Raw genomic sequence first — 115,343 nt, forward strand, 5'->3', positions numbered from 1 at the left:
CGCCGAGAACATCTTGAGCGAAAGAGTTCGCGTGTTTGTGCCTCAGGATTTGGCGACCCGGGATGAACAAACCACCATGTTGGTTGATGTTCGTTCAGAGCTGGAGCATGCCAACGGACATATTCCCGGCTCCCTGCTGATCCCGGTCGATGAGTTACGTGATCGCTTGAATGAGCTGGACCCGAACAAGGAAATTTGGGTCTACTGCCAAGTAGGGCTGCGCGGATATACCGCTTCTCGGATTCTGCAGCAAAAAGGTTATAAAGTACGCAACCTAACCGGCGGTTACAAGCTGTATCAAATGGCCAATTACCAGCCTGGTCAGGCAATTTCACAGGAGCTTCCCGCAGATCATACGGCAAAAATGGAGGTCGCCGCTGCGGAGACAGTCCCGGCCGAACCACAGACTGAGCGGCATTCGGCCGCGCCAAGCGAAGCCCAAGCCAAGCAGCATGCCGATGCGGAGCTCGACGCCTGCGGGTTGTGCTGTCCGGGTCCGTTGATTCAGGTCAAACAAGCGATGGACCGTTTGGAAGCCGGACAAATTCTGCACGTAACCGCATCGGATCCGGGTTTCTATGAGGATGTGCAGGCATGGGCCGCCATGTCCAAACATCAGATGCTCCAGGTCGCCAAGCGTGCGGATGGCATCATCGAAGCCTATTTGCGCAAGGAAAACCCGGTTCAGCCTGAGGCTGCTGCGGCGCAGCCGGCGTCCTCGCCGGAAGGCTCGACGATGATCGTATTCAGCGGTGATCTGGACAAGGCGATCGCTTCGTTTATTATCGCCAATGGCGCAGCGGCCAGCGGCAAAAAAGTCACGTTGTTCTTCACCTTCTGGGGACTGAACATTCTTCGCAAGACGGAAAAGGTTCCCGTCGCCAAAACCTTCATCGGCCGCATGTTTGGCATGATGATGCCGCGCGGCAGCCGCAAATTGTCCCTTTCCCGCATGAACATGCTCGGACTCGGGGCGAAGATGATTCGGGGCGTGATGAAACAGAACAACGTCTCGTCCTTGGAGGAATTGATGGCCAGCGCCATGGAGCAAGGGGTTGAAATCGTGGCCTGCCAAATGTCCATGGATTTGATGGGCATACGCCAAGAAGAGTTGATCGACGGGGTCAAAATCGGCGGAGTTGGCTATTATTTAGGTAAGGCCGATCAATCGGGCATTAATTTGTTTATTTAAATGCAAAGGGTTCTTGGTCTACGCGGCCGAGAACCTTTTTTTTGCTAGGCTTTTTTGCGGTATAATTGGTAATAACCTTCGTCTTGCGTATGAAAAAGGAGAGTTGTCTAATGAGCGAACAAATCCGTCAAAACAACATTGAACGTTTCAGCGGGTTCAGTGATCTGTATGACCAGAGCCGACCCAAGGCTCCGGTTGATTTAATTGGCATCCTCACGATGTATTTAGGCCGCAGCCCGGAGGTCATTGCAGATGTCGGTTGCGGTACCGGTCTCTCCTCCTTTATCTGGCTGGATCATGCGAAGCAAATCGTCGGGATTGAACCCAACGATGATATGCGCGCCGTAGCGATGAACCGCTGGCAGGAACTCGGCGGTCCAAAGCAGCTTCAATTTGTTAAAGGCTTGTCTTATGAACTGCCTTTGGAAGACTCCTCCGTTGATCTGGTCACTTGCTCGCAATCCTTTCACTGGATGGACCCGCAACCGACACTGCAAGAATTCGCCAGGGTATTGCGTCCTGGAGGCATTTTTGCCGCATACGATTGCGATTGGCCGCCGGTCGCCTCGCCCCAGCTTGAGCAAGCCTATGAAGAGCTCATTCAACTGGGTGACAAACGAGCCAGCGAACTAAGTGAAACCGGGAAGGAAGCCTATAAATGGCCCAAAGATCAGCATTTACAGCAAATCCGCAAGAGCGGCCTGTTCCGATATTCCCGTGAGATCGTCTTTCACCATTGGGAGGACTGTGATGCCGATCGGTATGCGAACTTGGCCCTCAGTCAAGGCGGATTGCAAACCGCCTTGAAATTAGGCGCGGACGAAATTGCTGCCGCTGCCGAGCAATTTCGCGCACGAGTGAAACAGGGATTTGGCGGAGAAAGTCGACGTATCCTGTTTGGCTATCGGATGCGGCTTGGAGTGAAATGAAGTCAAAACCAGCAATAAAAAAGGGGCAAGACCGTAACATCGGTCTTGCCCAACATATTTAGGAGATGAACCACTTTTAGAAGAAGTGGGATAAACGTTCGCTAATTTTAGCGGGAAATGACGTGGATCGGATGACCTTCGACCAGCTCTGCAGTTTCCATCACGATTTCGCCCAAGGTTGGGTGAGCGTGAATGGTCAGCGAGACATCTTCGAGCGTTGCGCCCATCTCAACCGCCAAGCCCAGCTCAGCAATCAGGTTGGATGCTTCGATCCCGACGATTTGCGCGCCGAGAACGACATGGTTATCAGCGTTAGCAACGATCTTGATGAAGCCGTCAGGCTGGTTCAGAGAAGTCGCGCGACCATTGCCCGCAAACGGGAACTTGCCGGCTTTGACTTTGTAGCCCTTCTCTTTCGCTTCCGACTCCGTCAGACCTACGCTGGCGCATTCCGGATCGGTAAATACGACCGCTGGGATCGCTTTGTAATCCACCACGGAAGGAAGTCCCGCGATGGCTTCTGCCGCAACTTTCCCTTCATAGGAAGCTTTATGCGCAAGCGCAGGGCCAGCTACGATATCGCCGATCGCAAAGATTTTCGGGTTGCTGGTGCGGCCTTGATGGTCAACTTTAACCAAACCGCGGTCAGTCAACTCAACGCCGGCCAGATCCAGACCCAAATCGCCGTCGGTGTTCGGACGACGTCCAACCGTTACCAGCAAGTAATCGGCGGTAACTTCTTTGCTTTCGCCGTTTACGGAATATTTCACCGTAACGTTCTTATCGGTTTGTTCTGCACTTTCGGCTTTAGCATTCGTCACGATTTCAATGCCGGTTTTCGCCATGTTCTTGGCAACCAGACGAGTCATGTCTTTATCAAAGCCAGGCAGTACCGTATCCATACCTTCAATGATCGTCACTTTCGTGCCGAATTTGGAGTACATTTGGCCGAGTTCGGCACCGATATATCCACCGCCGATAACGATGAGGCTGCTTGGAACTTCTTGCAGCTCCAGCGCTTCCGTCGAGGACAGGATGCGTCCGCCAAACGGGAAGGCTTTCAGCTCGATTGGACGGGAGCCGGTTGCCAAAATGCAATGCTTGAAGCGATAACGCGGCGATTCATGATCGTTGAAGCAGCGAGCTTCGTTTTCATTGATGAACATCACTTCACCGTTGAAAACTTCGATCTTGTTGCCTTTCAGCAGGCCGGTAACGCCTTGGGTCATCTTCTTAACGACACTGCTTTTGAATTCCTGGGTTTTCTTGAAGTCTACGGTCACCTTCTCCGCTTTTACCCCAAACACCTCTGCATGTTGAGCAGATTCGTATTGGTGAGCTGCCGCGATCAGCGCTTTGGACGGGATACAACCACGGTTCAAGCAAACACCGCCAAGCTCGGCTTTGTCGACGATGAGCACTTTTTGCCCGAGTTGGGCGGCACGAATGGCCGCCACATATCCGCCGGGACCTGCCCCAACAACTAATGTATCAATATCAATAGAAGCATCTCCTACTACCATTGACGATTACACCTCCATAACGAGCAGCTCTGGGTTAGCGAGCAGCTGTTTGATATAGTTCATAAAGTTCTGTGCTGTTGCACCATCGATCAGACGGTGGTCGAAGCTAAGCGACAAGGCCATAACCGGTGCAGCAACGATTTCGCCGTTCTTAACCACCGGTTTTTCGGTGATGCGGCCGGTACCAAGGATCGCTACTTCAGGGTAGTTGATAATCGGCGTAAAGAACATACCGCCAGCAGAACCGATGTTCGTGATCGAAATCGTGCTGCCCTTCATTTCGTGAGGTGCCAGTTTGCCTTCGCGGCCGCGGGATGCCAGGTCTTTGATCGCTTCGGCGATCATCCATATGCTCTTCCGATCCGCATCTTTAATGACCGGAACGATCAAGCCGTTATCGGTGTCGGTTGCGATCCCGATGTTGTAGTATTTCTTATAAACGATCTCATTGTTCGCTTCATCGATCGAAGCGTTCAGAGCCGGGAATTGACGGGAAGCGGCCACCAGCGCTTTAACGATGAATGGAAGATAAGTGACTTTAATGCCTTTCTTCTCGGCGATTGGTTTCATGCGAGTACGGAAAGCAACCAGTTCCGTAACATCCACTTCATCCATAATGGTAACATGCGGAGCCGTGTAAGCCGATTTCACCATCGCGTTGGAAATCGCTTTGCGGATACCCTTGAACGGAACGCGTTCTTCTTCGCCCTCTGTTGCGATCGCTGTTGGTGCAGCGGCAGCAGGCGCTTTTGCAGTTTGGGCTGGAGCAGCGGCTTGTGCAGGTGCAGCAGCTTGAGCTGGAGCAGCGGCGGCAGCTCCGCCTTTCTTGAAGTTGTCAACGTCTTCCTTCGTGATTTTACCGGCTTTCCCTGTCCCTGGTACCAGCGACAAGTCAACGCCTTGCTCGCGAGCATATTTGCGTACGCCAGGCGTAGCGAGGATCTCACGGTTTGGAGCTGCAGGAGCTGCGGCTGCGGCCGGTGCGCTTGCTGCAGCAGCAGGAGCGTCATGACCTTGTGCAGGTGCTGCGGCTTGTTCAGGCAGATCGCCTTCGGCATCGATGATGGCGACGACTTCGCCTACGCGGAAGATCGCACCGTCTTTGCCGAACACTTCAAGAACCGTACCGTTAACTGGACATGGTACTTCAACGACCGCTTTGTCGTTTTGGACTTCCATAATGATGTCTTCGTCCGTTACCTTGTCGCCCGGTTTAATATGCATTTTGATAATTTCGCCTTCATGCAAACCTTCGCCAAGCTCAGGGAAGCGGTACTCGAATTTAGACGAAGAAGCTGCTTGCGGAGCCGGAGCTGCTGCTGGAGCAGCTGAAGCGCTTGCTTCAGCCGCTGGAGCTGGAGCACCTTCTTGTTCAGGAATATCGCCTTCAGCTTCGATGACGGCAACAACTTCGCCTACACGGAACACAGCACCGTCTTTACCAAACACTTCTTGTACAACACCGTTCACAGGACATGGTACTTCAACAATCGCTTTGTCGTTTTGTACCTCCATGATGATATCTTCATCCGTTACTTTGTCCCCTGGCTTGATATGCATTTTGATGATTTCACCTTCATGCAAGCCTTCGCCTAGTTCAGGGAACCGATATTCAAACTTCGCCACAGGAAAGACCTCCTATTTGTTCTTCGATTTAGAATTCCAGCACTTTGTTAACACCATCGATCACGCGAGCCGGAGACGGCAGCCATTGATCTTCGATTTGCGCGAACGGATAAACGGTATCCGGTGGAGCGATACGCAGTACAGGAGCTTCCAGGTGCAGAATCGCTTTCTCGTTAATTTGCGCGATGACTTCCGCAGCGATACCGGCCGATTTTTGCGCTTCTTGAACGATGATAGCGCGATTCGTTTTCTTCACAGAGGCAATAATCGTATCGATGTCGAGCGGTACGAGGGTGCGCAGGTCGATCACTTCAGCTTTAATGCCTTTGGTTTTTTCCAATTCTTCAGCAGCTTTAACTGCGGTATGAACCATAAGACCGTATGCAAGAATCGTTACATCGGAACCTTCGCGAACGACTTTGGCTTTGCCCAGTTCAACGGTATATTCACCTTCCGGCACTTCTTCGCGGAACGCATGGTACAGGTTCAAGTGTTCCATGAAGAATACAGGATCGTTATCGCGGATCGCAGAGATCAACAGACCTTTCGCGTCATAAGGGTTCGAAGGAACGACCAGCTTGATCCCCGGAGTTTGGGCGATCAGGCCTTCCAAAGCGTCGGTATGCAACTCAGCCGCTTTAACGCCGCCGCCAAACGGAGTACGGAACACGATCGGGGAATGATAACGTCCGCCGGAACGGTAACGCATCCGGGCCGCTTGTACAAGAATTTGGTCCAATGCTTCAAAAATAAAGCCAACAAACTGAATTTCCGCAATTGGACGGAAGCCTTGAATCCCCAAGCCTACCGCCAAACCGCCAATAGCGGATTCTGCGAGCGGCGTATCCATTACGCGCTCTTCCCCGAATTCTTTTTGCAGACCTTCTGTTACACGGAACACCCCGCCGACATTACCTACGTCTTCGCCGAAAATCAGAACATTTGGATCGCGTTGCAGTTCGACGCGCAAGGCGTCACGAATCGCTTCTTTCATATTCATTTGTGCCATTGCTTGTATCCTCCTCTATAGAACGATCAGACTAATTTACACGTACGTTTATTGAAAATCGGCCTTTTGCTCTTCCAGGTGTTTAGGCGTTACTTCAAACATGCTGTCGATCAGGCCAGGAATTGTCATTTTTTCCGTTTGTTCTGCTTTCTTAATATGCTCGTTTACTTTCGCTTTCGCTTCTTCTTTCACACGAGCGGTATCTTCTTCGGTCCAAAGACCCTTCTTCTCCAAATATTTAGCCAGACGAGCGATCGGGTCTTTCTCGCTCCATTGGCCTTCTTCTTCCTTCGTCCGGTATTTCGAAGTGTCGTCAGACAGGGAGTGTGGACGGAAACGATAAGTTACGGCTTCAATCAAAGTAGCGCCTTCCCCGTTGCGGGCACGTTCAGCAGCTTCACGCACGGCGCTGATAACTGCAAATACGTCCATCCCGTCGATTTTCACGCCGCGGATCCCAGCAGCAACTGCTTTGTGCGCGATCGACAAAGCTGCAGTTTGTTTGGAGAACGGTGTCGTGATGGCATAACCGTTGTTTTGCACGAAGAAAATAACCGGCAGTTTAAATACGCCAGCGTAGTTCAATGCTTCGTAGAAATCGCCTTCGGAAGAACCGCCGTCACCGGTGTAAGTGATAACGACTTGTTTTTGTTTTTTGAGCTTGTAGCCCATGGCGATCCCCATTGCATGCAATACTTGTGCGCCGATGATGATTTGCGGCATAAGTACGCTAACGCCTTCCGGAATTTGTCCGCCATGTTGATGGCCGCGGGAATACAGGAAAGCTTGATACAGTGGAAGTCCATGCCATACGAGCTGCGGCATATCGCGGTAACCCGGGCAGATGAAGTCCTCTTTATCCAGCGCAAATTCACTACCTACCATTGTCGCTTCTTGCCCGGAAACTGGAGCATAAAATCCGAGGCGGCCTTGGCGGCCCAAGTTGATCGCACGTTCGTCCCAAGTACGGGTAAATACCATGCGATACATCAATTCTTTTAATTCATCGTCGGACAGAGCCGGTACTTTATCTTTGTTAACGATTTCACCGTCTGGCGAGAGCACGGTCAAAGCTTCTACTTCTTCCGTGTATACTTCATAAGGAATCTTGCTCATTTTTTTCACCTCGACTGAATATTTGATTAACTTGTTCCTCTGTTATAGAATTATTATACTCCTGTTTCATTCTAGAAGTCAAAGGAATTAAGGGTTGTTGTGTTATATTTTTATCTTTGTTTATGTAACAGTTTTGGGAAATTAGTATAACACAGATCTATTTTGTGGTAAGCTAGCGATATCCTGCATCATGCTAAATGTTACTTGATTCAACATCCAAAAGCAAAATCTATCGTACGGAGTGTGTAGAACTATGACAGATTCGAAATATTTGAAACGAACCGTTGTCAAAGAGGAAATCCATAGCCAGTTCTTAGGAGAGAAACGTTATCTGCGCGTGTATCTGCCTCCAGGTTATAACGAAATCCTCAGTTATCCTGTCGTTTACTGTCAGGACGGCGAGGAGTTCTTCAATTTCGGACGAATTGCGACACATGCCAATCGACTGATCTTAGATGAAGGGATCGAGCCGTTCATCATTGTTGGCATTGAAGTAAATACTGCAGTGCGCACAGAAGAATATGCCCCGTTCGGAAACCGTTTTGAGGCCTATACCCGCTGTTTCACGGAAGAAATTATTCCCTTCATCGAACGCAATTATCCGGTTCGTCGTGAACCCGAGGAAAGGGTGCTGGCTGGTGACTCTTTAGGGGCAACTGTCTCCCTTCATCTGGCTATGAAAAATCCGAAACTGTTTTCCAAAATCATCAGCTTGTCCGGCGCCTACTATGAACCATCTCTGAAGATTCTCGCTCAAGAGACCGATCTCTCCTATTTGTCGCTCTTCATGATCGTGGGATTGCAAGAGGATCATTATACAACGGATACAGGCACCTATAATTTTGTTGAGTTAAATCGCAAAGCCAAGGCCTTACTTGAAGAACGCGGAGCCCGCGTCACCTATTTCGAGAAGGACGGGAAACATTTATGGGGATTTTGGCAGCAAGAGCTGCCTGATGCGCTGGTACACTTCTTAAAATAACGCTTTCATATCCAGAAAAATGGGAGGCTGTCCAAGGTAGAACCTTCATCTACTTCGGACAGCCTCTCTTGATGTCTTTCTGCATGGTCTCTTATGCGCGTTAAGGAGTCTGATCCTGCACAATAGCCCGCTCAGAACTGGACTTTGTTTTAGTCTTAGGCTTCGCTTCCGTTCCAATATAGATATCCCCTGTTGTTAGTGACCGTCTAGGCAGCTTCCATTTATAATGGACGGATAACATCCGGAAGAAGACGACAGCCGCAAACAACAAAATCAATTCCACAGTTGAAACGAACCACCCCATCCCAACTGCCAGCCCTGCCAGCATCGCCCATACCGCATAGATTTCGTCGCGCAGCACCAGCGGTTTACGCCCGGCCAGCAAATCGCGGATAATACCGCCCCCGATACCGGTCAACACCGCCGCCACCAGCACCGCGCTCATCGGATGCTTCATGTCCGTGGCATACAATGCCCCTTGAATTGCAAAAGCCGACAAACCAATCGCATCGAACAGGACCTCCGTCCGTTTCCAACGACGAACCCATGGCATCGGCAGCACGAAGGCAACAAACACGGACATCACGGCCAACATAATTAAATCCCCTTGCCCCCATAACGTCGTTACCGGGACGCCGATCAAGACATTGCGGATGATCCCGCCGCCAAACGCCGTCACCAAACCCAGCACCAGCACGCCGAGGATGTCGTACTCCTCTTCCATCGCCACGAACGCGCCGGACATCGCAAACGCTACCGTCCCGATGATGCTAAAAATCTCAAAGATGTGCATCTCTTCCGTCCTTCTCTGCCTTTCATTGTCAGCTTTTTATTTATCAATCCCCATTGTAGGCCCACAAGTGGAAATTGTGCAACCCTAAAATCTGAATTATACTAACGAAAGCAGAAGATATTGTTCGGGAAAGGAAGAAAATCGAATGACTGTGAACCGGGTGCTCATTTTTGCAGGCGGAGGTTTAGATCCGGGAATGCTTCGTGAGGTGCGTTCGGATGATTTTTTGATCGGCGCTGACCGCGGGGCCTTATTTCTGGTGGAGCACGGGATGAAACCGCATCTGGCAGTGGGCGATTTCGATTCCGTGAACGAGGAAGAGCTGGATCGGATTCGTAGCTGCAGCAAAGAGCTGGTCATCTGCGATCCGATTGATAAAGATCTGACGGATACGGAGCTGGCCTTTGACCTTGCCGTCCAGCGAAACCCGGCAGAAATTGTATTAACCGGCGTAATCGGAACCCGCTTGGATCATACGTTGGCCAATATACATATGTTGCTGCGTGCAGCGGAGCAAGGCATTACCTGCGCCATATGGGATGAACATAATTACATTACGTTGTGCGGATCGGTCTGCCAGGTTGAGGATCGTGGATATACGTATGTTTCTCTGCTCCCGCTGACCCCTGTCGTAACCGGAATTACGTTAGAAGGATTCATGTACCCGCTAGATAATGCAACACTCCGAATAGGTCAATCTCTAGCGGTGAGCAATCAATTGGCGGCTCCCGTCGGAACGGTGCATGTGAACGAGGGCTGGTTGCTCATTATTCATAGCCGCGATTAGCCATTTGATTCGTTTTTTAATATGTATCATTTTTGTAACCTTTAGTTGACCCTTAGAAGAAAAGATGAAAGAAAAGCAGAACCCTTGTTTTTCAAGGGTTTTTTCATTGATTTTCATATGTAAAGGTGTAAGGAAATTCTCTATATCTTAATAAAATGTAAACTTTAATGTTATTTTAATAATTGCCTCCAAACCGTTGTGGCCCAAGGTTTTTAGGACATTCTACCAAAATATAGGAGATTACAAATCTGTTATACTCCAACTAACGAACCGGTCAAATCACAAATTGGAGGTACTACAACATGATTAAACGCAAACTATTCCAAAAAGTATTGACGGTTGGACTGGTGTCCGCCATTGGTTTCAGTACGCTGCTTGCTGGTGGTGCTGAACCAGTACAAGCCCAATCGGCAACAAGCACTGCCGTATCCAAAGGCACGCAGGTTGTAAACTACGCGAAGAATTTCCTGGGCACTCCTTACAAATTCGGAGCATCGACTTCGACGACTAAGGTATTCGACTGCTCTTCCTTTACGAAATATGTATTTAAGAAATATGGCGTTGATTTGCCGCGCACTTCCGCTGCACAAGCTAAAGTGGGATACGCTGTGTCGAAGTCCAATCTGAAAGCGGGCGATTTGGTCTTCTTCTCCAGCGGCAGCCGGGCAAACGGTAAGAACGTAACCCATGTAGCGATCTATATGGGCAACGGAAAAATTATTCATACTTACGGGAAGCCAGGGGTAACGATTTCCAATTTGAACTCAGGCAACTGGAAAAGTACTTATCTGAAGGCTCGTCGCGTCCTTTAGTCGGACAAGCCCCTCTCTTGATATAAGAAGTCGTTGCATAGATCAGTTGATCGCAACGACTTTTTCCTTTGCCATGGGATAAACGGCTGGCTTACGTTTAACCAAACATATATCCGGTGCCGCGAATCGTATGGAGCAGCTTTCTCGAATGGCCTTTATCGATTTTTTTGCGTAAATGCCGAATATAGACATCCACCACGTTGGTTCCGGTTGAAAAATCATACCCCCAAACCTGCTGCAGGATCAAGTCCCGTCCGCACACCTTCCCAGCCCGCTTCATCAAAAAGAGCAGCAGATCGAATTCCTTCGGCGTCAATCGAATGGACTCCCCGTTTCTCCAAGCCTTGCGGCTGCGCAGCTCGACTCGTAAATCCTCAAAGGTCAACTCGGTTAGGGAGCCATCCCCCAGCCGTTTGAACAGTGAAATCAAATGACCAACCCGAGCATACAACTCAGCCATGGGGATCGTGATCGGAACGACATCGTTGGCTCCCCCGGCAAAGCCGGCGACAACGTCATCGGTGTTCCACTCCTTAAGCAGAAGGATCAGCGGAAACGGAGCGAACCGCCCAATTTCCTCCAGAAGGACCTGGGAAGCATCATCCGGCAAATCCATACCCAGCAGCAGCAAATCCGGAAGCTCTTCTTCTATTATACGAAGCACGCCGGAGCCGCTTTGCTTCCAATCGACCTGATAGCCGGCTTCCTCTAATCCAGCCTTGATTCGCTCCCCTTGAGCCTGATCCTCTAAAACAAGCATAATGTAACCTTTCATCGCGCGACCACCTTACCTGCATCTGCCAATCCATTAATAAGATGGTCATTCCACCGGGAAATCATTCGGTCACCCGGAAAGGATCATGTTGATCCTTAACCTATATAGCGATCATAGATGGTTTTGGCTTCTGAAGGATCTTGCGTACCGTGAATTAACGCTCTCCCGTCCGCAAACAAGACCAACCGCTTTTCATCGATTGTAAAAGAGAGCAAGAACGGATTTACCTCCACCTTCCCCTCTTGCAATCGTTCCAGCCTCATTGCCATCTCCTGCAGTTCAAGCTTCCGTTTTGTTGCCGGACGAATCTGCACCGTGTCCCTGCCACAAAGCACCTCCGTCTTTCGGTTGCCGGCCGCAGACAGATACGGGTAGGTGGCTTCGCTTCCGCAAGAAAGGCAATCGTCCCGTTTGGCTGTGCCCACTTTAATTGAGGTTTGCTCATTTCGCCACAGGTCAAAGGTCAGCAATGTGCCCCGTAACGCCTCCGTATTTCCGGTGAGCAGCTTTAATGCTTCCGTTGCTTGATGGGCTACAACCATTTGTACGGCCGGCGGGATCACCCCTACGGTGTCGCAAGTATCTCCGCCGAGCGGTACAGTCCCTAGTAAGCAGTTCAAGCAAGGCGTTTCGCCGGGCAAAATCGTGTAAGTTATTCCGTAACTGCCTAAGCATCCGCCGTAGATCCAGGGAATGCGATATTTTTGCGAGATGTCGTTAATCATCAATCTCGTATCGAAATTATCCGTAGCATCCATGATGAGGTCAACGCCATGAATGAGGTCTTCTAATTCCTCCGGATCAACATCCATCACATGGGCATCGATGCGCACCTGACTATTGATTGCATTTAACCGTTGCTCGGCCGCGATCGCTTTCGGTACTCGTCCGGCCGCATCCGCTTCAGAAAATAGCTGCTGTCGCTGCAGATTGCTCCATTCCACGTAATCCCGGTCGGCGATCACCAGATGTCCGACACCTGCGCGAACGAGCGTTTCAGCGATCCCTGTGCCAAGCGCCCCAGCTCCAACGACTAACACCTTCGCTTGTTCAAGCTGGTCTTGGCCCGCATGACCTATCGGTGCAAACAATCGCTGCCGAGAATATCGATCCGGTTGCTGGCGTTCATGCTGCAGTTGTTGCTCAGCATGCGTTCTCTCCAATTTCCGCACTCCCCTCGCCAATGCTTGTCTTCTTATCGAATCCGGTGAAACAACCGCTTCGATGGTTTGTTTCAAGCATAGTACAGATAGGGCAAGAATTCAAAGGAGTTTCCCTCACTCTTCAGGTTCGAATGCTCTACAATCCAGCGGAAAATACCCGTTTTCGGCCGCAGCACGTTCATTCGGGAAGATCTCCTCTTCGCGATAACCTAACTCCGAGGCACGAGCACAGGTCTTTCGATAGTAATATTTTAACCCCGTGGTCGGATCAACTGCTCCAACGATCGCCGGTGCCAGGTCTAATCTTCCCCCGCCGAATGCATAGTTGTTATAGTAGTGATCACCTACCGGAATGCCTTGCAGAAACACCAGGATTCCGACATCATCTAACGTATTATTCCACTCCTCCTGCGGGATCACCGGCAGCGTAAACGTATAATCCACTCCCAGCTTTGCCGCAATCCGATTATGAGCGCGAATCGCCCGGGCCAGATCCTCTTCAATCCGGCGGACGATCGTTGCACGCCGAACGGCATCAAAGGTTTCCTCATTCTGCAGCAGCGGAATGGAGATCTCGGACTTAATCTCGGTTTGCAGCCCGCTGAACCAGTGGTTCGCCGCTGCATCGTAAGCCGTCACGTTCCTATCCAACGTAAACGCGATACTGTTCCCGCTTGCGTCTAAATATGTATAGGGCTTTTTGTCCTGCCACCGGTAAGTCCACGTATCACTGCTCAGATCCATGTCCGCTGCATACAGAAAATAGCCGTCATAGTCCATGACAACGATCGCCGGGATATAAGCTAGAAGCGACTGCTGTCCCGCCGGATCGTCAGCTACGCCGAAATTCAAGGACAAGCTCCGAAGCAGTGCGGCAAGGGCTTGCTCTTTATCCGCCCGCATCCATTTCGAGGATCCGTACCCGCTCTCGAATTGCTGCAGCTCGTTCCGGTTTAACGAAGCCGCTGCATCCTGAACCGCCGTGCGCAAGGCGGCCGTATATCGGGTCTCAAGCCGGTTAACCTCCCGTAAATTTTCCGCTCGCAGCCCGCCCAGCCAAACAACTGGAGCAATAATGATGACAAAGATCACGGCCCAGTCAGTAATCTTCATTGAGCACCATACCTCCGTAGGTGAGTAAAGACGGTCCCTTCTTCCCTGCACTGTTATATAGAAACTCCGATAGAATATCCAGCGGGCTCCGGGAGCGGTCGTAGGCTGTAACGGTGAAGAAGTCCCCTTCCTCTAGCTTGTACGGGACACCTTCTTGCCCTGTTCCGGATGGAAACAGGACCTTTAAAATATCTGAGGTATAGTAAGCATTGTATACGACGCTGAAATCACCTAAGAAAGTTCCCGGGTCAGCCGGATCGCCGTATTCCGGGTGATAGATCTTATGACGATGCTCCAGCTCAACCTCATACCATCCTCCGGATAACTCCAGTTCATGGACAAAATCCTCGTACATGTCCGGCGTGACGAACCCTTTGTTCCGCACGGCATCCGCAAACTGTACCAACGTATGGTACGCCGCCAAATATCGGAGATCCTCCTGGCGCTGCGCAGCCTGCAACGCTGGAAACAGAAACAGGAGCAGCACGGCAAGCAGCGCAGCCGTTATTTTCGACAAGGCGTTTACCATTCACTGCAACCTACTTTCTTTGAATAATCACCCGAACTTCTTTCCCTGATGAATCAAACCTATGTTCAATGCTGTAATTCGCCCGTAAATCCAATACTTCCAGAGCGCGTTTACGGCTTTGCTCCAACACATCCTCCAATAGACCAAATGGGACGGTATTCAAAACTTCCCCATTCACCTCGATCTCTACGCCGAGCTCAATCCAATCCGGAATCCGATGAAGGAGATCATTCCCGCTAAATCCGCCGCTTGTGTCCCCCAGAGGATCATCATCGCGGGATCTCTCCCCTGTTTCGCTTGTGAGCACACTTCCTTCAAGCGCGTAGACGCTGCGTCCAACGCCGTGTAGCTGCACCGCGAGCGCGTCATAGGATGCGTTCTGATTCGCTCCGATGTCCAGCATATAGATGGCAACGGCCAAAAAAGAGCTGACGGAGAAAAGCAGCCATACCAGACTTTTTACATGATTGATCACCTTAAATGATGCCTCCAGCCTTTCCCATTACGGAAGTAGCGTTGTCTGTGTAAATATCAATCCTCGAACCACATTCGAGCTGTCCTTGACCACCTTCGCCTTGAACTTGCCGCTCGGATTGACATATTCATTTAGCCGCTCGTCCCAGGCATTACTAATCGGCGCATTGCTATGATTGATCACCGCACCGTAATATTCCGAAGACTCAGATTCATTAACGTTCAGGATATCTCCATACCATTCCCCGCCTCTGTTCTTCCCGGTTTTCACCAAGATGCCAAATTGATCGCGATCCTTGAATTTCCGTAATGCATTGGTAACCTGCGAACCGCTGACGGTCGTATCGTCATAGACGGTAAACGAGGCTTGGGACAGCTCCGTCTGGATATCGGAGAAGCTGTTTTGCGCCGTTTTGGTCGCTTCCTGAGCAGAAACAAACAAGATAACTACAATCGTAATCAAAGCTATTGTCAAAAAGATCCCGGCCGCAACCTTTAGTGCGGATGAAGCGTTGTTCATGGATAAATGCCTCCTTAAATTTTTTTAAAATTTTTGAAGCTGTTCAAAATATAAGTTCATTTGTTCAAAGCTCATCCAAATTAGAGGAATCACCAAATAAGCGAAGACCAGAGCATACATGGGAGTAAAGCCAATCATACGCCCCCAATTCGCTTTGATATCCAGCGATTTCTCGTAATCCAACCGTCTCCGCTCAAATTGATAGGACAGATCGCTGTCAAGATCGTCAAAGGCATCGGCAACCAACAGCTTCTCCGACGCCAGCAGCAGCTTGTCCGCCAGCCGTTGGAATTCCTCCAGAACGACCTCCCGCTTCAGCTCCAGCAGCGCTTCCTCAGGGCTAAAGCTGTAGTTCAAGAGGCATTTATGCAATGGCTCCCGAAAGATCACCGCGTAAGAGGCCAGCCATTCTAGGATTTCTTCCACGGAGATCCGCTCCAGTTCCCGCAGGATCGCAATCATCGCCAAAAACTGATACACCTCATGCCGCATGTCCATCAATCGCATCCAACGCTGGAAGTAAAGCATCCATAGCGGCAGGTAGTATCCGGCCAATCCGGCTAGTAAGGCCAAACCAAACTCCCACCATTTGAGATATTCCTGATTCCAGCGCTGCAATTTGTCTAGGATTCTGTGGGTAGCTTCTGATAACTCTTCATGGGCCTTCCCCTCTTCTGCATCCTCCAGCATTTTGGAGACGGAGCGGAAGACTTCATCGTAGCTAGCCTTTGCTGACATGCCCAATTGACGCATGACCGCAGCATCTCGTGCAGCCTCCTGTCGTCCGGCATCAACGGTGTCCTTCGGCAAAGCGCCAAAAAAGGTGGATACGGCTGGAGGCTCCGTCAAAATCCGCTGCTTCGTAAGCTGATGAAGCACAAGGAATCCCCCGAGTGCAAGGACGAAGCTTAATCCCAAAATGCTGATTCGTCTGACCTGAAACGCTTCGATCCGAAGCCGATGATTCGTCTCCTTTAGCAGCTGAGAAATTCGATGATAGGCTACGGATTCGGGCGACGGAACGAACTGGCGGCAAAAACGGCCAAGGATTCGGTGCGCATAGACCCTGGCTTCCCATGATAGGTTTGTAGGCTTGGCTCGATAAGCTGTTTCTTCTTCATTCTTCAGCTTCTGCAGCAGAACATAACTGAGCAGAATGGTCAGAAATAGGACCGCTTTGATTAACATCCCTGCTTTGCTTAAATAGAACGCATCCATTAACGGGAAATGTCCCCTGGCCCACATCTCAACCGGCTTCGTAAAAAAGACCGGCACTAAAGCGATGACATGCAGTCCTTTCAGCAAATAATCCAACCGTCTTCTGCGGATGAGCTCCAATTGAACTTCTCCGGTCAGGCGGCTGATGCCGCGCAGGTACATGGAACCTTCCGCGCGTTTCCGGTCGCCGTACTCCGATACCAGCCGGGAAATGCCGGCAAAGGCCTTCAAATACCGGCTGGGAGCCTTCTCATAATATTTTTCCAAAGCGGTGTCCGGGTCAGCATCAACCAGCGCCTCGCTAATCCAATGGGCATGAACCCCGATTTCACGGCCCGTCGCTTCGCCGGCTTCCTCAATCGCATCAGGTACCATGCCATGCCGGTGAAACGCATGCCGAACGGCAGCGAAGAAATCAAGCAGCTGCTCCAGCAGCTTGACTTCTAATCGATTGACGTAACCATCGATCAGCAGGTCTTGCAGGACGACAGCGGTGATCAGCAGCGACAGAACAAACAACACGTCGGGATGCATCGCAGTTAAGATGGCGATCGATCCAGCGAATGACCCTGTGATCCCATAAGCGAGCTTCATCGTTTGTCGCCTTAGCTTCAGCTCGTCCTGGGGATAACTAAGCGCGAGCCGCATACGGATTTTTCCAGCATAATACCTTAACGGAGGCACCTTCATCCAAGCGGCATACGACTTAAGCAGGAACGCTGTAAACCATTGCCGAATCCCGCCCAGCGTTTGCTTAGGAGAGGCACCAACCGTACTCCCAGCATCTACCCATAACGGATTTTCCTTTCTTCCGAGCCATTGACCGACAGCATACAATCCGATGCCGCCAAGGACTGATGCTCCCAACACGATCAGCAGGATCGACTTAAGCTCCAACCTTCTCCCCCCAATACGAGCCAACAAACCGTTCAAATTCCGCGGCGTCTTCCGGCAGCATCTCCCGGGCCATAGCCTCTCGGGTCTGGCGAGATATCGGTTGCACAGCAACATAACGGCCATTTCGGTATTCCATGATCACCCGTTCCTCATAATTGGCATGATGAACTGAAGTCAATTGACCTCCCGCCGCTGGTTGGAAACCCTGCCCTTCCTGCCCCGCCCTGTTCTCTGACTCCCGGCGGCAGCATTCAGTGATCCGCTCGATATATCGCCGTCCCGTCATATCGCGGCGCAGGTGCACGTCAAAGTCAATAACGGTAGCAACCTGCAGCTCAGCGACTCGTTCGTCGCGAAACACACCGGTTTTCAGCAGCGAATTGCGCAGCGACTCGATTAGATCGCGAAACGTCTTGGCATGGTGCGTAAAAATAGTGAACAAGCTGGCTACCTGCGCCATCTGCACCATCCAGGCGGCAACCTCGTCCGTGGCGACCTCCCCTAGGATGTGGACGGTACCGTCTGTCTTTTTCTGCAGATCCAATGCTGCTTGCCCGCTCACGTAATCGGTCTCCCGAAAGCTTAAAATGTTGCGTCCGCTGTACAAGCGGCGCAAATGCAGCTCAAAGGACATTTCCTGCACACGCAACGTATATGCGGCATAGATATACTTGACCATCGCCATCAACAGCGTTGTTTTGCCTGATCCCTGCGAACCCGTAATGGAAGTAATCCGGCTGCCCTTCATGAAATATTTCAGCAGCCCGATCGGCAGCTCGGCGTTCTCCCCCTGGATCAAGTGCTCCAACGAGGTGCCAATCATATCGAATTTCCGCACGAAAAAAGCCCACGTCTCTGCAAATGGCGGCCGGACGACCACAATCCGCGAACCGTCCTGCATCTCGTTCACCTTATATCCGTTAACCTCTGATAGTTGGCCTGGCAGATTAAATTTATAGATGTTCTGACAAACGCGTTTTAACTCCGCTTCGCTGCCAAAGGAGAGAAATGACAGGCGGATACTCTTACCTCGATAGAAAATCCAGACGCTCTCCCAAGAACGGGTCAGTTGCTCCCCATCCTCATCCACAGCAAACAAAAACCTGTCGTTCCCCTCGTACCTATGGCCAATGCCAGAGGAAGGCTCAACCGCCCCATATCCGCTTGGAATCCCGCTTACACCGCCGCTCAGTCCGTCGATCCGCATCTCCCGCAGCTCGTCCACCACCGAGAAGCCCTTATACATTTGGTAAACCCGCTGGACGACGAGATCCAGCTTCTCCTGAAACGTCAGGGGGCGATACTCTAAGAAAAAGATACGGTCAATGTCCTCACCTGTAATTTCGTATACGGGGGAACCCTCAGACGTTTTTGACGGTTTCGCTTCATCCAGCGCATAGTCTTCGATCATTTGCGCTAGACCGTCGGCGCCATACTGCTGCTTGTAAAGGTACAACAAGATATCGAAGCGGTCTTGGGCTGTTAACAGCTCCTGGCGATGAAAAGGCAAGATCCGGTCGATATTGTGTTCGTTGATTCCGTAATCTCCTGCCAACATGTCGCGGATAAACGACTTAATATATTGCTTGTCCTTCGGATCCCCATACGCGCAGCCACGAAGCGCTTGACGAAGCTCCGCACGCGCTTTCGCTTTACGGTTCCATGCTTCCTCGCTTAATCCCCAATCCAATCCGCTCGTACGGCTAAGTTCATGCAACCGTTCTTTGATGTAGGTTACAATAGCTGACCATTCGAAGCGATCCTGCCCAGTTGGACGCTCCACTCTCCCAGGTCCCGTCATGTTGGCCTTGCGCCACAAAAAGATCAGTACCGCCAGGACAAGAAGCGTGATGATTAACCCGTTCATCAGCCCATTCACTTTACGCCCCCCTTTCCTTCGGTGAAATGGATGCACTAGTAGTTCCTGCCGCCATTTCCATCAGCATGTCTCCGAGCTCGTAGTATCCTTTCAGTAGAAGCTCACGCTCTCCCCTCCGTTTCGACCAGATCGGAGTTTGGCGAAAATACGCTAAGATGTTCCGGGCATTCCAGGCATCCGAGAACCCGGTATGATACGGAATCCCGATCAGCCTTTGCACGCCGGAATAGCGCCGCTTCAGATTGTTTAGTCCCCAGCGGGACCGGGGATCAAAGGGCGAAATGACGAAAAGCAATTTTCTGTTCGGTTCGCCAAGATAAGAAGCAACATCCGCAAACCATTCATCCATGATTCCCAGTCGATGCGGCAACACAGCGACTAGAACATCTCCTTCGCGCTGCTCCTGCAGCATCTCGCTTAATCGCCGGTTTTGTGCCTGAAGGATCAGGCATCCGTACGATTGTTCGGCAATCGCCAATATTTCAGCGATGCCCTCGTTATCTAGTTCCTTCCTAGCCGAGTTCGCTAACCGCGTCCCGCACACTAGATCAAGGCGTCCGCGCAGCAGCGGAACGGTATAATCGCTCAAGTTGCTCGCCGTTAATCGTCCGCTTGACTGCAAACGCAGCAGCGCATCAAGACCATGCTCTGGGACAGCCCCCTCTCCGAAGGTATCGCTGTGCAAACGTACGGTTTGTCCGATCCCTTCCTCCAAGCCGCGTCCAGCTGGCCCTTCATTCAGCAGGAGCAGTCGCTGCGGAATTCGCAGCCCTAACGTAACGGCGGTAGACACAGCAGCTTCGGCGGCGCCGCCAAGACCGCCATCCCAAAACACAAAGCGGCTCATGCTTGTCTCCTTTCCGCTTGGCGCACAGCACGTTTAGCGACGGTGTGATCCCAGCCTGCCAGCTCACGAAGCAGTTGGCGAAGTGCCCTTTTGTAGGAACGGGAGAAGCTCCGGAGGCGCAACTGCTGCAAATGTTCGTTTTCCAAGTGAGCAGCCCAATTTGACTCGTCCCACGGGATACAGAGTGCTTCGGAGCGCCATTCCAGCGGGAGGTCTTCTAACAGGCCCAGAATATAATGGCTGTTCACCCCGCTGTCGACCGTGCGGATAAAGACCGGTCGAACAGTCAGCCCCCGCAGCTCCGGCCAAAGTTGAAACAAGCTGCGGAACCACTGCGCACTTACCTCGACCTCGTAACGGTCGAAAGTGGTGACCCATACAATTTCATTTGCGGACATCAACCGTTCAGGAGTGAGGCCATTAAGCGTGTCGATGTCCAGCAATTCGTAATCGTATGCTGCAGATGAGTCTTCATTGCTCGTCTTCATGGAGATCGTGCTCATAAAGCCCGACGTTCCAGTAGCGACATCAAAGCCGTAAAACTCCGTTAACGGAAGATATGAATCTCCATCCCCGATCGAATATCGGTACTTACTGTTCTCCGTGCCGTCCGTTAGCAATACTTTAGAGCCGGACGCAGCCAAAACGCTGCTTAAATAAAGTAACAGGTCACGTTTATCGCTCTTCCCTACGAACAACCATCTTTTCATGCCAATTCATTTCCTCCTCTCATTTCGCTGGATCGAGCTCAAACCGGTCACTGTCCCCAGATGTTCCATCCGAAACGATGTTGCCAGCGGGTTGATCAGCGCCCCGAACCTCTGTTTGCGAACGCGAAACGGTTGTCTGACTATGTGCAAATTCGCTGGCACGCTGTGGTGACATGACGGATAGATCCCGTTCCAAGCCGCTTCGGGCCATATTGCTGAGATTCAGCGCCTGTTCCGCTTTCTGCACGATATTCGGATCTTTGCGAATCAGCTCCATAACGCCTTCGTTCACTGGATATGTCGGGACCGGCTTGCTCTGCAAATTTGGCTCGACATAAGCGAGTGCGTATATCGAGGCCTTATGTAAATAAGCGTCTACAATCGCGCTGGATAACGAGAGAATTTCCGCTTCATCCAGCGTCACCGTGATCGTATCGGAACTGAGGTTCGCTACTCTCTTCTTGGACAGCAAAATATAATCGTGGCCCGTCGGGAATTGAATGCGAATATCAATGACATCGTTCACCTTCAAAACTTGCGGAAGCTGAACAAACGCCATTTCCCGCCAGCGTAAATCGTCCGGGACCGGGGCCTCTTCATAGACGAGTGCCTCCGTCAGTGGTGTCATCGAACGCAACGCTATCTTGGCGTACTTCCCTGCAATGGCTTCCTGCGATTTAAAGAGGTCCACTGGCACGCTATTTGCAGGAAGCTCCACCCGTTTTAAGTCGCTTGCCGCAATGCGGTTGCCGGCAGGAATATCCCGTGCAGGTACCCATCCCTGAACTGTCCGCTGCTGTGCCTGATCACGTAAGCTGGCCAACTGGGCTTCATAATCCTGAATAAGGGCTTTCCTCTCAGCATGAACATGTCTTTCCCGCACGAAGGTATACCCCGTAAACAGCGCGCCTGCCGTAACAACACCAACCAATCCGGATAACAGCATTTGCTTCGTTTTTTGCCTTAATCTGGGCATTAGTCTAAAGCACTCCCTTTCTATGGTTTAGCTTTCATTCGCAGTCTGAGTCCTGGCCGTTTGCTCTTCATGAGCAGATGCTCGCAAACCTCCTGCAGAGCAGCCGAAATCGACGGCCCGGGATCAAACGGATTAGGATCCGCAGGAAGGGCATACACGCTCTTAAAGTGAAGTTCCCTGCGAATCCGCCGCAAGCTGGCGGCCGAAGCGAACGGCACACAGATCCTCCAAGATACAGGGATCTGACCTTTGACGTTGAAGGCTTCGACGAAGCGTTCGAGCTCCCCGTACCTCCATTCCGCGCCAGCACCAACGACGATGGACAAGTCTGCGCGGCGGAATTCCTCCAGTAGCTCCTTGCTGCGGGCCGTCCCCAGGTCACAGATGATGCATCCGAAACCTTCCGACAGCATGGAGAGATAGTCGGCACGGGAGGTCAGCTTGGCATAAACCACTTGACCAATGTGAAACCGCCCTCGCTTGTTCAGATCAACTGCGTATTCATCCCCTTCCAGAAGTTGAGCTAACCGAACAAAGGCTGATGATTTAGGATCCATCTCCACGACCGCAACCCTCTTCATGCTGCGCGCCAGCGTGTGGGCGAGTGCAATGGCGGTATGGGTTGCACCGGCCCCGGCTGAGGCAGCGATGACACTGACCAATGCCGGGCGACCGTTGTACGCTACGACTTCAGCCATTCGGGCATTCGAACCTGAATTCGCCGAAGTCGCATCTGATAACCCCCGCAACAATAAGGCCAAGGCCTCACTTACCGCCTCAGCCGAGGCAAACCGGTCCTCCGGGCGAACCTGCAACAGTTTGGACACGATAGGACGCAGCCGTTCGCAGCCATGTTCCCGTAATGCCGCCGCCGCATCGGATGTCCACACCGTATGTCTGCCCCCCGTTCCCATATAAAGTAGAACTGCCCCCAAAGAATACAGATCGGTACGCGCGTCGCTTTGGCGATCACCATATTGCTCCGGCGCCGCGAAGCCAACCGTTCCAAGCTGCACCGTATCTTCCGTTTTCCCAGCCGAATAGGTTCTAGCGATGCCAAAATCTACAAACCGCAGCTCGCCTTTGTCGTCAACCAGCAGATTGGCCGGCTTGACGTCGCGGTGGATCACTGGAGGCTCATGCCGATGTAGATAACGCAGCCCTTCCGCGATCTGCAGACCAAATCGGATAATCAACTCCAGCGGCAGCCGCCCTTCTCTTGCGCGAATAAATTGATCTAAAGGTACGCCCTGGATATAGTCCATCACGATATAGGAATGTCCGTCCCGGTCGGGGTCGATAAAGTCAACAATGCGCGGCAGCCGATGATGATTTAGCGTTATCAGCAGCTTGACCTCCTTAGCGACGGACACCGATGCTCCTGGTACGTTCAAGCATTCTTTGACCGCCCAAGTCTTTCCCGGTAGCTTGATGTCCTCTGCGAGATACACCCGGCTCATGCCCCCCTGACCAATCAGTTGTTCGATCCGGTAACGTCCGGCCAGTAAGTCGCCAGGAACGAGTTTGGAAACGAACCTCGCCATAACTCCTCCTTTCCTGAACGCAAAAAAAGGAAAGCCTCCTCTCCATCATTTCCCGGCCATGCGGCCGATAAAAAATGACTGGGGATGCTTTCCCTAATCGCGTTCAATGTATAATTTTGGAATTAGTATAGAACGGCTGGCGACAAATGTAAAGCTTTTTTTAAAACCATTAATTTATGCCATTAATATTTAATCATATACAGCGTGATTTCATCCCGGTTATGAAACAACTGCTTTGCTCTTTGCACTTGCAGCCGGGCCTCCTCAAACTGAGTGATAACCTCCTGAATCAATGCCATCGGTTTCTTCGTCAGCAGCTTCACCGTCACGATGGCAGTTCCCCCCGGAACTAACGCGTATAGCAGCTCGGTCACGAGCTTGGCCGTCAATTTCGGACTCCAGCTCATGTCGCAAACCAACAGATCAAATTGATTTTCCTTAAATTTCACCCGGTTCGCATTGCGCTGCAAAAATGTCAGCTTAGGCGAAGATAACAATGACGGATGCAGCTTCGCCGTATCCACCGCCGTGACGTTCAAACCGCGTTCCAGCAGGAACGAAGTCCAGCCCCCGGGTGCCGCGCCGATATCCAGCGCTTCGTGGAACGATTCAAACGGGATTCCAAACGTAGCTTCAGCTTCCAGCAACTTGAACTTCGCCCGCGAGATCTGTCCCTCCTCCTTCCGGAAGCGGATCGCACCGCCGTTCCAGTCGGAGAGGTTATCCTGCGGATGCGCGACACCGGCAAAAATCCGATCCTGCCCCGCAAACACCGAGATGATCCAATCGGCATCCCGCACCACGAATTCCCCAACAGACACGTCTTGCAGTAATTCCTGCAGACGGTCCTTCAGCTCCGGCGCGGTTCCCGGCCATAGCCCGCCGTCCGATTTGCGTGCTTGCACGGCAATTTTCGCACCCGGAAGCCGGAAATCCGCCATCAAATACTTGCGCAGCGGTTCCAGCCATTGCTCTGGATTCACCTCTTCCGATTCCCCCGGACACCATTCCCAATCAACCAGAAATACATGCCGCAAAAAAATCGGCGGATCCTGACGTAGCCTCTGCTGCACGTCCTCCGGCATCGACTGCAGCGAAGCGGCAAAAACTTCGCCGGGAACCAGCATCGTGCTCTTTACGCTGCCAAATATGCGGCGCAGCTCCTCCTGGGCATACGGAGCAAAGCCGTGATTCGCCGTGCATATCCATTTCGATTGCGGCGGCACCTTGCAATTTCGGGCGATTTCCTCCAACCGTTCGAACGGAATTGGCCCATTATGCAGCTTCACATGCTCCGGCAAGCCTTGATAGAGGATTTCGTACATGCTCTTTTTTCCGGACATGCTGGAGGTATGAAGATAAATTTCACGGGGAAAAAGCCCTTCCCGCACCATAGCAGCCGCTAATTCCGTACCGTTAGGTTCATCCGGCCCCATATCGTAATCCAGCGATAAGATGTCTACCTCCGTCAAGCGAAGCAGCTCCAGACACTCCTCGACGGTGCGCGCTAATGTAAATCCCTGCGGACATCGGCGAAAATCGTCCATATATACATGAATCAATAGTGTTCTTCCTTTCCCGCGGTATTTCACTCCAAGCGGAGTCCGGTTATCTCTAGGCCTCCGCCCACCGTCTCACTCGCTCCATATCCTCTCTGTAGGTCCCGTCTTCCCCGGTTTCGCTCTCAAAGATAAGCGGGGTTCTCCGAATCGCGTCGATCTGCAGCAGCCAGCGAAAGCCGGCTTCGCCGATATGGCCCTGGCCCACACGGGCGTGACGGTCCTTTCGCGATAATACCGGGTATTTTGAATCGTTGAGGTGAACGGCGCAGAGACCGTCCCAGAACTTTAGCTCCTTGGCTTTGGCCGCAAAGCTCTCATCCCCTTCACCCCGCCACATCCCCGCCCCAAAAGCGTGGCAGGTGTCGAGGCAAAAGCCGATGCGCTCCGAATCCCGGCACAATTTGCGGATTTGGACCAATTCCTCGATCGTCATCCCCATGTCGCCGTGATCACCGGCCTGGTTCTCAATTAACAGCTTCGCCGAACCCTGCCAGCCGGATAGCACATCATTAATACATTGTATAATATTTTGGTATCCTTGTAAGGGGTTTCCTGCCTTAAATGTGCCAAAATGTACCACAATCCCAATCGACCCGCACGCTTCAGCGATTTCCAGATCATTTCGCAACGACTGTACGACTCGACTGTACGCCTCGCCGTCGGCGTCCTTGCTGATCGCGAGATTGCTGGGATAAGGGGTATGCGCGATGGACACCAGTCCGTGTTTTTGGCATAGTGTTCGGCATTGTTCCGCGTCCCGCGGATCAAAGCTTTTGACCGCAAGGCTCCGCGGATTTTTGGGAAAATACTGAAAAGCGCCGGCCCCCATCTGCAGCGCGGCTTTGGCAGCCCCAAGGTAACCGCTTCGTATGCTAATGTGTCCCCCAACCTTCACCTTATCGGTCATGCTGACAGCCCGGGCTGTAAAACACTTTGCGCCCGTTCATTTCCGCTTTGACGATGGTATCTCCGCAGCGTGGACAGGTCTCTCCCTCCCGGTCGTACACCCTGCAGATTTCGTTCGCCCCCCCGGTCAGCTGATCGTCCCGGGTTAACGGCATCTCCATATAACCGCCAGCCTCCGTTGCCTCGATAAGCACATCCCGAACCGCTTGATACAATCGTGAAAAATCTTCATCGCTGAAATTTTGCAGCTTGGCCATCGGCAACAGCTCGGCTGCGAACGCAATTTCATCCGCGTAACAGTTGCCAATGCCGGCAATGACGTCCTGATTGACAAGGGTCGTCTTAAGACTCCCCCGCCGCTTGCGCAGCAGGGCGGTAAACCGTTCTTCGTTCATCCGCCGGTCTAGCAGCTCCGGCCCCAGATGCGAAAGCAGCTCCTCTGCCTCCTTGGCGCTGTGCAAGTGTAAATGACCAAGACGCAGCCCGATGAAGTACAGGACAAGCTTCTCACCAAAGGTGATTTCCACCTGAGTGCTCCGCTCCGGACGGTCCTCCTTGGAGCCAAGGTACAGCAATCCGCCAAGCATTAAGTGGAGCAACAATCTTCGTCCATTATCCAGATGGAACAACAGGTTCTTGCCTCGACGCTCAATGAAGATGACCTGTCTTCCCATCAGTTCTCGTGCAAAGTCTGCAGCCGGCAAATTCACGGATTTCTCCCGGCCGACGTTCACTCCCGTAATTGGGAGGTCCAAAATATGCTGAGACAGCTGTATTCGATAATTTTCCATCTCCGGCAATTCCGGCATGGTACATCTTTCCCTTCATCCGTATAAGTTCGTTCATTAGTTCATCTCATAAAATAAAACTTGGTCATCCGCTATTTCCGCAAATTCGTTCACGGACTTCCGCAAGATCGCGGCACACCACATCCGCCTCTACACCGGAGGACTTCACGTAATCTGGCAGGTTATCAGCCGTGGTGACGCCGGTTAAGGTCAGAATGGTACCGCAGCCGGCATGCTTCCCTGCAGCGATGTCGGTATTGAGGTTGTCCCCGATCACCGCTACTTCCGAAGCCTCCAAGCCCAGCCGCGCGATGGCAAAATCCATGAGCGGTGCAGCCGGTTTGCCAATCACCGTCGGCTTTACGCCCGATGCAGCTTGAATCGCTGCAGAAATCGTTCCCGCTCCGGGCATTAAGCCCTCTTGAGAGGGCAGCAGCAAGTCCGGATTGGTTAGGATATAACGTGCCCCGTCCCGAATCCAGCGGGCAGCCCGGGTTAACGTTTCGTATGTAAATTGGCGGTCGATGCCTTGCACCACCACGTCCGGATGTTCCAGAACTAACTGCAATCCGGCTTCCTCCAACGCCTTTGTAAGACCCGCCTCACCGATGGCTGCGACTTTACAGCCAGGCTGTTCTTCGGCAATATACTTGGCTGCAGCCACGGCCGATGTACAGACCTCTTCCGCCTGGGCCGATATGCCCATCGCTTCCAAATGCGCGGCGACCTCATCCGGTGTCCGCGAAGAATTGTTCGTCACGAACAGAAAAGGGATTCGCTGCGCGCGTAAGGCGGAGATCAGCTCGTCCGCACCGGGAATCATTTGGGGCCCATGATATAACGTGCCGTCTAAATCAATGAGATAGGCCTTCCAACCCTTTGGCAAAATCCTCATCCTTTCGATACGACCGTGTCTCTATTTATTGTACCTAGGAACCCCGGGGCAGGCAAATTTTCCCGTTCTAGAACTGGGGGAAATGTCAATTCAGAGTTTGACCCCGCCGTTTGGCGTCGAACGATCGCGAACAGTGACAAAAACCGGACTTGTTCCCCTTGGCAAACTTTGAAATGCCCTGTCAGTTCCTGCGCTTTCCCGGAAAATAATTATTTCCGCCCGCAGCGCCGTGCCACCGGATATAGGACATGCTCCCGGGCTAGGTGCGAGTCAGGGAAGACGGAACATGCCTCTTCTTCTAATCGCTGCAGCTGATCGTCTGATTTATAACGCGAGCTAAAATGGGTCAGCAGAAGCTGCTGCACACCGGCTTCCTTGGCGGCTGCTGCCGCTTGCTTTGCCGTGCTGTGGTGATAGTCATGAGCCGTCTTCGCCAATTCATGCAAAAAAGTCGCCTCATGCACCAGCATATCGGCGTTTTGAGCCAAGGTTAACACGGACTCACACGGACGCGTATCGCCGAGTATGGTGACAATCCGGCCGGCTTTGGGCATTCCCAGCACATCCTTCGCATGAACCGTCTCGCCATTTGGTGCAACCACGCTTTCACCGCGTTTGAGCTTGCCGTACAGCGGGCCTGGACGAATGCCGCAGCGCTCCAGCACAGCGGAGTCTAGCTTCCCCGGCAGATCTTTTTCGATCACCCGATACCCGTAACTGTCAATCCGGTGCTCCAGCAGCGCCGCTTCAACCCGAAACGAATCGTCCTCGAAGAGGACTCCGCCCTGGTGCTCCACAAGCTCGAGCTTATAGTTAATCCGCGATTCGCTGAGCGACAGCGCCGTTTCTACGAATTTTTTCAGTCCTTTGGGACCGTAAATGACCAAGGGGGTATCCCCGCCCTGATAAGCACGGCTCGAAATGAGCCCGGGCAGGCCAAACAAATGATCACCATGCAGATGGGTGATAAAAATATATTCCAACTTGCTTAATTTCAGCGGCGAACGCAGGATCTGATGCTGGGTGCCTTCACCGCAATCGAACAGCCAGAGCGAACGGCGCTCCTCCAGCAGACGCAACGCCACTGAAGTCACGTTCCGCTCCAAGGACGGTACCCCTGCATTTGTCCCTAAAAAGTAAAGTTCCATGCCATTTCGTCCTTTACGCTAGAATGGTTCATCGATTCATATACAGATTGCCAAAACCCTCCGAAGTTCGGAGGGTTTTGCAAAGGGTTGTTTACGGGCTTAAATCCCGGCTTTGTCCACATTGAAATATTGCGCTTCAGGGTGTGCAAAGACCATCGCCGAGACGGATGCCTCCGGTTCCATCATGAAGCCCTCCGTCAACGTGACGCCAATGTCTTCCGGATGCATTAAGTCAAACAGCAGCTGCTGGTCTTCGAGGTCCGGGCAGGCCGGATAACCAAACGAGACGCGAATCCCTTGATAACGCGCTCCATGCCGCTGTTTCATCGTCATATTCGCCGGATCTGGGAAGCCCCACGTATCCCGCATAATATGGTGAACCCGCTCCGCCAGCGCTTCAGCCAGCTCCAACGCTACCGCCTGCAGCACGTGGGAGCGCAGATACTCGCCTTCATTCTTCCACTTCTCAGACAATTCACGAACGCCTTGTCCCGCCGTTACAACCAGGAAACCAACGTAATCCATTTGCCCGCTGTCCACGGACTTCAGGAAATCCGCCAAGCACAGGTAAGGCTCGACCTTCTGTCGAGGGAAGCTAAACCGCTTGATCACCTTGCCAGGTTCAGCCGGATCGTAGATCAGAATATCGTTACCGGACGATTGCGCCGGGAAGAAGCGATACATCGCCTGCGTGCGAATGATGCCGTCCGTGACCGCTTCGAGCAGGATTTGATCCACCGTCTCCTTCAGTTGAACTGCCTTTGCCTCACCTGCCGCCAGCTGCTGCTCCACCGAACCGCGGAGTCCAAGGTGATGACCTAACAGCATCTGCATGTTGATATAAGGCGTAATGTGACCAATCGGATAATCGCGCAGTACGTGACGTTCCAGATCTGGCGGAATAAATACCGGCGCATCGGTGGAAATCTTGGAACGCTCCACGCGCGTAAGCTCCGGCAGCGGCTCTGCAACGGCTACAACGCGATCCGCTTCTTTCTCCGCATCCACTTCAAGGCGCATCTGCTCCCGTGCGACCGGATCCATCAGCTTATTGGCCAAATCGAGGCCGTCCATCGCATCTTTGGCGTACAGGACCAAGCCGTCGTACTCCGGCCGGATCCGCGTCTTGGTAAACTTGCGGGTGAGTGCCGCGCCGCCCACAAGGATCGGGACATCGATGCCTGCATTCCGCAAATCCTGCGCCGTCGTGACCATTTGCTGAGCCGATTTCACCAGCAGGCCGGAGAGTCCAATCGCATCTGCTTTCTCTTCCCGATACGCCTCGATAATGCGTTCCGGTGGTACTTTTATACCCAAATTCACAATTTGGTAACCGTTATTAGACAGAATGATCTCAACTAGGTTTTTGCCGATATCATGGACGTCGCCCTTTACCGTCGCCAGCAAAATTTTCCCCTTCACGCTGGTTTCGTTCTTCTCCATAAACGGTTCCAGGTACGCAACCGATGCCTTCATCACTTCGGCACTTTGCAACACCTCGGCAACGATCAGCTCATTGTTATTAAATAATCGGCCCACTTCTTCCATTCCTGCCATTAGCGGACCATTAATAATTTCGAGCGCAGTATATTTTTTGAGCGCCTCGTCAAGGTCAGGAATTAATCCTTCCTTGGTACCTTCCACAACATAGGAAGCCAAACGTTCCTCCAACGTGAGCTGAGTGGTTGTCTCGGCCTTCTCCACCTTCTTGTTCCGGAAAGCAGCTACAAAGGCAGCCAGCGTTTCATCATTAGTATTATAGATCAATTCTTCCGCCAGACGGCGCTCCTCTTCCGGAATTTTGGCGTAGCGCTCCAGCTTCTCCGTATTGACGATCGCGTAATCCAGTCCTGCTTTGGTGCATTCATACAGGAAAACGGAGTTCAAAACCTCGCGGCCGGCTTCCGGCAAACCAAACGATACGTTACTGATGCCCAGCACGGTATGAACCTTCGGCAACGCTTCTTTGATCAGGCGGATCCCTTCGATCGTTTCCTTGGCCGATCCAATGTACTGCTCATCCCCTGTACCCACGGGGAACACGAGCGGATCGAAGATGATATCTTCCGGTTGAAGACCATATTTGTGCACGAGCAGATCATAGGAGCGTTTGGCAACCTCAAGCTTATCCTCCCGTGTGATCGCTTGCCCGCGTTCATCAATCGTACCAACGACCACCGCCGCCCCGTATTTATGAATTAACGGCGTGACGCGCTCGAACTTCTCTTCGCCATCCTCTAAGTTAATCGAGTTAATAATTGATTTGCCCTGGCAGTATTGGAGAGCAATATCCAGCACCTTCGGATCAGTGGTGTCGATCATGAGCGGGACTTTCACTTTTTTGACGACCAATTCCAGGAACTTCTTGATATCCTCCGCTTCATCCCGATCCGGGTCCTGTACGCACACATCAACTACCTGTGCCCCGTTCTTCACTTGCGCCCGGGCGATTTCCGAAGCTTCTTCGTATTTGCCCTCCACGATCAGCCGTTTAAATTTGCGCGAACCCAGAACGTTTGTTCGTTCTCCAACCAGATAAGGCCGATTGGCCGATTCGATATAGACCGGCTCAATGCCGGAAAGTGCCGGCAAATGGCTGCCTGTCAGCTCGCGTGGTCGGTAATCCTTCAGCGTGTTCGCTAACGCTGCGATATGGGCAGGCGTCGTTCCACAGCAACCTCCGGCAATATTCAACCAGCCCTGCTCGGCAAAAGCGGACATCTTCTGCGCGAGCGAATCCGGGGACTCATGGTAGATGCCATTTTCGTCTGGCAAACCGGCATTAGGGTGACAGCTGACCGCCGCTTTGGCTAGTCCGGATAAAGTGCGGATATGGTCGCGCATGAACTCCGGACCCGTTGCGCAGTTGAGTCCAATGGAGATGGGATTCAAATGCTCCAACGAAATGTAGAAGGCTTCGATATTTTGCCCCGCCAGCGTCGTCCCCATCGGCTCAATGGTGCCGGAGATCATCAGCGGCAACGTTATTCCGGTTTCAGCAAAAGCCTGTTTGATTCCGATACTCCCTGCTTTCACGTTCAGCGTATCCTGTGAAGTTTCCAGCATCAGCGCATCAACGCCGGCTTCGATTAATGCCGCTGCTTGCTCTGCATAGCTGGCCGTCAACTCGTCGAACGTCACGCCGCCGGTAACGGACAATGTCTTGGTCGTTGGTCCCAAGATGCCCACCACGTAGCGCGGATGATCCGGGGTACTGTATTTTTCCGCGGCTTCAATCGCCAGCTTGGCCGCAGCCATATTGATTTCACGTGCCTTATGCGGAATATCGTATTCAGCCAGCACGACGGATGTCGCGCCGAACGTATTCGTTTCGATCAAATCAGCACCTGCTGCGAGATACTTCTCGTGGATGCCACGGATCACATCCGGACGGGTGAGCACGAGCATTTCGTTACAGCCGTCCAGCTCTTCACCGCCGAAGTCGGCTGGAGTCAGGTTCTCCTGCTGAATCATGGTGCCCATGGCGCCATCGAGGATCAATATTCGTTCTTTCATTCTTTCGAGCAGGCTTGGTTTACTCATGTTCATGTCCCTCCCGTAAAACGTTAGAATATAGTTTAACAGAATAAAGCGTTGAAGAAAAGAGAGTTCCGCGAAAACTCCCAAGCTCTGTACCCAATTTAAGATATTGTTCTCCCATCGGTCATCCCCGAATTAAAATCCGAACAACCTAGAAATCCTTATCTTTAAAAGTTCGGAAATTCGCCTCATTAGGAGGACATAATAATGAAAAAGCCGCCTTCTCCAAAAGGAGAACAGCAGCTTCCTTACAGATGACCACCGATTCAGTTGTCAGCTTATTCCACCGTGAATTGCTTCGAAGGCATGGAGTGCTGATCGCGAGCCGTCACATGGGAAATCACTTCATAAGTCCCGGGCTCCTTGAATGTATGCTCCAGCACATAGGTTCCGTTACCGGCACTCTTCACTTTGACCTGATTGTGCTTCGCGTTATCGTCCGCCGTATTCCAAAATTCGAACATGACTTCCTTCGCATCGTCCACGTTCTCGCCGTGGTGGGTCACTTTGGCCGTAAACGTTACCGGTTCACCAGCTTTGGCTGCGGATGGCGTTACGTCAAGCTCGACTTGAATCGGCTCCAGTGACGTATCCACCGCTGAAGCAGACGGCGATTCACTGCGGCCGCATCCCGCGACAACAATGAACGCAAGCACGATGGCTACAAGCAGCCCGGTTTTTCCCTTGATTCGCATTCAGATTCCCTCCTTCCACCGCCTAAGAATGCCTCACTGCTTGTTTGCTTCAATCCAAACTCGCGTTATGCCAATTTCTCTAAAAGGCCATGGAGTTCGGACAAATGTTTGATCTCATAATCCGGTAGGATATCGCCGGTAAGCGCTTTGCCGTCCCGATTAATCCAAACGGCCGTCATCCCCACGCTAAGCGAACCTTTGATATCCGTCGTCAGCTTATCGCCGACCATGATCGCTTCATTCGATTGAATCCCTAACCGTTCCAGAGCATGCCGGAAAATGGACGGGTCCGGTTTCCCCTTGCCGAAATTTCCGGAGATCACAATCTCATCAAAATAAGGCGCCAGCTCAGGCACTCCGTCCAGCTTCTCCTGCTGCAATGCCGGACAGCCGTTCGTGAGCAATAGCAGCTTCACCTTGCCTTGCAATTCCTTCAGCACTTGAAAGGTCTCCTCATACACATGAGGCCGGGCACGCCGTTCGCGTCCAAACTGTTCCGCCAATTCGCCGGCCAGCTCCTCGTCATCAACGCCAAGCGCAAGCAGACCGCGCCGCCAGGATTCCTTGCGATAGGTTGGAGCTAACTGCTCCAGCTGACGGAATTCCGGTTGTTCTCCGGCAGAGAACGTCGCCCATAACCCCTCAAACGGATTGATTCCAATCATCGTCGTGAAAGGATACGTTTCGTAGGATTCATACAGCCCCCGCGCTTCCCGGCGTACGGCTTCTTCCAATTGCTCGGGGTTTAATCCATTAATCTTAGACGCAGCGCTTTCACACGTTGCAGCAAAGGCTTCTTTTACGCTCCGTTCATCCCAGAGCAGCGTGTCATCCAGGTCAAAACATACCGCCTTGATCGTCATTCGTCCCAACCCTCTCCATTCATATCGCAAGTGTATTGTAAAAGGATTATTCCTTCTCCAGCTTCACATGATGGGTGTCAGCATACAACTGCAGGCGCGCAGCCATCGCTTCCGTATCAAAACGGTTGCGGGTGCGGTAGAACACCCACTTCGGTTCCCGCGTCTTCGGTTCAATGACGATTTTGTTCCGGCTCACCTTGATCTTACTGATGTTACCGGCATCCAGCATCCGGTCGCGGTTAAACTTCGAAGTGTACAGCCAGCTCTTGTTCACGCGCAAATATGGCTTACGCAGGAAGATCACCAGGGCCAGTACGAAATACAAAAAGATCGTCGCCCAGAACAATACCGAGTTCACTTCCTCTGTATTACCGATCAACCCGACGATGGCATACAGCAGAGCTAACAGAACCAAGGCGGTAGGCAAAATGAAATTCCGCCCTTTAAATACGTCGCCTTCCCCATTTGCTCCAAGCGAAGTACGAGGGTTCCGCGTCCCTTGTCCGACATTGGGACCTTTGCCTTTCTTATACATTCTTCGTTGATTGCGTTCTACTTTTCGGTCAAACGACCCCATACCTGTTCCTCCCTATTTATCTACAATCTCGATTGACTCGAGCTGTTGCCGAAAATTTCTGCGAACGTTTTGCAGATACGTTTCCCGAAGCTGGGCTCTTTCCAAGATCTCATCTTGCGATAATCCTTCTTGTTTCGCTTTGCGAGCCAGCTCGTTAATCCGCTTAACCAAAGCATCAATATCCATAATTCCACCTGCTTCTTTATATACTATGCTTCCCATGATGTCTCACAGGGCATTAATTCTTACTTTGACATGAGAAAAAGAGCTTGTCAAGGCGCGGCAACCCCTGCCGGAATACCTTGGAACAAGCTCTGTTCGAATGAATCGGTAAACCTCTGATCATGATCTTTGTAAGCATCAATTATCTGCTCGGCAACATCAACGTATCCCCGGCTTGAATCTCGCTGCTGCTCAGCCCGTTCGTCCGGATCAGCTTCTGAACATAGACCCTTGTGTCCAGGCCCTGCGGCTTATGTGCCACGGCAATTTCCCATAACGTATCCCCTGGCATAACCACGACATATTCCGGCCGATTTGCTCCCTCAGAGCTATCCGAAGAAGCAGCAAAGGCTTGTACCATTCCAGTACATGTGATGCTGAAGATGATTAAAAGCAGGGCCATTTTGGACAATCTACTCTTAAGGAAGACGTTCATATGTAAACTTCTCTTCACAGGGCGACGAAAAGAAGGTTGTTCATAGATGCTTTGATAAGAACTATATCTCAACATTTCACCATCACTCCAAACAAGTGTTCTGTGTTAATGTAATCAATATAACACGAACACTTGTTTGATTCAATAGTTTTTTCGAACAGTTGTTCCTGTTTTTTTCGGAAATAGTTCTCGTCTCCCAAACTATTTAGAACTAATGTTTGTACGAACGGCAGTTCTATGTTATAATTTTTCCAAACGTTACTAAATGGGGTTGATCCGTAAATGTCTAAGGTATCGAGCCGGCAACAGGCCATTCTTGAGTTTATTCGCAACGAAGTACGCGCTAAGGGATATCCTCCTTCGGTCCGAGAGATCGGTGAAGCCGTCGGATTGGCTTCCAGTTCCACCGTTCACGGCCATTTGGACCGTCTGGAGAAGAAAGGCTTCATCCGCCGCGACCCGACGAAACCGCGCGCCATTGAATTGCTGGGTCAAGAGGAATCGGAGAATTACAATTTGTTTGCGCACAGCGTGACCCGCGTTCCTATTGTTGGGAAGGTCACCGCAGGCGTGCCGATCACAGCGACAGAGAATATTGAAGATTATTTTCCGCTGCCAGAGCACTATGCAGCTGATGGTGACATCTTTATGCTTTCCGTGGTTGGCGACAGCATGATCGAAGCTGGAATACATAACGGGGATTATGTGATTGTCCGCCAACAGCAGACGGCGAACAACGGTGATATCGTTGTGGCCATGACGGAGGATGACGAGGCAACGGTCAAGACGTTCTATAAAGAAAGTGACCATATTCGCCTGCAGCCGGAGAATTCGACGATGGAACCGCTTCGTTTGAAACATGTAACCATCTTGGGCAAGGTCATCGGCTTGTTCCGCGACCTGCACTAATCCGAACTCTTCCTTAATAGAAGGCGAAACGAAGATACGAAATCCGAGCAGGACGAAGCGATGGGGTGACATCGGCTTCGTCCTCGTTTACTTTTAGAGAACTTGATGACTTCCCCCTCCTATTCCCATTCGAGATTCAGGAAGCTCACGGGATGGTAGCCGTTTTTGTCTCGGCGACCGCGTGTGCCCCAGCCTAGCCCCGAACGCTCCGTGATCCACCATTGCTTTAACCGATAGCGCCGACGTTGGTATCTTTTTAATTCGGTTACTGTCATCTACATTAACCTCCTTATTTATACCTATAAGTTGTCCCAATTCAGGATAAATCATGGCATGGTTTCGAAATCCAAAAACTGTTATTCATTCATCATCCGTTTCAATAAAAAAAAGCCAGCACCCCGCTTGAATTGCCGGGTGCTGGCTTGGCTTGTTAACACCGATTAATACAACGTTATATATTGATCGCGTTCCCATTGATGAACTTGGGTCCGGAAGATATCCCATTCGATCTCTTTCAGTTCATAGAAGTGAGTCAGCGCATGATCTCCGAGCGCTTCGCTGATAATTTCGCTGCGGAGCAATTCGCCGAGCGCTTCTTTCAAGTCGGCTGGCAGACTTGGGATGCCTTCTTCCACCCGCTCTTCTTCAGACATCACATAGATGTTGCGGTCAACCGGATCAACCAGCGGCAGCTCTTTCTTAATTCCATCCAGTCCGGCTTTCAACATAACGGCCAGAGCCAAGTATGGGTTAGCAGCCGGGTCCGGGTTACGCACTTCGATCCGGGTGCTGAGACCGCGGGAAGCCGGAATCCGAATCATCGGACTGCGGTTACTCGAGGACCAAGCCACATAACAAGGGGCTTCATACCCAGGCACGAGACGTTTATAAGAGTTCACGGTCGGGTTCGTGATCGCGGCGAATGCGCGGGCATGCTTCAGAATGCCGGCCATATAATGACGTGCTTCTTTGCTCAAGCCCAACTCATCGTTTTCGTCATAAAATGCATTGACATTGCCTTTGAACAGCGATTGGTGACAGTGCATCCCGGAGCCATTCACGCCATACAGCGGCTTCGGCATAAACGTTGCATGCAGTCCATGCTGGCGGGCAATCGTCTTAACGACCAGCTTAAAGGTTTGGATTTGGTCTGCAGCTTTGATCGCATCAGCATATTTGAAGTCGATTTCATGCTGACCTGGTGCCACTTCGTGGTGAGAAGCTTCGATTTCAAAGCCCATTTCCTCCAGGGTCAATACGATTTCGCGGCGGCAGTTCTCGCCCAAATCCGTAGGAGCCAAGTCGAAGTATCCGCCTTGGTCATTCAACTCGGTTGTAGGGTTGCCTTTATCATCGGTTTTGAACAGGAAGAATTCCGGTTCCGGACCAACGTTCATTGCGGTGTAACCCATTTCCTCAGCTTCCTTGAGCGCACGTTTCAGAATCGCGCGTGGGTCGCCGGCAAACGGAGTTCCGTCAGGCATATATACATCGCAAATCAAACGTGCAACGCGATCCTCGGTCACCCAAGGGAAGATTACCCAAGTGTCCAGATCCGGGTAAAGATACATATCCGATTCCTCGATACGGACATACCCTTCAATGGAAGAACCGTCAAACATCATTTTGTTATCCAGCGCTTTTTCCAATTGGCTGACCGGGATTTCCACATTCTTGATCGTTCCCAGCAAATCCGTGAACTGCAAACGGATAAAACGTACGTTTTCTTCCTTAGCGATACGTAAAATATCCTCTTTGGTGTATTGCGTGTTACTCACCCTAACCTCTCCCAACGTTTAGATTATTTTTTGAAAAACCGAGACAACTCGCCTTGGAGCAAAGAAACTTGTCCCGGTTTGCTCCCTGACACCAGCTGTTGCTTCAACATCCGGTAGATTTGGGAATCCGTCATTTCCTTTCTCTTCTCCTCCGTGTCCTTCGTGATGACTGTCGCATCCTGGGACTCCCGAGACATCGGATTCATGACCTGCTTGATCCCCGCGATATTGACACCTTTATCGATGAGACTCTTGATTTCCAGTAACCGCTCGACGTCATTCAAGGAAAACATCCGCTGATTTCCCGAGGTACGTGCGGGTACAATCAATTCATGCTGCTCGTAATATCTTATTTGTCTTGCCGTTAAATCCGTAAGTTTCATGACGATACCAATAGGAAACAAGGCCATATTTCTGCGAATTTCCTCGCTCATCGCTATCAACCTTCCAGTTAGAATATCATGACCTTATCATATGTTAGTTATCCTAACATGTCAATAGATATGTTAGGATAACTTACAACAAGTTGCGGTCTTTCATCGTCTGAAGTGCGGTGAGTAGGCCAAATTTAACATGAGAATACGTCAAACCGCCTTGCATATACGCAATATATGGCGCACGAATCGGAGCATCGGCAGACAATTCCAGGCTCCCGCCCTGAATAAACGTCCCGGCTGCCATAATCACCGGGTGATCATAGCCTGGCATATCCCAAGGCTCGGGCACGACATGGCCGTCCACTGCGGCTGCCCGCTGAATCCCCTGGACAAACGCAATTAATTGTTCCGGGGCGTCAAAGGCAATCGCCTGGATCAGATCGGTACGCCGATCCTGCCAAGCCGGCCGGCTTCGGAATCCTGCCCGCTCAAACAATGCCGCAGCCAGGATGGAGCCTTTAATGGCTTGTCCTACGATGGTTGGAGCCAAAAATAAGCCTTGATAAATGCCTCGCGTCGTTCCCAGCATCGCCCCTACCTCACCGCCAATGCCCGGTGCAGTCAATCGGTTGGATGCGAGTTTGACCAGGTCCTGCTTTCCGCAAATATATCCTCCAGTTTCCGCCAAGCCGCCACCCGGATTTTTAATCAGCGAGCCAGCAATCAAATCGGCTCCAACCTCCGTTGGTTCTTGTTCCTCGGTAAATTCACCATAGCAGTTATCCACGAAGACAATCAGATCCGGCTTGATCTCTTTCACTCGGTGAACCATCTCACCGATCTGTTCAACGGAAAAAGAATCCCTCCAGTCGTAGCCGCGCGAGCGCTGAATCCCAATGACTTTGGTCTTATCGGTGATCTTGGTCTTCACGGTGTCCCAGTCGACTGTGCCGTCAGCCAGCAATGCAGCTTCGTGATACCGGATGCCAAAATCCTGCAGCGAGCCGCTGCCGTCACCCGGCGTTCCGATCACTTTATGTAGTGTATCATATGGACGCCCCGTAATATAGAGCAGTTCGTCCCCGGGACGCAAGACCCCGAACAACGCTGTGGCAATCGTATGCGTGCCGGAAGCGAAATGCGGCCGTACCAGTGCGGCCTCCGCACCAAATACGTCCGCATACACTAAATCCAACACTTCACGGCCCCGATCATTATAAGCATAACCGGTGGAAGCGGCAAAATGAAAATCGCTGACTTGATGACGTTGAAATGCTTCAATAACCTTCCACTGGTTGTGATCGACGATCCGGTCGACCTCCCGGAACCGGCTTTCCACCTGACGTTCAGCGGCTTCCAGCCAATGTACGATTTCTTCCGAAAATACTGCCATTGTTACGTTATCTCTCCCTTAATCTATTCCATCGTTTGTCGTGATATCCGCAGGGGCTTCTTGTCAGGGCGATTTGCACTACCCCGTTGACCTTCCGACACGCACGATGCAGTTGCCGGTGCCTCGTGACCCCCTCCAGCTGACGTTTCAACTCGCCGATCCGCCGGCGGATATGGCGGCGATCCGTTTCCAGCTGGCTTTCCCCCGGCCCCCGTGTGCCGATCCCGAAGCTCCAGCACTTTCCCTTTCCCGATCAACCAGCGGGGATCGGGCTTCTCACGATATTGGACTACCGTAACTGCAACCTCTACCCCGCCCGTTTCGGCCAGCTGCACCAGTTCGGCCAGGGAGTAGTCAGAATTTATTCCACTTTGCTTCGTCTCCGACGTAACCAAGCTGACTAATACGGCCACATCCGTTTGGTGGGTCGTCGTTTCATGCAAATGCACCTTCGACATGATCACTGCTCCTTCGAGGGGATCCAATGCGATAATTCCATTACGTTTTCTTCACATCCAGCTTCAGGTCTTCGGTTCGAATGGTCATCAGCTCCAGCTTGCCCGGGGAACCGCCGCCATATTGATTCAGCAGCCGAACCGCCTGCTGCCGAACAGACCGTTCAATCACGTTGCGGACATATCGGGCATTGCTGAACACCTGATCGCTTTCGCATTTTTCACGCAATAAATGCTGCTTTAGTTTGAGTATCGCCTGCGGCATCAAGATATAATCCCGCTCTTTCGCCATCCCCTCGGCAATTTGAATCAGCTGGTCGATCGTATAATCCGGAAAATCCATCTGAATCGGGAACCGGGACGGCAGCCCCGGGTTGGTGGACAGGAAGAAGTCCATTTCATCCGAGTATCCGGCAAGAATCAGGATAAATTGGTTTTTGTGATCCTCCATCGCTTTGACCAACGTATCGATTGCTTCTTTGCCAAAGTCCTTCTCTCCGCCGCGCGCCAAACTGTACGCCTCATCGATGAACAAAATGCCGCCAAGCGCTTTTTTGACCAAGTCGCGCGTTTTCTGCGCCGTATGGCCGATATATTCGCCAACCAGATCAGCACGCTCAACTTCAATGAGATGCCCTTTACTGAGCACACCCATCCGTTGAAACATTTTAGCGACGATTCGTGCCACCGTGGTTTTTCCAGTACCCGGATTGCCTTTAAACACCATATGGTACACTTGGGCGCTGGATAGCAACCCCGCTTCCGAACGCATCGAGGCGATTTGCAAAAGCGCATATATCTCGTACATTAACTCTTTAATATGATCCAAGCCGACCAGGTGATCCAGTTCCTTTTGGATTTCGGCAAAAATCCCTTGCTGCGGCAAACCTTTGGCCGACACCTGAGGTTCACTCTCGGCAATGGCCTGCGAGACGACAGGCGGCTCGGTATTGCGGAGAATCACATTGATCTGACGCGACGGTCTCTCATCGGAAGAGCCGTTTCTGGCCATGACACGCCCAGACATAGGTAATCACCTCTTTATAAGGGTAGGGCTGAGAGGAAGTATATATCCCAATCTACGGAACACACATCTAAATGTATTCTCTCTCCCTGTCCGTTATTAGAAGTTTTGTCATGAGATCAGGCCGATGGCTAATCCTAATTGATCGAGCTTCCATTTCGTATACGCCAAAATCTCCCGGAACGTATTGGGAAGCGGCTTCAGCACCTTAGAGGAAGTTAACGACAAGCGGGGTTGCTCGTAATTTAACGCTTGAGCGATTTCATAAGCACGGTTTCCGTGAAACGTGTGGGTCACGATCAATACAGAGGTAAACCCCCGCTCCTTTAAGATCTCTTGGCTAAATTTAAGATTCTCATAGGTACTAGTTGCCTTGTTCTCAAGCAGCATCTTCTCCCGCGGAACTCCATGCTGTTCCAAGTAGTTCGCCATACCTTCCGCTTGGTATATTGGGAGGTTGCCGTATCCAACCCTCCGGTCAGAAGAAACCATTGAAATTTGCCCGCCTTGTAATCCTTCAGGCTTTGATCCAAACGCTCCCGAAGCCCCGGGCTCGGCTCGTCCCCCCAGAGGGCTGCTCCCAGAACGATGCCCACCTCAGCCGGATCGGATAAATCGGAGCTCGCCGCCGGATTCCGCTCAATGCTGCCGATCTGGACTAATACATACAACATCCATCCGATCCCAAGCAAAATCACCACAAGCCCCCAGCGATAGATCCGTTTCCTCACGCGCCCTTTACGCTGGTTTGGCCGCATCGGCATCCGTATGATTTCGTTTGGTTTGGCATTACGCATGGTTTATCCCCCCGATTGATTCGGTTCCGAAGTCATAAATCCGCTCTGGTAATGATCTAGAGACAGGCGGAAATAGGGGAAACGCCGTTCCTTAATGTCATGAAGTAATCGCTGGGCCGTTTCCGTTGCCAGATCATAGTCTTTTACCGATATAAGGCCTTTCGATAAAGCTTCGTCCAGTTCGTCTTCATCCAAGAGGAACACTTCACGATTTTTGAGTACGACGATATCCAGATACAAATCATCAAACCAGGGCACGCCCTGATCCGTAACGCCTTGCGTCTTACAAATATCGATGTACCACTCCACGATCTCGCCTTGATCATCAAACATCGCCGTCACTACGAAATGGGCACCTTTGGGATAATACTGCAGCCAGGTATAACCCTTGTCAGCGATCCGAAAAGTATGTCCCCCGTAGGTTTTCCATAACGGATCACGCAAGGCGAAAATACTGTACAGCGTGACATATCCCGTAAACTCATCGCTCTCCACATACTTGGATTTGAATTGACGATGGGTCACACGGCGCCAATTCGCGCGGTCTCCGAATTTTCGCTTCATAAATAAGATCCCTTTCAACACAATGTAATAACAGCTTACCATATTTGAAAGAGAGTCACAAAAACCATTTTCCCATAAGAAAAACGTCTGTCGACGTACATTCAATGTAGACAGACCGCGTTTAGCGGAAGTTTTTCTTGCGATATCAGGATGCCAATGCCCCGAAGTTTATACTTTCTGATATCTTAAAAAACAACCCCCAGTCACGCCTACGCGAGGACTGAGGGTTGATTCGCTTGAACAAAGACAGCAGATGAACAGCCGTTATCCTCCGGTTCCTACGGTTCCGTCCGTAGTTCCTGCTGGAATATCCGTGTTGCCGGTTCCGTCCCCGCCATCGGCCGGCGGAACGATCACACCTCCGTCATCATCATCCATGGGGAGATCATCCGTTGGGTTCCCGGTGTTGCCTCCCCCGTTGCCTTGTCCGTTACCGTTGTTCCCATTCGAACCGTCATTACCGTTTCCATTCCCATTGCCATTTCCTCCATTGTTCTGGCCATTCCCATTCCCTTGGCCATTTCCTGGCGGGAAGCCTTGATCTCCGCCTCCGCCGTCGGGCAGATTAGGATCAAGAGGAGTACCTGGATCCGGTCCAACAGGCGTTTCGTCGGTTGGCGGCTCCACGCTGTCGATCAGCACTTGAGCATTGTTCGAAGGTTCGCTCTCCACCGCATTTACCGGATCATACGCCGTGACGTAATACACATAGCCGGTACCCGGCGTGACGCTGATATCTTCAGCCTCGGTCGTCACGGAATCCATAATATGAGTGAAGCTGGATTCGGATGCTTCCCGGCGGTAAATACGATATACCGCATCCGCGGTTTCAACGCCGGTCCAGCTGAGGGATACCGCTCCCGTATCCGGATTATAGGAGGCATTTAAACCTGTTGGCGCTGCGATTTCTGGCTCCTCCGGCTCTTCCGGCTGCAGGTTCTTCGGAACCGGGAACGGCTTCACAGGCTCGCCCTTCAGCGCTTCCTTCATGACGGCGGCAAACAAGGCCGCGGTCTGGCCGCTGCTTCCGTTCAGCAAATGATCTTTGTCCGGCTTATCGTACCCCATCCAGACAGCCCCGGTCCACTCCGGTGTATAACCGACAAACCAGACATCACGGTTTTTGCTGCTCTTCAGCCCCGGGATCCCGTGTTGCGTTGTCCCTGTCTTACCGGCAACCGGGCGATCCAATTTAGCTCGTTTCCCGGTACCGTCGTTAACGACGTTTTGCAACATCGTGGTCATGTAATAAGCCGTTTGTTCACTGATGACCCGTTTTGGCTTAGGCGCATTGTATTTATATTTCTCCACGCCGTTGTGGTCAACAATCGATTTGATCGAGTATGGCTGATTGTACAGACCGCCATTGGCGAATACGCTGTAGGCACCGGCCATTTCGAGCGTGTTCGTACCGTAGGTTAAACCGCCCAGTGCGATGGCCAAGTTGCGGTCATTTTTGTCCATTTTAATCCCCATCGCCTCGGCATATTTGACCCCGGTGCTTACGCCAATTTCGTTCAGCAACCAGACGGCTGGGATATTCTCGGACTTCGTCAAAGCATCAGTCATGTTGATCGTCTTGGAATATCCATGCAGGTTCGTTGGGCAATAGTCGCCAAAGCACTGCTTCTCATTGCTGATCTGCGAGTTTGGCGTAAATTTGCCGGATTCCAGAGCCGGCGCATACGATACGATCGGCTTAAACGCCGAGCCCGGTTGACGGCGGCTGTCCAGCCGGCTGAACCCTTTACGCTGGTAATCCCGGCCGCCCAGCAATGCGACGAGACTGCCATTTTGGTGGTTCATGATAACCATAGAAGCTTGGACTTGTTGGTCATCCTTGCTCTTCTCAAAATAATCGTCATTGGCGAAGGCTTTCTCCAACGCTTTCTGCGCTTTCGCATCCATCGTCGTGTAGATCTTGTAGCCGCCGCGGTTCAATTCGTCTTCGGTTAACCCAAATTTCTCCTCGGCTTCTTCCACGACATAGTCTTTAAAGGCGAGATAGCTTTGATTGGTGGCCGGCGGCTCGTAGTTGTAATCCACCGCCTTAGCTTCGTCCCGTTGCTCTGCCGTAATATATCCTTCCTGATACATCAGCTCGAGTACCACTGCGCGACGTTCCTTGGACAGTTCAGGGTTTTTGAGCGGATTGTATCGGGACGGTCCCTTCGGCATCGCCGCTAACGTAGCCATTTCCCACAAGTCGAGTTTATTCAAATCGCTTTTGCCGAAATAACGAATCGATGCTGCCTTGATTCCATATACCGTACCACCGAAATTGATCCGGTTCAAATATAAGGTCAGGATTTCATCCTTCGTTCTGTGGCGTTCCAAGGCCAAGGCAATCGACATTTCCGTCGCCTTCCGGAAGAACGTTTTGTCCGCGCTCAAGAAAATGTTCTTGGCCAGCTGCTGGGTGATCGTACTGCCGCCTTCAACCAGGGAGCGGGCCACGATATCTTTCACAGCCGCCCGGCCGATCGACCATAAATCCACACCCTTATGATCGAAGAAACGACGGTCTTCCGTTGCCACGAACGCTTGCTTCAGCAGCTCCGGAATCTGGTCTGATTCCACGGGTTCGCTTTTGTCGATGGACAATTCGCCCATCAGTACCCCGTTGCGGTCATAGACCTTCGTCGTTTCGTAAACCATCAGCTTGTCCTCATTTTGCATCAGGATCTTCTCGCCGCTGACCGTAATGTACATATAGCCTGCAATTGCGCAGAAAACCGCAAAAGCAATCGTAAAAAATGAAGTCCATAACACGCGTTTGGCCGTCAGCTTTCTCTTTTTATGAGCTTTCGGCGCTTTGTTCTTTTTGTCCGGCTTGCCGCTTCTTTGCAGCCTGGATGGGCGTTGGCTAGACATGGTTTGTTCTGACTCCCTTCCTGCCATTTCGCTTAAGTCGATGTTCAAAAATCGGCCACATGCGGTTGTTCTCTCTATCATGTGCGTGAATGGAAGTTACCAACCACGCCCAGAGTTCAGCGGCGTAAGGCGCAGGGCCTTCCGCTTTGAACCTATCATATCACCGCACAAGCGTTCGTTCGATGATGGAATCGATGACAGCAGAGTGATTTTTGAACATCACCTGACCGAACGACTTCGGCAGGTCCTAAGCTCCTGGCTTAAAAGTGCCTGGAAAGAAAAGAACAACCTTGGTTCAGGTTGCTCCATCTTCATCCTATACTCTTAACGTATTGAAGTTCAAAAAGTTTCAGCCTGATTTAATCCTCGTTTTGCGATTCCTGCATGAGCGATACATTCCGCAGCGGCTGGAACGTCGAGATCGCGTGCTTGTACACCATTTGCTGGCGGCCATCGCTGTCAATGACGATCGTGAAGTTGTCAAACGCTTTAATCGTCCCTCTGATCTGGAAGCCGTTCGTCAAAAATACGGTGACCGGGATGCTCTCTTTCCGTAATTGGTTCAAAAATGTATCCTGGATGTTAATGGTCTTATTCATAGCCGTACCCCCAATAGGAATCAATTAGTGTTTAGAATTATATTCAAGATCAGCGGGAAACTTTCCTGCTATTATAGCATGGGCCGCCGCCAAAATCCCGGAAAAATTTTCGCCGTCGCCGACGTCAATCCAGTTGATATCCTTCATGTGGCGGAACCAGGAAAGCTGTCTCTTGGCAAATCGGCGTGTATCCCGTTTCAGCTTCTCCACCGCAGCTTCCAACGGAACGCCGTCCACCAGATGTTCGACGATTTCCTTATACCCCAGACCTTGCATCGAAACGGCATCGCGGCTGTATCCTTTCCGCAGGAGTCCGCGAACTTCATCCACAAGGCCAAGCCGCAGCATCTCGTCAATTCGCCGCTCAATACGTTTATAAAGCATTTGACGGTCCATTGTCAAACCGATGAGGCAAAGCTCATAAGGGGATTGCTTCTGCTGTTTCTCAAGCTGGGACGATAACGTCTCTCCTGTTATACGAAAAATCTCCAACGCCCGTATCACCCGACGCACATCGTTGGGATGCAGACGTTCGGCCGATTTGGGATCGACCTCCGCCAATTTGGCATGCAACGCTTGGACGCCATAGGTTTCAGCGAACGCTTGCTGCCGGGCGCGGAATTCTTCGTCCGCCCCCGCTTCCGTAAACTGAAACTCATAACAGACCGATTCGATGTACAACCCCGTCCCGCCAACGATAAAAGGCAGATGCCCGCGCTCGGTAATCTCCGGGATCAGCTTACGGCACCACTCCTGAAATAAAGCGACGGAAAACGGTTCGTCAGGATCCAGCACATCGATGAGATGATGCGGAATGCCGCCCATTTCTTCCTTGGTGATTTTTGCGGTGCCGATGTCCATCCCCCGGTAGACCTGCATGGAATCGCCGGAAATGATTTCGCAAGACAGGTCCCGCGCCAGCTCGATGCTGAGCTTCGTTTTGCCGACCGCTGTTGGGCCGAGCAGCACAAGCAGTTTCGGTTTATCGTTTCGGGTCAAGCGAAATCACTCCATAAGCAATTTTAGTATGGGAGCGGTTGATCGCCTGAAACCCAAGTCGATCAAATTCACTGCTCCCGCGCTTCTCTTTCAGGACAACCGCTTTCCGAGCAACCCGGCAAGCCTCCTTCACCGCCTCCGGATCGAGTTGGTTCGGATTGGCAAACGCCCGCAGCGGTGAAATGGACGACGATTCCGTGATGGGATCGCGGAACATCGGGTCGAAGTAAACGATATCTGCGCTCTTGTCGGGCATCGCCCGGAGCGCGTCCAAGTGGTTCGTATGTACTGGTTCGATCCGCCGCAGCGCTTCGTCAAAAGCCGGCAGACCGGACTCGTAGTGCTTCAGCCCTTCGTACAGCAAGGCCCAAAGCGGCAAGGAATCCTCCAAGGCCAATACCTTCCCCTCAGCCCCTGCGGCAATCGAAAAGATCATCGCATCGGCCCCGAGTCCTGCCGTACCATCGATGATGACGTCGCCGGGAACCACTCCGGCAGCGTCCAGCATCGCGTCGCTTTCCCCTTTAAACAGCCGTTTCGCCCGGACAAACGCCATGCTGGGGTGAAACGTCATCGTTTCCCGGCCGGTCCGATGCAGACGGGCTCCTTGCTCCAGGACCACCAGAATGTCGCTGTCGCCATGACGTTCGGCCAACCGGGCGAGCGATGTCCGGCCGCGCGGGACATACGGAACGCGGGCCAACTGGGCTAGTTCCCGCGCCCTGAGCACGACGGCGGGCGATTCATGGTCTCCCGTGGTAATTAACATGATGAATTCCTCCGTTTGCGTTGGTTACATGACCCGCTTAAACAGCTTCTCCAAATCATACGTGGAGAACGAAACGATGATCGGCCGCCCGTGCGGGCAGGTGTACGGCTGTTTGCAGGCAGCCAGCCGGCGAATCAGCGTGTTCGCCTCTTCCGGCGTCAGCTTTTGGTTCGCCTTGATCGACGCCTTACACGAGACCATCGTGGATGAAGCCTCTCGCAGCTTGGCCAGGTCGATGGCCCGTTCGTTCAGCACCCATTCGGCCATTTCTTCAATAATGCTCGCTTCCTCTCCTTGCGGGAACCAGTACGGATGCGCAACCACACGGAAGGTGCCGCCGCCGAAATGCTCGAGCACAACCCCAACCTGTTCGAACCAGTGCAGTCGCTCCTGCAGCTTGGCGCTGTCCGATGGGGTAAATTCCAATGTAATCGGAATGAGCAGCTCCTGGGAAGCATCGGCCGGGCGGCCAAACTTCTCGTAATAGTATTCGTAATTTACGCGTTCATGTGCGGCATGCTGGTCGATGATATAGAGCCCCTGATCGTTTTGGGCGATCAGGTAGGTCCCGTGATGCTGTCCGATCAAGGACAGCTCGGGAAACGCCGGAAGCTCCGGCGCCGCCGCAGGCGAGCCGTACAACGCTTCCGGCATCTCCTGCAGCCGCTCGGATGGCAGCGGCTGCCGCTCGCCGCCGCCCCCGTAGGCGGCGGCGCTTGGTTGGCCAAGCCCGCCTTGCGGCTTGGCCTGGCTTGGCGCGGCGCCGTACGTGCCGGCGCCGGCTGCGCCCCGCTCCCGCAGCGTCAGGCCTTCGGCCGCTGCGGGAGCGTCATAGGCGGCGCTGCGCGGCAGCGCGCCGCCCGCACCGGGCGCACCGGCTGCGCTCGGTGCGCCGCCCATCGGGGCGCCGCTCGCAGGCGCCCCGGCCCAGCCGCGGTCCGCGCCCGCGGACCGCGGGGCTGCGCCACGCTCCACGCCGCCATTGCCCGGCGGCCGGAGCGTGCTTTCCGCCGCCGCAGCCGTCTGGCCGGCGGCGGAAGCGCCCTCCTCCGCGCCTAGAGGCGGCGCGGGGAAGTGGAACTGCTCCTGGATCACGGAGCGGTTCGGGCCTTTCCCGATCGTCTGACGCACGACTTGCGGGATCAGCACCTGCCCGGACAGCACAGCGCGCACGCTGTTCTCCACAAAACTGTTCAGCTCCGGCTCCTTGCTGAAGCGCACCTCCAGCTTGGACGGATGCACGTTCACGTCAACCAAGGATGGGTGCATCTCCAGCATGAGCACCACCAGCGGATACCGATTAATCGGCAACAGCGTGTGATACGCGCGCAAAATCGCCTGATGAAGCCCTTGATTCCGGATATACCGGCCGTTCACAATCGTCGACATGCCCGAGCGACTGGACCGCGCCAAATCCGGACGCCCAATATACCCCGTCACCCGGTAATCCAGATCCTCCGCTTCAATCGGCACCATTCCTTTGGAGGCATTCACGCCATAGACGGCCGCAATGACCTGCAGCAGATCGCCGCCTCCCGGGCTTTGCAGCAACGTATTGCCGTTATGCCGCAACGTAAAAGCAATCTCAGGATGAGCCAGCGCCTGACGATACATCGTATCAGAGATATGCCCCAGCTCGGTCTGGATCGTCTTCATATACTTCAGCCTTGCCGGTGTATTGTAAAATAATTCCTTGACCACGATATCCGTTCCTTGCGGGGCAGCGATGTCCTCATTGAGTTTCAACGAGCCGCCTTCGATTTCAATCACCCGCCCGAGCCCGGAATCGTTGCTTGAAGAGACCAGCCGAACCTTGGCGACCGCCGCGATACTGGGTAAGGCTTCACCGCGGAACCCGAGGCTCCGGATCTGGAACAGGTCGCGTCCGGAGGTAATTTTACTTGTCGCATGGCGGTAAAACGCTGTTTCACAATCCTCCGGTTCAATCCCCGAGCCGTTGTCGGTCACGCGGATCAGCTGCATTCCACCCTCTTCAACGGCGACCTCGATTTTGGTAGCCCCTGCGTCAATGGCGTTCTCCACCAGCTCCTTGACCACCGAAGCCGGGCGCTCGACCACTTCCCCAGCGGCAATCTGGTTAGCGATATGCTCGTCTAATATTGCGATTTTTGCCATAGCTATTCCCTCCCTCCTTGTTTGACCGATCTTACGAAATCTGGACAAATCTATATGAAATTTCATATATATTCCCGAAAAAAACGACCAAATCGCCGTTTCTATTCGAAATTTCATACATAATCCGGGGCATGTCCGGGATTTCGCTCCAATCTATTCGATTTTTCATATACATTCTGCTAAAACCGCGGAACTGAACTTCATTCTATTCGAAATTTCATACACAATGGCACCGAGCGGACAATTTCCCAAGCCGTGGTGGTGCCCATGCATAGATATCATCACACATAAACCGTTTGGTTCCTCAAAATCATCGTACAACGTTGCCCCTGTTCCGTTCTGTAACTGACTTCCTAGTACCTACCGTACGTTTACAGATCCTTCGCCTTCATCTTCAGATCATTGACCAGCTGCATAGCCTGCAGCGGTGTCATGTTCACCAAATCGGCATTTTTAATCAGGTTAATGATCGTACGTGTTGCCGGATCTTCCGGCGCCTGAGCGGCTGGCTTTGCTTGAACCAGCGGCTCATCGTCGCCAAACATCGAAAGCTGCACGACCGGGCCAACTTCACCGGCAAGCGGCTCAGCCGTAGCCGCAGCTTCCATCTCAGCCACAGCCTCTGTTGCTGCCGAAGCTGCAGCAGCATCCGCTGAAGCCGTACCCACAGCTGCTCCTGCAGCTGCTGCCGTTACCCGCACTACTTGATCGTTCTGCTCCTTCGTCACAAGCGGCTGAGCCGCCTGCGAAGAAGCTGCGGCTGTTGCAGCCACATCCACCGTTGCTGTCCCAGAGGTTAAACCAGCCCCCGCAACGCTGCCCCCGTCCGCCAACGGACTTTTCTCCTCCAGCTCTTTCAGCAGCCCGTACGCCCGGCCGATGATCTCATCCGGCAGGCCGGCCAGCCGCGCGCAGTAGATGCCGTAGCTGGTGTCGGCCGCGCCGGGGATCAATTTGCGCAGGAAGTGCACCTTGTCGCCGCTTTCCTGCACCGCCATGCTGTAGTTATTCAGCCCGCGAAGGCTGTGCTCCAGGTAAGCCAGCTCATGGAAATGCGTCGACACCAGCGCCTTGCAGCCAATCCGGTCGTGGACGTATTCGATCACGGCCTGCGCAATCGCCATCCCTTCGCTGGTCGAGGTGCCCCGGCCCAGCTCGTCGATGATGATCAAGCTGCGCGGGGTGGCCTTTTCCGTCATGATCTGAATATCGGCCATCTCCACCATAAAGGTGCTTTGCCCGCCAATCAGATCGTCTGCTGCCCCAATCCGCGTGAAAATGCGGTCGACCAGCGGAATCTCCGCTTTGGACGCCGGCACAAAGCTGCCGATTTGCGCCAGGATCGAAATCAGCGCAACCTGCCGCATATACGTGCTCTTTCCAGCCATGTTAGGACCCGTGATCAGCAGGATGCTCGCCTCGTCCTTGCGGAGCTCCGTACTGTTGGCGATAAATGCTGTATCCTTCATCACCGCTTCCACCACCGGATGCCGGCCTTGCTCCACAATGAAATCGTAGCCGTCGGTCAGCTTCGGCTTCACAAAGCTGTTGTCCGATGCCACCTGCGCCAGCGAGCGCAGCACATCGATTTCAGCAATTTGCTCGGCCAGCTTCTGCAGACGAGGGATATCGGCGGCGATCCGTTCACGCAGCTCGTTAAATAACGTGTATTCCAGATCAACCATTTTCTCCTCGGCTTCGAGAATCAGCGCTTCCTTCTCCTTCAGCTCCGGTGTCACAAAACGTTCGGCATTCGCCAGCGTCTGCTTCCGTTCATACCGCCCTTCCGGGAGTAGAGACAGATTGGCCCGCGTCACTTCAATATAATATCCGAACACTTTGTTGTAGCCGATCTTCAGCGATTTGATCCCGGTGGCTTGCCGTTCAGCTGCTTCCAGCTCGGCAATCCAGCGTTTGCCGTTGACGCTGGCCTCTCGAAGCTCGTCCAATCGCGTATGATACCCTGCCTTGATCAGGCCTCCATCCCGCACCGACACCGGCGGATCGTCAGCAATCGCCGCATCAATCATGTCGGCCAGATCCGCACACTCATCCATCGCCGAAGCGATCCGACGCAGCGTGTTCGATGACGAATCCGCGCATAGCGTCTTAATCGCCGGCACCTGAAGCAGGGATGTCTTGAGAGCGACCAAATCCCGGCCGTTCGCATTGCCGAAGGCGACGCGTCCCACCAGCCGCTCCAGATCGTAAATATCCTGCAGAGCGCCGCGCAGATCCTCACGCAAAATAAATGCGCTGTACAGATGCTCCACCGCTTCCAAGCGTTCCTCGATCCGCGCTTTCTGCAGCAGCGGCTTGTCGATCCAGCGCCGCAACAGTCTAGAGCCCATCGACGTTTCCGTGCGGTCGAGCAACCACAGCAGCGAACCTTTCTTCGAACGCTCGCGAACCGTTTCGACCAATTCCAAATTCCGCCGCGTAAACGGGTCCAAAATCATAAAATGCTCGGGCTCATAAGCCGATATTTTCGTGAGTTGACCCAGCGAACGCTTCTGCGTCTCGCTTAAATAGCCGACAAGGACAGCGATATTGTCACGCCGCTCCGGCTCAAGGCGAATCCATTCCGCCTCGCCGAACAACGAGCGAGCCGTGTCTTCCTTCGCTTTCGCCCAAGGCGTATACACGACCGGCTTGCTGAGCGGTGCAGCTTGTCCAGCGATCCAATCCAATAACTCGGCGTCCCCGATGATTTCCGCCGGGTCGTATAAGCCGATCTCGTCACGCAGCCACTCTTTGTTGGATGGCGCCGACGTCGAGTACAGCTCCCCCGTGGACAGGTCGCAGGCAGCCAGGGCCATCATCCCCTGCCGTTCGGTGACCGATACGATGTAGTTGTTCGTCCGCTCGCCGACCGTTTTCCCTTCCATAATCGTCCCCGGAGTGATGACCCGGACGATTTCGCGCCGCACCATGCCTTTGGTTTGCGACGGGTCCTCCATTTGTTCACAGATCGCGACTTTGTACCCTTTTTCAATCAATCGATGAATATAATTGTCTGCCGAATGGTAGGGAACACCGCACATCGGAATTTTCTCCTCGGCGCCCCCGTCCCGTCCGGTCAGTGTAATCTCAAGCTCCTTCGCAGCCAGGATCGCATCCTCGAAGAACATTTCATAGAAATCGCCCAGCCGGAAAAACAGAAACGCGTCCTGCGCTTCCGCCTTAATCCGTAGATACTGCTCAATCATCGGCGTGTAGGTAGCCATGATTCCCCTCCAATTAACCTAAGCGCATTTAGGTCTTTCATAGAATCCTATTATAACAGAAAAGGGCAACCCGGTTATGAAGGATTTTGCAATTTCCAGGCGGGGCGGATATCCGCAGTTTCGTCCCAGACATGACCGGACTGAACGGCATCAAGCAATGGCGCGATGTATCCCTGATATCGTGAATAGTCCGGAACCTTTTGGATATCGGTGATCAAGCGGGGTAACGCTTCGCGAAGCGGTTGTTTTCTGCCGGTATAAAACGCCGTCCAAACCGCATCCTTTTCCAGCGGTCTTGCCTTTAACCGATCCGCATTCTCGATAATTAGGCACGCTAACGCCACGACCCCTTTGGTGACGAGCGGAGAGATCAGGAAGCTGGGTAAAGTGCGATATTCGAAGCCGCCGTACTCCTTAATCCGAAAATCGCCAAGAAACCCGTATTTCGGCCGGCGGGGCGCACTTCGGGGGTCCTCCAGCAGGGCCAGCGGCAGCGCCAGATAGTTGTCAAGCGTCCGCAGCAGCTCTGGGGTTAGCAGCACTCCGCTGAAATGCAGGTGTCCGCCTAGCGGAAAACCGCGTTGCGGCATCGCTCCCGCCTGCCAAATCAGCTCCTGATCTTCAATAGAAGCTCGAGCTTCACGAAACGCGCGCAGCAAATGAATAACCACATCGCGTGGTTCCTTGCCGGGGCGTGGCCGCAGCTCCGCTAGCGGAAATAACCGCTGCCCGCGATATCGCAGCACATCGCAACCCGCTTCCCCGTGAAAGTGCAAATAACGGGAAGCCGGAACGACTTTCCTATGGGTCGGATCAAACAGCAAAAACTCCGGGTCCATCCCAATCAACCGCTCTGCCGGCAATTCCTGCAGCTTCTCCTGTTCCTCCAAGGTTCCCCGCATCGCCTGGGCGATGGCCTTGGTTGCCGCACTCCCGATCTCCGAGACGGGGGTGATCGAATCCACCGTAAACCGCCCTTCTTCCCCGGCCGAGATCACCACTTCGCCAAAGTCGAGTCCAACGGCGTATAACGCCCGAACGGCCGTATTTGCCAGGCGTTTATAGAGTGGCGAATCTGGAGACATTGCTTCCCCCAGGAGCGGGAGCGCTTGCCCGGCTTTGCCAAGCGGCCGAATGTCCCAGGCCCGCAAATGGAATACCGTAACGGCAAAGCGGCGGATATAAGACGCAGTAGTGCCCCTGGCCGCATGAGCGTTTCGTACCTGCGATGTTGGCTTCAGCCCAGCCGCTTCGAGCCGGCGGCGCCAGTCTTCCAGCGAGTGCATCGGCCGGCCCAGCACGATCTCTTGTACCCGGCCGCCCCAATACGCCTCCTCGCGGCCATAGTAGATCCATTGGGAAGCATCTGCTGCGGCTCGCGCGAGCCGTTTTCCCGGAGCAGCGCCCGCTGGCTTCCCGCCGGAACTCGAATAGGCGCGTGATAACGACCCGCTGGACGATTCCGGTCCTTTCAACACCCGGTAGGGGCTGCTCATACGTTCCAACGCCTGCAGTAGCCGAGCTTTGAACGCGCTGGAGCCCAGACGGATTTTTAGTACGAGGTGCTCATCCTTCACCACTGAGTTCATCCCCTGTCTTCGTTAGAGGTTTTTTCAAAAAAATAAAAACAAAAAGAGGGCAGCCGCCCTCTTCGACGACGCCCCTGCCGCATATGCTACAGTGTACACTGAAACAGTTGGTACTTACCCCTTTGCCTTCTTGCTTCCTACTCGAATTACAGTTCGTCGTCGAGGAGATCCGGATCCAAATCTTCATAATCGCCGAGCTCGGAGCCGAAATCGTAGTCCTTGTCATCGATGCCGCTGCTCGGCACAACAAGCACGTTCAACTTCGTTTCGGCAACCAGTTCCACCGCGAATTCGCGTTCCACCCGAATGGATACGCGGCCGTCTCCCGATACGGTGGCTTCGACGGTGCTCGGTTCCTGCGTGGCTTCTGCGGACACTTCCACCGTCGACGAACGGTGTCTGGAATCCAAGTAGTTCAGCGGAACATTCTCAACATAAGATACCGTTTCTTTGGCGACCTCAGTCTGCGAGTTTTTGTCGTACGAATACCAGATGTTAATATCGTAAGTACCAATAACTTCAATTCCGTCTCCCGCAGCGACCGCTTCGTACTGGTGGTTGATGATCCAGGCCCCCAGGATGCTCGACGGTTTATGAGGGGGAGTCACGGTATGTGTTACGGTAGAGAACTTACGACCTTTGCCGCAGATCGCTTTCGTGATGATCTCTCTACTTTGATATTTCAATGACATGTTAGAACCTCCTCCATACATCATTCAATACAAGTGTATGCAGGACATTCGTCTAGGGTGACAACTATTTTATCGACGCCTGTTTTCGTTTTGCTCCCCGTTTCTCCGCTATTCGTGGAATGGGGGCTTTATTTTTTTTGGAGACAGCCAGATATAAGGAAAGTTCCCGGCACAGCTGCAAAATGGCTGAACGCATTTCAAATTCCTCACGGGTTGAAGGCATCTCCATTTTCTTGAACTCCTCCTCCAGCTCCGTAAGCATCTGCTCCGTAATCCCCGTATATTCCTCTTGATTTACATCCACGCTAAGCCGGTCAAACAACACGGCCACAAATTCGCCTTGCGGGATACGTTGATACACTTGCGAAATCAGCTCCAGCATCCCTTCGATCCGGCTTAACTGCTCTTTGCGCATGATAAAATACGCCGTCCACGCCTCGTTGGGCGAGATCATCTGGTTCTCGGCTGCCCGCTTCGCGAGCGCGTAGCCCTCATCGATCTTTCGGGCCGCATCGGTGATCTCCTTGCCATCCCATAAGCGATAGGGATCGCGCAGCGAAGCGGCAATCTCTTGAAAGATACGGGAAAACAAGGCATCCACCTCACGCCGAGTTTCCAGCAGCTTGTCTTCCGTTTTGGGCATGTACAGAAAATTAACGACCATGGCCGAACCCAACCCAATGATCAGCAGCTCCACCTGGATTAACAGCACGTGCCAGGAGATCTCCCCGCCGCTGAATACGCGGAACACGACAACGGAGCTGGTCACAATCCCTTCCTTGAAGCCCGCGCGAGCGATCAATGGGAAAGCGACGAGGATGTAAATGGCCAGCACCCAAATATGAAACCCGAGGAAGTAGAAGATGCCAAAAGCAAGCAACAACCCCAAAGTTGAAGCAAAAAAACGTGCCGTTATCGATGCCAGGCTGCGCTTGCGGGTGACGTCGACCCCTAAAATCGCCAGCAGTCCCGCCGAATTGGCACCAGGCACCCCTAAGGCATCCGCAATAAATATTGCCATTAGCGTGGCAATGGCCGTTTTGATCACTCGAAAACCCATGAATTCTCACCCTTTTTGTCGAAAGCGATCTATGAAAATATCCTACTTGATTTCACGCTCCCACACAATCAGATATATTTCATTCGTCCCAGCTCTGTTCAACGGTCGAAACGGTATAATCAGGTAAAGACTACGGCGAAGCTCCCTCCTCCTGCTCGAATGCAAAAAGGGAGCGTTACCGCTCCCTTACCAGCTTCCGTTCGATATAAACGACCAGCTGGTACATCGCTGTCGCCACGATGGCAATGATTACGAGGCTTGACAGCACCAGCGTAAAGTTAAACACCTGAAATCCGTAAACGATGAGGTAACCGAGGCCGATTCGGGCAACAAGGAATTCTCCAACGATGACTCCGACCCAAGCCATCCCCACATTCACCTTCAACGTAGACACGATGGTTGGAAACGAAGCCGGCAGGATTACCTTCAAAAACACGTCGCGCCGGCTCCCCCCAAACGTGCGAATCACCTTTACAAAGTTCGCGTCAACTTCGTTGAAGCTGTTAAAGACGACGAGGGTGGTTACAATCACTGTAATTGATAACGTTGTGACCACAATCGCGGTGAAGCCGGCGCCAAACAGGACGATAAAGATCGGACCCAGCGCTACCTTCGGCATACTATTGAACACGACCATGTAAGGATCCAGCACACGCGATAGAAACGGTGACCACCAAATCAGCACGGCAAGCAATGTGCCGATCAGGGTCCCCAGCAGGAAACCTACTGCCGTTTCACCAACCGTCATCGCCAGATGCGGCCACAATTCTCCGCTTAGCGCATCCTTCACGATCTGCCGTCCTACCTTGGACGGGTAGCTGAAGATCAGTACATCAATCCATTTCAATTGGCCTGCAAGCTCCCATAATCCCACAAACAACACGAGGATTAAGATCTGTACACTCAGCACGTAACGGCTCATCTGACGTTTGCGTTTGCGGTATTGCTGCCATTTCTCCTGCAGCCAGGCTTCTGAAGCGGCCGGTTTCGTCACGGGCGGTGCCAATGGCTATCCCTCCTTTCCGACGTCTCCAGATCGCGCCAGATTTCATGGAATAGTTCATTGAAGCCTTCGGCCTCCCGGGCATAAAACGGCTGGGCTTTCCGGATATTCTCCGGGATCTCGTACATGCTGCGAATTCGCCCTGGTCTGGGGGCCAGCACGATCACCCGATCGCTGACCGCGATCGCCTCCGATAGATCGTGGGTCACCAATACGCCCGTTTTCTTCCGCTGCTTTAGCGTCCCCCACACCAAATCCTCCAGCTGTAGCTTCGTCTGGTAGTCCAGCGCTGAGAACGGCTCATCCAGCAGCAGCAGCTCCGGATCGGTCGCCAGCGTTCGCACAAGGGCCACCCGTTGGCGCATTCCGCCCGACAGCTGATGGGGATACAATTTCGCGGTATCGCCGAGCCCCATTTCGGCCAGCAACGCCCGCGCGTGCTCCACACTTTCCGGCGTTAACCTTCCGGTCAGTTCCAACCCCAGTACGGTATTGCTCAGAATCGTCCGCCACGGGAACAAGTAATCCTGCTGCAGCATATACCCCACCTGCGGGGTGGGGCCCGTTACCGGTTTGCCGTGCAGGAGCACCTCTCCCCGGGATGGGGCCAGCAGACCAGCCATGACGGAAAGAAGCGTGGTCTTTCCGCAACCGCTGGGACCAACCAAACTGATGAATTCGCCAGGCTCTACCGCTAAATTCATCCCTTGCAAGGCGAGGACGGCCTCCCGGTCCGTCACGTAGACCAGATCTAGGTTTTTCAGTTCCACGACAGATGGCAAAAGCGCTCACGCTCCTTTTCCGTTCACGTTCATGTTATTTGACGGATTTGACGGCTTGCTCGGCAAAGCTGTTATCCACCAGCTTATCCGCTTCCACCCGTTCATTGAGTTCTCCGGCGCTTTCCATCACGTCAAGCAGGTTGTTCCAGGCGTCCTCCGCCAAAGCCGGCGTTTCTGCATAGCTTCCCTGCTCCTGATACCGCTTGATCGAGCTGACCAAGATCTCCATGTCCGTATCTTTAAAATAAGGCGCAACCGTCTCGGCAATTTCTTCCGGCGTATGCGATTGAACCCAGCGTTGGGCTTTATGAATCGCATTCGTAAACTTCTGGACGATTTCCGAATGATCCTTGATATAGCTCTGCTTGGTCATAAATACCGTATAGGGCAGCCTGCCGCTCTCCGTACCAAAGGAAGCGACGACGTATCCTTTCCCTTCCTTCTCCACGATGGAGGCTTGGGGTTCAAACAGCTGAACGAATTGTCCCGTTCCCGATATGAATGCAGCCGTGATGTTGGCGAAGTCCACATTCTGGATTAACTCCAGATCCTGATGTGGATCGATCCCGTGCTTGCGCAGGGTGAACTCGCCGGCCATTTGCGGCATGCCTCCCTTCCGTTGACCCAGAAAGACGCTCCCCTTCAACATCTCCCAATCAAATTCGGCGGAGTCCCGGGCAACCAGGAAGGTACCGTCGGTTTGCGTCAATTGAGCGAAGTTGATCACGGGATCTGTGGAGCCTTGCTGATACACGTAAATCGACGTCTCGGCTCCGACCAACGCCACGTCGATGGCCCCCGACAGCAATGCCGTCATCGTTTTGTCACCACCCGCCGTTGTTTGCAGCTCCACGTCCAGTCCTTCTTCTTTAAAGAAACCTTTTTCCAATGCGACGTACTGAGGGGCATAAAATACGGAACGGGTGACTTCCCCGATTTTGACCTTTTGTGCTTTGCCGCTTCCTCCACAAGCGCTTAGCGCTGCGGTCAGGAGGACGATGAGCGCGATCCATAACCCCTTTCTTACGTTGTTCATGCCATTCACCTCTCCTTCTAAATGGGGTTTCATAGCCAATCGATGTCTAGCGGTTGGCCAGAAGATACACTAAATACTATGCGATGGCCTAACAAAAGGTTAAGCCGTGCCGGGGCGTTCCAAGTTCGATGTACGAAAAAAAGCTGCCCCTAAGAGCGGATGAATCCGCCTTAGGGGCAGCTTTCGACCGGCATCGCTTTAGATGCCGTAAATGCTTTTGAATTTCTGTTCTAGATAATCTGCGAGATAGTCCGGGTTTAACTCTTCGCCGGTGACCGCAAGGATCAGCTCCGACGGTTTCCGGCTCTTGCCGTATTTGTAGATTCTGTCGGTCAACCATTCCTTGATCGGCTGGAAGTTCCCTTCGGCGATGAGTTCTTCAAATTGCGGCAGCTCTTTCCGCAGCGTATTGGCGATTTGGGCTGCGTACATATTGCCAAGCGCATAGGATGGGAAGTACCCAAACAGACCGGCCGACCAATGCACGTCCTGCAGTACGCCAAACCCATCGTTAGGGGGAGTCAAGCCGAGATAGTCGCGGTATTTCTCGTTCCATACCTTCGGCAGCTCGCTGACCGGCAACCCTTCATTAAAGAGCATCTTCTCAATCTCGTAGCGGATAATAATATGCAAATTATAAGTCAGTTCATCCGCTTCAATCCGGATTAACGAGTTCTCTACACGATTGATGCCGCGGAAGAACTGCTCCGGCGTAACATCCTTAAGCTGTTTTGGAAAATGCTGCTGCAATTCTCCGAAATACCGCTGCCAGAATTGCAGACTGCGCCCAACGAAGTTCTCCCAGAAACGGGACTGGGACTCATGGATGCCCATCGACGTACCTTGGCCCAGCGGCGTTCCGGCCAGCTCCACCGATACGTTCTGCTCGTAAAGCGCATGCCCGCCCTCATGCAAGGAGCTGAAGATGGCGCTGGCGACATCATCCTGCTTGTAGTTGGTAGTGATCCGCACGTCGCCATGGTTGATCGTTGTTTGGAACGGGTGAACCGTTTCGTCAATCCGTCCAGCTGCAAAATCGTAGCCGATTTGTTCGAGCAGGAACCGGCTGAACTTCGCTTGCTGCTGCGTGTCGTACAGTTGGTTCAGGAAAGGAGCTTCCGGCTTATTCTTAGCCCCAGCCACCGCCTCAACCAATGGAACGAGCCGATCGCGTAGCTGGCCGAAGACCTGGTCGAGTTTCTCGGTAGTCAGGTCCGGTTCATACATATGTAGTAACGTATCATAACGCGTAGCCTTCGGACCCCAGTAGTCGATAAACTCCTGAATCTTTGCCACGATTTTCGTTAAATAAGGTTCAAAGCCGGCGAAATCGCTGTTCTCCTTAAAGTCTTCCCACACCGTTTCGGCATGGGCTGTCAGCTCCGTATATTCGCGGAATTTCTGTGGCGGAATCTTGACGCTTCGGTCGTATTCCTCCTGCACATCGAGCACCATCCGGCGCTTCACATCATCCAATTCCTCCAGGACGGCAGGCTGGTTCAAATAAGCTAAGTACTCGCCCATCTCGGCTGACGTTTGCAGCTTAAAAGCTTCCGTGGACAACAATCCGATGGTCGCTGCCCGGGTCTCCGCCCCTTTGCGCGGTGCACCGGTGCGTAAATCCCAGTTCATCAGCGCGACCGCTTCCCCGTATGCATGAATCTTCTGCAGAAGCTCCCGAAAGAGCTCCCATTTCTCAACCGTTTCCTGTTTCATGACAACTCCCGCCTTTACTGGTGAAATATAGTTGCTACTCTTGATGATACTTTTAACTAAACGTATAATCAAATTTTAAGTAGACGAATTCGTTAATTTTTATTGAAATTTTATTTTGATGTAAAGGAGTTGCCTCTTCCTTATGAAAATCACGCTTAACGCAACGGCCAAAAAAATGATCGACGACAAGTTAGCTGGCCAGCCTGGCTTGCTCCGCCTCGTCTACGATACGGAAAACTGCGGCTGCGGCATGAGCGGTGTTCCCGTACTGAACATCGTATCCGAACCGGGTCCATATGATATTCCCATGGACAATGAAGCCTACCCATTTTGGATTGACAAAATGCAGGCTGTTTTTTTTGAAGAGGAGCTGTCCTTGAAAGGGGAAGAAGCAACCGGGACGTTCCGCTTGGATGGGCCGTCCCAGTTTTACAAATCCAATATTCCATTGGTAGACCGCCGGTAATTCGCCGTATTCGTGCCAACAACAAACAAGTCCAGCGGTATGATGTCAAGCTGTTGATTTAATCGAATTGGAAATTTCCCGTGCCTGTTGAGCGCGGAGTCACGAAAAAAGGGCGCATCAAACCAAGCCCAGCCAAAAACCATGTCAGATACCAGATTTTTACTGGGAATTCGTGAAGGACTAAGGCAAAGGAGGCGTTAATCCTTGGCGCTATTCACCTTCCTTCGAGGCGTGTAGAGTTGGCCGCTGCGTAGCAGCACATCGACCAGACGCACGAGTTTTCTTGCCGTTAAGACGAGGGCGCGTTTGTGTTGATTCTTGGGCACTTCGTGATACTTCTTCCGGTAATATTCACCGAATTCTTCATCGCGCATCCTAACCGAGTTGGCAGCTTCAACGAGGTAGTAGCGCAGGAATCGGTTGCCGGATTTGATGCGGGCGGTGTCCTCCGCCTCGAAGACGCCGGACTGGTGCCTGCGCCACGTCAGACCCGCGTACTTGGCGACGGCGGCTTGATCCTTGAACCGTTCAATATCGCCGAGTTCGCCGAGCAGACCGGCTGCATAGACTTTGCCGATGCCGGGCACTGACAGCAAGCACTGAGCGCCTTGAATGCCGTCGAGGACCCGCTCGATCGCTTTGTCGAGATCCTTGAGCTGCTTCTGGATGCTGCGGATGGATTCGATGGAGGTGCCGAGCACCAGGTCAATCGAATCCTCCACGACCTTGGACAGCCGATAGGAGGCGCGGGCAGCTTGCTGAATGCAGCGGGCGACCCGCTCGGGATCGGGGAAACGATTGCGTCCCTTGTCCCGCAGATAGTCGGCCAGATCGGCCACGTCCATCTCGGCGATGTCATCGAGGCTGAACTTCTCGGAGAGCATCTCCATGAGCGCATGGCCAAACACGGAGCTGTCGACCTCGGTTGTAAACGCATTGCACTTGTAGAACAGGTTCTGCAAGAAGTACTGCTTCTCGCGAGCCAAGTTATGGACCAAGTGGAAACGCATGCGCGTGAGGCGTTGAAGGGCGACATACTGCTCCTGCATGACGATGGTGGTCGTCAGGCGGCCGAAGCGCAGGCGATCCGCAATGACCCAGGCGTCGAGCCGGTCGGTCTTGTCCATATCCGCATAGGCTTCTCTGAACTTGCTGATGAGCTTGGGGTTCAAGGTGAACACCTTGGCCTTGCGCTCTCGAAGCGCTGGATCCTGATGCAGGTACATGGCAGGGTGCCAGCTGTAGACGGAAGTGGCTTCCAAGCCGATGTGAATCTCGGTGACGGCCAACTTGTCCGCTGCAGCGACGATTTGGTCACGCAAGTGCGAGGCGCCATTCAAATTGTTTTTGACGGTGAGTGTCTCAAGCTTGTCACCGTCAGCGTTCATGAAACACGCTTCGAGCTCTTGCGAGCTCACGTCAATACCGACAAAAAGCTTCAAGTGAAATTCCTCCTTTCGCTAGGGATTCAGGGAATGGACGCTCCGGGATGCCTCCGGCGCACGCGCAGATCTATCACCCTCGCGTATGAGGACACACTTCGGGCCATGAGCTGCCCCGGATCTGCTAAAACCGGGCATGGGATGCCGAAGGGAACAGCCAGCGGGTAAGAAGCTCAGACGCGTACCGGAGAAACAGACTTAAGGAGTAGACGATGCTACTGGAGGCAGAAGGATTTCCCCGAATGGACCCTACGTTCCATTGTCCAGAGGCATACCGGAAAGTCCAGTCCCTGATGGAATTTTCAAAGAACAAGCTGGAAATTTGGAGGCTGTTTTCCATCCCCCGGGGGGATGGAAATGAACCTAAAAGAGCTTTTTAAAGATACTATACGAGGAGGTAGTAACATGAATCAATTGCAGTCGATACTGGAGTTCAACCGTAAATTTGTCGAGGAGAAGGAATACGAGAAATATGTAACGGATAAATTTCCTGAGAAGAAAATGGCGATCGTGACCTGTATGGATACGCGGCTCGTCGAATTGCTCCCGAAAGCGATGAACCTGCGCAACGGCGATGTGAAGCTGATCAAGAACGCCGGCGCAATCATTTCCCAGCCTTTTGGGAGCGTCATGCGTAGTCTTCTCGTTGCGATCTACGAATTACATGCCCAGGAAGTATTCATCGTTGGTCATACCGGCTGCGGTATGGCTGCGCTCAATTCGGACCGGATGATTGGCTCCATGCGGGAACGGGGTATCAGCGACGACACGTTGAACACGATCGAGAATTCCGGCATCAAGCTAAACAAATGGCTGCGCGGTTTCGATAACGAGAAGGAAGGGATCATTCGGACCGTCAATATCGTTAAGAGGCACCCGCTCCTTCCTGCAGATGTTCCTGTTCACGGGTTGCTGATTGATTCCACGACAGGCGAGCTGGAACTGATTATCGACGGGTACCAGCCTCTTCCGAAATAAGCCCGACACGACTAGAGATAACCTGCATCTATGGGAAAGGAAAGGAACAAAGAGATGACGTATAATTTCGACGAACGTGTGCCGCGGAGAGGAACCTACTCCGAGAAATGGGATCTTGGAAAGGAGCTGTTTGGGAATCCGGACGTATTGCCTTTGTGGGTAGCGGACATGGATTTCCGTTGTGCGCCGGCCATTGTCCAAGCCGTCACGGAACGGGCCAGGCTGGGGATTTACGGCTACACCTCCCGGCCCAAAGAATACCTGGAGGCTATCACCGGCTGGCTGGAGCGCCGGCATGGCTGGAACGTTCATCCGTCCTGGTTGACCGACACTCCAGGCGTCGTGCCTGCGCTCAGCGTAGCCGTTCAGGTATTAACCGAACCGGGAGATCGGGTTATCCTGCAATCCCCGGTCTATAATCCGTTCTATGATGTCATTCGCAATAACGGACGCGAAGTTGCCGAAAATCCGTTGGTTCTCGAGGATGGACGTTACCGGATGGACTACGATCATCTGGAATCGTTGATGCAAGGCGGCGCGAAGCTGATGCTGCTGTGCAGCCCCCATAATCCCGGCGGACGGGTCTGGACCCGTGAGGAGCTGGAACGGGTTGGCGAGCTGTGCCTGAAATATGGAGTGAAGGTCGTCTCGGACGAAATTCACTGCGATTTGGTCTTCGCCGAATACCGTCATGTGCCGTTTGCATCGTTGTCTGAACCCTTTGCCGGAATCACAATTACCTGCGCGGCTCCTTCCAAGACGTTTAACATCCCTGGCCTCGCGACGGCTTATACGATCATTCCAAACGTGGCCATCCGCAAACAATTTGCCGAACGGATCAAAGCGCAAGCCATCGGTTCGCTGAACTTTTTCGGTCCTACGGCGACCATCGCAGCGTATACGCAAAGCGAGGATTGGCTTGACGCCGTCCTAGCCTATATTCGTGCCAACCGTGACTTCGCCGTCGCTTATCTCGCCGAGCATCTGCCAGCGGTGGCCCCCGTTCTATCCGAAGGCACTTACTTATTATGGGTGGATTGCCGTGCACTGGGATGGAAAAAAGCTGAGATGAAGCAAGTGATGTATAAGGAAGCCAAAATCGCCTTCACGGAAGGCTCCATCTACGGCGAGAACGGCGAAGGATTCCTGCGGATCAACCTGGCTTGCCCACGCTCGTTGCTGGAAGAAGCACTGGAGCGTTTCTGCGCAGCAGTTGCCGCTCATCAAGCCTAATCGCTGGGAACGAAATAACCAGCGAAAACACTCAAGCCGGAAGACCTCTCGTCTTCCGGCTTGTTTTTTTAAGTGCGACGCATGTAAGCGCGGACCGTAATCGGTGCAAAAACCGCTACAATAACGGCTGCTCCGATAAGAGAGCTCAGCATATCTCCACCAATGGTTCCATGATTCACCAGCTCCCGAACCGCTGTCACCAAATGCGAAATCGGATTGATGTTGGCAAACCATTGCAGCCATTTTGGCATCGTTTCAACCGGAACAAACGCATTGGACAGGAACGTCAACGGAAACAACACGATCATCGATATCCCTTGTACGCTGGATGCGGTTCGCGCGATAACGCCAAAGAAAGCAAAGATCCAGCTAACTGCCCAAGAACAAACGATCACCAGCAGCGCCGCAAGAGCGACATAACCAAATCCCCCATCCGGACGAAAGCCCATCATGTATCCCATAGCAAACGTCAGGACGGTCGCAATCGTATAGCGGACCGTATCGGCCAGCAAGGCTCCGGCCAATGGCGCGATCCGAGCAATCGGCAGCGACTTAAAGCGGTCGAAAACGCCCTTCTCCATATCCTCGCGCAGTTGTACTCCGGTAACGACAGAGGTGGAAATGACGGTTTGCACCAGAATCCCTGGAATAATGACCGGCAAGTAGCTCATCACATCCCCCGAGATCGCCCCGCCGAAAATATACGTAAACATCAGCGTGAAAATAATCGGCTGGAGCGTCACGTCAAATAGTTGCTCCGGTGTCCGCTTGATTTTTAACAATCCTCGATACGCCATGGTCAACGAGTGACGAAGCGATTGACGGAAGCTGGTTTGATTCTTTAATGGCCGTGCGGCCTTAGCGTTAACAACCGTGTTGCTCATGCGATTACCCCCTTCTGATCAAGAACATAAGCCTGAGGACCTGCGGTGTTCTCTTCAACGCCCCGCCCGGTCAGTGTCAAAAAGACTTCGTCCAACGTTGGTTTCTGAACGCTTAATTCCGCCAAATCCACGTCCGCTTCGCGCAAGGCGATCAAGAGGTCGGTCACCAGATCGGCCTCCGCCATCGGGGCGGTAATTTTTCCTGCCTCTGCTGTGAGGGTGGAAGGCACTTTCAGCACCTGCTCCACAATGCGGCGAGTTTCTGCCAAATGAAGTGGATTCTTAATTCTTAACTGCAGCGACGAGGCTCCCACCGAGGTCTTTAACTCGTCGACAGTGCCTTCTGCGATGACCTGCCCGCGATCAATCACGGCGATCCGGTCTGCCAGTTGGTCGGCTTCATCCAGATACTGGGTGGTTAACAACACCGTCGATCCGGTCGCAACAAGACGGCGAATCGTATCCCACATCTGCGACCGCGTTCGCGGATCCAGCCCTGTCGTCGGTTCATCCAGGAAAATGAGCGGCGGCTGGGCAATCAGGCTCGCTGCCAAATCCAGCCGCCGGCGCATCCCGCCGGAGAAGTGCTTTAGCGGGCGCTTGGCCGCTTCCGACAACCCAAACTCCTCCAGCAGCTCCGCTGCTTTCCGGCGAGCCTCGCTGCGCCCCAAGCCTAACAGCCTGGAGAAAATGACGAGATTTTCCGTAGCGCTCAGCGTTTCATCCACCGAGGCGTATTGTCCGGTCACGCCGATCAGCTGACGGACAATATGCTGCTCCTTGACGACATCGTGCCCAAAAATGCGGGCGGAACCCGCGTCTGGACGCAGCAATGTCGCCAGCATGCGGATCGTCGTCGTTTTCCCTGCCCCGTTAGGTCCCAGGACGCCATAAATCATCCCGCTCCCCACCTTCAGGTTCACTCCGTCTACCGCCCGGTTCGTTCCAAATATTTTCACGAGTCCCTCAGCTTCAATCGCCAGTTTAGTTGCGCCCCCCGTGAAGGCGGAAGTTTTCGTAATCATCTGTTAAGTCCTCCTATCCTTCAACCAATGTGATTTACAGTTAGGAGATTAACGGAGGTAGTTAAACTGAATTTAAACGAAAAAAAAACACACCCTTGTTCGGGTGTGTTCATCTCTTGGGGGCTTAATTGGGCTTCGTTTTACGCAGTTCTTTCAGTTGCTCGTAAGCTTGCCCCAGCGCTTTTTTTCGCTGCTCCATGACTTGCAGGTGCTGGCGTTCAATCTCAGTAAACCGCTCGCTGTCAAAAAGGATCCAGTTCTTCATCATGGAAGCATCAGGAAGGATTTGTCTCCGAATCTCTTTTTGTTTCACAGCCACGCAGCACAAATAATTATGCTGCACTTCCAATTTCGTGATCTCGAACCAGGGATCCAGGCAGATGCCTAGGTTCCCCGCATAGAAGGTCTGCTTATGATCGTGGAAGGGATGATATCCGTAAGGCACCGTTACGATGAGGGTTCCGCCGTCTGCCAGCAATCGATAAGCATGACTGATCAAAACTCCGGGATTCGCAAAATGCTCCAGAATTTGTCCTAGAATGACCGTATCAAATAGCTTATGACCTTGGAATTCAGTGACATCGGCTACTTTAAACTGAACTTTGGACCGGACAGGCTTAGATTCCCGGGACAACTCCCTTTTCGCATAATGGATAGCTCCTTCTTCCAAATCTAACCCTAGAACCCTGCGTCCTTCTCGGCCCAGGAGGATCGAAGTAATCCCTTGGCTGCACCCTACGTCAAGTACTCTTCTGCCAGTGACTTGACGGCAAATCCAGTGGATACGTGCTCTTGTTGCTTCATGGGACTTTTCCGAGTTTACCTGGCCATAATAGCGCTCGTTGACCCGATCCTGGTTTACCATATTCCTTCACCTCCTCTAGTTCGAGGGAACCCGCGGTTATCCCATGAATTCTTTCAACACGTTCCGGATTTCCGCGGGGCTCAATCGGTCGCGTGGCGGTACTCTTTTGACTGAAGTATTATCCTGATGGATGACATTCACGTAGTTCCGGGGGGCAAGCAGTTCATGCGGTAAATCGATCACATTGCCGTGCGTGCCCCGCCCTGGAAGTTTAACGCGGTATCCGTTCAGATACTCTGCTGTCTTGTACAGAAATACATAGAATTGTGGGGAACGATGAAAGGTTGGTGCCATTTCGCTGTTAACACTGTCCCATAAATAGCCGTTTTGATTAATCAATGCGACGGTTTCGGACTTTGGCTGATAATTATACAGCTGCTGTACGTAAGTTTTATGATACAGATCGTCAGAATCCAAACGCGCGATATATAAATCATCGCTTTTGCCGGCAAAGGCTTTAATTTTCTCGATACTGTCGCGGTTCGTCCCAAACCAGATGTTGTTTGGAAACGGCGGTTGTTTTGACAATATGTCTGCAACAATCGCTTCGGTTCCTTGGGCGATCTTAAATATCGCCAGAAAATTCTGATTGGTTTGGGCTTTTAATGATTTCAAGGTAAAGTTGCGAAAGATCGCGATTCGTTTCTCCAGCCACGGCCGAGTAAGCCGCTCTGGATCAAACCCAAACGTATTGAAATTGCTTTCAATCACCACTTTTTTGGACATGCACTTCCCTCCTTGTCATAATAGCCCGTCTGATTGCTTTTACTTGCGTGTAACGGAGCTACCGATCTTTCACTATATGCTAGACAATAGGAGAAGGACAGGGACGTATTCCATAACGCACTGCAAAAAAAGTCAACCCAACCGCAAATTTACTTTGCAGTACAAGCACACAATTCAAACCCTATTCGCCATCATAGACTGAAATGATTAAGCACGCGAAAGGAATGAAACGTCCGATGCAACAAATCTACTTGGAAGCCCAAGATTTGCTAAAGAGAATCAGAGACGCCATCGAGAAACAGAAGCCGTTTTCGTTAGTAAGGATTGGTGATGGCGAGAACTTGGTCATGTCTCAGCATCATGTCTGGCCCATGTCTAAAGTGCTTCAGGAACGGTGGGCAATCAAAGCGAACCGAGGAGAAAAAGGCCTGACCCTTCCAAATTTACCGCTGCGCAACGCCGTGATTTCTTCCGTAAAAAAGGCGACCGTTGTAGGAATCCTGCCCGCCGGAGACAACACGATCAATGCCCCGGATTATTTAAAAAGACCCTTAACCGATAAGGTTTTCTCCTATTACAAGATTCAGCCGCCTGTGATTTGCCATGCCGGGGTGAACCGGGAATTGGCCAAAATGGAGGAATTTTGGTCACTCCTCTCCGGCCTGCGAATTATGGTCATCACACGGGAAGCCGCTAAGATCAAGGAACGGCTTAAAAAAGAACCCTATAACCAAAAAATCGTGCACGCCCTGCCTTTTGACCAATGGCCGGAGTACCGGAATACGATCAAGTGGATTACCGCTCATAAGGACAGCTTTGATGTGGCACTGATTTCATGTGGGGTCAGCGCAGTGGTTCTGGCTCAACAGATTGCCTCGATTACAGGCAAAGTCGCTCTCGATTTTGGCAAAGCAAGCAATATCATATTAAATGGGCGCCCCAATTAAGTTGTGGGCGCCTTTGTTTGGCTCTGGCTCAGCCAGATTACTTTCCAATCCGCAGCGCTTGCTTCGCCTCCTGATCCGGGTGACAAAAATAAAAAGGCAGGGCTCATTGAGCCTGCCTTCTCAAGATTAGGTTGTGCCTTCCTGGATTGCCGGTTTGCCAGCTTCCAGCAACGCTTGATTCCGTCCGAGAAAGAGCGATAGGAGCAAAATCAGCAGTCCCGTCGCGATGAGCAGCCATTCGATCGCAATCGCATCGGCAATGGGCCCGAAGATCAGCATCCCGATCGGCATCATCGACGTGGAGATCATGCTGAATACGCCAAAGATTCTTCCCATATAGCTTTCGTCGACCTTTTCCTGAATCATCGTCATCGTAGGGGTATTAAAGGTTGGCATTGCGATCCCAAACAAGGTCATAAACGCCAGATAGATCCAAAAGACGGGGACGACGCCAAGCAAAAATGTACATAACCCCATCAATACCGTAGCCAAAGTCATCGTGTGCACTTTATTCTTAAAACCGCCCCACGCGGCAATCAATCCCCCTCCCGCCATCATTCCGATGGAAAAGGCGATTTCAATTGCGGTAAGCCGCCAGACCTCTTCGCCGTAAGTGCGGGTCACCTGAAGCGGGGTCAAAAACGCGGCCGGGGCCATCAGAATAAAAAAGACCGCCATAAAAGCAAAGAAGGATTTTAGATAGGCTTGTCGACGGATATAGGCCAGACCTTCTTTCAGGTCGTGAAAATAACCAGTTGATTGCGGACCTGAAGCTCGTTGATGGGTCGGAATCCGAAAATAAAGCAGCAGTGTCAAAATCGCGATCGCCGCCGTGACCACATCGATGAAGAAAATCGTTTCGATCGTCGCCAAAGTGAGCAGCGCAGCGCTGACAATCGGGGACACGAACATAATGACTGCTTGAATGCTTCCGTTAATCCCGTTCACTTTCGTTAATTGGTCGGACGGTACGATTTGCGGCAAAATCGCCCCAACTGCCGGCGTCTGCACGCCCGAGCCAAGCGCCCGGATCGCAGCCATAACAAAGAGCAGCCAAGCTTCCTCATAGCCCATCAGGAATAGGAGCGCGAGGATCAGTGTAGCGAAGGCGATCATGCCATCCGACAGCATAATCAGCCATTTTCGGTTGTAGCGATCCGCCCAGACGCCCGCCACCGGGGATAACAGGAACGTTGGGATAAACCCGCAGATGATATATAACGTCATCATGATCCCCGATTTCGTATTTAGCGTAATGTACCACATGATCGCGTACTGCACCAGCGAGGAGCCAAACAGCGAAATCGTTTGACTGCTCAGGAACAGGATGATGTTCCTTTTCCACTGCTCCTTTGATGTCGCTTGATTTGACCTGTCTACGTTATTCACGGACATCCCCTCTCGATTTGGAAAATTACAGCATAATTATACTGTAAACGAATCCAAACAACCAAATCAATGGAAAGAATAATTTTAAAAAAAGAACCCCGTATCCCGGGGTTACATCCATGCGTCAGCAGGAACGAGAACAAGAACATTCGCTTCAGCGGAAACTGGATTCTGGCGAACGCATATGCGGTCGGGATGCAGATGAGGATCGATAACGCCGTTACAATCGCCGCGATCAAGAACGACAACGAAATCGAGGAGACGATATCGTCCTTGGCTAATACGAAGTTCCACCATTTGAACCCCCAAGTCGCCGGCAAGACGTCCGGATAGTTCCACTTCTCGCTAAACGCCAGCACCAGCAGGTTCAAGAGCGGACCGGCAAAAAATATCGCAAACACGGTGAGCAGCGAGCAGCACAAACTCGATGATTCGCCTTACCCTACTTTTTTCCAATACCATCCCATTCAGGTCACTCCCTTCCTTCCGTTGATTGACGTTTGACAACATGACTTTCGTATTCCACCAGCTTAGGCAAATCCGCTTCACCGCGGATCAGCTTGTCCAACAGCTCCACCGCATCCCTCCCGATGCCGGCGGTATCCACGCTGACCGTGGACAGCGACGGCGAATACATGCGGCCAAGCTCGATATCGTCGTACCCCAAGACGGCAACCTCCTGAGGGATCTGAACACCTCGGTCCAGCAACAGCTTCATCGCGCCCAGCACCAGCATGTCGTTTGTCGTAAACAGCGCAGGATATCTTTGATTCCGAAAGTCCGGGAAGTACGTCTCCATCTTTTTCATCCTTATTCATTTTCAGCAATCTGTATGTGTGCCGATGAACCTTCACCTGCCCGATTGCTTCTTACCGGCCTTGCAGCATGATTCGGTATGCAGGGTATTGATGGATGGCGATGCCGCCAAATCCTGCATGCTTCGCATAATAAGCGTTGATGGCCTGAATTTGCTGGTTCATGTAAACCAAGCCTTTGTTATAGTACGTAATCTCGTTTGGAATCGTAGATCCGTTTGGCGGACTGGTTTCTGCACCGATATAGACCTTCTTACCCAAGCTTGCAGCATAATCGGCTTCCGCCAAGGATGCGCGAATTTGCCGATCAGCTGTGTCGCGGTAGGCCATGACGGAAACAGTGTCCACGATATCCAATACGAAATAACTTAACGGCTTCCGTTGTCCGCCCGTCTCCACTATCACCGGATTTTCTCCCGTAGCATACCAGCAAGGAATCGCCGCGTTAAACTCCAGTGGATCGCCGCTGGCGCGAATTTCTGCCGCGATTTTCTTCAAGACCTGCAGGTATTGATAATTGATGGATCCTCGCTTCGTTTGGTATTCCGGCAACGTGTGCGGCTCGATATCAAATTGAATGCCGTCAAAGGTGCTGGCCGGGTGGGAAGCATTAAACGACAGCACCTGCCGAAGCTCTGCGAGTGCATCGCGATGTCGGCCTTCCAAGGCCCACTCTGCTCTTCCGACCAGCGCAAAGACGCGAATTCCCTCCGCATGTGCCCGATAGATCAGTTCCGTATAGGTTGCCGGCTGATCCGGCAGCGTTCTGCTTGTTCCGATAAACAGCAGGTTGATGTCCTGCTCCTTCAGAAACTCCAACAAAGACGTGATCTTTTGCGAATTGGAAGCCGCATCATAAAAATCCCATGCCCAAATCGCTTTGGTTGGCCGCGCCTCTGCTTGGGCCGGAGACGAAACTCCAAAAACCCCCGTCAAACAGACTGCCAACAACAGCAGGATTGCCTTGTTCTTCACTCGGTCCTCTACACTCCATTCCTTCTCTGATTTCCCTGCGATGCGATAAACAATTGGCCGTACTCCTTACAGGGCGATTCGATTCAGAATGAGATTATCATAAAAAGGATGAGCGCAAATGATCTGTTCGGCCTATTGTAGAGGGATTCAAGCCCTGATTATTCGACATTATTCGGCGTGAACCCAAATTTCAAGCAAGCTGTTCCAGGTATTGATCTCGTTGCCTTGACCCACATATCGGATGTATTTGGCCGGGGTCGGAGTAAACTCAAACGTCTCCAGTTCCGACTGTTTCTTGCTGGCCATCCCGGTTAGAACAGATTCGAAATGAACACCATCCACGGAAACCTCCAGATCAAAATAGTTCGAGCGGGTGTGTCCGTTATAAAACCACAGGCTTACCCCATCCACGATCGTGACCTCTTCCAGCTCCACCTGCAAAAACTGTCCTTTCCCATCTGCAGACCAACGGGTGTCCGGATCACGGTCCAGCGTGTTGCTGGGCACATTGCCGTCATCTGCGCTGGCCGTTACTTTGGCGATGGCGGCTAAAGGTCCCGCAGGCTCGGGTATCGGCTCCAGCACCTCAAAGGTCTGGCGCGCTTCGACGACCACGCCTTGTAGCTGGCAGCTGGCAATGATGTCTGCGACACCGGGCCGTTCGGCATAAAATGTATTTCCTTCGATATAACCCACCTGTTCGTCACTAACCCGGTACGTCACCGGGATATTTAACTCGGAGGTGTTTACGACTTCCCCGTTATCGAGCGTCAGGAAAGATTGAAGACGTCCGCTCTTGCCTGCGCTGATCGCATAACCGGCAGAACGCCAGCCCGGTACGCTTTTGTCCGGGGCAATCGTAATATTCTCCGGCAGCACAGGCGTCTTCGCCACACTAAACTTCACCCGCACCGTTTGCGTCTTTCCGCGCCGGGTAATCGTAATAACGCCGGTTCCGCTTGTCCCTTTCGGTTGGACGATCTTGACACGGGCATCCTTCGACGTTGCCTTTGCCGAAAGGATTGGGGTTTCTGTGGTACCATATGGCAGTACATAATCATATTGCGTCCGCAAAAACTGCACGCCCGGCACAGCTTCCCCGTTGACAAGGATCGACTGCAATCCCAGTTCCCGGTGATCCAACCGTTGCTTGGTTTGATCCTTGTACAAGCTTTGCGGGAACAGCCGCTCCCCTTGCCCGACGCCTTCGACCCAATCAAACGGCGAGGTATCCGCATCCGGAATCGAACCGATGATATCCACTTTCACCCCGTTCACTTTCCCGTGGGTGCCGATAATATACCCGTTGCCAAACTGCTCCGATTCGATGATGATCCCCGGTTTACTTGAATGGGCGGCAATCCCTTTCGTGTTCCAAAATACGCTTTCGGTTGTTACCACACCGTGGCGGTTCGTCGCAGACGATCCGTAATCCCTCGTGATCGCGGAAATCGCGTCCCCGTTCACCGTGAAATTGTCAATCAAATTGGCCATACTCAAATACATGTGGAAGTCAGTGAGGTAAAATGAGTTCTCGGAATACGAATCCAGCAGCACGTTACCATTCGCCGAGAAATTAGCATAGGTGAAGCTATGTCTCGCCCCGACGGCACGACAGTTCATAATCAGGTTATCGTTACCGATGAATTGGTATAGATACCCGTTCCCGTTGGCTCCCCGGTATTGCGGATACTGCATGGTAACCTTGTCGACAGTGACATTTTTGGTCCGATCCAAAATGATGCCTTTAGATAAAATGTGGTAGTTCGCATTCCCCGGCGGCTTGTACGTGCCAACATTGCGGATCCAGCTGTTTGCGGCAGCGATGACGTTGATCGCTTTGGCATTATCGGCTTCGTACCCTGCCGTTCCTTCCACCTTGAAGTCATCTTCGCCGAGCCCCGGCTTCGAGTTCTCGACGTTCGCGATGGAGAAGTCCTCCAGGCCCACCTCCATGATTGGAGCTTCCGTTTTAGTAATCGTAATATCATCACGAAGCTTTAGAGGATACCGGGTTGGGATATCCAGGGTCAAAGTTTTGGCCTTCGAATCAACAGCTACGATCTGCCGATAAAATATCGGCTCCACCTTACCTAAACGGGAAGCCCATTTATTCTGCATCCCATGCTCCTTCAGGAAGCCTTCCGTCGTCTCAAAGGTAATGACAACGAAATCATCCACTTGGAAGCCATCCGTGCTCTCTACGGGCAGCAACACCGTAGGTTCGGATACTGTTTTGCGCAGCTTGCTCGAAGTGCTGGTCCGTTTCCAATCCCCGCCGCCGACTCGGATGATGTCCTTTTGCTTCATATTTTCCTGCGCATTGTAAATGTGCGTTTGAAGCTGCCCGTCTCCCTTGAGCACCACCCCGCTGGAGTTGATATTTAGAGCAAAATCCTTCCCTTCCTGCGGAGTCACACGATACGTTCCTTTGGGAAGGTAGACAACGCCTCCTCCGCGCGCCGCCGCATCATCAATCGCTTGTTGAATGGCGCGTGTGGAGTCCGTGCGCCCAGTAGGGTCCGCGCGGTATGGGGATTTCGTCACGTTAATGCCCCGGTGCTTGTTCACGGAAGGAATCGGTACCTCACCTCTCCGGTAGCCTGCATAGGAGAAATCATGCAGGAACTGACCCTCACTCGTCCGGTATCCCGGATACCACCCCTTGGGATAAAGCAAGCTTCTCCTATCGCGGCCAAGGGACGGACCTTGATGGGCTGCCGGATTCGCTTCGTCGGCTGACGCTGAAATAGCTCCTCCCCCGGTTACTGTGAGTCCGGCGACAACGGCCAGGGCGAGCAGTATGGCCGACCATCTTTTGCGCATCACATCATCTTCCTCCTTTGTTTATGGGATTCACCCACCATTGTAGTGGGAGGAAGCCTGTTTATCGATGCTCAAAAACGCCACTCGCGTTGCGTTTTTTCCAAATCCCTCCATTCACTTCGCAGACAATGCCGTGTTATACCGATCGAGGGACTGCTGTTGGATTTGAATCGCCCGGTCGATCCCCATGGCATGAATTTGCTCCACGTACCCTTCGAACGCATCCAGCGGCTCCATCCCATAGATGATCTTAAGCGACATCTCATCCACGAGGCGGTTCACGTCTTGCATAATGACCGAAAACTCCGTGCTCTCCTCCTCGGTTTTCGGCAGAACCGGCAAGTTGTGGAGCGCGGCATCCGTATCGGACCATAGGCGGGTAGCCTCCTGTTGCTCCGGCAGCGAATAATACTGCTCCATATACCGTACATCCTGCACGAACGGACCAAAATAACTAGCACGGGTATACATCGCCAGCGCTTGTGAAGGAGCCCACTGGTTGGGATTGTTTAAAATGAGGTCGGTATAGGCCGGATACCCGTCCTTCATTTCGTAGCTGACCCCTTCCATTCCGAAGTTAAACAGCAGATGACCTTCCGGGCTGTAACCGTAATCCAGCATCCGGGCCGACTCCTCCACATGCTGATTGCTTGTTGAGATCGCAACACTGCCGCTGACACCCACCACCGGAGCGAGCTGACCAAATTTCGGACGATCACCCTTCTTCAGTACCGGATATGGCGCCGGCGCCAGTTCGACCTTCAGGTCCTGGGCTCTCATCACCGGCAGCCAGGTCCCGATTCCCGCTCCGGCGTTCCAGATGCTGGCGCCGCTACGTCCGAGAATCATGCTCGTATCTTGGGTTTCCGAGTCCACTGCAGCAAGGTTGGGATCGATAAGCCCTTGCTGATACCAGTCGCGGAACAAAGCGAGAAACGCCTTGTACTCCGGCTCGATGGCGCCAAATTTGACCTTCCCCTGCTCTTGATAGAAATCCTTCTTAATCCCAAAGGCGCCAACGAATCCTCCGCCTTCGATGCCAAACAGCGGATTCGGTACGCCAAGAAAGGTTAGCGGAGCCTCAGCCCCCTTGCGTTCCTTGAACGCCTTCAGCACATCATGCCATTCCGCGATTGTCTCCGGAATTTCTAGCCCAAGATCATCTAGCCAATCCTTGCGAATGATGGGACCCTGGTAAGTACGAAGCCGCTGATCCCCTTGAATAAATGGGAAGGCGTAGTAACTTCCGTTTGCGGTACGAACCTGGAGATCGATCTCGGGATGCGCTTGGAGATATTTTTTCAAATGAGGGGCATATTGGTCGAAGATTTCATTCAGCCTTAGAATATACCCGTCGTTGATCGCCTTCTCCGGACCGCCCGGATAATTGATCCATTCATACTCGATCAGATCCGGCAGCTCGCCGGAAGCGAGCAGGACGCTAATCGCCTCCTTCCCTTGATTGGCGGGAGGCTGGATGAAATCGAGCTGGACTCCGGTTCTCCGTTGCCATTCTTGGAAGAAAGGAACCTCACTGAACTTGGATTTAATGCTGGCTGCATTTCCGTTGAGCTCAGCCCAGTAAGTGAGCGTCAACCGTTGATCCTGCGCATGATTTCCGCCCGGTTGTACCTCCTGCGGATTCGCCGCCGAAGCGGCGGATGACCCGCTGAAGGGTCCCGCACTGGAATCACAAGAGCTCAGTAGGACAAATAACGCCAGAATCAACACCGTCGCGAGTCCCCGGTTTGTAAGAGTCCGAACCTTTTTTCGATTTCCACTCATACCGTAACCTCCTTCCCATTCATGCCGCTGATCTCTTTATATCTGCCAGGCGTGATGCCTTCGTACTTCTTAAATACCCGAATAAACGTAGCTGCATCGTTATATCCCACCACTTTAGACAGCTCGCTGATCGATTCCGATTGCGTCCGCATGAGCTCCTTCGCCTTCTCAATTCGGCATCGGTGGATGCTGTCCAGCAGGCCTTCTCCCGTCTGATTCTTATAAAGCTTGGAGAGGTAACTGCCTTTCATCCCAAAATGATCGCCAATCGCATTCACATTTAAGTTGGCGTCGTTGTAACGTGCCGCGATATACGCCGTCACTTTCTCGATCAGGCTGCGAAGCGAGTCCTCTCGTTCTCTCAACAGATGGCTTGCACGTTTGTCGGCGGCAAATGCGCAGACCTCATGCAACAAGCCTTGCAGAGCGCTTTGCATTTCCTGTACCGTATCGCAGGCCAGCACCTCGTCGATCCACAGCGGATAATCGGCCAGCCGGCAATCATCCTCATGTCCGCCTAGTTCATGGATGACCTTGATCATCGTACTTACCAAATTAAACATGAGGCATTTGGCCACGTTAAGCGACATCACCGGCTTCTCCAAATTCCGCTTCATGATCTCATTCATGTAACGGCCGGCCTGCTCGGCATCGCCGGCTTTGATGAAGTTAATCAACTGCTGCTCGGTTTGCAGCGGATAATCATACCCGTACATGCCATTTGCCGTCTCACGATGGATCTCGCCGTAAGCAATAATCCCTTTCTTCCCCAATACCATCTTGTATTCCATCGCATCCACCGCTTCTTGATACGCCTCATGAATACCAATCCATGATGGATGCCGGCCGCTGAACGAAATGGTCAGCTCCATCTCGTAACGCTCCAAGAACCGCTGGGCTTCCGCCGCAATCTCTCTCAAATCCTCGCTCCACGTCTTGGAATCCGCCTGCAAATTCACCAGGCAAACGATCATCTCGTCAACCTCCGCAACGTACCCTACATGTCCTCGAGCGGCAACCAACTCCTCGACCACATTGGAGATGATCAGCTGGATCAACTTACTCCGTTCGCTTAATCCCACGCCGGGCAGCTTGTCATAGAGTTGGTCTTCATTTTCGATCACGAATAAAATGACGGCAAAATCCCGTGAATACAGCGGCATCTGAAAGGAGCGGAACGATTCTTCATACGGCACCAGCGGATCGGTTTTCCCTTTCAGCAGCCGATAAATCAAATTCGAGCGAAGCACCTGCTGATGCTTCTGAAGTTGCTGGGCAATCTCATTCTTCTCGCTCCGGGCCCGCTGGATCATGTTCTGGATAAACCGCAGCTCATTAGGCTCTCCAGGCATGGCTTGAGTCGATTTGTCCGACAACGATTCCACCAGCTGTTGGATCGGAGAATAGTTGCGACGCATGAAAAACCACGTCAGCACGCCGGCGCCAAGCAGGCTGACCAGAATGCTGATATACGTAAAATTGCGGACGTTCACGGCTTTTTCCCAATACAACCCGCTCGGGATGATCAACGCATATTTGAGATCGGATACCGCGGAATCCATATAGAACAGCTCCGATTCCCCGACCTTCGCCCGATCCAGCCTTACGCGGTTGCCATCCATAAAGGGAAGCAGCTCATCGGCAGGATCCCGATTGGTCATCAGCACCTCGTCATTCTGATTTAGGATCAGCAGCAGACCATCACTGAAGCCGGAGATCCCCTCAAGGGCCTGTTGGAACCGGCTCGTATCCGTCATCACCACGACCGTCCCTGTCTCTTGCCCGTTCAGATCAGCTGGCAGCTGCGTGACATAAGCGATGGAGGATTCCGCGTGCCCCGCATTGAGGTGAGGGAGCACAACAAAGTGTTTTGTATCCGCTTCCAAAACTAGGCGTTTCCAAGTCTCTAAACTGATGGCCCCGGTCTCGTGAATGGTATGAAAGGCGGTGGGGATATCCCGGATATTCCCCGCCCGGAGAACCGCATCCCCTTTTTTCCAAACGACGTAAAATTCATCGATCGTGGCGTACGACGTCTTGAACAGACGAAACTCCTTGACGAGCTGGTAAGCGGTGTAAGGTGCTTCGGCGTCAGACTGACTTGAATACATCAAGGTCTGCAGGTTCGGACTCCAAGTCATCTCCATATTGAGCCGCTTCATCAAATCGATTTGCGTATCGATCGTATAGCGCATTTGCTTCAGTAACGAATCGTTCGCCCGGTGAATTTCGCTCTTTAACGCTGTATTGGCCTGAGCGTAAATGATGAGGCTGAACAGAATCGGCACAAACAACACTGCACTGTACGAAACGAGCCAGGTTACGATCACGCTTTCCCGTTTCCGCCACAAAGATTGAATGTTCAACATCCGTTCCTCCCCCGTATCCTTCTGATTTGTAGATAAGCAGGTTAGTGGGTTAATCGGTTCGTCGGTTTTGTTGGTTTGTCGGTGCATCAGATCAAGACCTAATTATAACGTGTTTCCCCGGCCCAAGCCTATAGATAAAAAGTTCAATTCGATTGACAATTCCCGCTTGCGAGCAGTCCTGCGACCTAACAAAACGCAAATAGCCCGAGGGACTAGGTGGTCCTTCGGGCTAAATTTCGAGATAAAGTTTTTTAGAAAATACGCCGCTTCCATCCTTGGAGCTTCGCCAACGCCTCAACGAAGTAATAATCCCCGTAGATCAGCGAAACGTTCACGTTCTGATTAGCTGGCTTGTGGCCCGTACCTTGAAGCAGGATGGCCTCATGCTTCGGATCGTCCCAAGTGGCATAATTCGTAGCGAGTGAGCTTAAGATTCGCTCGGCGGCAGAGCGGTACGGTCGGCCAATCGGTTCATCCAGTTGGTCGGCAAGCTCAAGCAACCCGGAGGCAGCGATCGCTCCGGCCGAGGTGTCACGGGGAATCTCGTCGTCCCCAGCTTCCAGTATGGCCCGGAAATCCCACGGCGGGACGCTGTCCTCAGGCAAGCTAGCGATAAAGAAATTTGCCACCCGCTGGGCTGCACTTAAGTACACTGCGTCGTTGGTATGACGGTACGTATTCGTCAGGCCGTAAAGCGCCCAGGCGTTCCCCCGGCTCCAGGCCGAGTCGGGACCCGCGCCTTGTCCGCCTAACGCCCCCACGCGTTCGCCCGTTTCGGGGTCAAACACCACGATGTGATGGGTGGACCCGTCCGCCCGCACGAATTGCTTCACAACCATATCCGCATGAGCCTTGGCGATATGCGCAAACCGTGGGTCGCCGCTTTCCTCGGAAGCCCAGAAGAGCAGCGAGATATTCATCATCGTATCGATGATCGACCAGCCGGTTTGCTTGCTGCCGTTCCAAGCCCGGAGGTAGCTTCCCTTCGGGTTGAAGCGGCCGGCCAGGAAGTTTGCCGCAAACAAGCCTCGCCGCAAGGCGTCTTTGTCGCCGGTCAGCTTATACTTAAAGACCGCCGTCGGCAAAAAATGAAAACCTACATCATGATCAAAAGCATTCTCCTGCTGGAACAACGCAAACAACCGTTCATCCCAAGACCAGGCTGCCTCCCGCCATCCTTCTTCACCCGTCATGTCGTACATCAGCCAGAGGATCCCCGGCCAGAATCCGGAGGTCCACCAGTCCAGCTTCGTATCGTCATAAATTCCGTTTTGTCCTGCAACATGCGGAGCCTTAGATCCCAAGGAATCCCGCATCAGCGACACCTTGGACTCCAACCGCGGCCAGATCTCCTGGCTGATCGTTTTTAAGGTCGTTGTCATGCTTCTCCTCCTCTACCTTTACTCGTGGGACTTCCCCCTCATCCATTACCCCTTCAACGATCCGACCATAACACCTTTCACGAAATAACGCTGTAAAAACGGATATATGCACATGATCGGAAACGTCGCCACAATGATCGTCGCATATTTGATCGTCTCCCCGATCTGGAACCGGTCTCCGGCGGAGGCGCCGATCGACATACTGTCCGTCGAGTTCGAGATCAGGATTTCGCGGAGCACGAGCTGTAAGGGGAACAACTCCCGGCTTCGGATGAACACCGAGGCATAGAACCACCCGTTCCATTTGTCCACCGCATAATACAAGATCATCACGGCAATCACGGGCATGGAGAGCGGGATGATAATTCGGAACAGGATCGTAAAGTGATTCGCCCCATCGATCTTCGCCGACTCCTCCAAGCTGTCCGGGATGCCCATAAATGACGTCCGCATGATGATCAGATTAAACGTGCTGACTGCAAACGGGATGATCGTGGACCATAACGAATCCAATAGACCTACGCCCTTGACGATCAGGTACATCGGAATCAAGCCGCCGCCAAAAAACATCGTAAACACGATGATGAACATAAAGACCTTGTTCCACATCACGTTTTTGCGGGACAATACGTAAGCGCCCAGGGCAGTCATGAAAATATTCACGGTCACTCCAAACACGACGATAAACAACGTATTACGAAACCCGATTCCGATCCCCGGGTTGGCGAGCACGGCCCGATAGGCTTCCAGGCTGAAACCCACCGGCTTCCAAAGCAGTCCTTTATAAGCCAACAGGCGCGCCGGATCACTAAGGGAGGCTAACAGAACATAGACCAACGGATACAAGGTCGCGATAACGAGCAAAATCAGCAGGGTATAATTCACCACATTAAATAATCGATCCATCCAACCGCTTTCCGTCTTCATCGCTTCCACCTCACCATAAGCTGTTTTCATTCACTTTGCGGCTGATGTAGTTCGCGGAGATGAGCAGCGCGAGATTGATCACCGAGTTAAATAATCCCACGGCCGAGCTATAGCTCCAGCCGAATTCCAGCAACCCTTTGCGGTACACAAAGGTGGAAATAACATCCGCCGTTTCGTAGGTGATCGGATTGTAGAGCAAAATGATTTTTTCAAAACCAACGTTCAGCAAGTTCCCAATCCGCAAAATAAACATGATGGTGATGACAGGTACCAGGCCGGGTAGGGTGATATAGAACATTTGCTTCAGCCGGCTGGCCCCGTCAATTCGAGCGGCTTCGTATTGCTCGAGATCGATGCTCATCAACGCGGCAATATAGATGATCGATTCCCAGCCGATGCGTTGCCAGATTTCCGACAACACGTAGATCGGCCGGAACAGCTCCGGCTTCTGCAGCATCGCTTGACCATCGTACCCAAGCAGCATAAACAGCCGGTTAATTAGGCCGTCCGCATTCGTAAAGTCCGTAATGATGCCGCAGATCACAACTAAGGAGATAAAATACGGCATATACGTAATGGTCTGCACGACCCGTTTGAAGCGGCGGCGGCGCACTTCATTGATCAGCAAGGCCAGGATGATCGGCGCGGGGAACTCAAAGATCAGCGTATATAAGCTGATGAGTACGGTATTTTTGAGAACTCGCAAGAAATAGTAGCTCCCGAAGAACTCTTCGAAATGCTTGAGACCAACCCAGTCGCTCCCCAAGATCCCCTTAACCGGGGAAAAATCCTTAAAAGCGATGATTGCGCCATACATCGGACCGTAATGAAAAATCACGTAGTAGGCGATGACGGGAATCATCATGAGATACAAATATTTGTTTAACCGAAAGTCCCGGATCAACCGGCGTTTGAAGGAAACGGGTTTATTCATGCGCTTTAGGGGTTCACCTCATTTCAAGTCGGGAGGGCCTATACGCCCTCCCGTATGCTCCTTATCGATTGTTGTAACGCTCCAGCGCTGCAGTTTGAATCTCGATGGCGCGGTCCAGGCGAAGCGACTTCATTTTTTCTACATAGCTTTCAAATTGGTCCACGGATTCTTCCCCTAAAATGATCTTGATCGTCATCTCATCCACCAGCGTGTTGATGTCGTTCATAATCGTGGCATATTCCGAGCTTTCCTCCGGCGTTGGCGTAATCGGCGGCAATTGGTATTTCGCGACATCGGTGTTCTTCCAAATTTCGATCGCATCCCGCTGGGTTTGCAGGGCGAAGAATTGCTCCGCATACCGTTTGTCTTGTACGAACGGTCCGTTGTAGCTGCCGCGGGCATATAACGAAATCGCTTGCGCCGGCGCGAGTTTATCTGGATTTTTCATGAGCAAGTCGGTGTATTTCGGATATCCGTCCACCAACTCGTAGCTGACGCCTTCTTCCCCAAAGTTGAAGAACATATGGCCTTCCTCACTGTACCCGTAATCCAGCATCCGTACTGCCAACTCCGGATCCTTGGCGGCCGTTGTAATCGCGACCGTGCCTTCAGAGGAGTACGGTTGGTTCCGCTGCCCGAATTTGGGCTTCTCGCCCTTGTTCAGCACCGGATAAGGAGCTGCCACAAGCACTGCTTTCGGATCGTTCGCCTCGATCAACGGCTGCCATTTTCCCATCCCGCCGCCAGCGTTGCCGATCGTGGCACCCGTTGCTCCGGAAGCAAGGTTGCTGTCGAGCGCTTTACCATCGACCGTCGCGATATTTTTATCGAGCAGCCCTTCCTTATACCAAGATTGGAACAATCTTAAATACTCCTTGAATCCGGGTTCCGCAGGACCAAACTTGATCTTCCCGTCTTCTTGGTAAAACCCTTGAGTCACCCCATATGCACCCAGGAACGCTCCGTTGTAGGATTCATTAAAGAAGCGCGGCTTGCTGACCAGCGAGAGCGGAGCGGCAGCTCCCTTTTTCTCCTTAAACGCACGGAGCGTGGTCGTCCATTCGTCGATTGTTTCCGGCACCGGCAGTCCAAGTTCATCTAGCCAGTCCTTGCGGATCATCGGCCCCTGGAAGACCTGCAGATACTCATCGCCCCGGATAAACGGAAAGACGTAGTAACTGCCGCTGTCGGTTTTCACCATCTTATCGATATCTGGATGCTCCTCTAAATACTTCTTCAGATTGGGCGCGTACTTGTCGACCAGATCGTTCAGACGCAAAATATACCCGTCACTGATCGCTTTCTCCGGGCCTCCGGGAAAACTCATGAAGTTGTATTCGATCATATCCGGCAGATCGCCTGATGCCAGCATGACGTTCAGCGCCTCGCGGGCTTGACCTGCCGGCGGTGCCGTAAATTCGAGCGGAACCCCGGTTTTCTCCTGCCATTTCTGAAAGAATGGAACATCGTTATGGGAATTCACAATCCCGATCAGGTTCCCGGTCAAATCCCCCCAATACGTTAGCTTCTTATCGGTTTGGATTGGATAAGTCGCCCCCGTTTCGGTGACCGAGGTGCTGCCGCCAGCATCTGTTCCCCCTTCATTGGATTTTGCGCTGTTTGTCTGCCCCCCGTTTGAGCATGCCAGCAGCATGGTGCTAAGCAAGCCGATGGCTAGGCCGGTTGAGACCCAGCGGGCTAAGGATTTTGTCTTCATATACCTTCCCCTCCATGAATTGTGATGGGAGTTAACCCATCCTCAGCATACGAACAATCCACAGGGCGGCCTATGGGCAAAACCTCCAATGGCATGTTGATTTCGTTTGGGGCAGATTGATGATTTATGAAATGCGGTTGATGATCTATGTAAAAAAGCCCACCGAACGCTTAGGTTCAGTGAGCTTCTACCTTAATTTTGTTCCCCACAATATTTCTTAACAAAGTTCTCTAACACGCGATCCAAATTCACTCGGCGGTAACCAAAATCATCTGTTGAGCTTGGGATGTCTGATCACTGCCCAAGGCTTGAACTACGATACGGTCATGCATACTGCGACTGCCAAAGTCCCACGTGAATGACCAACCGTCGCTTCCGTCAAGATCATAACCGATGAGTTCCCGTTCTCCCCACGTTTCCGTCCCTGTTGGAACGACCCAAAACAATACGGTTTCGACGTTTAAGGCTTTTTTCTCCCTCTTTAAAGACTTGAACCGCTATTGAGCATTCGAGAACTTGCGAGATGTATTCAAGCAGCAAAAGGCTAACCGCGAACGGCTAGCCTTTAGTGTTGTTATATGGTCATCCCTTATGACAGGACTGTAAAATATCATCCATCAGCTTCATCACCTTGCGAACTTCCTGATTCTTCACGATCGGCTCAGCGCCTTCGCGTACAACTTCATAGAAGTTCTGATAGAACGGTACGAAATCTGCTTTAGGTTCAGGGAAAGCCAATTTCTCCGTAGCTTCCTCCGAAGGAGGCGCCATCGTCTTGGTGAGTCCCACGCCCGCTTGGATTGGGGTTGGAGCCGCCACATCCTCACGGCCAGTAGCCGCGATGATTTCGCCGGACAAATCCCAGTCGTTAATCTTCGCAGTCCCTTCAAGGCCCTTCACGTACCAGCGCGGAAGCTTGGTATAGTTGGTGGTGCCGACTTCGACCAGCGCCTTCACGCCATTTTCAAAAGTAATGTAGCACATGAATCCGTCATCGACTTCATCACCTAAGATATAGCTCAAATCGGAAAATACACTTTGCACAGGGCTATCGACCAGCCACAGCAGTTGGTCCAGCAGATGGACGCCCCAGTCCAGGAGCATGCCGCCGCCATGCTTTTTCAAATGACGCCAATCGCCTGGAATGCCGTTCGCCCCCTGAACGCGGGATTCGATTTGAAAAATCTCCCCAATCGTCCGGTTCTGATACAACTGGCGAATGATAAGGAAGTCCGGGTCCCATCGCCGATTTTGGTGAACCATAAAGACCTTGCCCGTCTCTTCAGCCACCGCCAAAATGTCATCCAGCTCTTCGGTATTCATCGCCACCGGCTTTTCGCAAACGACATGTTTGCCGGCCCGCATCGAGCGAATCGCGATTTCCTTGTGGGAATCATTAGGGGTCGCGATTAAGACCGCTTCGATGTTGTTATCGGTTAATACTTCCTCCAGGCTGCCATAGATATGCAGGCCTTTGCCCTTGGAGATTTGCTGTCTTTCTCCGGAAATATCATAGGTTCCCACGACATGAAAGCGAGAGCTTTCTGCCGGAATGAGGTTGTGGGCATGGTAAGAGCCCATCCCGCCATAGCCGATGACGGCAAAGTTGATCTTCGACATCTTGCTTGCTCCTTTACGCCCACCACATGGCAGAAGGCTGCTCATGGATCATGATGGATTTCAAGTTAGTAATGGCACGAGTGAGGCCTTCATCCACCGACATGATCGGATCTTCATGCTCGATGCTGAGCACATAATCATATCCATATACGCGCAATGCGGAGATGATATCCGACCATACCTTCAGGTCATGGCCGCAGCCTACCGAACGGAACGTCCAGGCACGCGTCTTCACATTGCCGTAAGGCTGCATATCCGTTAACCCGTACATATTAATGTTATCCTGATCCAGATACGTATCCTTCGCATGGAAGTGGTGGATCGCACCAGCCTCCCCAAGGATCTTAACCGCAGCAACCGGATCAATTCCTTGCCACCACAAATGGCTTGGATCCAGGTTACAGCCGATCGCTTTACCGGTTGCTTCACGCAATTTCAACATGGTGTATGGCGTATGAGCCAGGAAGCCGCCATGGAGTTCGATCCCGATTTTCACGCCGGCCGCTTCCGCTTCCTTGTTGATCTCCTTCCAATACGGGATCAGCTTCTGCTCCCATTGGTAATTGTAGTTGTCATCGTATTCCGTTGGCCAAGGCAAGACCGGCCAGTTCACTTGGGTATCCCCCGGTTTCCCGCCCGATACGCCGGAGAATCCGTTGACGACCGGAACGTTCAGCAAGCTGGCCAGCTTAATCGTTTTGCGCAGCAAGGTGTCCGCCTCGGCAGCCACTTCTGGGATCGGGGAGATCGGATTGTTGTGGCAGCTGAGCGCAGAAATTTCGAGGCCTTTGTCCGCTAATTTGGCGAGATATTCTTTTCTCGCATCGCTGCTGGCCAGCAATTGATCAATATCCAAATGAGCGTTGCCCGGATAACCGCCGGTCCCGATTTCAACCGTCTGCAATCCTTTCTTGGCCACTTCCTCAATCATCTCTTCAAAGCTTAAATGATTAAACAATGGTGTAAATACACCCAGTTTCATTGCTCTTCACTCCTAATGGTTTACCTTATTTTTCACGTGCTTCATAGTGGCCGTAAACGGGATACAGATTTTGGGTTGGAGCGCACCAGCGGATCCCGTTCTTAATGACCTTCTGCACTTTCTCGTTATAATAGCTCGGATACGTTTCATGGCCAGGTTGGAAATAGAAGATCTTCCCGTTCCCCCGCCGGAACGTACAACCGCTGCGGAACACTTCGCCTCCAGGGAACCAGCTGACAAAGATCAGCTCGTCCGGTGCCGGAATATCAAAATGCTCCCCGTACATCTCTTCCTTCTCCAACTCGATAAAATCGCCGATACCTTCGGCAATCGGGTGGCTCGGGTTCACGTTCCAAATGCGGCTATGCTTCCCGTCTTCCCGCCATTTCAGGTCGCAAGAGGTTCCCATGAGTCTCTTGAAGATTTTGGAGAAATGTGCCGAATGCAGCACAACCAGCCCCATACCTTCCAGCACCCGTTTATGCACGCGTTCCACGATTTCATCCTGAACTTCATCATGGGCCATATGCCCCCACCAGATCAGGACATCCGTATCCTCTAATACTTCTTCCGTCAAGCCATGCTCTGGTTCGTCCAACGTTGCCGTCTTCACTTTGAATTGGTCCTCACGGAGAAACTTTGCAATTTGCCCGTGAATCCCTTCCGGATATACTTCTTGAACGACTTTATTGGTCTTCTCATGCCGATATTCGTTCCATACGGTGACTTGAATCATGGATATCGCTCCTTGATCTTATAGGTATACCGGCTCGCCGGTCTTCGAGGATTTGTAAATCGCCTCTAGAATTTCCGTAACCACCAAGGCTTCTTCCGGTTTCACGACAGGCTCGGTATCATTTAGGATCGCCTGAATCCAGGATTGGGCTTCAAGCACCTCCGGTCTTTCGCCTGCACCGTCGTAGAAAGCAACGCCGCCGGTTTGCAGCTCGATCTTCTTCTCATACAGCAGGCTGTGGTCTTCCCCGTTGATGGTCAGGCCATTGTTCATATCGGCGCCTGCTTTGGTTCCGCACAGCGTCGTTTTTGCTTCCTTTACGTCCAGGCTGTTTAACGCCCAGCTGGATTCCAGGAAGATGGTGGCCCCGTTTTCCATCACGACAAAACCAAATGCGGAGTCTTCTACAGTGAATTTTTCCGGATCCCAAGGTCCCCATGCATTCGCTGCATTTTTCGTTTGGGACAATTTATGATACGTTTTCCCCACCACGTACTTCGGCTTGTAGTTGTTCATCATCCAGAGCGTCAGGTCAAGCGCGTGGGTACCGATGTCGATCAATGGACCTCCGCCTTGCGCTTCCTCATCCAGGAATACGCCCCAAGTTGGTACCGCGCGGCGACGAATCGCATGAGCTTTAGCAAAATAAATTTCACCCAAACCGCCCTCTTCACAAACTTGGTGCAAATATCTCGAATCCGTCCGGAACCGGTTCTGATAACCGATCGTTAATTTCTTGCCGGTCCGCTTGGACGCTTCGACCATGCTTCTAGCTTCTTCAGCCGTCTTCGCCATCGGTTTCTCGCACATCACATGACAGCCCGCTTCCATCGCTGCAATCGAAATGACCGCATGCGAGGAGTTTGGCGTACATACATGAACAACATCCAAATCGGTATTCGCTAACATCGTTTCATAGTTATCAAAAACCTGCGCATCCGCAGTACCAAATTTCTTCTTCGCTTCCTCCGCACGTTCCACGACAATATCGCAGAAGGCTACCATTTCTACTTCTTTCACCTCGGAAAGAGCCGGCATATGCTTGCCGTTTGCAATCCCACCGCATCCGATAATACCAACTTTTAGTTTCATCTTATCCCTCCTGAAAGCGTTTCTATTGTCGAATTCATTATAGCCAAATTTATAACTGCTTTCTTCCCAATTTCCTCGCATGATACTCCCGAATATTGCCCTCCGGTTCAAAAAACAAACAAGGGCTTCTACCGAGAATAAACTCGTAAAAGCCCTTGATCTTTAAGACTCTATTAGATTTTTGCGATACTGCAGCGGCGATTGTCCAACCTCATCTTTAAACACATGATGGAACGTTTTGACGCTGGCGAAGCCGGCTTTATCGGCGACTTCCGCCATAGGGATATTTTCGTTGGCCAAAATAAACTTTGCTTGATTGATCCGATACTCCGTCAGGAACTGCATGAACGTCTGCCCCGTATTCGCCTTAAAGAATCGAGTGAAATAGTACGGACTAAAGCCCACGAATTTCGCCACGTCTTCTAGGGTAATCACTTCCCGATAACGATTTTCCACATATTCAAAGACTTGATTCAGCAAATCCAAGGTTTCTTTGTGCTGAATGGTGGATCGCTTGCTGGGCAAGTTCGAGGTTTGGCGTCTTGGCAAATGCAAATAAAACTCGCCGATTAATTGGTACAGATACCCGAGGGTCAAATAATTCATGCCCATCGGTTTCGTCTGTTCGACTTCATATAAATGAATTAACAGCTCCGTCGCCTTCTGGGCTAACCCCTGCGGCCAGTTGCGGCTAAGCGGCTCGCCGGTTTCAAAGAGATTTAATAAGGAGTCCTCTGAAATGCGCAGGGTTCTCTCATCAAACAGTTTCAGATTAAACTGATAGACATACCGTTCACTCTCTGGCGAAGCCAAGAAATAATGAGCCTCCCCGCTAGGGAAAAAGAAGATCTCCCCTTCCTCCAACTGGACGATCTCTTCCCGAACGCCGATGTTCACCTTGCCTTTGCGGGAATAGATGATTTCAATTTCTTTATGCCAATGCGGATAGACAATCGTCATTCCGTCATTTAGGAACGTTCGAAACAAAATGGAATCCTGAAACTCCGGGATTTCCAAGTACTCGCTCATAACCCTGATGACTCCCTGTACGTTGGATTTTGTCGTGTTCAGTATGATTATAAGGGGCTTCCCTGATCCGGACAACCCGAGGTGGGAATCTACATTTAGTTTTTACACTTTTTAACACATATTGTACACTTGCAGTAAGGAGGGACTTCCATGCCATTCTTAAAAAAAACATGAACTGACTCGCCACGATGTGTTTGAATTTATGTGGATTTAATAGATGAGATGGAGAAGTGGGTTGTGGAATGCTTCAAGGATCATGATTGCTTTACGATTTGAGGAATCTAGCCGTTCTATCATGAAAAAACCACCCGTTGCTTATAAAGCTTAAGGTGGGTGTTTTTTCTATTATTCTGAATGGACCTCATCGACCATTGCTCGAAGACGCTGGCAATCAATCGCTGTAGCTTCTAATGGCGGATAGTTCTGAAACTCCTCTTGCTCCACAATTAACCATGGGATTTCGTTCTCCTTAGCGAATTGGACGAATTCCTTCATCGGCAGGACGCCGGAACCAATTTCCGTGCTTTCCCGAGGAGAATCCTGCATATCTTTCATATGAAAAAGACCAATCCGATCCTTATGCGTTTCTAACCAAGAGAACGCGTCCAAACCGGCATCCGCCAGCCAGTACAGATCTACTTCCAGGTCGATTTGTTCCGTACGTTGTACCATTTCAGCCAGAATATCCACGCCGGGGATTTCCGTGAGTTCATTGGCATGATTATGGTAGTAAAATTCGAAGCCTTCCTCTGCCGCCTTTTTCGCGACCTCCTCCATTTCCTCAATGAAGGCGTGCCAAGCTTCTAAGGTCTGGAAGCTGGCATAAGGAATCACGATCCGAGAATTTCCAATTTCCTTCTCGAAGGCTAACGTTCCTTCGAAATCCCGTTGCAGAGCCTCAAAAGAAAGATGCGAAGCCGCAACCTGTAACCCCAATTCATCTAAGTAACTTTTCACTTCAGCGGCACTTTTCCCATGATAGCCGGCAAATTCGACGCCATCATATCCGCTTTGCTTCACTTTTTTGAGCGCCTCATAAAAGTTGTCTTCACATGCATCCTGAATACTCCATAATTGCAAGGCAATTTGGGGTTTCATCGAACCTCCTCCTTTCTCGAGTCCATTATAGCGAAATCACCTCCCACATTCTTCCCGCTTTCTTCCGAAAAGCTCCTGAATAATGCGCTTTCATAACCGACATGATAAAAGGCCACAACAAGAAAACCTTGTTGCAGCCGAATATCATGAACTTCCTTCTATTAATTTTGTTGGAACAATTGGGGATACAAAGCATGTACGCCGCCAGCAAAGTCACGTTGCACGTTACGGCTAAATTCATCGGCGACAATTTCGTAGTTGTCTGCTTCAACACCGTCGATGGCAATCTTCGCAATATCCGCAGGACTTGCTTTTGGTGCTTTTACATTTGCAGTCATGTCTGTGTCCATAAACGCCACATGAAGCCCAGAAACCTTTATATTTTTCGGAGCCAAAGCCATACGAAGCGTATTCGTCATATTCCATTCCGCCGATTTCGCTGCAGAATATCCCGTGTTGCCTACACTAAACCAGGACAGAACAGAGAGGATATTCAGAATCGTCCCGCCGCCATTTTTCTCAAGAATCGGGGCAAATGCACGGATCATCGACAAGTTGCCAAAAAAGTGAGTTTCCATATCCAATCTGATCTGATCCAAATCGCCATCCAGCAAAGCAGCGCCTGTATGGGATCCAGCATTGTTGACCAACAAAGTCAGATCTGGAATGGCTTGTGCTGCCTTCGCAATCGATTGAGGATCGGTAATATCCAGTTGTACTGGAATAGCGCCCGGCAATTGAATCGCTTCTGGATCTCTTGCTCCAGCATAAACCTTCGCTCCTCTTGCGAGAAGTTCACTTGCAAGATGATAACCCAACCCACGATTCGCACCAGTAACCAACGCAACTTGTTTTGAAATTTCCATCGATAACAGCTCCTTTTCTTTTATTTGAGATGTGTTTTTGTCTGGAATATTTTTTAGAATGATCATTCTTTTATTATCAAAAAAAATAGCTTATACCAAAGTTGCCCTCCCCCCTGCAAAGCCAATTTTATTTCTAGAACGATCGTTCTTGTTAATGTTCAGGGAGTTCCGCCTCCAGAGCTATCATACACGATTTGAGAACGATCAGTTAAGAATTAAATTGTGTCTTTCCTCTTGCAAACGATCTCCCTGATCGGTCATCCAAAAACAGCGGATACTGCGACTTTCGCGGTATCCTCCAAAATTTTACGATCCGTAGTTGTTTTAGCGAGTAACCCATGTCGCGTTGTCATCAGGAATCTTGCGGTCTCACGTACATCCAGTCCAGGCTTTAATTTGCCTAACTCTTGAGCTCGTGTCAAAAATTTATAAAAGCCATTTCCATGTCTGACGTAAAAGCTTCGATCCGCGTTGAAATCTCCGAATCCACGGCTCCCAGTTCCATGGCTGTATTGGCAATAAAACATCCACGGCGTCCCGTTTCATTGTTTAAAGCCACATCAATTAAACTATCGAAATAAAGTTGTAGCAATTCTTTGGGTTCTCCATCCTCTTCAAGGATCCGAAAGGCTTGATCTTTAGTCACTTCCTGGAATCGATCCAAACAGTTGAGGAACAGTTGATTTTTATCGCCAAACGTATCGTACAGGCTCCCCCTGTGAACCCCCGTCCGATCGACCAAATCCTGAATGGAGGTTCGCTCAAAGCCTTTCTCCCAGAACAATTCCATCGCTTGTTACAATGCGGTTTCCTGATTAAATTCCCTTGGTCGCGCCATTCTAAGCCTCCTCCTTTCTTCTTCATCATACAAGTTTGAGAATGATTAGCAAAGAATGATGCTTTTTGGTATTGTAAGTTCCACATGTGTATATTATGGATAGACGACTTATAGCTGCATATGGCTACTTGTCTAAACTGTCAAACTCAATTCTTTCTATAATATACCTTGTCCATGCGTAACCCACAGCAATGGATGTTAGAACTGGTTCAATATTTACTTCTTTTGCGGGGGAGGTATAAAACACTGTCCAAACTTACAAAAAAATGCACTTTTTTCCGAAGCACAGTAATTCCCTCAGTATCACTTTCGTACGTTCTTCGCATTCACATACCTCCGAAGAAAGTTATTTCAACACCCATAACCGTGCAATCCAGATCTACATCTAAGAGCGTTGTCCCTGGATATTAATTGTATTTCAATATCTGTTTTTTCCTCCACGATTACTTAAGTAGCGGCTTAATATTTTCTTGCACCGACAATCTTATATCAGTAACTTCCTGAAAAAGCAGTTCCTCAATAACACTTAATATTTTACTCTTGATAGTTCGAGCATTTTCACCGGTTGCTTGGATAATTTTACTAACCCTACTATATACTTCGAACCTATCGATAAGCCCCTCACACTCCTTAGCAATTGATTCTATCTCCTTCATCGTTAGCTCGTATATAGTTTCTTCAGAAAAGTCATTAAATTCGATAAATTTATCGATTCTATAAAAAATGGGTAGACCTAAACTCTCTTTTATCTCATTTAAACTAGAAAAATTAGATGTTAATATTATCAATAAGCCTGAAATATCAACATCATATGTCGCGTCACTGAAAATAGTATTATCAAACAAAGTGTAAAAGGCTGAATAGAAGTATTCTGGACATTTATCAAGTTCGTCAAGAAAAATAAGATTTGATTCTCTTTCCAAAAGGTCAAATCCTAAACTTCTTCGATTTGGTCGGTCACCAAAAAAATAATAGGAATAAGCCTCATTTTTAAACATCGACAAGTGCTTTTCCATAAATTTACCTTCAAAGAATTTTTTCGATATTTCCCTAACTAGTTCCGTTTTCCCCAAACTACTTTTGCCATATAACATGATTACATAAGGCTTTTTTCTATTTACAGTAGTTAAATACCACATACTTTTACTTATTTCGTAAACTGCATTATTTTGTCCAATAATGCTCTGTGCGATAGAGCTCATATTTTCTGAAAAATGCTCTGGTTGTCTGGTTATAGTATACTCCTCAATAATCCGAGTCAAATGAACTATTTCACGGTTGCATAAATCTTCAAGATATGTTTCTAATACTCTTGGAGGATTATGAATATATATAGTTGCATCATCTGTAGTCAGCTCTTCAATTAATGAGCCTAATCTATCGTGGGCTGATTCCACAATTCCATGATAATTATTATTTTTTAATATCATGGATGAAGCTTTAAATTGATCTGATTGATAACCTCTTTGCTTTATTTCATCAAATATCCTAACTAAATCCAGAAAGTATTCTGCCTCTTCTTTGAACTCTTTAATTTGATCATCGAAAAAAGACTTTGAACCGATTATTATTTTGTATGTTCTTTTATCCACCTTGAATACCTCCCATTGTAATACATGCATATACTACATCGAATAATTGAATTTCATTGGCACTGTTTCCTTTACTTATAGAGTCACCATTTTTATCATCGTCGATTGACATAGTTGGTGGGTATGCATCAGCAAGTGATTTATGATGATTGACCCCAGTAATTAAATTTTCCATTTTACTTATTTGTTTAAAGAAGTCAAATTTCTCTTTATCAAATTTTCCAACATCAATACAATATAGTGTCATTCTTGTGGCCAACAAATCATTTCGTTTATAGTTACTAACGAATGCAGAATTATTAAATCGAACATACCGCTGATCATCTACTTTATATGTATCATACCCGTCATAATCGTCCATTACAGACTTAAACTCTTTTATATCTACACCTTCCACGCCTCCTTTTATAATGCGCAAATATCCGCCTGCAACCCTAAAAAAAGTTGATGAGTTTTCAATGTCGAAAATTAGCGTGTCCTTTATTTCTGTAAAATGCAACTTTAGTTGTTCAAATTCAGAAATCTCAGTTGATGTAATTGTTGTCGAACTATCTCTTTTAAACATAAATGATGCGTTAATTCTTCCTGAAAATAAAAAAGATAATCTATCCCAAAAAGGCACACTTAATTTAACTTTCGTCTCGACCTCAACACTAGTTCCAATTCCAGTTGAGGAAACAGAATCTAACTTAGTTGTTTTTGAACCTTTATTTTGTTCTTGAAGGATATTTCTTATTGTTTCTTTGTCAAAATATATAATCTTATTAATACCTTTATTTTTAATCATTAACTCTAACCTCCATACCCGATGAGTCCTCTTTCAGCTAAATAGTATAATTTACCTATATTCATATACTACTATACAATGGAAGATTATGACGAATAAAATATAAATTGCTCGAAAATAAAGAAACTCCCGCTGTTAAAGATATTGCGGAAGTCTAGTGACCTAATTGTTTTTATAAACATGAATACAACATGCTTTGCACTAATTCTAACCTTCTCTCTGAACTTAGCTTCTCTTCTCCTTATCCCCACAAAACACCTCAACCATAACCAATGTCCCCATCCTAAAGCCCTGGACAAAGGCCTCCCTTATTACCATTGAATTAGATTCACCATTCAAATCTAAGATTTGCTCTAATTTTGCAAAGTCTTTCTCCGAAAAACATTCTTTTGCTTCTTGCATTAAGTCCGAAATCTTTCTATTAAGTGGACGATAGTCGGGATCTGTAGGAACCAATCGTTCTTCAGGTCTCAAGTTGCCGTAGAATATATCTTCTACAATACTCTTCATACCTCTCTCCCCTTAAGTGCTACGTTTTCAAAATCCCTTGAAAAATTTGGGATATGAATAGATTTTATGCGAAAAATGCATAAATCTCAATATGCAATTTTCGCATAGAGTAAACTTAGCATGGGTGATATATGAATGTATAAGCGAATTAGGGATTTAAGAACAGATAGAGATTTAACGCAGCAACAAATAGCTCAACTTTTAAACATTTCACAGGCAACCTATTCTCGTTACGAAAACGGGAACTTGGATGTTCCCAGCTCCGTTTTGATTAAATTAGCCAACTTCTATAACGTTAGTATCGATTACATTCTGGGTCAAACCAACAATTCAAAGCGTTCTAATGACAAATAACTAAGTACGAATTTACTCGCCTCCTGATCCTCCTGGACAATGAAACTGATATTGAACCACGTCTTACCGACCTGTTTTCTTACTTTCTCTTGTTTTCGAAAAAAGCTGTTCGCTTTGAAGCTTAACAATCAAACTTTCTCTGTATGATATAATGTATTAATCACAATGTTTGTGACCATATCCTTATTTAAGGAGATGATTCTTATGTCTATAAGCAAAAAAGAACTTAATGAATTAATTGATAAACTTTCTGATCAAGACATTCCACTTGTAGCTGATTTGGTTAAACGCCTTATTCATCCTGCTGATCATCATATCCCGTATGACGACGAACCGCTAACAGATGAAGATATTCAAGCAGTTAATGAGGCTCGTCAAGAATTCCTTGAAGGTAAAACCATAAAATTCAAGGATATTAATCATGAGTTACAAAATTGAATTATCTAAAAGAGCATATAAATACCTAAAGAAGCTCGATCCTAATACGAAACGACGATTATCTCTTCATATTGAATTACTCGCTGAAAACCCTCTAAACCCTGAGCTTGACATAAAAAAATTGCAGGGTGAGACTTCTTTATATCGACTTCGGGTAGGAACTTAATACAATTGAAGACGACCAATTAATTATCGTAGTCATCAACATAGCTACGCGTGGCGATGTACTTTGACAAATCGAACCAGCCCTTATGATGGGCTGGTTCGTTTGTTATCTGACTATCTTTTTGCAGTATTCGCATATTTTCCGTTCGAGTCCACCAGCGAACATGGAAAAATCCATTAAAAACGACTATTCTCAGAAATTTGATGATCCCCTATGTTAAAATAGTCGCAATAACCCACACCCCGAGGTGAACCCATGATCACAATCAGACCGCTACAACCCCAGGAATTCGATTTTTTCACGGATATGCACTACGAGTTGATTCATATTCCACAAGGAAAACCGCCGAAGGATGAGCTATTGAATGCGCCGCATCTGAAGAAGTATCACGAAGGTTGGGGCGAACAGGAGACCGAGCTTTCGTCGCCGTGAAGGACGATCAACTTGCGGGGGCGGTATGGTATAGACTGTTCGACGAAACGAATCCAGGGTATGGCTACGTCGATAACGAGACGCCCGAACTCGGGATCGCTATACATCCGGATTTTCGAGGGATGGGAATCGGGAGGATTTTAATGAATGAAATCATCAAGCAAGCAGCGCTTGACGGATACCGTTCGCTGTCCCTAAGCGTTGACCCAACCAATACTCCTGCCGTGGAACTCTATCAGAAATTAGGCTTTACCTACTTTGGGATCTCCGGAACCTCCTGGACAATGAAACTTGATATAGATCCAAAAACGAAACCCACGCCTTAATCCAAGACGTGGGTTTCTCTTGCTCCCTTATTTCAACTTCCACAAAGCAGGCACATTCGCAGGCTCCCAGCCCGGAAGAGACGTATGGGCTTGAATGCAGATATAAATGCTTCCGTTGTAGGATACTTGGTCGTTGACGTTATAGGATACCCAAGGTTGCCAAGGTTGGGCTTCGCCCGGAGAGTCGGACGGCGCGGTTGTCCCTTGGACAATAGCTCCTGAGGAGACGTTGCCGGCAGCATCTTTCGCTGTGACGGTAAAAATATACGTCGTGTTCGGGGACAATCCGCTAATGGTTGCCGTGGTATTCGTCGCATTCACGCTGCTGGAACCATAGGAGATGGTATAACCAACAACGCCCACATTATCAGTGGAAGCCGCCCACTCCAGAGTAATACTGTTTGGCGTAACCGCGGTGACCCGAAGCTGAGTTGGGGCGGTTGGCGGCGTTGTGTCGGGAGTTGGATTGGGGTCCGGATCTGGACCTGGCCCTGGGTTCGTCCCCAAATTGTCTAAATACGCACGATGAGACCGAGAAAATTCAAAGTTCGCCGCCTTGTCCCAGTTGATCGACCAGGTCATCAAGCCTTTAAGGCCGGGATAACCTTGCGGTTGACGTAAGGTATAGCTTCCGCCAAACGATTGGCCTTTAATCAGGTAATCCAATGCCTTGTGTACATTAGCTGGCGTCGTATAACCTCCCCCCGCCGCCGCTTGCGTCGCCGGAAGGCCGATGAGCAGTTGGTCCGGGCGAAGAGCCGGGAACTTATAATTCGCATTGCCGCCGACATTAAATCCTTGCAGCAGCATTTCAGCCATAGCCACTTGGAAGTCTGCCGTGCCTTGAACATAAGTCTTGCCGTCAAGCGCGGTCATCGGACCGGAGTTATAATGCTGCACATGGAGATAATCCAGTTGATCCCGGACGGCGTAAATGACCGGCAGATAAGCGCCCCAAGGACCGCCATAGGCTACATAACCGCCCTGAACATAAGCCGTCTCCGGCGCCATGGTTAACATGAAGTCCGGACCATAGCTGTTCAAAATTTCACGTACAGCGGAAATCAAATTCACGATTCTCGGCGTCGTCGGATTTCGAAAATCCACATCTCCCCCGTTTAAGGATAAAGAGCTTCCTTCAAGATCAATGTCCAGTCCATTTAAACCGTAAGTATCGATAATACTCTTCATCGTCTGAACAAAAGTTTGCCGCGCTTGCTCCGTAGACAGGTCCACGGTTCCATTGGCGCCGCCCACGGAAATGAGGACCTTTTTGCCCTTCCCTTGCAGCTCACGGATATCCGCCTTGAAGTCGTTGACGGAAGCATTATACGGCGTAAATGCCATATTCCCGCTGGTGGGTCCTCCAATCGGTTCAGCGAACGCAACCTGAATGACATCAAAATCCGGTGAAACATCCCGCAGCCGAATATTCGTAGAACCGTTATCGAAATTATGCCAATATCCTACGAGTATTCGCTCTCCTGCTGCTCCAACCTGCTTGCCGTCAACATACGCTAAGATTGAAAACAACGGAACTACGAGAGCTAAGGCAAGCAACCAAATCTTTGTCCTCCATAAAAAACTGGCTTGAACCATAAATCTTCCTCCTTCGCTTGAATCGTCAATCTCCCAAATACCATAAAATGTGAGATTGCAATAGATATCTTATTTAACATATTCATCCATATTTCCTGCTAGATTTTGTATATTTTATAGATTTTGAGAATGAATAGACTTAAGACTTTGAGGATTGCGGCGAAACGAGGAAAATAAGAGAGAAAACCTAGGATTTGACAGTTTTGGCGCCTTGATATAATATGAAATTACATCCTTATTTTGCCATCTATGATGACATAAGGATGGTAGTTGATCCCACAATTTGAGGGCGCTGCTTTCCTGATCCTCCCTATCAGGAACAACCCCGTAATCTTCAGATGAAGATTGCGGGGTTCTTTGTTTTTTAGCGGCGGGAAAGGAGGAACCGAACGATCCTACAGCGGTTGGCTTGAAGTTCAAATGATGTCTATGTTCAGAACAGTAGAATAAGCTGGAAAGGTGGTTTGATCTATGAAACCGTTTTTAAAAAAATCTATTATCACACTGCTTGCTTCCACCTGTCTCTTTACAGCATGGCTCATCCCCTCAATCGCCGTACCTACGGTAAGCGCCGCTCCCGATACGTCGGTTCTTAACAAACAGGGCTTCTCAACCGATGTAATCTATCAAATCGTGACCGACCGCTTCGCGGATGGAGATCCTTCCAACAATCCATCCGGCGCGGCCTATTCTCCCGGCTGTACGAATCTGAAGCTTTATTGCGGGGGAGACTGGCGGGGAATCATTAACAAGATTAACGAGGGTTATTTTGCCGGAATGGGTGTAAGCGCTTTATGGATCTCTCAACCGGTCGAAAATATTTACAGCGTCATCGACTACTCCGGTGTCAACAGCACATCCTATCACGGGTATTGGGCTCGCGACTTCAAACGGACGAATCCGGCGTTTGGCAGCATGAGCGATTTTCAGGAGCTCATCAACACGGCACATGCCCACAATATCAAGATCATTATTGATTTCGCACCTAACCACACCTCCCCTGCTTCGGAGACACAACCTTCCTTCGCCGAGAACGGTCGGCTGTACGATAATGGCAACCTGATCGCTGGGTACACGGGGGACACCAACGGAATTTTCCATCATAATCAGGGCACGAATTTCTCCTCGCTCGAGGATGGCATCTATCGGAATCTTTATGATCTGGCCGACATCAATCACCACAACAACGTAACGGATACTTACTTCAAGGACGCGATTAAGCTCTGGCTGAATATGGGGATCGATGGCATCCGGGTGGATGCGGTGAAGCATATGCCGGAGGGCTGGCAGAAAAACTGGGTCGCTTCGATCGCAGGGTATAAACCGGTGTTTACCTTTGGGGAATGGTTCCTTGGCGTTGGCGAAAATGATCCGAACAACATCCGATTCGCCAATGAATCCGGGATGAGTCTGCTCGACTTCCAATTTGGGCAAAAGGTCCGGCAGGTCTTCCGCGACAATTCAGATAATATGTACGGTTTAAATAACATGCTAACCACAACAGCAGCTAACTACAAACATATTCATGACCAAGTCACGTTTATCGACAACCATGATATGGATCGTTTTAAGCTGGGTAATAATGACCGTCGCTTGGAGCAAGCGTTGGCCTTCACGCTGATGTCACGCGGCGTTCCGGCCATCTATTACGGGACGGAGCAATATATGACGGGTAACGGGGATCCGGCCAACCGTGGTTTTATGAGTGGATTTTCAACTTCAACCACCGCCTATCAGGTCATCGGCAAGCTGGCACCGCTTCGCAAATCGAATCCGGCACTGGCATATGGAAGTACGCAGGAACGCTGGATCAATAATGATGTATTTATCTTCGAGCGTAAGTTCGGCAGCAGCGTAGCGCTAGTCGCAATTAACCGCAGCACAACCAACGCCACCTCGATCACCGGCTTGCAGACCTCCCTTCCGGCCGGTACTTACGCAGACGAGTTGAGCGGACTGCTTAACGGCGGCAGTATTACGGTAAGTTCCACGGGAGCCGTCTCCGCCTTTAACCTGCCTGCAGGGGCCGTCGCCGTATGGCAATTTGCAGCGAACGAGTCCGCACCGGTGATTGGCAATATCGGAACGGACCTGGGCAAAGCAGGCACGACGCTGACGATTGATGGCCGAGGCTTTGGCAGTACGAAAGGGACGGTCTTCTTTGGCACGACGGCAGTCACCGGCAGCCAGATTTTGCAGTGGGAAGATTCCCAGATCCAAGTGACGGTTCCGGCAATCACCCCAGGGCAATATAACATCAAAGTCCGCAGCGCTTCCTCCGTAGACAGCAACAGCTACAGCAGCTTTAACCTGCTGACAGGGGATCAAGTCTCGGTCCGTTTCATCATCAACAATGCCAACACACAATTAGGCGAAAATGTCTACCTTACAGGCAACATCGCCGAACTTGGCAACTGGGATCCGAACAAAGCGATGGGTCCGTTCTTTAATCAGATCATCAGGACGTATCCGACCTGGTACTACGATGTTAGCGTGCCAGCCGGAACAACCTTGGAGTTCAAGTTTATTAAAAAGAACGGGACAGCCGTGACCTGGGAAGGCGGCGCGAACCACAGCTTCACAACGCCAACGAGCGGTGTCGGCACGGTTGAGGTCAACTGGCAGCCATAAGAAGCATTGAAAACGAGCAGCCTTGGATCATTCCTTGGCTGCTCGTTCTTTATCTGCTCATTTATTTCTCTTCAATTACCTGCCGATGGTTCTCCTCCTTCCGCTGCACATGGCTTACCCCCCAACTGTGCATTGCGTCTAGAAGCGGCTCCAGACTTCTTCCACACTCCGTAATCGAATACTCTACACGGGGCGGAACCTCGGGATAGACGATCCGTTCGATGATTCCCTCTTCCTCCAATTCACGCAGCTTCTGAGTCAGCATTTTTTGTGAAATGTCTGGCAGCTTGCGCTTTAAGTCGCTGAATCTTTTCGTGCCTTCTTGCAGTAACACCAACAAAATCACCGGCTTCCACTTTCCCACCAAAATTTCCAAAGCGTCACCGACGCGACAAAGCTCAGGTATCTTCTCCATAGCACAACCTCCTTGGTTTCTTATAAGTAACTATACCACTAAAAAGTGCGTACTTACTATATTTTCGTAAGCAAATTATAATTAGTGCATAGACAACATCTACATCACCAAAAAACAAGGGGTGAATTTTCGTGAACCAATACCGTATTGATCCCAGCAAAGGCCTGGAGTTTGGCATATACACCTTGGGCGATCATTTGCCCGATCCGAATAATGGACAACGAATTTCAGCCCAAGAACGAATTCGGCAAATCATCGAGTACGCCAAGCTTGCTGAGCAAGCGGGACTGGACTTTTTCAGTGTCGGAGAAAGCCACCAGGAATATTTCGCAACCCAAGCGCACACAGTGGTGCTTGCCGCTATTGCTCAAGCCACGAGCAAAATCAAGCTCGGCAGCACCTCCACCATCATTAGCACTTCGGATCCGGTGCGCGTGTATGAAGATTTTTCCACGATCGACCTCATCTCGGGCGGCCGGGTAGAAATCGTGGCAGGGCGCGCCTCCAGAGTTGGACTATTTGATTTGTTAGGTTACGATGTTCACGATTACGAGGAATTATTCGAAGAGAAATTCGATCTTCTGCGGTTGATCAATGAACAACAGATCGTCAACTGGAGCGGAGAGTTTCGCGCCCCATTACGAAATGCCAAGATCATCCCTCGTCCGCAAAGCGGCTCCCTGCCGATTTGGCGAGCGGTTGGGGGAAGTCCGGCCAGCGCGATTAAAGCCGGTTACGCCGGCGTTCCGATGGTAATGGCGCATTTGGGTGGTCCTGCTTCCGCCTTTAAACGGACGGTGGATATGTATCGGGAAGCCGCCAGAGAGGCGGGACACAACCCGGACGAGCTGCCCATCGCCACTGCAGGCTTTTTCTACGCAGCCGAAACCTCGCAACAGGCACTACAGGAGCTGTATCCTTACATCAACGAGGGCATGAAGAAAACGAATGGACAAGGCTTCCATCGGCAACTCTTCATGCAAGGCGGCGACCCGCATCACATCATCAATGCCGGCAGCCCTCAACAGATCATCGAGAAAATCCTGTATCAACATGAATTGTTCGGACATCAGCGTTATGTCGCCCAAATCGATTTTGGCGGTATGCCGTTTGATCAGATCAAACGGAACCTCGAACTGATCGGCACGGAAATCTTGCCAGCCATCCGCAAATACACGAAAAAATCCGAAGGAGGTAAATAAGATGAAAGTCGTAGGATTATCAGGCACCATCGTAGGCTCCAAAACCAGAACTGCCGTTGATTACACACTTAAAACGATAGCGGACAAGTACCCCGGTACGGAAACGACGCTGATCGATCTGGCTGAGTATCAAGTTCAATTTAGCGACGGTCGTAACTTCTTGGATTATGAAGGCGATACTGGAATGATCACGAGAGCGATCATGGACACCGACGTCCTAGTCATCGGAACTCCGATATTCCAGGCTTCGATTCCGGGAACGCTAAAGAACATTTTCGATCTGCTTCCGCAATATGCTCTTAAAGACAAGGTGGTCAGTATCGTGGCTACCGCAGGCTCTTCCCGCCACTTCCTCGTTCCTGAACAGCAACTTAAACCGATACTAACTTATTTGAAGGCACAATTAGTGCAGAACTATGTGTTTATCGAGGAACAAGATTTCTACCGCAAAGAGATTGTGAACGACGACGTTAAATTCCGGATTGAGCGTTTAGCCGAGGATACCCTGATGTTGGCGGAAACCTATGCACAAATCCGAGAGGTTACTTATGTCGAGTAAATATAGCTAACTTGTATTGATTACCGACGCTGAATTAGCTAATATAATACTAAACATTAGCTAATTCGAGGTGAAGATCATGCGGGTATCTTCAACGGACATGCAGAACAATTTCGGTAAATATTTAAAGTTTGCGGAAGTTGGCGAGGAAATTATCGTTACACGAAACGGGAAGGACGTAGCTAAATTAAACGCGATCGCCGAAGCAAGTGAGTCTGTACTGAGGGAGAGAGCAGCGAGCTATCACGCCGGAGGAGAATGGGTATCTTACCAAGATTTCCTTGAGCTGACGGAGACATCGGAACAACGTTACGAATTGATCGATGGTGTCGTGTATAATCTTGCCTCTCCCTCTTTCAATCATCAACTAGCCGTAACTGAACTCCATGGCACGTTTTATACTTGGTTTAAAGGCAAGCCATGTACGCCTCTAACCTCCCCATTGGATATCACGTTGGAGAAAGAGGAGAATAACATTTGTGTCGTACAACCCGATCTCGTGGTCATTTGCGATAAAGATCGAATCGACGCCAACGGTAAATATATGGGAACTCCCCAACTGGTCGTTGAAGTGTTGTCCCCTTCCACGCGGAGTAAGGACATGATCAAGAAGCTGGACTTGTATAGCGTATGTGGAGTTAAGGAATACTGGATTGTAGATCCGATGAAAAAAATCGTGATGGTCTACTCACTAGCAGACGGCGACATTACGGATATGACCGTATTTTCGAATACGGGGGATGTGCAGGTGACTTCGCAGCTCTACCCAGGCTTGCAAGTCTTGATCCCGGATTTGTTTGCGTAAATTTAAAGCGCATGAAAAAGGCTGACGAGTCATCGCCAGCCTTTATTGATATTTAATCCAGGCTTGCCGTGTTTGCCAGCGGAAGCGCCTCTTCCTTGCGTTTCTTGGCATACTCTGCTGTAGCTGTAAACAGCACGTCGGAGGAAGAATTCAGCGCCGTTTCGCATGAATCCTGCACGACCCCGATAATAAAACCTACCCCTACAACTTGCATCGCGATGTCATTCGAAATTCCGAACAAGCTGCATGCCAGAGGAATCAGCAACAACGAACCGCCGGCCACACCGGAAGCGCCAGCTGCGGAGATCGCCGACAATACGCTGAGGATCACCGCCGTACCGAAATCCACCTGGATGCCTAATGTGTTGACGGCCGCCAGCGTCAGGACCGAAATCGTAACCGCCGCACCCGCCATATTGATCGTCGCTCCCAATGGGATGGATACCGAATAAGTATCCTTATTCAGTCCCAATTTTTCGCTGAGACGCATATTCACAGGGATATTCGCCGCCGAGCTGCGGGTGAAGAACGCCGTGATTCCACTCTCTTTCAAACAAGTGAACACGAGCGGATACGGATTACGGCGAATATTGATGTAGACGATCAGCGGATTGACGATCAACGCGATAAACAGCATGCAACCCACCAAGACAACTAACAGCTTCCCGTAATCCAGCAACGAGTCAAGTCCGCTTACCGTAATGGACTCAAACACGAGCCCCAGAATCCCGAACGGTGCCAATTGAATTACCCACTTGACGATTTGCGAAACGGCGTCGGAGGCTTGCGTGAGCAGGCTTTTGGTCTGATCTCCCGCGCCTTTCAACGCTAAACCAAGCAGGATCGCCCAAGCCAAAATGCCGATATAATTGGCATTCATCAAGGCATTAACTGGATTATCCACCACATTTAGCAGCAGCCCTTTAAGAACTTCGACGATTCCTCCTGGCGGAGTTAAGCCTTCGGTTGCCCCTGCCAAGGACAAGCTGACTGGAAATAGGAAACAGGCGGCCACGGCGCTTGCTCCAGCCAAAAACGTACTGATTCCGTACAACACAAGAATCGACTTCATGTTCGTTTGCCGCCCTTTTTGATGGTTCGCGATCGCGGCCATTACCAGCAGCAGCACCAGAACTGGCGCCACAGCCTTTAATGCGGATACGAACAGCGTTCCCAGAAGCGCGATGCCGCTGGCTTGTGGTACGATCAACGCCAGGAGGATCCCCACCACCAAGCCTACAAGAATTCGCTTCACAAGACTCATTTCATTCCATTTCAGTATGATTGCCTTCATGTTTCTCCCCCGTATGTTTAGGATGTCGCATCAATGCATAGCGATAGTATACCACGCATTACGGACATCTGTCCTCCTGGTGGAAACATTTGTGCAATACTTTTCACAGATTGTTAGCAGTTGCGGGAGCAATGGCCAGCTCAAGACGGTAGTTCTCCAATTGGATTTCCGTCTCTCGTCCTAACATGATTTGGGCCAGCTGCGCGCCGATATACGGTCCCATCGTTAATCCCGAAGACCCTAGACCGTTAGCCGCATAGATCCCCTTCCATCCAGGCAACGCTCCGAAGACCGGGAGAAATCCCGGTGTGAACGGACGAAACCCAACTCTCGCTTCCAAAAAGCCGCCGTCCGCTAGTCCCGGCGCCACCGTCAGCGCCTTGTTGATCACCTCTTGCAAGCCGCCCGCCGTCACGCGGGTGTCATAGCCGGGCGGATCGTTTTCGTGTGTTGCGCCAATCACGATCCGGCTGTCGTCGAACGCCAGGATGTACTGATCTCCCGGCGGCATCACGACAGGCCAACGCTCGGTTGCAGCGTCTGGCAGCGCCAAATGAACGATCTGGGCTTTCTGGTAAGTCACCTGGAAGTCCAAGCCCAGCGGAGTGAGTAGTTGACGTGCCCATGCCCCGGCGCAAACGGCAACCGCATCGGCGCCAATCTCTTCCGTGCCAACACGCACGCCAGCCACGGCCGAGCCGTCATGCAAAAGCGAAGCCTCGCCGCGGACCAACACCGCCCCATGCCGAACCGCTGCCCTCAGGAGCGATTCGCGGAGCGCACGTCCGTCGACGCGGGCGGCACCGCTCACATACAGAGCGTAGAACCCCTCATCCAGCGGCGGGAACCGCCGCTTCACTTCGTCCGGTTCGAGCAATCGAATCTCGCCCATCTCCGGGGCTTCTCGTCTACGCTCCACCGCCAGCTTCTCCAAGGCAACAAGCTTTTCGCGTTCCCGATGGAGGCGAAGTGCTCCCACGCGAGCATAACCCGTATCGCGCTCTCCTTCCGCCTCCAGTTCCTTGATCAGGGACTCGTAATAATGCGCGCCTGATTTGGCCAAGCTATACCAAGCTTTATTTCGCCGTTGCGAGATCCACGGACAAATAATTCCGGCCGCAGCGTCGGTCGCTTGTCCCGGTATCCCGCGGTCAACGACCGTCACCTCGGCTCCCAGCTTCGCTAACTGATATGCTGTTGAGGCACCGAGAATCCCGGAGCCGATTACAATCATCTTTTTCACGTTATAGCCTCCCTTGCATCCATTATAGTTTAAGTTGAAACCATCATGGCATACCTGCGTAACAACCAATATGGCTCTAAAAATAAGGAGGACTCACATATGATTATGACCACCACCCCATCCATTGAAGGATCGCCGGTAAAACGTTACCTCGGAATCGTTACCGGAGAAGTCATCATGGGCGCTAACGTCGTTCGCGATTTTCTAGCTTCGATCACCGATATCGTAGGCGGCCGTTCCGGAGCTTACGAGAACAAGCTTCAGGAAGCCAGAGACACCGCCTTTGCAGAAATGTCTGACCAAGCTGCACGTCTCGGCGCAAACGCCATTATCGGTGTCGATATCGATTATGAGGTCATTCGCGAAGGCATGCTGATGGTATCCGTCAGCGGAACCGCCGTCGTCTTATAAATCTTTCTCGTTTATCCTCGGATAAAAAGCCAAAAACCCGCAACAATGCGGGTTTTTGTGTTTCTTTTGAGATGGTCCATCTTGGTTATAAAGATTTAGTCATAAATACGCTGTTCGGATCCTCGATATAGTCCGCAAAGGGACCGCAAAACGTAAACCCAAAGCTTTCGTACAATTTACGGGCCGGAGCAAAAGCCTCCATCGAACCCGTCTCTAAGCTGATCCGCCGATAACCGCGCCGCGCGGCTTCTTCAAGAATATGCGCCAGCACTTGCTTGGCAACGCCTTTCCCCCGGTGCGGCAGAGCGGTTCGCATCGATTTGACCTCACCGTGCTCGCGATTCAGCTCCTTAAGTGCACCGCATCCCGCGAGCTCGCCATCGATCCAAGCGCTCCAGAACGTGACGTCCGGCTGCTTCAATCCGTCTATATTTAACGCGTGGATGCTTTCGGGTGGAGAGGTTTCCGCCATGTTCGCTAGATGCTCGCCAATAAATGCTCTGATTTCAGGTCCGCTTAAATCATCCAATTTGATGGTTAACAACCGGCTCCCTCCCTGCCCGTACAAACTCTCTTTACTTCGCTTGAATGTATCCTTCTGCTTTCAGCAGTTCAGCAATCAACACCGCACCGCCTGCGGCTCCGCGCAGTGTATTGTGCGACAGGCCAACGAACTTATAGTCGTACAGCGAATCTTCGCGCAGACGTCCGACGGAAACCCCCATCCCTTGCTCAATGTCGCGATCGAGCTTGGTTTGTGGACGATTTTCTTCTTCAAAATACGTGATGAATTGCTTTGGAGCGCTTGGCAGCCCCAGCTCTTGCGGACGGCCTTTGAATTGCGCCCAGCGCTGCAGGATTTCTTCCTTCGACGGCTTCTTCTTAAATGATACGAATACGGTAGCCAAGTGACCGTCCGTCACCGGAACGCGGATGCACTGAGTTGTGATAATTGGAGAACTTGCTTTGACGATCTGTCCGCCCTCCACATGCCCCCAAATACGTAGCGGCTCCTGCTCGCTCTTCTCTTCCTCGCCGCCGATATAAGGAATCACGTTATCCAGCATTTCCGGCCAATCGGTAAAGTTCTTACCTGCCCCGGAAATCGCCTGATACGTCGATGCCACAACGGTCGTCGGTTCAAAATCAAGCAAAGCGTTTAACGCCGGCACATAGCTCTGGATCGAGCAATTTGGCTTCACAGCAATGAATCCGGTGTTCGTGCCAAGGCGTTTGCGTTGGGCTGCGATCACTTCGATATGCTGCGGGTTCACTTCTGGAATCACCATCGGCACGTCCGGTGTCCAGCGGTGCGCCGAGTTATTGGAGATGACCGGAGTGCCGGTTTTCGCATAGGCTTCCTCCAACGCTTGGATTTCCGCCTTCTTCATATCCACTGCGCAGAACACGAAGTCCACGTTCGCCGTAACTTCCTCAACCTTGGCCGCATCCTGTACGACGATGGATTTCACGGCTTCAGGCATCGGCGTAGCCATTTTCCAACGTCCTTGGACGGACTCTTCATAGGTTTTGCCTGCGGAATTGGCGCTGGCTGCAATCGCAGTAACCTCAAACCAAGGATGTTGATCCAGCAGCTGTACGAAGCGTTGCCCTACCATTCCTGTTCCACCAACGATGCCTACTTTCAACTTTTGACCCATTTCTAACATCCAGTCCTTTCCCTGTGAGTATTGGAATTATCGTCATAAAAAAATCCCGCCTCCAAGACGAGACTTCCATCTTGGGGGCGAGATTGGTATGCTCGCGGTACCACCCCAGCTTCGTTAATATGTCGCCATATTAACCTCTTCAAGTACAGCCTGGCGCTGCCAAGCGTATACCCTAGCTCTATAACAGGAGCTCCTGTCACACCATCCCGCCGCTTACACGTTCCGATGTGCTGCTCAGAGGCTTTCTTCAGTAAAGTCACGCTTTGCTCCTTCTCAGCGTACCGGAGCTCTCTGGAAAGGTTCTCTTTACTTACTCTTCTCGTCATCGCATTTACATGTTGCGATAATATTACCAGATTCCTGCCAGAACGTAAACTGGTTTCAAGAAATTTTCAGGTTTACCTAGTTGTCCTTTTCATCGATCCGTATGACGCAATATCTGATTGAAGACTTGCCTGTCCTCAGCGACATCGAAGTAACGGTAGCCGTACCCGCACCAGTTCGTGAGGTTTACCTCGCGCCGCAGGGAATGAAACTCCCCTTCCATCAGGAAAATGGCCGCGTCCATTACACCCTGCCGCCGTGGTCCTGTCATCAAATGGTTGTGCTGCAGTTTTAGCGCACGCTGAACGCAAAAAGAGCCTTGAACCGCTGGGTTCAAGGCTTTACTTTATTGCCTGGCTCTATTTACCGCAGCGCCGCCAATACCTCTTCCGTAGACCGAATCTTGCCGATGCGTGGGAAGATATAGCGGCAGACGTAGTCATGCTCCTCTTTTGTTGATGCCGTCATGGCATCCTCGACGAAGATTTGATGGTACCCATGCTGAAACGCTTCGCGCGCGGTCGTGTCCACCCCGATGGAGGTGGAGATGCCGCAGAGCACGATCGTATCGATGCCCCGCCGCCGCAGCTGCAGATCCAGATCTGTGCCGTAAAAAGCACCCCATTGGCGTTTCGTCACGACATGGGTCCCTTGAATATTGGCCAGTTCTGGCACGATTTCATCCCAACCTTCAGGGTAAGCGCCTGGACTGAGATGACCGTCGGTATCAGGCTTGAGCATATCCTTGCCATCCAACGTAGATACGCGGACAAGCACCACAAATCCGCCTTCTTCGGCAAATGCCTGGGCCAACCGGCTCGCGTTTCTTACGACTTCCGCACTGTCGTACGGCGCACTTTGTCGGGACGGATGGCAAATCCCTTGCTGCAAATCGATAAGCACGAGTGCGGTTTTTTCCGCAAGAATCATCGTGTTCGTTTCGGGTTGGATCATTTCCATCATTTCTGCTGAACTTCCCTTCTCTTGTATACTTTACAGAGCTGCCGAATGGCTGGGCTCCCGCAGCTTTTTATACACCTTTGCATATACCCAAGCTGCGTTAATCAGGAGCAACACGCTGGTCAGCAGGAAGACATACGGGATGCCAAACCAAGCCGCAACTTGACCGCCCAGCACCGAACCGGCGAATACTCCCAAGTAGCCAGCCGCCATACTTAATCCAAATACCCGGCCGGTTAGATGCTCCGGGGTAATTTTCTTAATGAGGGTGTTCACCGAGGGATTGAGTCCCCCTGCAGCAGCTCCCAGCAGGAACCGAAGCCCCATCAACTCCCAGGGATTGCGTGCCATCGCCTGCGGGACAAACAAGATCCCCGAGACCAAGAGCGCTGCCAGCATCACTTTATGAGCGCCAATCCGGTCGGACAGCTTCCCTAGCTTTGGCGCTGCCCAAATATTAGCCAACCCGGATGCCGAGAAAATCATACCGGCCAACATCGCCACATGGCTGCTGTTACGGGAGATTTCATTCACGTACACGGTAAGGACCGGCTCCACCGAATACATGGCGACACTCAGCATAAAGAACGTGGCGAACAGCGTCACCGTCAAGCTTTTTTCCGGAAGCGCGCCCCATACTTCCTTCATGCCCGCCACCTTCACTTCCGAACGCACAAACGTCTCTTTCACGAACAACAGCGTCATGATGAAGGCGATCAGCATCAGTCCGCCAGTTAAGAAAAAGGTCTCTTGAAGCCCGGCGTGTTCAGCGATAAATCCACCGATCGTTGGACCTAGCAGCGAGCCGGCGATATTGGACGTAGACAAGAGCCCTAGTGCCCAGCCGGCGTGCTCCTTGTCCGTTTGCGTCGCAATCAGCGTCGTGCAAGCGGTGCTGTAGCCGGTAATGATGCCTTGCAGGAACCGAAGGGCGATCAGCATGTGGACATTGGTGACAAACCCCATGCACCCAATGATAATCGCCATCCCCAGGCTGGCCCGTAAGAGCATCGGTTTCCGGCCAAATTTATCAGCCGCAAGCCCCCAAATCGGCGAGAAAATCGCCGAGACGATAAACGTGATGCCAAAGGCCAGTCCCGAATACCGGGACACCGCATCGGCCTGATCCACTCCCAGCTCCTTGATGTAAAGCGGCAGGATTGGTGCAAGCTGGCTCATGCCCACGCCTGTCACAAACATGCCGAACCAGCAAACGATCAAATTTCTTTTCCAAATCGGCATAACCTTAAGCCTTCCTTCTGTAACCCCCCTGTTCCCTGCGCGCGCAGATGAACAATAAGATGAACATTCTTGCAGGACAATATTAACGCGAAGGTTAGCTTTACTCCATGCATTATCTTAAACTCCATGGACGATTTTGCTGTAATATTCCGATGGGCTCATCCCTTCGGTCCGTTTAAAAATTCGACTGAAGTAGAATTCGTCAGCGAAACCGAGCTCCAACGCGATTTCTTTGATTTTTTTATCACTTTCTAGAATCAGCTCTTTGGCTTTATCGATCTTCAGTTTGTTAAAGTACTCAATGACGGTAAATCCGGTCGTCTGTTTAAAAGCCCGCGACAGATAATACGTGGACAAATGCACCAGATCCGACAACTCCGCCAACGTAAGCCGCTCGCCAAGATGCTCGCGCATATACTGAATCACTTTCTCGATTTTGAGCGCAACCGCGTGGTTCTGATTTTGTCTTTTCACATGGACCAAGATTTCATACAGCAGTTGCTCCAGCCCGGCTCTCGTCAGCAGCTCATACCCCGGCAGTTTAGCGAACCAGGCTGCCGCCAGCCGGCGAAAGGCATCCTCAACCAAATAACCGTTCTGCAAAATCTGCATGGGCGGAAGCGGCAAGCGCTCGGTTTCCTGCCCGATGGACCAGGCCCCGTCATCAAAGCGGATGCCCGCATAACTAAAGTGGACGGAATAGAAACAGATTGGATCCGCTTCATCCATCTGAATGTGATGGGGTAACCCCGCGTGGATATAAAATAACATGCCTTCTTGAACGAGATGCTTCTTGCGGTTCAACGTAATACTGCCCTTTCCTCCGGTGACGAGCAGCAATTCGTGGTGCGTAAGCGTTCGACGGATATGATTTCTTAGCTGCTTACCGTCATTCGGCTGCTTACTATTGCAATAATGGATATGAAAATGTAAATGGTTCAGGTTCATGACCGCTCGCCTCCTGATCGAGACTTCCGCTGCAGAACGCAGCTACTGCGATTAGACCATACGGACGGGCAAACCGCAACCTCACCCCTAAGAAGACGTAAATATAGTATCTGATTGGGGGGAGGATAATAATGTGGAGTTAAAACCTTGGTTCACCCGGTGGACAAGGACGACTCGGGCCCAGCTGTTAATTGCACTCCTCGTTATTATTGGAATAAGTGTTTGGACAGCGCCTTATTTTTCGGAAGCGGTGTTTTACTTGCATGGGGACAAATTCAGACCGATCCATCAGGAGCCGCAGGCGGTAACGTATCGATCCTATGACGGTCAAGAGGTCGTGGTCATGAACGGTAACGATCCGGGCCAAAAGCGGGTAAGTATCGATCGGCAGGAATATAAGGTCCACGTTCTGGAAGCCCAGTGGGTTCCACGCTATGAGGTGATCTATCCGTCAGGGGAGCGGTTCCAGGTGGAAGCGCACGACGAGATCTTGTTGTGGCTGGACGATCAGGGCGAGTTGGTCCCTGAAATCTCATGGAACATCAATGGTGTCCCCCAGCCCATCGACGAACACGTTGGCTTGTATAGTCCTAGTATGATCGTCCGAGCGGCCTTTCCCGAATACCACAGCAAACAGGGGAGCTTGCTGCTCTACTACGGCTCCTATGTGCTCATGTTTTTCGGATGGAGCTTATTCCGCTTTGAGAAGCTGCAAAACGTCTTATTTCATCTCTCCTTACACGGGTTATGGGTGCGCGAGGCGGAACCAAGCGATTTCTATTATGTCTCCTGTAAAATCAGCGGTATCGCGATTATTGGTTTAGGAATCTATGTTTTCATCCAATCGTTCTTCATCTAAAAAACAAGGCCAACCTCATTCGGTTGGCCCTTCGTTTTGCTGTTATTTAACTTCCGTTGCACCTGTTACTTTGCCGTCGATTTTCGCGCTGGCTTGCACGTCGGCATTGGCGAAGTAAAGGTTGCCGTCAATCGTAGCGTTTTCGTACAGGTTGAAGCCGTTCGCTTCTACATATACGTCACCTTTCACGGTACCGCCTTGAATTCTCAGGTTTTCACTTTGTACGATCAATTTCGGAACCGTTAAGGTGTAAGAAGCAGTAACATTATGGTCTTCATCCTGCGCATACAACGCGATCTTGCGGTAGATGTCCTTCGACGCATCGTTTTTATCGTGGAATTCGCCGGCAACAACAACATCTTGATCCACCGTCAAGTCGTTTAGAATCGCGATGATCCAAGTCCCTTTCTCACTCACTGCATTCACGAACGCATCCGCTTGATTTACGATCGAAGCCGATGTGGTGGCGTCCGTTTGCTCCGCAGGTTTATTGGCGTTTGCCGCCGAGTTCCCGTCATTCGAACCGCAACCTGCCAGCAGTGCTGCAGCAAGCCCGGCTACAACCAATCCTTTGACCATTTTCATGTTGTTTCCCTCCTGTTTTTCTCTTCAGTTTGAATTATAAAAAAAAGCGGCTTTTGTTAATGTGATTTTTTTCACTTATATGTGCGAAATTTCACATTGTTGGTCACAGCTTGTTCATCTTTGACGCTCCCTCCTCAAAACCTCGTAAGTTCGACTTGACCGCTGCCGCCCGGTACTGTTCCTCGACGAACCTACAACCGGACTTGATACGCGGAGCCGCCGTGTGCTGTGGGATGGCATCACGGAATTGGCTCGGGCGGATGCGCGGGTTACCACCACAAATCCAAGGGTATCAGCCCTGAACGCGTAATTTAAACCTCGGCCTCCATCCGTCCGAGAGCGGCTAGCGAGAACTCATCCTGCGTATGGAAACTCAATCGTCCGATGCCGGCTACAGTCAAGTCGACGTAATTTTCATGTTCCTCATCCCCTTATTAAGGTTGGGCGAAGAACATCCCTTCTGCCGCTTTAAGCCAAGCTCTTCAAGTATTCGCGGACTTGCCCCGGCGTCTTGGCGAATTTGCTGTGCAGGTGGGCGATTTTCTCCCCGTTTTTATAGACGAGCAGGCTGGGAATCCCTCGCACCTCATTGGCTTCAGCCAGCGGCTGGAATTCCTCTGCATCCATCGCGTAGAACTCTTTGTCCGGATGCTCCTGGATGATATCCCCGATAAACCGGTCGAGGTTCTTGCAATCCGGGCACCAGGTCGTATCAAATTTGATCACCGTATACTGATCTCTTTGAATTAATTGTTCGAATTGCGATTCCGATTGGACACGTTCCATCCGGATCCACTCCTTTAATTGTAGTTTTGATAGTTTAATTTTGAAAATTTGCTCTACATTGATTATAGCGCATCCGTGCAAAGACGCCAGCGTCTTCATCAAGGTTTCATCTTCGCGGATCCATGGTACAATCTTTGGTAAAAATAACGTGAAAGGACGGGGCTGCATCATGCTCCTCGCAATCCTCTTGTTTGTTGTCGCCGGACTCGCCGAAATCGGCGGTGGCTATTTAGTTTGGCTGTGGTTGCGCGAATCCAAACCGCTATGGTACGGAATCGCTGGCAGCCTGATTTTGATCGTATATGGCATCATCCCAACACTGCAGAAGTTTCCAAACTTTGGCCGCGTTTATGCAGCGTATGGCGGCGTATTTATTGCGCTCGCTGTGTTATGGGGCTGGTGGGTGGACAAGAAAACCCCCGATCTCTACGATT

At 51.2% G+C, this 115,343-nt stretch carries 108 protein-coding genes, 2 pseudogenes and 1 other annotated feature (2 of these 111 running past the window's edge); of the genes and pseudogenes, 22 read left to right on the forward strand and 88 right to left on the reverse strand.

All coding sequences use genetic code 11. The annotated features are described in order from the left end of the window. Positions 1 to 1,192, forward strand: partial view of an FAD-dependent oxidoreductase gene (locus U9M73_RS06475; RefSeq protein ID WP_323076580.1) — the final stretch only. 1,328 nt of this gene lie to the left of the window's left edge; only the last 1,192 of its 2,520 coding nucleotides appear in the window; the start codon falls outside the window, past its left edge; its stop codon occupies positions 1,190 to 1,192. Between the two features lie 110 nt (positions 1,193 to 1,302). Next, on the forward strand, positions 1,303 to 2,121 hold the full coding sequence (locus U9M73_RS06480) for a class I SAM-dependent methyltransferase (RefSeq protein WP_260070307.1): 819 nt from the start codon (positions 1,303 to 1,305) through the stop codon (positions 2,119 to 2,121). 107 nt (positions 2,122 to 2,228) lie between these two features. Here U9M73_RS06480 and lpdA read toward each other — a convergent pair whose 3' ends face one another. Genes lpdA through pdhA form a run of 4 tightly spaced genes read right to left on the reverse strand, consistent with a single transcriptional unit; the run spans position 2,229 to position 7,395 of the window. After that, the gene (lpdA, locus tag U9M73_RS06485) at positions 2,229 to 3,644 is read right to left on the reverse strand and encodes a dihydrolipoyl dehydrogenase (RefSeq protein WP_260070308.1); all 1,416 of its coding nucleotides are present in this window, start codon (positions 3,642 to 3,644) and stop codon (positions 2,229 to 2,231) included. 6 nt (positions 3,645 to 3,650) lie between these two features. Then, positions 3,651 to 5,270: a 2-oxo acid dehydrogenase subunit E2 gene (locus U9M73_RS06490; RefSeq protein ID WP_009226184.1), complete on the reverse strand. Its 1,620-nt coding sequence runs from the start codon at positions 5,268 to 5,270 to the stop codon at positions 3,651 to 3,653. Between the two features lie 28 nt (positions 5,271 to 5,298). After that, the gene (locus U9M73_RS06495) at positions 5,299 to 6,279 is read right to left on the reverse strand and encodes an alpha-ketoacid dehydrogenase subunit beta (protein ID WP_260070310.1); all 981 of its coding nucleotides are present in this window, start codon (positions 6,277 to 6,279) and stop codon (positions 5,299 to 5,301) included. Positions 6,280 to 6,327: 48 nt separating this feature from the next. After that, positions 6,328 to 7,395: a pyruvate dehydrogenase (acetyl-transferring) E1 component subunit alpha gene (gene pdhA, locus U9M73_RS06500; RefSeq protein ID WP_323076581.1), complete on the reverse strand. Its 1,068-nt coding sequence runs from the start codon at positions 7,393 to 7,395 to the stop codon at positions 6,328 to 6,330. A 253-nt stretch (positions 7,396 to 7,648) separates the two neighbouring features. On the opposite strand from pdhA, the gene U9M73_RS06505 reads away from it, so the two are divergent. Beyond that, a complete protein-coding gene (locus tag U9M73_RS06505) occupies positions 7,649 to 8,377 on the forward strand; it encodes an alpha/beta hydrolase (protein ID WP_260070312.1) in 729 nt (242 codons plus the stop codon). A 100-nt stretch (positions 8,378 to 8,477) separates the two neighbouring features. On the opposite strand, the gene U9M73_RS06510 is transcribed toward U9M73_RS06505, so the two are convergent. Continuing rightward, complete coding sequence (locus U9M73_RS06510; RefSeq protein ID WP_260070313.1) at positions 8,478 to 9,170, reverse strand: trimeric intracellular cation channel family protein; 693 nt, start codon at positions 9,168 to 9,170, stop codon at positions 8,478 to 8,480. Positions 9,171 to 9,315: 145 nt separating this feature from the next. Here U9M73_RS06510 and U9M73_RS06515 point away from each other — a divergent pair, with 145 nt between their 5' ends. Next, a complete protein-coding gene (locus U9M73_RS06515) occupies positions 9,316 to 9,957 on the forward strand; it encodes a thiamine diphosphokinase (protein WP_260070314.1) in 642 nt (213 codons plus the stop codon). A 302-nt stretch (positions 9,958 to 10,259) separates the two neighbouring features. After that, positions 10,260 to 10,769 carry a C40 family peptidase gene (locus U9M73_RS06520; protein WP_323076582.1) on the forward strand — a complete coding sequence of 170 codons (510 nt, stop codon included), beginning with the start codon at positions 10,260 to 10,262 and terminating at the stop codon, positions 10,767 to 10,769. Between the two features lie 97 nt (positions 10,770 to 10,866). Here U9M73_RS06520 and U9M73_RS06525 read toward each other — a convergent pair whose 3' ends face one another. The 23 genes from U9M73_RS06525 to U9M73_RS06635 all read right to left on the reverse strand — a co-directional run bounded on the left by U9M73_RS06525 (position 10,867) and on the right by U9M73_RS06635 (position 35,013). Further along, positions 10,867 to 11,544, reverse strand: coding sequence for a response regulator transcription factor (locus tag U9M73_RS06525; protein ID WP_009226191.1), 678 nt, complete (start codon positions 11,542 to 11,544; stop codon positions 10,867 to 10,869). Positions 11,545 to 11,639: 95 nt separating this feature from the next. Then, positions 11,640 to 12,707 (reverse strand): thiazole biosynthesis adenylyltransferase ThiF, encoded by a 1,068-nt coding sequence (locus U9M73_RS06530; RefSeq protein WP_323076583.1) that lies wholly within the window; start codon positions 12,705 to 12,707, stop codon positions 11,640 to 11,642. A gap of 114 nt (positions 12,708 to 12,821) precedes the next feature. Next, positions 12,822 to 13,820, reverse strand: a complete 999-nt coding sequence (locus U9M73_RS06535) for a hypothetical protein (RefSeq protein WP_323076584.1) — start codon at positions 13,818 to 13,820, stop codon at positions 12,822 to 12,824. Then, the gene (locus tag U9M73_RS06540; protein WP_009226194.1) at positions 13,807 to 14,349 is read right to left on the reverse strand and encodes a hypothetical protein; all 543 of its coding nucleotides are present in this window, start codon (positions 14,347 to 14,349) and stop codon (positions 13,807 to 13,809) included. The genes U9M73_RS06535 and U9M73_RS06540 overlap by 14 nt, the downstream gene beginning before the upstream one ends. 10 nt (positions 14,350 to 14,359) lie before the next feature. Continuing rightward, positions 14,360 to 14,824, reverse strand: coding sequence for a hypothetical protein (locus U9M73_RS06545; protein WP_260070319.1), 465 nt, complete (start codon positions 14,822 to 14,824; stop codon positions 14,360 to 14,362). Between the two features lie 27 nt (positions 14,825 to 14,851). After that, entirely contained in the window at positions 14,852 to 15,343 is a 492-nt protein-coding gene (locus tag U9M73_RS06550; protein ID WP_009226196.1) for a hypothetical protein, read from the reverse strand. A 24-nt stretch (positions 15,344 to 15,367) separates the two neighbouring features. Further along, the gene (locus tag U9M73_RS06555; RefSeq protein WP_323076585.1) at positions 15,368 to 17,458 is read right to left on the reverse strand and encodes a hypothetical protein; all 2,091 of its coding nucleotides are present in this window, start codon (positions 17,456 to 17,458) and stop codon (positions 15,368 to 15,370) included. Further along, the gene (locus U9M73_RS06560) at positions 17,448 to 19,325 is read right to left on the reverse strand and encodes an ATPase, T2SS/T4P/T4SS family (RefSeq protein ID WP_323079079.1); all 1,878 of its coding nucleotides are present in this window, start codon (positions 19,323 to 19,325) and stop codon (positions 17,448 to 17,450) included. The genes U9M73_RS06555 and U9M73_RS06560 overlap by 11 nt, the downstream gene beginning before the upstream one ends. A 13-nt stretch (positions 19,326 to 19,338) precedes the next feature. Then, a complete protein-coding gene (locus U9M73_RS06565; RefSeq protein ID WP_323076586.1) occupies positions 19,339 to 20,184 on the reverse strand; it encodes a hypothetical protein in 846 nt (281 codons plus the stop codon). Then, positions 20,181 to 20,894 carry a hypothetical protein gene (locus U9M73_RS06570; protein ID WP_323076588.1) on the reverse strand — a complete coding sequence of 238 codons (714 nt, stop codon included), beginning with the start codon at positions 20,892 to 20,894 and terminating at the stop codon, positions 20,181 to 20,183. Before U9M73_RS06570 ends, U9M73_RS06565 begins: the two co-directional genes overlap by 4 nt. A gap of 19 nt (positions 20,895 to 20,913) precedes the next feature. Next, positions 20,914 to 21,870, reverse strand: a complete 957-nt coding sequence (locus U9M73_RS06575; protein ID WP_323076589.1) for an SAF domain-containing protein — start codon at positions 21,868 to 21,870, stop codon at positions 20,914 to 20,916. Between the two features lie 20 nt (positions 21,871 to 21,890). Beyond that, a complete protein-coding gene (locus U9M73_RS06580; RefSeq protein WP_323076590.1) occupies positions 21,891 to 23,414 on the reverse strand; it encodes a serine/threonine-protein kinase in 1,524 nt (507 codons plus the stop codon). Positions 23,415 to 23,596: 182 nt separating this feature from the next. After that, entirely contained in the window at positions 23,597 to 24,976 is a 1,380-nt protein-coding gene (locus tag U9M73_RS06585) for a cyclic-phosphate processing receiver domain-containing protein (RefSeq protein ID WP_323076592.1), read from the reverse strand. Positions 24,977 to 25,028: 52 nt separating this feature from the next. Then, the gene (locus U9M73_RS06590) at positions 25,029 to 25,883 is read right to left on the reverse strand and encodes a deoxyribonuclease IV (protein WP_323076593.1); all 855 of its coding nucleotides are present in this window, start codon (positions 25,881 to 25,883) and stop codon (positions 25,029 to 25,031) included. After that, a complete protein-coding gene (locus U9M73_RS06595) occupies positions 25,873 to 26,691 on the reverse strand; it encodes an Fpg/Nei family DNA glycosylase (protein WP_260070322.1) in 819 nt (272 codons plus the stop codon). The genes U9M73_RS06590 and U9M73_RS06595 overlap by 11 nt, the downstream gene beginning before the upstream one ends. 64 nt (positions 26,692 to 26,755) lie before the next feature. Continuing rightward, the gene (locus U9M73_RS06600) at positions 26,756 to 27,556 is read right to left on the reverse strand and encodes a TIGR01457 family HAD-type hydrolase (protein ID WP_323076594.1); all 801 of its coding nucleotides are present in this window, start codon (positions 27,554 to 27,556) and stop codon (positions 26,756 to 26,758) included. 218 nt (positions 27,557 to 27,774) lie between these two features. Then, the gene (rnz, locus tag U9M73_RS06605) at positions 27,775 to 28,713 is read right to left on the reverse strand and encodes a ribonuclease Z (RefSeq protein WP_009226207.1); all 939 of its coding nucleotides are present in this window, start codon (positions 28,711 to 28,713) and stop codon (positions 27,775 to 27,777) included. A 99-nt stretch (positions 28,714 to 28,812) separates the two neighbouring features. Beyond that, complete coding sequence (gene metH / locus U9M73_RS06610) at positions 28,813 to 32,256, reverse strand: methionine synthase (protein WP_036646043.1); 3,444 nt, start codon at positions 32,254 to 32,256, stop codon at positions 28,813 to 28,815. Between the two features lie 275 nt (positions 32,257 to 32,531). Next, positions 32,532 to 32,948, reverse strand: a complete 417-nt coding sequence (locus tag U9M73_RS06615) for a FixH family protein (RefSeq protein ID WP_009226209.1) — start codon at positions 32,946 to 32,948, stop codon at positions 32,532 to 32,534. 65 nt (positions 32,949 to 33,013) lie between these two features. Beyond that, the gene (locus U9M73_RS06620) at positions 33,014 to 33,811 is read right to left on the reverse strand and encodes an HAD family hydrolase (RefSeq protein ID WP_323076596.1); all 798 of its coding nucleotides are present in this window, start codon (positions 33,809 to 33,811) and stop codon (positions 33,014 to 33,016) included. A 46-nt stretch (positions 33,812 to 33,857) separates the two neighbouring features. Beyond that, a complete protein-coding gene (locus tag U9M73_RS06625; protein WP_009226211.1) occupies positions 33,858 to 34,388 on the reverse strand; it encodes a hypothetical protein in 531 nt (176 codons plus the stop codon). A gap of 12 nt (positions 34,389 to 34,400) precedes the next feature. Next, on the reverse strand, positions 34,401 to 34,574 hold the full coding sequence (locus U9M73_RS06630; RefSeq protein WP_083791524.1) for a DUF896 domain-containing protein: 174 nt from the start codon (positions 34,572 to 34,574) through the stop codon (positions 34,401 to 34,403). A 178-nt stretch (positions 34,575 to 34,752) separates the two neighbouring features. Continuing rightward, positions 34,753 to 35,013 carry a LysM peptidoglycan-binding domain-containing protein gene (locus U9M73_RS06635; protein WP_232282361.1) on the reverse strand — a complete coding sequence of 87 codons (261 nt, stop codon included), beginning with the start codon at positions 35,011 to 35,013 and terminating at the stop codon, positions 34,753 to 34,755. 315 nt (positions 35,014 to 35,328) lie between these two features. Here U9M73_RS06635 and lexA point away from each other — a divergent pair, with 315 nt between their 5' ends. Continuing rightward, on the forward strand, positions 35,329 to 35,955 hold the full coding sequence (gene lexA, locus U9M73_RS06640; protein ID WP_009226602.1) for a transcriptional repressor LexA: 627 nt from the start codon (positions 35,329 to 35,331) through the stop codon (positions 35,953 to 35,955). A 119-nt stretch (positions 35,956 to 36,074) separates the two neighbouring features. Here the strand turns inward: lexA and U9M73_RS06645 are convergent, their stop codons facing one another. The 22 genes and pseudogenes from U9M73_RS06645 to U9M73_RS06750 all read right to left on the reverse strand — a co-directional run bounded on the left by U9M73_RS06645 (position 36,075) and on the right by U9M73_RS06750 (position 60,825). Continuing rightward, positions 36,075 to 36,230, reverse strand: coding sequence for a hypothetical protein (locus U9M73_RS06645; RefSeq protein WP_009226601.1), 156 nt, complete (start codon positions 36,228 to 36,230; stop codon positions 36,075 to 36,077). A gap of 165 nt (positions 36,231 to 36,395) precedes the next feature. Next, positions 36,396 to 37,733 carry a type I glutamate--ammonia ligase gene (gene glnA / locus U9M73_RS06650; protein ID WP_009226600.1) on the reverse strand — a complete coding sequence of 446 codons (1,338 nt, stop codon included), beginning with the start codon at positions 37,731 to 37,733 and terminating at the stop codon, positions 36,396 to 36,398. A gap of 23 nt (positions 37,734 to 37,756) precedes the next feature. Beyond that, the gene (locus U9M73_RS06655) at positions 37,757 to 38,167 is read right to left on the reverse strand and encodes a MerR family transcriptional regulator (protein WP_009226599.1); all 411 of its coding nucleotides are present in this window, start codon (positions 38,165 to 38,167) and stop codon (positions 37,757 to 37,759) included. Positions 38,168 to 38,249: 82 nt separating this feature from the next. Then, on the reverse strand, positions 38,250 to 39,503 hold the full coding sequence (locus U9M73_RS06660; RefSeq protein WP_009226598.1) for a methionine gamma-lyase family protein: 1,254 nt from the start codon (positions 39,501 to 39,503) through the stop codon (positions 38,250 to 38,252). Between the two features lie 64 nt (positions 39,504 to 39,567). Next, a pseudogene (locus tag U9M73_RS06665) lies at positions 39,568 to 39,961 on the reverse strand (HflX-like GTP-binding protein); the annotation flags it as partial. Positions 39,962 to 40,001: 40 nt separating this feature from the next. Continuing rightward, positions 40,002 to 40,985: an AAA family ATPase gene (locus tag U9M73_RS06670; RefSeq protein ID WP_009226596.1), complete on the reverse strand. Its 984-nt coding sequence runs from the start codon at positions 40,983 to 40,985 to the stop codon at positions 40,002 to 40,004. Positions 40,986 to 41,093: 108 nt separating this feature from the next. Then, a complete protein-coding gene (locus U9M73_RS06675) occupies positions 41,094 to 41,414 on the reverse strand; it encodes a YdcF family protein (RefSeq protein ID WP_323076597.1) in 321 nt (106 codons plus the stop codon). Beyond that, a complete protein-coding gene (locus tag U9M73_RS06680; RefSeq protein WP_323079180.1) occupies positions 41,309 to 41,779 on the reverse strand; it encodes a hypothetical protein in 471 nt (156 codons plus the stop codon). Before U9M73_RS06680 ends, U9M73_RS06675 begins: the two co-directional genes overlap by 106 nt. A 3-nt stretch (positions 41,780 to 41,782) precedes the next feature. Continuing rightward, positions 41,783 to 42,343 carry a ribonuclease FAU-1 family protein gene (locus tag U9M73_RS06685; RefSeq protein WP_260071894.1) on the reverse strand — a complete coding sequence of 187 codons (561 nt, stop codon included), beginning with the start codon at positions 42,341 to 42,343 and terminating at the stop codon, positions 41,783 to 41,785. Between the two features lie 264 nt (positions 42,344 to 42,607). After that, the gene (locus tag U9M73_RS06690) at positions 42,608 to 45,217 is read right to left on the reverse strand and encodes a transglycosylase domain-containing protein (RefSeq protein WP_323076598.1); all 2,610 of its coding nucleotides are present in this window, start codon (positions 45,215 to 45,217) and stop codon (positions 42,608 to 42,610) included. Positions 45,218 to 45,576: 359 nt separating this feature from the next. Then, on the reverse strand, positions 45,577 to 45,816 hold the full coding sequence (gene hfq / locus U9M73_RS06695; RefSeq protein WP_260071896.1) for an RNA chaperone Hfq: 240 nt from the start codon (positions 45,814 to 45,816) through the stop codon (positions 45,577 to 45,579). A 24-nt stretch (positions 45,817 to 45,840) separates the two neighbouring features. Then, on the reverse strand, positions 45,841 to 46,815 hold the full coding sequence (gene miaA, locus U9M73_RS06700) for a tRNA (adenosine(37)-N6)-dimethylallyltransferase MiaA (RefSeq protein ID WP_323076599.1): 975 nt from the start codon (positions 46,813 to 46,815) through the stop codon (positions 45,841 to 45,843). Then, positions 46,799 to 47,584, reverse strand: coding sequence for a class I SAM-dependent methyltransferase (locus tag U9M73_RS06705; RefSeq protein ID WP_260071897.1), 786 nt, complete (start codon positions 47,582 to 47,584; stop codon positions 46,799 to 46,801). The genes miaA and U9M73_RS06705 overlap by 17 nt, the downstream gene beginning before the upstream one ends. Positions 47,585 to 47,608: 24 nt before the next feature. After that, complete coding sequence (gene mutL, locus U9M73_RS06710) at positions 47,609 to 49,720, reverse strand: DNA mismatch repair endonuclease MutL (RefSeq protein WP_323076600.1); 2,112 nt, start codon at positions 49,718 to 49,720, stop codon at positions 47,609 to 47,611. Positions 49,721 to 50,091: 371 nt separating this feature from the next. Continuing rightward, complete coding sequence (gene mutS / locus U9M73_RS06715; protein ID WP_323076601.1) at positions 50,092 to 52,947, reverse strand: DNA mismatch repair protein MutS; 2,856 nt, start codon at positions 52,945 to 52,947, stop codon at positions 50,092 to 50,094. 74 nt (positions 52,948 to 53,021) lie between these two features. Then, complete coding sequence (locus tag U9M73_RS06720; RefSeq protein WP_323076602.1) at positions 53,022 to 54,536, reverse strand: putative amidoligase domain-containing protein; 1,515 nt, start codon at positions 54,534 to 54,536, stop codon at positions 53,022 to 53,024. Positions 54,537 to 54,682: 146 nt separating this feature from the next. Further along, on the reverse strand, positions 54,683 to 55,228 hold the full coding sequence (gene cotE, locus U9M73_RS06725) for an outer spore coat protein CotE (RefSeq protein WP_260071912.1): 546 nt from the start codon (positions 55,226 to 55,228) through the stop codon (positions 54,683 to 54,685). 64 nt (positions 55,229 to 55,292) lie between these two features. Continuing rightward, positions 55,293 to 56,288 carry an aromatic acid exporter family protein gene (locus U9M73_RS06730; RefSeq protein WP_323076603.1) on the reverse strand — a complete coding sequence of 332 codons (996 nt, stop codon included), beginning with the start codon at positions 56,286 to 56,288 and terminating at the stop codon, positions 55,293 to 55,295. A gap of 175 nt (positions 56,289 to 56,463) precedes the next feature. Next, on the reverse strand, positions 56,464 to 57,210 hold the full coding sequence (locus U9M73_RS06735; protein ID WP_244268292.1) for an ABC transporter permease: 747 nt from the start codon (positions 57,208 to 57,210) through the stop codon (positions 56,464 to 56,466). A 68-nt stretch (positions 57,211 to 57,278) separates the two neighbouring features. Further along, positions 57,279 to 58,073 carry an ABC transporter ATP-binding protein gene (locus U9M73_RS06740; protein ID WP_323076604.1) on the reverse strand — a complete coding sequence of 265 codons (795 nt, stop codon included), beginning with the start codon at positions 58,071 to 58,073 and terminating at the stop codon, positions 57,279 to 57,281. A 34-nt stretch (positions 58,074 to 58,107) separates the two neighbouring features. After that, positions 58,108 to 59,109: an ABC transporter substrate-binding protein gene (locus U9M73_RS06745; protein ID WP_036646375.1), complete on the reverse strand. Its 1,002-nt coding sequence runs from the start codon at positions 59,107 to 59,109 to the stop codon at positions 58,108 to 58,110. Between the two features lie 198 nt (positions 59,110 to 59,307). Further along, on the reverse strand, positions 59,308 to 60,825 hold the full coding sequence (locus U9M73_RS06750) for a carboxypeptidase M32 (protein ID WP_323076605.1): 1,518 nt from the start codon (positions 60,823 to 60,825) through the stop codon (positions 59,308 to 59,310). 142 nt (positions 60,826 to 60,967) lie between these two features. Between U9M73_RS06750 and U9M73_RS06755 the strand changes: the two genes are divergently transcribed. After that, positions 60,968 to 61,291, forward strand: a complete 324-nt coding sequence (locus U9M73_RS06755; protein WP_009226578.1) for an iron-sulfur cluster biosynthesis family protein — start codon at positions 60,968 to 60,970, stop codon at positions 61,289 to 61,291. A gap of 197 nt (positions 61,292 to 61,488) precedes the next feature. Here the strand turns inward: U9M73_RS06755 and U9M73_RS06760 are convergent, their stop codons facing one another. Further along, positions 61,489 to 62,733 carry an IS110 family RNA-guided transposase gene (locus tag U9M73_RS06760; RefSeq protein ID WP_016310842.1) on the reverse strand — a complete coding sequence of 415 codons (1,245 nt, stop codon included), beginning with the start codon at positions 62,731 to 62,733 and terminating at the stop codon, positions 61,489 to 61,491. A 405-nt stretch (positions 62,734 to 63,138) separates the two neighbouring features. Here U9M73_RS06760 and U9M73_RS06765 point away from each other — a divergent pair, with 405 nt between their 5' ends. Together U9M73_RS06765 and U9M73_RS06770 are read left to right on the forward strand one after the other, a co-directional pair. Continuing rightward, positions 63,139 to 63,711 (forward strand): beta-class carbonic anhydrase, encoded by a 573-nt coding sequence (locus U9M73_RS06765; protein ID WP_009226577.1) that lies wholly within the window; start codon positions 63,139 to 63,141, stop codon positions 63,709 to 63,711. A 54-nt stretch (positions 63,712 to 63,765) separates the two neighbouring features. Further along, positions 63,766 to 64,944 (forward strand): MalY/PatB family protein, encoded by a 1,179-nt coding sequence (locus U9M73_RS06770; protein WP_036646379.1) that lies wholly within the window; start codon positions 63,766 to 63,768, stop codon positions 64,942 to 64,944. 68 nt (positions 64,945 to 65,012) lie between these two features. Here the strand turns inward: U9M73_RS06770 and U9M73_RS06775 are convergent, their stop codons facing one another. The 4 genes from U9M73_RS06775 to U9M73_RS06790 all read right to left on the reverse strand — a co-directional run bounded on the left by U9M73_RS06775 (position 65,013) and on the right by U9M73_RS06790 (position 68,444). Next, entirely contained in the window at positions 65,013 to 65,828 is an 816-nt protein-coding gene (locus U9M73_RS06775; RefSeq protein ID WP_009226575.1) for an ABC transporter permease, read from the reverse strand. After that, positions 65,825 to 66,853, reverse strand: a complete 1,029-nt coding sequence (locus U9M73_RS06780) for an ATP-binding cassette domain-containing protein (protein WP_323076606.1) — start codon at positions 66,851 to 66,853, stop codon at positions 65,825 to 65,827. The genes U9M73_RS06775 and U9M73_RS06780 overlap by 4 nt, the downstream gene beginning before the upstream one ends. Before the next feature lie 124 nt (positions 66,854 to 66,977). Next, positions 66,978 to 67,718 carry a class I SAM-dependent methyltransferase gene (locus tag U9M73_RS06785; protein WP_009226573.1) on the reverse strand — a complete coding sequence of 247 codons (741 nt, stop codon included), beginning with the start codon at positions 67,716 to 67,718 and terminating at the stop codon, positions 66,978 to 66,980. A gap of 36 nt (positions 67,719 to 67,754) precedes the next feature. Then, positions 67,755 to 68,444 (reverse strand): putative rhamnosyl transferase, encoded by a 690-nt coding sequence (locus U9M73_RS06790; protein WP_260071581.1) that lies wholly within the window; start codon positions 68,442 to 68,444, stop codon positions 67,755 to 67,757. Positions 68,445 to 68,680: 236 nt separating this feature from the next. Here U9M73_RS06790 and U9M73_RS06795 point away from each other — a divergent pair, with 236 nt between their 5' ends. Beyond that, positions 68,681 to 69,391, forward strand: coding sequence for a GT-D fold domain-containing glycosyltransferase (locus U9M73_RS06795; RefSeq protein ID WP_260071580.1), 711 nt, complete (start codon positions 68,681 to 68,683; stop codon positions 69,389 to 69,391). Positions 69,392 to 69,517: 126 nt separating this feature from the next. Here the strand turns inward: U9M73_RS06795 and U9M73_RS06800 are convergent, their stop codons facing one another. The 22 genes and pseudogenes from U9M73_RS06800 to U9M73_RS06905 all read right to left on the reverse strand — a co-directional run bounded on the left by U9M73_RS06800 (position 69,518) and on the right by U9M73_RS06905 (position 95,660). Then, positions 69,518 to 70,780: an MFS transporter gene (locus U9M73_RS06800; RefSeq protein ID WP_260071579.1), complete on the reverse strand. Its 1,263-nt coding sequence runs from the start codon at positions 70,778 to 70,780 to the stop codon at positions 69,518 to 69,520. A 119-nt stretch (positions 70,781 to 70,899) separates the two neighbouring features. Then, a pseudogene (locus tag U9M73_RS06805) lies at positions 70,900 to 71,247 on the reverse strand (ABC transporter permease); the annotation flags it as partial. Positions 71,248 to 71,252: 5 nt separating this feature from the next. Continuing rightward, on the reverse strand, positions 71,253 to 71,579 hold the full coding sequence (locus U9M73_RS06810; protein WP_260071577.1) for a substrate-binding domain-containing protein: 327 nt from the start codon (positions 71,577 to 71,579) through the stop codon (positions 71,253 to 71,255). A 70-nt stretch (positions 71,580 to 71,649) separates the two neighbouring features. Then, positions 71,650 to 72,570, reverse strand: a complete 921-nt coding sequence (locus tag U9M73_RS06815) for a TraB/GumN family protein (RefSeq protein ID WP_260071576.1) — start codon at positions 72,568 to 72,570, stop codon at positions 71,650 to 71,652. A gap of 168 nt (positions 72,571 to 72,738) precedes the next feature. Beyond that, positions 72,739 to 75,396, reverse strand: coding sequence for a discoidin domain-containing protein (locus U9M73_RS06820; protein WP_323076607.1), 2,658 nt, complete (start codon positions 75,394 to 75,396; stop codon positions 72,739 to 72,741). Positions 75,397 to 75,510: 114 nt separating this feature from the next. Beyond that, positions 75,511 to 77,181: a type 2 periplasmic-binding domain-containing protein gene (locus tag U9M73_RS06825; RefSeq protein ID WP_323076608.1), complete on the reverse strand. Its 1,671-nt coding sequence runs from the start codon at positions 77,179 to 77,181 to the stop codon at positions 75,511 to 75,513. Then, on the reverse strand, positions 77,178 to 79,550 hold the full coding sequence (locus U9M73_RS06830; RefSeq protein ID WP_323076609.1) for a helix-turn-helix domain-containing protein: 2,373 nt from the start codon (positions 79,548 to 79,550) through the stop codon (positions 77,178 to 77,180). The genes U9M73_RS06825 and U9M73_RS06830 overlap by 4 nt, the downstream gene beginning before the upstream one ends. Positions 79,551 to 79,801: 251 nt before the next feature. Then, positions 79,802 to 80,932 carry a glycoside hydrolase family 88 protein gene (locus U9M73_RS06835; protein ID WP_009226556.1) on the reverse strand — a complete coding sequence of 377 codons (1,131 nt, stop codon included), beginning with the start codon at positions 80,930 to 80,932 and terminating at the stop codon, positions 79,802 to 79,804. 45 nt (positions 80,933 to 80,977) lie between these two features. Beyond that, entirely contained in the window at positions 80,978 to 81,859 is an 882-nt protein-coding gene (locus tag U9M73_RS06840; protein ID WP_036646363.1) for a carbohydrate ABC transporter permease, read from the reverse strand. A 10-nt stretch (positions 81,860 to 81,869) separates the two neighbouring features. Beyond that, complete coding sequence (locus tag U9M73_RS06845) at positions 81,870 to 82,793, reverse strand: ABC transporter permease (protein WP_009226554.1); 924 nt, start codon at positions 82,791 to 82,793, stop codon at positions 81,870 to 81,872. Positions 82,794 to 82,854: 61 nt separating this feature from the next. After that, a complete protein-coding gene (locus U9M73_RS06850; RefSeq protein WP_323076612.1) occupies positions 82,855 to 84,510 on the reverse strand; it encodes an extracellular solute-binding protein in 1,656 nt (551 codons plus the stop codon). 582 nt (positions 84,511 to 85,092) lie between these two features. Beyond that, positions 85,093 to 86,130, reverse strand: a complete 1,038-nt coding sequence (locus tag U9M73_RS06855) for a Gfo/Idh/MocA family protein (RefSeq protein WP_260071570.1) — start codon at positions 86,128 to 86,130, stop codon at positions 85,093 to 85,095. A 13-nt stretch (positions 86,131 to 86,143) separates the two neighbouring features. Then, on the reverse strand, positions 86,144 to 87,112 hold the full coding sequence (locus U9M73_RS06860) for a sugar phosphate isomerase/epimerase family protein (RefSeq protein WP_085170310.1): 969 nt from the start codon (positions 87,110 to 87,112) through the stop codon (positions 86,144 to 86,146). 25 nt (positions 87,113 to 87,137) lie between these two features. After that, positions 87,138 to 87,848 (reverse strand): ThuA domain-containing protein, encoded by a 711-nt coding sequence (locus tag U9M73_RS06865; RefSeq protein WP_009226550.1) that lies wholly within the window; start codon positions 87,846 to 87,848, stop codon positions 87,138 to 87,140. Positions 87,849 to 87,866: 18 nt separating this feature from the next. Further along, a complete protein-coding gene (locus U9M73_RS06870; protein ID WP_009226549.1) occupies positions 87,867 to 88,940 on the reverse strand; it encodes a Gfo/Idh/MocA family protein in 1,074 nt (357 codons plus the stop codon). 162 nt (positions 88,941 to 89,102) lie between these two features. Then, a complete protein-coding gene (locus tag U9M73_RS06875) occupies positions 89,103 to 89,969 on the reverse strand; it encodes an AraC family transcriptional regulator (protein ID WP_009226548.1) in 867 nt (288 codons plus the stop codon). 345 nt (positions 89,970 to 90,314) lie between these two features. Next, positions 90,315 to 91,067 carry a sugar phosphate isomerase/epimerase family protein gene (locus U9M73_RS06880; RefSeq protein WP_323076613.1) on the reverse strand — a complete coding sequence of 251 codons (753 nt, stop codon included), beginning with the start codon at positions 91,065 to 91,067 and terminating at the stop codon, positions 90,315 to 90,317. Positions 91,068 to 91,228: 161 nt separating this feature from the next. Then, positions 91,229 to 91,933, reverse strand: a complete 705-nt coding sequence (locus tag U9M73_RS06885; RefSeq protein WP_323076614.1) for an SDR family oxidoreductase — start codon at positions 91,931 to 91,933, stop codon at positions 91,229 to 91,231. A 418-nt stretch (positions 91,934 to 92,351) separates the two neighbouring features. Then, positions 92,352 to 92,723, reverse strand: coding sequence for a TetR/AcrR family transcriptional regulator (locus U9M73_RS06890; RefSeq protein ID WP_260071566.1), 372 nt, complete (start codon positions 92,721 to 92,723; stop codon positions 92,352 to 92,354). A gap of 491 nt (positions 92,724 to 93,214) precedes the next feature. Continuing rightward, positions 93,215 to 94,363, reverse strand: coding sequence for an AAA family ATPase (locus U9M73_RS06895; RefSeq protein WP_260071565.1), 1,149 nt, complete (start codon positions 94,361 to 94,363; stop codon positions 93,215 to 93,217). After that, a complete protein-coding gene (locus tag U9M73_RS06900; protein ID WP_260071564.1) occupies positions 94,356 to 95,150 on the reverse strand; it encodes a DUF6414 family protein in 795 nt (264 codons plus the stop codon). The genes U9M73_RS06895 and U9M73_RS06900 overlap by 8 nt, the downstream gene beginning before the upstream one ends. A 225-nt stretch (positions 95,151 to 95,375) precedes the next feature. Beyond that, entirely contained in the window at positions 95,376 to 95,660 is a 285-nt protein-coding gene (locus U9M73_RS06905) for a DUF6809 family protein (RefSeq protein ID WP_260071563.1), read from the reverse strand. A 135-nt stretch (positions 95,661 to 95,795) separates the two neighbouring features. On the opposite strand from U9M73_RS06905, the gene U9M73_RS06910 reads away from it, so the two are divergent. The 4 genes from U9M73_RS06910 to U9M73_RS06925 all read left to right on the forward strand — a co-directional run bounded on the left by U9M73_RS06910 (position 95,796) and on the right by U9M73_RS06925 (position 97,376). Further along, entirely contained in the window at positions 95,796 to 96,014 is a 219-nt protein-coding gene (locus tag U9M73_RS06910) for a helix-turn-helix domain-containing protein (protein ID WP_260071562.1), read from the forward strand. Positions 96,015 to 96,218: 204 nt separating this feature from the next. Continuing rightward, a complete protein-coding gene (locus U9M73_RS06915) occupies positions 96,219 to 96,452 on the forward strand; it encodes a hypothetical protein (protein ID WP_260070793.1) in 234 nt (77 codons plus the stop codon). A 421-nt stretch (positions 96,453 to 96,873) separates the two neighbouring features. Beyond that, positions 96,874 to 97,050: a cupredoxin domain-containing protein gene (locus U9M73_RS06920; protein WP_323076616.1), complete on the forward strand. Its 177-nt coding sequence runs from the start codon at positions 96,874 to 96,876 to the stop codon at positions 97,048 to 97,050. Next, positions 97,047 to 97,376 carry a GNAT family N-acetyltransferase gene (locus U9M73_RS06925; protein WP_323076617.1) on the forward strand — a complete coding sequence of 110 codons (330 nt, stop codon included), beginning with the start codon at positions 97,047 to 97,049 and terminating at the stop codon, positions 97,374 to 97,376. The genes U9M73_RS06920 and U9M73_RS06925 overlap by 4 nt, the downstream gene beginning before the upstream one ends. 27 nt (positions 97,377 to 97,403) lie before the next feature. Here the strand turns inward: U9M73_RS06925 and U9M73_RS06930 are convergent, their stop codons facing one another. Further along, positions 97,404 to 98,975: a carbohydrate-binding protein gene (locus tag U9M73_RS06930; protein WP_323076618.1), complete on the reverse strand. Its 1,572-nt coding sequence runs from the start codon at positions 98,973 to 98,975 to the stop codon at positions 97,404 to 97,406. A gap of 471 nt (positions 98,976 to 99,446) precedes the next feature. Between U9M73_RS06930 and U9M73_RS06935 the strand changes: the two genes are divergently transcribed. Continuing rightward, on the forward strand, positions 99,447 to 101,606 hold the full coding sequence (locus U9M73_RS06935) for an alpha-amylase family glycosyl hydrolase (RefSeq protein ID WP_260070789.1): 2,160 nt from the start codon (positions 99,447 to 99,449) through the stop codon (positions 101,604 to 101,606). Positions 101,607 to 101,667: 61 nt separating this feature from the next. On the opposite strand, the gene U9M73_RS06940 is transcribed toward U9M73_RS06935, so the two are convergent. Next, positions 101,668 to 102,021 (reverse strand): winged helix-turn-helix transcriptional regulator, encoded by a 354-nt coding sequence (locus tag U9M73_RS06940; RefSeq protein WP_009226006.1) that lies wholly within the window; start codon positions 102,019 to 102,021, stop codon positions 101,668 to 101,670. A 131-nt stretch (positions 102,022 to 102,152) separates the two neighbouring features. On the opposite strand from U9M73_RS06940, the gene U9M73_RS06945 reads away from it, so the two are divergent. The 3 genes from U9M73_RS06945 (at position 102,153) to U9M73_RS06955 (ending at position 104,587) form a co-directional block, all read left to right on the forward strand. Beyond that, complete coding sequence (locus U9M73_RS06945) at positions 102,153 to 103,223, forward strand: LLM class flavin-dependent oxidoreductase (RefSeq protein WP_260070788.1); 1,071 nt, start codon at positions 102,153 to 102,155, stop codon at positions 103,221 to 103,223. A gap of 1 nt (position 103,224) precedes the next feature. Then, positions 103,225 to 103,782, forward strand: a complete 558-nt coding sequence (locus U9M73_RS06950) for an NADPH-dependent FMN reductase (RefSeq protein ID WP_009226004.1) — start codon at positions 103,225 to 103,227, stop codon at positions 103,780 to 103,782. Positions 103,783 to 103,861: 79 nt separating this feature from the next. Beyond that, on the forward strand, positions 103,862 to 104,587 hold the full coding sequence (locus tag U9M73_RS06955) for a type II toxin-antitoxin system prevent-host-death family antitoxin (protein WP_009226003.1): 726 nt from the start codon (positions 103,862 to 103,864) through the stop codon (positions 104,585 to 104,587). Positions 104,588 to 104,639: 52 nt separating this feature from the next. Here U9M73_RS06955 and sstT read toward each other — a convergent pair whose 3' ends face one another. Both sstT and U9M73_RS06965 read right to left on the reverse strand, forming a co-directional pair. Further along, a complete protein-coding gene (sstT, locus tag U9M73_RS06960) occupies positions 104,640 to 105,881 on the reverse strand; it encodes a serine/threonine transporter SstT (RefSeq protein WP_009226002.1) in 1,242 nt (413 codons plus the stop codon). A 103-nt stretch (positions 105,882 to 105,984) separates the two neighbouring features. Beyond that, on the reverse strand, positions 105,985 to 107,124 hold the full coding sequence (locus U9M73_RS06965; protein WP_009226001.1) for an NAD(P)/FAD-dependent oxidoreductase: 1,140 nt from the start codon (positions 107,122 to 107,124) through the stop codon (positions 105,985 to 105,987). Positions 107,125 to 107,223: 99 nt separating this feature from the next. Here U9M73_RS06965 and U9M73_RS06970 point away from each other — a divergent pair, with 99 nt between their 5' ends. After that, positions 107,224 to 107,535: a YbjQ family protein gene (locus tag U9M73_RS06970; protein WP_323076624.1), complete on the forward strand. Its 312-nt coding sequence runs from the start codon at positions 107,224 to 107,226 to the stop codon at positions 107,533 to 107,535. A gap of 85 nt (positions 107,536 to 107,620) precedes the next feature. On the opposite strand, the gene U9M73_RS06975 is transcribed toward U9M73_RS06970, so the two are convergent. Together U9M73_RS06975 and asd are read right to left on the reverse strand one after the other, a co-directional pair. Then, on the reverse strand, positions 107,621 to 108,079 hold the full coding sequence (locus tag U9M73_RS06975) for a GNAT family N-acetyltransferase (RefSeq protein ID WP_260070785.1): 459 nt from the start codon (positions 108,077 to 108,079) through the stop codon (positions 107,621 to 107,623). Positions 108,080 to 108,110: 31 nt separating this feature from the next. Beyond that, complete coding sequence (gene asd, locus U9M73_RS06980; protein ID WP_009225998.1) at positions 108,111 to 109,196, reverse strand: aspartate-semialdehyde dehydrogenase; 1,086 nt, start codon at positions 109,194 to 109,196, stop codon at positions 108,111 to 108,113. A 79-nt stretch (positions 109,197 to 109,275) separates the two neighbouring features. Then, positions 109,276 to 109,540 (reverse strand) — a binding site (T-box leader). Positions 109,541 to 109,611: 71 nt separating this feature from the next. Between asd and U9M73_RS06985 the strand changes: the two genes are divergently transcribed. Further along, positions 109,612 to 109,824 carry a hypothetical protein gene (locus tag U9M73_RS06985; protein WP_260070784.1) on the forward strand — a complete coding sequence of 71 codons (213 nt, stop codon included), beginning with the start codon at positions 109,612 to 109,614 and terminating at the stop codon, positions 109,822 to 109,824. A gap of 68 nt (positions 109,825 to 109,892) precedes the next feature. Here the strand turns inward: U9M73_RS06985 and U9M73_RS06990 are convergent, their stop codons facing one another. The 3 genes from U9M73_RS06990 to U9M73_RS07000 all read right to left on the reverse strand — a co-directional run bounded on the left by U9M73_RS06990 (position 109,893) and on the right by U9M73_RS07000 (position 112,679). Next, positions 109,893 to 110,489 carry a hydrolase gene (locus U9M73_RS06990; RefSeq protein WP_260070795.1) on the reverse strand — a complete coding sequence of 199 codons (597 nt, stop codon included), beginning with the start codon at positions 110,487 to 110,489 and terminating at the stop codon, positions 109,893 to 109,895. A gap of 33 nt (positions 110,490 to 110,522) precedes the next feature. Then, positions 110,523 to 111,731 (reverse strand): multidrug efflux MFS transporter, encoded by a 1,209-nt coding sequence (locus U9M73_RS06995; protein ID WP_260070783.1) that lies wholly within the window; start codon positions 111,729 to 111,731, stop codon positions 110,523 to 110,525. 117 nt (positions 111,732 to 111,848) lie between these two features. Then, complete coding sequence (locus U9M73_RS07000) at positions 111,849 to 112,679, reverse strand: helix-turn-helix transcriptional regulator (RefSeq protein ID WP_323076627.1); 831 nt, start codon at positions 112,677 to 112,679, stop codon at positions 111,849 to 111,851. Between the two features lie 133 nt (positions 112,680 to 112,812). On the opposite strand from U9M73_RS07000, the gene U9M73_RS07005 reads away from it, so the two are divergent. Continuing rightward, a complete protein-coding gene (locus U9M73_RS07005; protein WP_009225994.1) occupies positions 112,813 to 113,538 on the forward strand; it encodes a DUF6199 family natural product biosynthesis protein in 726 nt (241 codons plus the stop codon). A gap of 42 nt (positions 113,539 to 113,580) precedes the next feature. Here U9M73_RS07005 and U9M73_RS07010 read toward each other — a convergent pair whose 3' ends face one another. Together U9M73_RS07010 and U9M73_RS07015 are read right to left on the reverse strand one after the other, a co-directional pair. Next, positions 113,581 to 114,123 carry a polymer-forming cytoskeletal protein gene (locus U9M73_RS07010; RefSeq protein ID WP_009225993.1) on the reverse strand — a complete coding sequence of 181 codons (543 nt, stop codon included), beginning with the start codon at positions 114,121 to 114,123 and terminating at the stop codon, positions 113,581 to 113,583. 468 nt (positions 114,124 to 114,591) lie between these two features. Then, positions 114,592 to 114,909 (reverse strand): thioredoxin family protein, encoded by a 318-nt coding sequence (locus U9M73_RS07015; RefSeq protein WP_260070780.1) that lies wholly within the window; start codon positions 114,907 to 114,909, stop codon positions 114,592 to 114,594. Positions 114,910 to 115,078: 169 nt separating this feature from the next. Between U9M73_RS07015 and U9M73_RS07020 the strand changes: the two genes are divergently transcribed. Then, positions 115,079 to 115,343, forward strand: partial view of a YnfA family protein gene (locus U9M73_RS07020; RefSeq protein ID WP_036645906.1) — the 5' portion only. The gene runs 62 nt beyond the window's last position; the window shows 265 of its 327 coding nt (coding positions 1-265); its start codon is at positions 115,079 to 115,081; its stop codon lies beyond the right edge, outside the window.

The organism is Paenibacillus phoenicis (assembly GCF_034718895.1).
Taxonomy (GTDB): Bacteria; Bacillota; Bacilli; order Paenibacillales; family Paenibacillaceae; genus Fontibacillus; species Fontibacillus phoenicis.

What these genes read in the sequence shown, in the direction of transcription:
- U9M73_RS06750 (WP_323076605.1), bottom strand. Translation starts at nt 60,825, where the DNA reads ATGAAACAGGAAACGGTTGAGAAATGGGAGCTCTTTCGGGAGCTTCTG.
- U9M73_RS07010 (WP_009225993.1), bottom strand. Translation starts at nt 114,123, where the DNA reads ATGAAAATGGTCAAAGGATTGGTTGTAGCCGGGCTTGCTGCAGCACTG.
- U9M73_RS06645 (WP_009226601.1), bottom strand. Translation starts at nt 36,230, where the DNA reads ATGACAGTAACCGAATTAAAAAGATACCAACGTCGGCGCTATCGGTTA.
- U9M73_RS06630 (WP_083791524.1), bottom strand. Translation starts at nt 34,574, where the DNA reads ATGGATATTGATGCTTTGGTTAAGCGGATTAACGAGCTGGCTCGCAAA.
- U9M73_RS06480 (WP_260070307.1), top strand. Translation starts at nt 1,303, where the DNA reads ATGAGCGAACAAATCCGTCAAAACAACATTGAACGTTTCAGCGGGTTC.
- U9M73_RS06780 (WP_323076606.1), bottom strand. Translation starts at nt 66,853, where the DNA reads ATGATTACGAAAACTTCCGCCTTCACGGGGGGCGCAACTAAACTGGCG.
- U9M73_RS06535 (WP_323076584.1), bottom strand. Translation starts at nt 13,820, where the DNA reads ATGAAGATTACTGACTGGGCCGTGATCTTTGTCATCATTATTGCTCCA.
- U9M73_RS06775 (WP_009226575.1), bottom strand. Translation starts at nt 65,828, where the DNA reads ATGAGCAACACGGTTGTTAACGCTAAGGCCGCACGGCCATTAAAGAAT.
- U9M73_RS06955 (WP_009226003.1), top strand. Translation starts at nt 103,862, where the DNA reads ATGCGGGTATCTTCAACGGACATGCAGAACAATTTCGGTAAATATTTA.
- U9M73_RS06705 (WP_260071897.1), bottom strand. Translation starts at nt 47,584, where the DNA reads ATGTTAATTACCACGGGAGACCATGAATCGCCCGCCGTCGTGCTCAGG.
- U9M73_RS06660 (WP_009226598.1), bottom strand. Translation starts at nt 39,503, where the DNA reads ATGGCAGTATTTTCGGAAGAAATCGTACATTGGCTGGAAGCCGCTGAA.
- U9M73_RS06840 (WP_036646363.1), bottom strand. Translation starts at nt 81,859, where the DNA reads ATGAAGACGGAAAGCGGTTGGATGGATCGATTATTTAATGTGGTGAAT.
- U9M73_RS06890 (WP_260071566.1), bottom strand. Translation starts at nt 92,723, where the DNA reads ATGGAATTGTTCTGGGAGAAAGGCTTTGAGCGAACCTCCATTCAGGAT.
- U9M73_RS06565 (WP_323076586.1), bottom strand. Translation starts at nt 20,184, where the DNA reads ATGAGCCGCTTTGTGTTTTGGGATGGCGGTCTTGGCGGCGCCGCCGAA.
- U9M73_RS06845 (WP_009226554.1), bottom strand. Translation starts at nt 82,793, where the DNA reads ATGAATAAACCCGTTTCCTTCAAACGCCGGTTGATCCGGGACTTTCGG.
- U9M73_RS06770 (WP_036646379.1), top strand. Translation starts at nt 63,766, where the DNA reads ATGACGTATAATTTCGACGAACGTGTGCCGCGGAGAGGAACCTACTCC.
- hfq (WP_260071896.1), bottom strand. Translation starts at nt 45,816, where the DNA reads ATGAATAAGACCATTAACATCCAGGATACATTTTTGAACCAATTACGG.
- U9M73_RS06520 (WP_323076582.1), top strand. Translation starts at nt 10,260, where the DNA reads ATGATTAAACGCAAACTATTCCAAAAAGTATTGACGGTTGGACTGGTG.
- U9M73_RS06745 (WP_036646375.1), bottom strand. Translation starts at nt 59,109, where the DNA reads ATGAACAACGTAAGAAAGGGGTTATGGATCGCGCTCATCGTCCTCCTG.
- U9M73_RS06515 (WP_260070314.1), top strand. Translation starts at nt 9,316, where the DNA reads ATGACTGTGAACCGGGTGCTCATTTTTGCAGGCGGAGGTTTAGATCCG.
- mutS (WP_323076601.1), bottom strand. Translation starts at nt 52,947, where the DNA reads ATGGCTACCTACACGCCGATGATTGAGCAGTATCTACGGATTAAGGCG.
- U9M73_RS06855 (WP_260071570.1), bottom strand. Translation starts at nt 86,130, where the DNA reads ATGTCGAAGATCAACTTTGCCGTCATCGGCTATGGCGGGATGGGCTCT.
- U9M73_RS06830 (WP_323076609.1), bottom strand. Translation starts at nt 79,550, where the DNA reads ATGTTGAACATTCAATCTTTGTGGCGGAAACGGGAAAGCGTGATCGTA.
- U9M73_RS06900 (WP_260071564.1), bottom strand. Translation starts at nt 95,150, where the DNA reads ATGATTAAAAATAAAGGTATTAATAAGATTATATATTTTGACAAAGAA.
- U9M73_RS06510 (WP_260070313.1), bottom strand. Translation starts at nt 9,170, where the DNA reads ATGCACATCTTTGAGATTTTTAGCATCATCGGGACGGTAGCGTTTGCG.
- sstT (WP_009226002.1), bottom strand. Translation starts at nt 105,881, where the DNA reads ATGAAGGCAATCATACTGAAATGGAATGAAATGAGTCTTGTGAAGCGA.
- U9M73_RS06795 (WP_260071580.1), top strand. Translation starts at nt 68,681, where the DNA reads ATGCAACAAATCTACTTGGAAGCCCAAGATTTGCTAAAGAGAATCAGA.
- mutL (WP_323076600.1), bottom strand. Translation starts at nt 49,720, where the DNA reads ATGGCAAAAATCGCAATATTAGACGAGCATATCGCTAACCAGATTGCC.
- cotE (WP_260071912.1), bottom strand. Translation starts at nt 55,228, where the DNA reads ATGTCATTGAAATATCAAAGTAGAGAGATCATCACGAAAGCGATCTGC.
- U9M73_RS07015 (WP_260070780.1), bottom strand. Translation starts at nt 114,909, where the DNA reads ATGGAACGTGTCCAATCGGAATCGCAATTCGAACAATTAATTCAAAGA.
- U9M73_RS06505 (WP_260070312.1), top strand. Translation starts at nt 7,649, where the DNA reads ATGACAGATTCGAAATATTTGAAACGAACCGTTGTCAAAGAGGAAATC.
- U9M73_RS06990 (WP_260070795.1), bottom strand. Translation starts at nt 110,489, where the DNA reads ATGGAAATGATCCAACCCGAAACGAACACGATGATTCTTGCGGAAAAA.
- rnz (WP_009226207.1), bottom strand. Translation starts at nt 28,713, where the DNA reads ATGGAACTTTACTTTTTAGGGACAAATGCAGGGGTACCGTCCTTGGAG.
- U9M73_RS06790 (WP_260071581.1), bottom strand. Translation starts at nt 68,444, where the DNA reads ATGTCCAAAAAAGTGGTGATTGAAAGCAATTTCAATACGTTTGGGTTT.
- asd (WP_009225998.1), bottom strand. Translation starts at nt 109,196, where the DNA reads ATGGGTCAAAAGTTGAAAGTAGGCATCGTTGGTGGAACAGGAATGGTA.
- U9M73_RS06730 (WP_323076603.1), bottom strand. Translation starts at nt 56,288, where the DNA reads ATGGGTTTTCGAGTGATCAAAACGGCCATTGCCACGCTAATGGCAATA.
- U9M73_RS06590 (WP_323076593.1), bottom strand. Translation starts at nt 25,883, where the DNA reads ATGACCGATAAGGTGAAGGTTGGGGGACACATTAGCATACGAAGCGGT.
- U9M73_RS06785 (WP_009226573.1), bottom strand. Translation starts at nt 67,718, where the DNA reads ATGGTAAACCAGGATCGGGTCAACGAGCGCTATTATGGCCAGGTAAAC.
- U9M73_RS06880 (WP_323076613.1), bottom strand. Translation starts at nt 91,067, where the DNA reads ATGAAACCCCAAATTGCCTTGCAATTATGGAGTATTCAGGATGCATGT.
- U9M73_RS06870 (WP_009226549.1), bottom strand. Translation starts at nt 88,940, where the DNA reads ATGAAACTAAAAGTTGGTATTATCGGATGCGGTGGGATTGCAAACGGC.
- U9M73_RS06825 (WP_323076608.1), bottom strand. Translation starts at nt 77,181, where the DNA reads ATGAGTGGAAATCGAAAAAAGGTTCGGACTCTTACAAACCGGGGACTC.
- U9M73_RS06875 (WP_009226548.1), bottom strand. Translation starts at nt 89,969, where the DNA reads ATGAGCGAGTACTTGGAAATCCCGGAGTTTCAGGATTCCATTTTGTTT.
- U9M73_RS06910 (WP_260071562.1), top strand. Translation starts at nt 95,796, where the DNA reads ATGTATAAGCGAATTAGGGATTTAAGAACAGATAGAGATTTAACGCAG.
- U9M73_RS06675 (WP_323076597.1), bottom strand. Translation starts at nt 41,414, where the DNA reads ATGGCGAACTACTTGGAACAGCATGGAGTTCCGCGGGAGAAGATGCTG.
- U9M73_RS06755 (WP_009226578.1), top strand. Translation starts at nt 60,968, where the DNA reads ATGAAAATCACGCTTAACGCAACGGCCAAAAAAATGATCGACGACAAG.
- U9M73_RS06495 (WP_260070310.1), bottom strand. Translation starts at nt 6,279, where the DNA reads ATGGCACAAATGAATATGAAAGAAGCGATTCGTGACGCCTTGCGCGTC.
- U9M73_RS07000 (WP_323076627.1), bottom strand. Translation starts at nt 112,679, where the DNA reads ATGAACCTGAACCATTTACATTTTCATATCCATTATTGCAATAGTAAG.
- U9M73_RS06560 (WP_323079079.1), bottom strand. Translation starts at nt 19,325, where the DNA reads ATGAACGGGTTAATCATCACGCTTCTTGTCCTGGCGGTACTGATCTTT.
- U9M73_RS06615 (WP_009226209.1), bottom strand. Translation starts at nt 32,948, where the DNA reads ATGCGAATCAAGGGAAAAACCGGGCTGCTTGTAGCCATCGTGCTTGCG.
- lexA (WP_009226602.1), top strand. Translation starts at nt 35,329, where the DNA reads ATGTCTAAGGTATCGAGCCGGCAACAGGCCATTCTTGAGTTTATTCGC.
- U9M73_RS06625 (WP_009226211.1), bottom strand. Translation starts at nt 34,388, where the DNA reads ATGGGGTCGTTTGACCGAAAAGTAGAACGCAATCAACGAAGAATGTAT.
- U9M73_RS06525 (WP_009226191.1), bottom strand. Translation starts at nt 11,544, where the DNA reads ATGAAAGGTTACATTATGCTTGTTTTAGAGGATCAGGCTCAAGGGGAG.
- U9M73_RS06920 (WP_323076616.1), top strand. Translation starts at nt 96,874, where the DNA reads ATGATCACAATCAGACCGCTACAACCCCAGGAATTCGATTTTTTCACG.
- U9M73_RS06635 (WP_232282361.1), bottom strand. Translation starts at nt 35,013, where the DNA reads ATGGCCCTGCTTTTAATCATCTTCAGCATCACATGTACTGGAATGGTA.
- metH (WP_036646043.1), bottom strand. Translation starts at nt 32,256, where the DNA reads ATGAGTAAACCAAGCCTGCTCGAAAGAATGAAAGAACGAATATTGATC.
- U9M73_RS06765 (WP_009226577.1), top strand. Translation starts at nt 63,139, where the DNA reads ATGAATCAATTGCAGTCGATACTGGAGTTCAACCGTAAATTTGTCGAG.
- U9M73_RS06595 (WP_260070322.1), bottom strand. Translation starts at nt 26,691, where the DNA reads ATGCCGGAATTGCCGGAGATGGAAAATTATCGAATACAGCTGTCTCAG.
- U9M73_RS06575 (WP_323076589.1), bottom strand. Translation starts at nt 21,870, where the DNA reads ATGCCCAGATTAAGGCAAAAAACGAAGCAAATGCTGTTATCCGGATTG.
- U9M73_RS06670 (WP_009226596.1), bottom strand. Translation starts at nt 40,985, where the DNA reads ATGTCTGGGCGTGTCATGGCCAGAAACGGCTCTTCCGATGAGAGACCG.
- lpdA (WP_260070308.1), bottom strand. Translation starts at nt 3,644, where the DNA reads ATGGTAGTAGGAGATGCTTCTATTGATATTGATACATTAGTTGTTGGG.
- U9M73_RS06685 (WP_260071894.1), bottom strand. Translation starts at nt 42,343, where the DNA reads ATGAAGCGAAAATTCGGAGACCGCGCGAATTGGCGCCGTGTGACCCAT.
- U9M73_RS06540 (WP_009226194.1), bottom strand. Translation starts at nt 14,349, where the DNA reads ATGGTAAACGCCTTGTCGAAAATAACGGCTGCGCTGCTTGCCGTGCTG.
- pdhA (WP_323076581.1), bottom strand. Translation starts at nt 7,395, where the DNA reads ATGAGCAAGATTCCTTATGAAGTATACACGGAAGAAGTAGAAGCTTTG.
- U9M73_RS06580 (WP_323076590.1), bottom strand. Translation starts at nt 23,414, where the DNA reads ATGGCGAGGTTCGTTTCCAAACTCGTTCCTGGCGACTTACTGGCCGGA.
- U9M73_RS06850 (WP_323076612.1), bottom strand. Translation starts at nt 84,510, where the DNA reads ATGAAGACAAAATCCTTAGCCCGCTGGGTCTCAACCGGCCTAGCCATC.
- U9M73_RS06915 (WP_260070793.1), top strand. Translation starts at nt 96,219, where the DNA reads ATGTCTATAAGCAAAAAAGAACTTAATGAATTAATTGATAAACTTTCT.
- U9M73_RS06655 (WP_009226599.1), bottom strand. Translation starts at nt 38,167, where the DNA reads ATGAGCGAGGAAATTCGCAGAAATATGGCCTTGTTTCCTATTGGTATC.
- U9M73_RS06930 (WP_323076618.1), bottom strand. Translation starts at nt 98,975, where the DNA reads ATGGTTCAAGCCAGTTTTTTATGGAGGACAAAGATTTGGTTGCTTGCC.
- U9M73_RS06835 (WP_009226556.1), bottom strand. Translation starts at nt 80,932, where the DNA reads ATGACAACGACCTTAAAAACGATCAGCCAGGAGATCTGGCCGCGGTTG.
- U9M73_RS06550 (WP_009226196.1), bottom strand. Translation starts at nt 15,343, where the DNA reads ATGAACAACGCTTCATCCGCACTAAAGGTTGCGGCCGGGATCTTTTTG.
- U9M73_RS06860 (WP_085170310.1), bottom strand. Translation starts at nt 87,112, where the DNA reads ATGAAACTGGGTGTATTTACACCATTGTTTAATCATTTAAGCTTTGAA.
- U9M73_RS06620 (WP_323076596.1), bottom strand. Translation starts at nt 33,811, where the DNA reads ATGACGATCAAGGCGGTATGTTTTGACCTGGATGACACGCTGCTCTGG.
- U9M73_RS06865 (WP_009226550.1), bottom strand. Translation starts at nt 87,848, where the DNA reads ATGATTCAAGTCACCGTATGGAACGAATATCGGCATGAGAAGACCAAT.
- U9M73_RS06680 (WP_323079180.1), bottom strand. Translation starts at nt 41,779, where the DNA reads ATGCGTAATGCCAAACCAAACGAAATCATACGGATGCCGATGCGGCCA.
- U9M73_RS06810 (WP_260071577.1), bottom strand. Translation starts at nt 71,579, where the DNA reads ATGGAGACGTACTTCCCGGACTTTCGGAATCAAAGATATCCTGCGCTG.
- U9M73_RS06905 (WP_260071563.1), bottom strand. Translation starts at nt 95,660, where the DNA reads ATGAAGAGTATTGTAGAAGATATATTCTACGGCAACTTGAGACCTGAA.
- U9M73_RS06735 (WP_244268292.1), bottom strand. Translation starts at nt 57,210, where the DNA reads ATGAGCCGTTACGTGCTGAGTGTACAGATCTTAATCCTCGTGTTGTTT.
- U9M73_RS06970 (WP_323076624.1), top strand. Translation starts at nt 107,224, where the DNA reads ATGATTATGACCACCACCCCATCCATTGAAGGATCGCCGGTAAAACGT.
- U9M73_RS06570 (WP_323076588.1), bottom strand. Translation starts at nt 20,894, where the DNA reads ATGAAAAGATGGTTGTTCGTAGGGAAGAGCGATAAACGTGACCTGTTA.
- U9M73_RS06820 (WP_323076607.1), bottom strand. Translation starts at nt 75,396, where the DNA reads ATGCGCAAAAGATGGTCGGCCATACTGCTCGCCCTGGCCGTTGTCGCC.
- U9M73_RS06690 (WP_323076598.1), bottom strand. Translation starts at nt 45,217, where the DNA reads ATGTCTAGCCAACGCCCATCCAGGCTGCAAAGAAGCGGCAAGCCGGAC.
- U9M73_RS06720 (WP_323076602.1), bottom strand. Translation starts at nt 54,536, where the DNA reads ATGAACTCAGTGGTGAAGGATGAGCACCTCGTACTAAAAATCCGTCTG.
- U9M73_RS06885 (WP_323076614.1), bottom strand. Translation starts at nt 91,933, where the DNA reads ATGGAAATTTCAAAACAAGTTGCGTTGGTTACTGGTGCGAATCGTGGG.
- U9M73_RS06940 (WP_009226006.1), bottom strand. Translation starts at nt 102,021, where the DNA reads ATGGAGAAGATACCTGAGCTTTGTCGCGTCGGTGACGCTTTGGAAATT.
- U9M73_RS06995 (WP_260070783.1), bottom strand. Translation starts at nt 111,731, where the DNA reads ATGCCGATTTGGAAAAGAAATTTGATCGTTTGCTGGTTCGGCATGTTT.
- U9M73_RS06950 (WP_009226004.1), top strand. Translation starts at nt 103,225, where the DNA reads ATGAAAGTCGTAGGATTATCAGGCACCATCGTAGGCTCCAAAACCAGA.
- U9M73_RS06935 (WP_260070789.1), top strand. Translation starts at nt 99,447, where the DNA reads ATGAAACCGTTTTTAAAAAAATCTATTATCACACTGCTTGCTTCCACC.